88 protein-coding genes (1 of these 88 running past the window's edge) are annotated in these 100,262 nt (G+C 70.6%); 33 read left to right on the forward strand and 55 right to left on the reverse strand.

Annotation, left to right across the window (positions count from 1 at the left end):
• On the forward strand, positions 1-526 hold the 3' portion of the coding sequence (locus OWR29_RS41360; RefSeq protein ID WP_267569068.1) for a class I SAM-dependent methyltransferase. It extends 77 nt beyond the left edge of the window; the window shows 526 of its 603 coding nt (coding positions 78-603); the start codon falls outside the window, past its left edge; it ends in the stop codon at positions 524-526.
• A 38-nt stretch (positions 527-564) separates the two neighbouring features.
• Here OWR29_RS41360 and paaE read toward each other — a convergent pair whose 3' ends face one another.
• The 9 genes from paaE to paaN form a co-directional block, all read right to left on the reverse strand.
• Positions 565-1,614, reverse strand: a complete 1,050-nt coding sequence (paaE, locus tag OWR29_RS41365) for a 1,2-phenylacetyl-CoA epoxidase subunit PaaE (RefSeq protein ID WP_267569069.1) — start codon at positions 1,612-1,614, stop codon at positions 565-567.
• 1 nt (position 1,615) lies between these two features.
• Positions 1,616-2,131, reverse strand: a complete 516-nt coding sequence (paaD, locus tag OWR29_RS41370; protein ID WP_438872720.1) for a 1,2-phenylacetyl-CoA epoxidase subunit PaaD — start codon at positions 2,129-2,131, stop codon at positions 1,616-1,618.
• 125 nt (positions 2,132-2,256) lie between these two features.
• Positions 2,257-3,111 (reverse strand): 1,2-phenylacetyl-CoA epoxidase subunit PaaC, encoded by an 855-nt coding sequence (paaC, locus tag OWR29_RS41375; RefSeq protein WP_267569070.1) that lies wholly within the window; start codon positions 3,109-3,111, stop codon positions 2,257-2,259.
• Positions 3,112-3,118: 7 nt separating this feature from the next.
• Entirely contained in the window at positions 3,119-3,412 is a 294-nt protein-coding gene (paaB, locus tag OWR29_RS41380) for a 1,2-phenylacetyl-CoA epoxidase subunit PaaB (protein ID WP_267569071.1), read from the reverse strand.
• A gap of 64 nt (positions 3,413-3,476) precedes the next feature.
• Positions 3,477-4,400 carry a 1,2-phenylacetyl-CoA epoxidase subunit PaaA gene (gene paaA / locus OWR29_RS41385; protein ID WP_267569072.1) on the reverse strand — a complete coding sequence of 308 codons (924 nt, stop codon included), beginning with the start codon at positions 4,398-4,400 and terminating at the stop codon, positions 3,477-3,479.
• Between the two features lie 144 nt (positions 4,401-4,544).
• A complete protein-coding gene (locus OWR29_RS41390; RefSeq protein ID WP_267569073.1) occupies positions 4,545-5,417 on the reverse strand; it encodes a 3-hydroxyacyl-CoA dehydrogenase family protein in 873 nt (290 codons plus the stop codon).
• A gap of 67 nt (positions 5,418-5,484) precedes the next feature.
• The gene (locus OWR29_RS41395; protein WP_267569074.1) at positions 5,485-6,213 is read right to left on the reverse strand and encodes an enoyl-CoA hydratase/isomerase family protein; all 729 of its coding nucleotides are present in this window, start codon (positions 6,211-6,213) and stop codon (positions 5,485-5,487) included.
• A complete protein-coding gene (locus tag OWR29_RS41400) occupies positions 6,210-7,412 on the reverse strand; it encodes a thiolase family protein (protein WP_267569075.1) in 1,203 nt (400 codons plus the stop codon). Before OWR29_RS41400 ends, OWR29_RS41395 begins: the two co-directional genes overlap by 4 nt.
• Before the next feature lie 16 nt (positions 7,413-7,428).
• Entirely contained in the window at positions 7,429-9,099 is a 1,671-nt protein-coding gene (gene paaN / locus OWR29_RS41405) for a phenylacetic acid degradation protein PaaN (RefSeq protein ID WP_267569076.1), read from the reverse strand.
• A gap of 74 nt (positions 9,100-9,173) precedes the next feature.
• On the opposite strand from paaN, the gene OWR29_RS41410 reads away from it, so the two are divergent.
• Positions 9,174-9,809, forward strand: a complete 636-nt coding sequence (locus OWR29_RS41410; protein ID WP_267569077.1) for a TetR/AcrR family transcriptional regulator — start codon at positions 9,174-9,176, stop codon at positions 9,807-9,809.
• 193 nt (positions 9,810-10,002) lie between these two features.
• Positions 10,003-11,025 carry a glycoside hydrolase family 3 N-terminal domain-containing protein gene (locus OWR29_RS41415; protein WP_267569078.1) on the forward strand — a complete coding sequence of 341 codons (1,023 nt, stop codon included), beginning with the start codon at positions 10,003-10,005 and terminating at the stop codon, positions 11,023-11,025.
• A 2-nt stretch (positions 11,026-11,027) separates the two neighbouring features.
• Here the strand turns inward: OWR29_RS41415 and ileS are convergent, their stop codons facing one another.
• Both ileS and OWR29_RS41425 read right to left on the reverse strand, forming a co-directional pair.
• Positions 11,028-14,141: an isoleucine--tRNA ligase gene (ileS, locus tag OWR29_RS41420; protein ID WP_267569079.1), complete on the reverse strand. Its 3,114-nt coding sequence runs from the start codon at positions 14,139-14,141 to the stop codon at positions 11,028-11,030.
• 299 nt (positions 14,142-14,440) lie between these two features.
• Positions 14,441-15,433 carry a LacI family DNA-binding transcriptional regulator gene (locus OWR29_RS41425; protein WP_267569080.1) on the reverse strand — a complete coding sequence of 331 codons (993 nt, stop codon included), beginning with the start codon at positions 15,431-15,433 and terminating at the stop codon, positions 14,441-14,443.
• An 86-nt stretch (positions 15,434-15,519) separates the two neighbouring features.
• On the opposite strand from OWR29_RS41425, the gene OWR29_RS41430 reads away from it, so the two are divergent.
• Together OWR29_RS41430 and OWR29_RS41435 are read left to right on the forward strand one after the other, a co-directional pair.
• Positions 15,520-16,677, forward strand: a complete 1,158-nt coding sequence (locus tag OWR29_RS41430; RefSeq protein ID WP_267569081.1) for a Gfo/Idh/MocA family protein — start codon at positions 15,520-15,522, stop codon at positions 16,675-16,677.
• A 14-nt stretch (positions 16,678-16,691) separates the two neighbouring features.
• A complete protein-coding gene (locus OWR29_RS41435; RefSeq protein WP_267569082.1) occupies positions 16,692-17,693 on the forward strand; it encodes a sugar phosphate isomerase/epimerase family protein in 1,002 nt (333 codons plus the stop codon).
• Between the two features lie 22 nt (positions 17,694-17,715).
• On the opposite strand, the gene OWR29_RS41440 is transcribed toward OWR29_RS41435, so the two are convergent.
• On the reverse strand, positions 17,716-18,351 hold the full coding sequence (locus tag OWR29_RS41440) for a hypothetical protein (protein ID WP_267569083.1): 636 nt from the start codon (positions 18,349-18,351) through the stop codon (positions 17,716-17,718).
• Positions 18,352-18,598: 247 nt separating this feature from the next.
• Positions 18,599-19,066, reverse strand: coding sequence for a hypothetical protein (locus tag OWR29_RS41445; protein WP_267569084.1), 468 nt, complete (start codon positions 19,064-19,066; stop codon positions 18,599-18,601).
• A 319-nt stretch (positions 19,067-19,385) separates the two neighbouring features.
• Here OWR29_RS41445 and OWR29_RS41450 point away from each other — a divergent pair, with 319 nt between their 5' ends.
• From OWR29_RS41450 to OWR29_RS41460, 3 genes are read left to right on the forward strand one after another with little or no spacing between them, the layout of a single operon-like run.
• Positions 19,386-19,739, forward strand: coding sequence for an ArsR/SmtB family transcription factor (locus tag OWR29_RS41450; protein WP_267569085.1), 354 nt, complete (start codon positions 19,386-19,388; stop codon positions 19,737-19,739).
• Positions 19,736-20,215, forward strand: coding sequence for an SRPBCC family protein (locus OWR29_RS41455; RefSeq protein WP_267569086.1), 480 nt, complete (start codon positions 19,736-19,738; stop codon positions 20,213-20,215). The genes OWR29_RS41450 and OWR29_RS41455 overlap by 4 nt, the downstream gene beginning before the upstream one ends.
• Positions 20,216-20,217: 2 nt before the next feature.
• Positions 20,218-20,769 carry a P-loop nucleotide/nucleoside kinase family protein gene (locus OWR29_RS41460; RefSeq protein WP_267569087.1) on the forward strand — a complete coding sequence of 184 codons (552 nt, stop codon included), beginning with the start codon at positions 20,218-20,220 and terminating at the stop codon, positions 20,767-20,769.
• Positions 20,770-20,789: 20 nt separating this feature from the next.
• On the opposite strand, the gene OWR29_RS41465 is transcribed toward OWR29_RS41460, so the two are convergent.
• Genes OWR29_RS41465 through iolC form a run of 11 tightly spaced genes read right to left on the reverse strand, consistent with a single transcriptional unit; the run spans position 20,790 to position 32,528 of the window.
• Complete coding sequence (locus OWR29_RS41465; RefSeq protein ID WP_267569088.1) at positions 20,790-21,641, reverse strand: sugar phosphate isomerase/epimerase family protein; 852 nt, start codon at positions 21,639-21,641, stop codon at positions 20,790-20,792.
• Complete coding sequence (locus OWR29_RS41470; protein ID WP_267569089.1) at positions 21,638-22,660, reverse strand: Gfo/Idh/MocA family protein; 1,023 nt, start codon at positions 22,658-22,660, stop codon at positions 21,638-21,640. The genes OWR29_RS41465 and OWR29_RS41470 overlap by 4 nt, the downstream gene beginning before the upstream one ends.
• 5 nt (positions 22,661-22,665) lie before the next feature.
• On the reverse strand, positions 22,666-23,481 hold the full coding sequence (locus OWR29_RS41475) for an ATP-binding cassette domain-containing protein (protein WP_267569090.1): 816 nt from the start codon (positions 23,479-23,481) through the stop codon (positions 22,666-22,668).
• Between the two features lie 2 nt (positions 23,482-23,483).
• On the reverse strand, positions 23,484-24,545 hold the full coding sequence (locus tag OWR29_RS41480; RefSeq protein WP_267569091.1) for an ABC transporter permease: 1,062 nt from the start codon (positions 24,543-24,545) through the stop codon (positions 23,484-23,486).
• 12 nt (positions 24,546-24,557) lie between these two features.
• Positions 24,558-25,550 carry a sugar ABC transporter substrate-binding protein gene (locus tag OWR29_RS41485; RefSeq protein WP_267569092.1) on the reverse strand — a complete coding sequence of 331 codons (993 nt, stop codon included), beginning with the start codon at positions 25,548-25,550 and terminating at the stop codon, positions 24,558-24,560.
• Entirely contained in the window at positions 25,547-26,494 is a 948-nt protein-coding gene (locus tag OWR29_RS41490) for a TIM barrel protein (RefSeq protein WP_267569093.1), read from the reverse strand. The genes OWR29_RS41485 and OWR29_RS41490 overlap by 4 nt, the downstream gene beginning before the upstream one ends.
• A gap of 9 nt (positions 26,495-26,503) precedes the next feature.
• The gene (locus tag OWR29_RS41495; RefSeq protein ID WP_267569094.1) at positions 26,504-28,000 is read right to left on the reverse strand and encodes a CoA-acylating methylmalonate-semialdehyde dehydrogenase; all 1,497 of its coding nucleotides are present in this window, start codon (positions 27,998-28,000) and stop codon (positions 26,504-26,506) included.
• Between the two features lie 8 nt (positions 28,001-28,008).
• Positions 28,009-29,862, reverse strand: coding sequence for a 3D-(3,5/4)-trihydroxycyclohexane-1,2-dione acylhydrolase (decyclizing) (gene iolD, locus OWR29_RS41500; protein ID WP_267569095.1), 1,854 nt, complete (start codon positions 29,860-29,862; stop codon positions 28,009-28,011).
• Positions 29,859-30,755: a 5-deoxy-glucuronate isomerase gene (gene iolB / locus OWR29_RS41505; protein ID WP_267569096.1), complete on the reverse strand. Its 897-nt coding sequence runs from the start codon at positions 30,753-30,755 to the stop codon at positions 29,859-29,861. Before iolB ends, iolD begins: the two co-directional genes overlap by 4 nt.
• Positions 30,752-31,609 carry a Cgl0159 family (beta/alpha)8-fold protein gene (locus OWR29_RS41510; protein ID WP_267569097.1) on the reverse strand — a complete coding sequence of 286 codons (858 nt, stop codon included), beginning with the start codon at positions 31,607-31,609 and terminating at the stop codon, positions 30,752-30,754. Before OWR29_RS41510 ends, iolB begins: the two co-directional genes overlap by 4 nt.
• Positions 31,602-32,528, reverse strand: a complete 927-nt coding sequence (iolC, locus tag OWR29_RS41515; protein ID WP_267569098.1) for a 5-dehydro-2-deoxygluconokinase — start codon at positions 32,526-32,528, stop codon at positions 31,602-31,604. Before iolC ends, OWR29_RS41510 begins: the two co-directional genes overlap by 8 nt.
• Before the next feature lie 218 nt (positions 32,529-32,746).
• On the opposite strand from iolC, the gene OWR29_RS41520 reads away from it, so the two are divergent.
• The 5 genes from OWR29_RS41520 to OWR29_RS41540 all read left to right on the forward strand — a co-directional run bounded on the left by OWR29_RS41520 (position 32,747) and on the right by OWR29_RS41540 (position 38,831).
• Entirely contained in the window at positions 32,747-33,502 is a 756-nt protein-coding gene (locus OWR29_RS41520; RefSeq protein ID WP_267569099.1) for a GntR family transcriptional regulator, read from the forward strand.
• 92 nt (positions 33,503-33,594) lie between these two features.
• Entirely contained in the window at positions 33,595-34,308 is a 714-nt protein-coding gene (locus OWR29_RS41525) for a hypothetical protein (RefSeq protein ID WP_267569100.1), read from the forward strand.
• Between the two features lie 66 nt (positions 34,309-34,374).
• A complete protein-coding gene (locus OWR29_RS41530) occupies positions 34,375-34,998 on the forward strand; it encodes a TetR/AcrR family transcriptional regulator (protein ID WP_267569101.1) in 624 nt (207 codons plus the stop codon).
• Positions 34,999-35,118: 120 nt separating this feature from the next.
• Positions 35,119-36,900 (forward strand): CocE/NonD family hydrolase, encoded by a 1,782-nt coding sequence (locus tag OWR29_RS41535; RefSeq protein WP_267569102.1) that lies wholly within the window; start codon positions 35,119-35,121, stop codon positions 36,898-36,900.
• Between the two features lie 161 nt (positions 36,901-37,061).
• Positions 37,062-38,831 carry a serine/threonine-protein kinase gene (locus OWR29_RS41540; RefSeq protein ID WP_267569103.1) on the forward strand — a complete coding sequence of 590 codons (1,770 nt, stop codon included), beginning with the start codon at positions 37,062-37,064 and terminating at the stop codon, positions 38,829-38,831.
• Positions 38,832-38,888: 57 nt separating this feature from the next.
• On the opposite strand, the gene OWR29_RS41545 is transcribed toward OWR29_RS41540, so the two are convergent.
• The 3 genes from OWR29_RS41545 to OWR29_RS41555 are packed head-to-tail and all read right to left on the reverse strand — an operon-like array spanning position 38,889 to position 41,708.
• Positions 38,889-39,491, reverse strand: a complete 603-nt coding sequence (locus OWR29_RS41545; RefSeq protein ID WP_267569104.1) for a GNAT family N-acetyltransferase — start codon at positions 39,489-39,491, stop codon at positions 38,889-38,891.
• Positions 39,488-41,023 carry an APC family permease gene (locus tag OWR29_RS41550; RefSeq protein ID WP_267569105.1) on the reverse strand — a complete coding sequence of 512 codons (1,536 nt, stop codon included), beginning with the start codon at positions 41,021-41,023 and terminating at the stop codon, positions 39,488-39,490. Before OWR29_RS41550 ends, OWR29_RS41545 begins: the two co-directional genes overlap by 4 nt.
• A 34-nt stretch (positions 41,024-41,057) precedes the next feature.
• The gene (locus tag OWR29_RS41555) at positions 41,058-41,708 is read right to left on the reverse strand and encodes a GOLPH3/VPS74 family protein (protein WP_267569106.1); all 651 of its coding nucleotides are present in this window, start codon (positions 41,706-41,708) and stop codon (positions 41,058-41,060) included.
• Positions 41,709-42,255: 547 nt separating this feature from the next.
• Between OWR29_RS41555 and OWR29_RS41560 the strand changes: the two genes are divergently transcribed.
• The gene (locus OWR29_RS41560) at positions 42,256-43,257 is read left to right on the forward strand and encodes a TerC family protein (RefSeq protein ID WP_267569107.1); all 1,002 of its coding nucleotides are present in this window, start codon (positions 42,256-42,258) and stop codon (positions 43,255-43,257) included.
• 59 nt (positions 43,258-43,316) lie between these two features.
• Here OWR29_RS41560 and OWR29_RS41565 read toward each other — a convergent pair whose 3' ends face one another.
• From OWR29_RS41565 to OWR29_RS41575, 3 genes are all read right to left on the reverse strand, one after another.
• Positions 43,317-43,574: a hypothetical protein gene (locus OWR29_RS41565; RefSeq protein ID WP_267569108.1), complete on the reverse strand. Its 258-nt coding sequence runs from the start codon at positions 43,572-43,574 to the stop codon at positions 43,317-43,319.
• A gap of 170 nt (positions 43,575-43,744) precedes the next feature.
• A complete protein-coding gene (locus OWR29_RS41570; RefSeq protein WP_267569109.1) occupies positions 43,745-46,417 on the reverse strand; it encodes a helix-turn-helix transcriptional regulator in 2,673 nt (890 codons plus the stop codon).
• Between the two features lie 110 nt (positions 46,418-46,527).
• Positions 46,528-46,686: a hypothetical protein gene (locus OWR29_RS41575; protein WP_267569110.1), complete on the reverse strand. Its 159-nt coding sequence runs from the start codon at positions 46,684-46,686 to the stop codon at positions 46,528-46,530.
• 91 nt (positions 46,687-46,777) lie between these two features.
• On the opposite strand from OWR29_RS41575, the gene OWR29_RS41580 reads away from it, so the two are divergent.
• The gene (locus OWR29_RS41580; protein ID WP_267569111.1) at positions 46,778-47,476 is read left to right on the forward strand and encodes a hypothetical protein; all 699 of its coding nucleotides are present in this window, start codon (positions 46,778-46,780) and stop codon (positions 47,474-47,476) included.
• Positions 47,477-47,519: 43 nt separating this feature from the next.
• On the opposite strand, the gene OWR29_RS41585 is transcribed toward OWR29_RS41580, so the two are convergent.
• Positions 47,520-48,731, reverse strand: coding sequence for an acetylxylan esterase family protein (locus OWR29_RS41585; protein WP_267569112.1), 1,212 nt, complete (start codon positions 48,729-48,731; stop codon positions 47,520-47,522).
• A 283-nt stretch (positions 48,732-49,014) separates the two neighbouring features.
• Here OWR29_RS41585 and OWR29_RS41590 point away from each other — a divergent pair, with 283 nt between their 5' ends.
• A complete protein-coding gene (locus OWR29_RS41590; RefSeq protein ID WP_267569113.1) occupies positions 49,015-49,860 on the forward strand; it encodes a hypothetical protein in 846 nt (281 codons plus the stop codon).
• A gap of 6 nt (positions 49,861-49,866) precedes the next feature.
• Here OWR29_RS41590 and OWR29_RS41595 read toward each other — a convergent pair whose 3' ends face one another.
• From OWR29_RS41595 to OWR29_RS41625, 7 genes are all read right to left on the reverse strand, one after another.
• The gene (locus OWR29_RS41595) at positions 49,867-50,337 is read right to left on the reverse strand and encodes a hypothetical protein (RefSeq protein WP_267569114.1); all 471 of its coding nucleotides are present in this window, start codon (positions 50,335-50,337) and stop codon (positions 49,867-49,869) included.
• 8 nt (positions 50,338-50,345) lie between these two features.
• The gene (locus OWR29_RS41600) at positions 50,346-51,521 is read right to left on the reverse strand and encodes an ABC transporter permease (protein WP_267569115.1); all 1,176 of its coding nucleotides are present in this window, start codon (positions 51,519-51,521) and stop codon (positions 50,346-50,348) included.
• The gene (locus OWR29_RS41605) at positions 51,518-52,216 is read right to left on the reverse strand and encodes an ABC transporter ATP-binding protein (RefSeq protein ID WP_267569116.1); all 699 of its coding nucleotides are present in this window, start codon (positions 52,214-52,216) and stop codon (positions 51,518-51,520) included. The genes OWR29_RS41600 and OWR29_RS41605 overlap by 4 nt, the downstream gene beginning before the upstream one ends.
• Positions 52,213-53,364, reverse strand: coding sequence for an efflux RND transporter periplasmic adaptor subunit (locus OWR29_RS41610; RefSeq protein WP_267569117.1), 1,152 nt, complete (start codon positions 53,362-53,364; stop codon positions 52,213-52,215). Before OWR29_RS41610 ends, OWR29_RS41605 begins: the two co-directional genes overlap by 4 nt.
• A 57-nt stretch (positions 53,365-53,421) precedes the next feature.
• Complete coding sequence (locus tag OWR29_RS41615) at positions 53,422-54,927, reverse strand: sensor histidine kinase (protein ID WP_267569118.1); 1,506 nt, start codon at positions 54,925-54,927, stop codon at positions 53,422-53,424.
• A gap of 1 nt (position 54,928) precedes the next feature.
• On the reverse strand, positions 54,929-55,645 hold the full coding sequence (locus OWR29_RS41620) for a response regulator transcription factor (protein ID WP_438872717.1): 717 nt from the start codon (positions 55,643-55,645) through the stop codon (positions 54,929-54,931).
• A gap of 70 nt (positions 55,646-55,715) precedes the next feature.
• Positions 55,716-57,074: an HlyD family efflux transporter periplasmic adaptor subunit gene (locus OWR29_RS41625; protein ID WP_267569119.1), complete on the reverse strand. Its 1,359-nt coding sequence runs from the start codon at positions 57,072-57,074 to the stop codon at positions 55,716-55,718.
• Positions 57,075-58,288: 1,214 nt separating this feature from the next.
• Between OWR29_RS41625 and OWR29_RS41630 the strand changes: the two genes are divergently transcribed.
• Positions 58,289-58,600 (forward strand): hypothetical protein, encoded by a 312-nt coding sequence (locus OWR29_RS41630; protein ID WP_267569120.1) that lies wholly within the window; start codon positions 58,289-58,291, stop codon positions 58,598-58,600.
• Between the two features lie 163 nt (positions 58,601-58,763).
• Here the strand turns inward: OWR29_RS41630 and OWR29_RS41635 are convergent, their stop codons facing one another.
• Together OWR29_RS41635 and OWR29_RS41640 are read right to left on the reverse strand one after the other, a co-directional pair.
• Positions 58,764-59,240 (reverse strand): hypothetical protein, encoded by a 477-nt coding sequence (locus OWR29_RS41635; RefSeq protein WP_267569121.1) that lies wholly within the window; start codon positions 59,238-59,240, stop codon positions 58,764-58,766.
• A 99-nt stretch (positions 59,241-59,339) separates the two neighbouring features.
• Positions 59,340-60,335 (reverse strand): LacI family DNA-binding transcriptional regulator, encoded by a 996-nt coding sequence (locus OWR29_RS41640; RefSeq protein WP_267569122.1) that lies wholly within the window; start codon positions 60,333-60,335, stop codon positions 59,340-59,342.
• Between the two features lie 33 nt (positions 60,336-60,368).
• Here OWR29_RS41640 and OWR29_RS41645 point away from each other — a divergent pair, with 33 nt between their 5' ends.
• Both OWR29_RS41645 and OWR29_RS41650 read left to right on the forward strand, forming a co-directional pair.
• Positions 60,369-62,744 (forward strand): beta-glucosidase, encoded by a 2,376-nt coding sequence (locus tag OWR29_RS41645; RefSeq protein WP_267569123.1) that lies wholly within the window; start codon positions 60,369-60,371, stop codon positions 62,742-62,744.
• 34 nt (positions 62,745-62,778) lie between these two features.
• Positions 62,779-63,441, forward strand: coding sequence for an FHA domain-containing protein (locus OWR29_RS41650; RefSeq protein ID WP_267569124.1), 663 nt, complete (start codon positions 62,779-62,781; stop codon positions 63,439-63,441).
• Positions 63,442-63,445: 4 nt separating this feature from the next.
• Here the strand turns inward: OWR29_RS41650 and OWR29_RS41655 are convergent, their stop codons facing one another.
• From OWR29_RS41655 to OWR29_RS41685, 7 genes are all read right to left on the reverse strand, one after another.
• A complete protein-coding gene (locus OWR29_RS41655) occupies positions 63,446-64,534 on the reverse strand; it encodes a hypothetical protein (RefSeq protein WP_267569125.1) in 1,089 nt (362 codons plus the stop codon).
• Positions 64,531-65,061: an RNA polymerase sigma factor gene (locus tag OWR29_RS41660; protein ID WP_267569126.1), complete on the reverse strand. Its 531-nt coding sequence runs from the start codon at positions 65,059-65,061 to the stop codon at positions 64,531-64,533. Before OWR29_RS41660 ends, OWR29_RS41655 begins: the two co-directional genes overlap by 4 nt.
• Before the next feature lie 25 nt (positions 65,062-65,086).
• Positions 65,087-66,499, reverse strand: a complete 1,413-nt coding sequence (locus OWR29_RS41665) for an MFS transporter (protein WP_267569127.1) — start codon at positions 66,497-66,499, stop codon at positions 65,087-65,089.
• A 27-nt stretch (positions 66,500-66,526) separates the two neighbouring features.
• Positions 66,527-68,335 (reverse strand): LamG-like jellyroll fold domain-containing protein, encoded by a 1,809-nt coding sequence (locus OWR29_RS41670; protein WP_267569128.1) that lies wholly within the window; start codon positions 68,333-68,335, stop codon positions 66,527-66,529.
• Positions 68,336-68,410: 75 nt separating this feature from the next.
• Positions 68,411-68,983, reverse strand: coding sequence for a histidine phosphatase family protein (locus OWR29_RS41675; protein WP_267569129.1), 573 nt, complete (start codon positions 68,981-68,983; stop codon positions 68,411-68,413).
• Between the two features lie 94 nt (positions 68,984-69,077).
• Complete coding sequence (locus OWR29_RS41680) at positions 69,078-69,686, reverse strand: FMN reductase (RefSeq protein ID WP_267569130.1); 609 nt, start codon at positions 69,684-69,686, stop codon at positions 69,078-69,080.
• Positions 69,683-70,780: an LLM class flavin-dependent oxidoreductase gene (locus OWR29_RS41685; RefSeq protein ID WP_267569131.1), complete on the reverse strand. Its 1,098-nt coding sequence runs from the start codon at positions 70,778-70,780 to the stop codon at positions 69,683-69,685. Before OWR29_RS41685 ends, OWR29_RS41680 begins: the two co-directional genes overlap by 4 nt.
• Here OWR29_RS41685 and OWR29_RS41690 point away from each other — a divergent pair.
• The 3 genes from OWR29_RS41690 (at position 70,743) to OWR29_RS41700 (ending at position 73,845) form a co-directional block, all read left to right on the forward strand.
• A complete protein-coding gene (locus OWR29_RS41690; protein WP_267569132.1) occupies positions 70,743-71,939 on the forward strand; it encodes a phospholipase D-like domain-containing protein in 1,197 nt (398 codons plus the stop codon). The genes OWR29_RS41685 and OWR29_RS41690 overlap by 38 nt on opposite strands.
• 33 nt (positions 71,940-71,972) lie before the next feature.
• Positions 71,973-72,743, forward strand: coding sequence for an SCO2525 family SAM-dependent methyltransferase (locus tag OWR29_RS41695; protein ID WP_267569133.1), 771 nt, complete (start codon positions 71,973-71,975; stop codon positions 72,741-72,743).
• Positions 72,744-72,804: 61 nt separating this feature from the next.
• The gene (locus OWR29_RS41700) at positions 72,805-73,845 is read left to right on the forward strand and encodes an FAD-dependent oxidoreductase (RefSeq protein WP_267569134.1); all 1,041 of its coding nucleotides are present in this window, start codon (positions 72,805-72,807) and stop codon (positions 73,843-73,845) included.
• Here the strand turns inward: OWR29_RS41700 and OWR29_RS41705 are convergent, their stop codons facing one another.
• The 4 genes from OWR29_RS41705 to OWR29_RS41720 all read right to left on the reverse strand — a co-directional run bounded on the left by OWR29_RS41705 (position 73,846) and on the right by OWR29_RS41720 (position 78,630).
• The gene (locus OWR29_RS41705) at positions 73,846-75,177 is read right to left on the reverse strand and encodes a carbohydrate-binding protein (RefSeq protein WP_267569135.1); all 1,332 of its coding nucleotides are present in this window, start codon (positions 75,175-75,177) and stop codon (positions 73,846-73,848) included.
• A 64-nt stretch (positions 75,178-75,241) separates the two neighbouring features.
• Positions 75,242-76,327, reverse strand: a complete 1,086-nt coding sequence (locus OWR29_RS41710; protein WP_267569136.1) for a winged helix DNA-binding domain-containing protein — start codon at positions 76,325-76,327, stop codon at positions 75,242-75,244.
• Positions 76,328-76,360: 33 nt separating this feature from the next.
• Positions 76,361-77,992: a glucose-6-phosphate isomerase gene (gene pgi, locus OWR29_RS41715; protein ID WP_267569137.1), complete on the reverse strand. Its 1,632-nt coding sequence runs from the start codon at positions 77,990-77,992 to the stop codon at positions 76,361-76,363.
• A gap of 56 nt (positions 77,993-78,048) precedes the next feature.
• Positions 78,049-78,630 (reverse strand): TetR/AcrR family transcriptional regulator, encoded by a 582-nt coding sequence (locus tag OWR29_RS41720; RefSeq protein ID WP_267569138.1) that lies wholly within the window; start codon positions 78,628-78,630, stop codon positions 78,049-78,051.
• 87 nt (positions 78,631-78,717) lie between these two features.
• Between OWR29_RS41720 and OWR29_RS41725 the strand changes: the two genes are divergently transcribed.
• Both OWR29_RS41725 and OWR29_RS41730 read left to right on the forward strand, forming a co-directional pair.
• Positions 78,718-79,530, forward strand: a complete 813-nt coding sequence (locus OWR29_RS41725; RefSeq protein ID WP_267569139.1) for an SDR family NAD(P)-dependent oxidoreductase — start codon at positions 78,718-78,720, stop codon at positions 79,528-79,530.
• A 667-nt stretch (positions 79,531-80,197) separates the two neighbouring features.
• Complete coding sequence (locus OWR29_RS41730; protein ID WP_267569140.1) at positions 80,198-82,414, forward strand: ArnT family glycosyltransferase; 2,217 nt, start codon at positions 80,198-80,200, stop codon at positions 82,412-82,414.
• A gap of 281 nt (positions 82,415-82,695) precedes the next feature.
• Here OWR29_RS41730 and OWR29_RS41735 read toward each other — a convergent pair whose 3' ends face one another.
• Together OWR29_RS41735 and OWR29_RS41740 are read right to left on the reverse strand one after the other, a co-directional pair.
• Positions 82,696-85,281 (reverse strand): putative bifunctional diguanylate cyclase/phosphodiesterase, encoded by a 2,586-nt coding sequence (locus OWR29_RS41735; protein ID WP_267569141.1) that lies wholly within the window; start codon positions 85,279-85,281, stop codon positions 82,696-82,698.
• Between the two features lie 325 nt (positions 85,282-85,606).
• On the reverse strand, positions 85,607-87,142 hold the full coding sequence (locus OWR29_RS41740) for a CBM96 family carbohydrate-binding protein (RefSeq protein ID WP_267569142.1): 1,536 nt from the start codon (positions 87,140-87,142) through the stop codon (positions 85,607-85,609).
• A 160-nt stretch (positions 87,143-87,302) separates the two neighbouring features.
• Between OWR29_RS41740 and OWR29_RS41745 the strand changes: the two genes are divergently transcribed.
• Positions 87,303-88,481 carry a dipeptidase gene (locus tag OWR29_RS41745; RefSeq protein WP_267569143.1) on the forward strand — a complete coding sequence of 393 codons (1,179 nt, stop codon included), beginning with the start codon at positions 87,303-87,305 and terminating at the stop codon, positions 88,479-88,481.
• Positions 88,482-88,590: 109 nt separating this feature from the next.
• Here the strand turns inward: OWR29_RS41745 and OWR29_RS41750 are convergent, their stop codons facing one another.
• The gene (locus OWR29_RS41750; RefSeq protein WP_438872719.1) at positions 88,591-89,247 is read right to left on the reverse strand and encodes a response regulator; all 657 of its coding nucleotides are present in this window, start codon (positions 89,245-89,247) and stop codon (positions 88,591-88,593) included.
• A 64-nt stretch (positions 89,248-89,311) separates the two neighbouring features.
• A complete protein-coding gene (locus tag OWR29_RS41755; RefSeq protein ID WP_267569145.1) occupies positions 89,312-90,580 on the reverse strand; it encodes a sensor histidine kinase in 1,269 nt (422 codons plus the stop codon).
• Between the two features lie 130 nt (positions 90,581-90,710).
• Between OWR29_RS41755 and OWR29_RS41760 the strand changes: the two genes are divergently transcribed.
• The 8 genes from OWR29_RS41760 (at position 90,711) to OWR29_RS41795 (ending at position 100,039) form a co-directional block, all read left to right on the forward strand.
• Positions 90,711-91,610: an ABC transporter ATP-binding protein gene (locus OWR29_RS41760; protein ID WP_267569146.1), complete on the forward strand. Its 900-nt coding sequence runs from the start codon at positions 90,711-90,713 to the stop codon at positions 91,608-91,610.
• Positions 91,607-92,395 (forward strand): ABC transporter permease, encoded by a 789-nt coding sequence (locus OWR29_RS41765; protein WP_267569147.1) that lies wholly within the window; start codon positions 91,607-91,609, stop codon positions 92,393-92,395. Before OWR29_RS41760 ends, OWR29_RS41765 begins: the two co-directional genes overlap by 4 nt.
• Before the next feature lie 22 nt (positions 92,396-92,417).
• Complete coding sequence (locus OWR29_RS41770; RefSeq protein WP_267569148.1) at positions 92,418-92,684, forward strand: hypothetical protein; 267 nt, start codon at positions 92,418-92,420, stop codon at positions 92,682-92,684.
• A 39-nt stretch (positions 92,685-92,723) separates the two neighbouring features.
• On the forward strand, positions 92,724-94,733 hold the full coding sequence (locus OWR29_RS41775; RefSeq protein ID WP_267569149.1) for a M6 family metallopeptidase: 2,010 nt from the start codon (positions 92,724-92,726) through the stop codon (positions 94,731-94,733).
• 55 nt (positions 94,734-94,788) lie between these two features.
• On the forward strand, positions 94,789-95,382 hold the full coding sequence (locus OWR29_RS41780; RefSeq protein WP_267569150.1) for a MerR family transcriptional regulator: 594 nt from the start codon (positions 94,789-94,791) through the stop codon (positions 95,380-95,382).
• Positions 95,379-97,805, forward strand: a complete 2,427-nt coding sequence (locus OWR29_RS41785) for a VIT domain-containing protein (protein WP_267569151.1) — start codon at positions 95,379-95,381, stop codon at positions 97,803-97,805. Before OWR29_RS41780 ends, OWR29_RS41785 begins: the two co-directional genes overlap by 4 nt.
• A 94-nt stretch (positions 97,806-97,899) precedes the next feature.
• Positions 97,900-98,742, forward strand: coding sequence for an alpha/beta fold hydrolase (locus OWR29_RS41790; RefSeq protein ID WP_267569152.1), 843 nt, complete (start codon positions 97,900-97,902; stop codon positions 98,740-98,742).
• 271 nt (positions 98,743-99,013) lie between these two features.
• Positions 99,014-100,039, forward strand: a complete 1,026-nt coding sequence (locus tag OWR29_RS41795; RefSeq protein ID WP_267569153.1) for a ricin-type beta-trefoil lectin domain protein — start codon at positions 99,014-99,016, stop codon at positions 100,037-100,039.
• Positions 100,040-100,262 lie beyond the last annotated feature (223 nt).

A 100,262-nucleotide genomic window follows, 5' to 3' on the forward strand; every position in this document is an offset into this window, starting at 1 on the left:
ACGGATCGCCGCCCTGCTCCCGGCCGGCGCCTCGGTGCTCGACCTCGGCTGCGGGACGGGGGTGCCGACCGCCAAGATCTTGACCGATTCGGATCACCGGGTCGTAGGCGTCGACATCTCCGAGGGGATGCTGCGGCTGGCCCGCGAGCAGGTGCCGGCGGCCGAGTTCGTGCACGCCGACTTCAAGGACCTGGCCGGCGATTTCGGGCAGTTCGAGGCGGTGACCGCGTTCTTCTCGCTGCTGATGCTGAGCAAGGCCGACATCGAGAGCACGCTGGACAAGGTGGCGGGCTGGCTCAAGCCGGGCGGCTACTTCGGCGTCGGCATGGTCAACTTCGACGGCGACAGCCTGCCGTTCGACTTCATGGGCGTGCCGGTGACCGTTTCCGGCTATCTGGAACCCGATCTGGCGGCCGTCCTCGAGGCGCACGGCCTCGCCGTGGAGAGCATCGAGACGGTCACCTTCACGCCGGCCGACGGCCCCGAGGAGAGCCAGATCTTCGCCCTGGCCCGCAAGCCGCTCTGAATCCGGCGTTCTGACCCCGGCGCCGCGTCGCGCCGGGGTCAGTCGTCGAACGTCACCGTCACCCGGGGGGACGCCGGGATCGTCTGGCAGGTCAGGACGAATCCGGCGGCCACCTCGGCCGGTTCCAGGGCGAAGTTGCGCCGCATGGTCACCTCGCCCTCGACCACCCGGGCCCGGCACGTGCCGCAGACGCCACCCTTGCAGGCGAACGGCAGGTCGGGCCGGGACCGCTGGGCGCCGTCGAGCACGGTGTCGCCCGCGCCGACGGTGACGGTGGTCGACCGCCCGTCGAGCAGCACCGTCACTTCGCTGCCTTCGGTCAAGATCTCGTTTTCCCGTACGGGTTCGGGCGGCGCCTCGTCGACCCAGAAGAGCTCGCGGTGGATGCGCTCGGGCGCCACGCCGGCCTCCGCCAGCACCTCGGTGGCGTCCATGACCATGCCGTACGGCCCGCACAGCCACCAGTGCTCGACGGCGGCCACATCCAGCAGCATCGGCAACAGGGTGCGCAGCTTCTCGCCGTCGAGCCGGCCGCTGAGCAGGTCGACCTCGCGCGCCTCCCGCGACAGCAGGTGCACCAGTTCGAGGCGGGACGGGTGCTGGTCTTTCAGGTCGGCCAGCTCCTCGGCGAACATCACGGTGTCGGCCCGCCGGTTGCCGTACAGGACGGCGACCTGAGCCTTCGGGTTGCGCAGCAGCGACGACGCGATCGACAGCACGGGCGTGATGCCCGACCCGGCCGCGATCATGACGTGCCGGCCGCCCGCCTCGAGGTCGGGCGTGAACGTGCCGGACGGCGGCGCGACCTCGACCGCGTCGCCCACCCGCAGCTCGTGCACCAGCCAGCTCGAGACCAGGCCGCCGGGCACCTCGCGCACCCCGATCCGAGGCCGGTCGCCGGCCGGGGCGCAGATCGAGTACGACCGGCGCTCGTCCCGCTCGTCGCCGGGCCGCCGCACGGTCAGCGACTGCCCCGGCCGGAACGCGTACGACTCGGCCAGATCAGCCGGCACCTCGAAGGTCACCGCGACCGCGTCGGAGCACAGCCGCTCCACCTCGGCCACGCGCAGCGCGTTGAAGTCCCGCACGTCAGATCTCCTTCACGTGCTCGAAGGGCTCCCGGCAGGCCGGGCACCGCCGCAGCTCACGGCACGCGGTGGCGCCGAACGCGGCCAGCCGCTCCGTCTGCGGCTCGCCGCAGCGCGGGCAGGCGATCGGCTCGTCACGCAGGCCGAGCCGGAGCGGCACCGGGCCGGCCGCGCGCCGGGGCGCCGGACCGGGCGGCGAGATGCCGGCCGCGGCCAGCTTGGCCCGGCCCGCGGCCGAGATCCAGTCGGTGGTCCAGGCCGGGGCGAGCTGGGTGCGCACGCTCGCCTTTTCAAAGCCGCCCCGGCGCAGCGCCCGCAGCAGATCGGCGCGAATCGCCTCCATGGCCGGACATCCGGAGTAGGTCGGCGTGATCGTCACCTCGACGCCGTCCTCGGTCTCGCGCACGTCGCGCAGGATGCCCAGCTCGGCCAGCGTCACCATGGGCAGCTCCGGATCGGTGACGGCCGCCGCCACCTCGGCCGCGCTCGCCGACGCCCGGGCCGCGCTCGCCGCCACCCCGGCCGCGCCCGGCGTCACCTCGGCCGCGCTCGCCGTCACCTGGCCGTCGGCCGGCGCCATCTCGGCCGCCCTCGCCGTCGCCTGGTTGTCGGTCGGCGCCACTCGCTCGCTCTCGGCCGTCCTCACCAGACACCACCCGGCGTGGCGCGGGCCAGGCCCTGCATCTCGGCCAGAATCTCGGCCAGTTCGGGACCGTGCCCCCGTTCGGACGAGGGCGCAGACGTCGGCCGGTCAAGTGTTGCCGCCTCGAGCACCTGGGCGATGACCGCATCGAACTCGGACCGCAGCGAGGCCCGGTCGATTGCCACACCCGGCAGGCGCTGCTCGACCTCGTGCGGCTCGAACAGCTCGCCGATCAGCGGCCACACCGCGTCGAGGCCGGCCTGCATCCGCTCGTGCGAGAGCGGGGTGCCGTCGCCGAGGCGGACCGCCCAGCCGGCCGCGTACTCACGGTGGTAGGCGACCTCTTTGACGCCCTTGGCCCCGATCGCCGCCAGCACCGGGTCGCGGCTGGCCGAAAGCCGGTCGAGCAGCGCGAGCCGCCACACCGAGAAGACGAGCAGCCGCGCGATCAGGTGCCCGAAGTGCTCGTCCTGGCGCTCGACCAGCCGCACGTGCCGGAACTCCGCCGCCTCGCGCAGGTAGGCCAGGTCGTCCTCGCCGCGGCCGGCGCCCTCGGCCTCGCCCGCGCGGGTCAGCAGCAGCCGGGCCTGGCCGAGCAGGTCGAGGGCGATGTTGGCGATCGCCATCTCGTCCTCGAGTTCGGGCGCGCGGGTCACCCACTGCTGCAGGCGGTGCGACAGGATCAGCGCGTCGTCGCCGAGCATCAGGCAGTAGGCCGCCAGGTCGGCGGCGTCGACGCCCTCGGGCAGCTCGGTCGGCACCCCGGCCAGCGGGTCGGCGAAGCCGGTGCCGTACGCCCAGCGGGCATCGTCGTCGTGGTCGGTGAGGGCCTGGTAGGCGTCGTCGAAGCTCATCGCGGCCTCAGATGTGCGGGACCGAGTCGGGAATGGCGTAGTACGTCGGGTGCCGGTAGGCCTTGTCGCCGCTGGGCCCGAAGAACGCGTCCTTGTCGTCGGGGCCCGAGGCCACGATGTCGTCGGACTGCACCACCCAGATGCTCACGCCCTCGTTGCGGCGCGTGTACAGGTCACGCGCGTGGTGGAGCGCCATCTCGGGGTCGGCGGCGCGCAGCGATCCGACGTGGACGTGGTTGAGGCCGCGCTTGGCCCGCACGAACACCTCGTACAGCGGCCACTCGTGCTTGATCTCGCTCATGCTGAGCCCCCTGTGGCATGCCCTCCTGGCCCTACGACCACTTCGCTTACTCCGGTGCAGTCGCTCATGCCGGCACCTCCTGCTTCTTGGCCGCGTGGGCGGCCGCGGCCTCGCGAACCCAGGCGCCTTCCTCATCGGCGCGGCGCCGGTTGGCGATCCGTTCCGCGTTCATCGGCCCGTCGCCGGAGATCACGCGTTTGAGCTCGGACCAGTCGATCTCGCCGAAGTCGTAGTGCTCGCGCTCGGCGTTCCAGCGCAGGTCGGCGTCGGGCAGGGTGACGCCCAGCGCCTCGGCCTGGGGCACGCTCATGTCGACGAACCGCTGCCGCAGCTCGTCGTTCGTGTGCCGCTTGATCTTCCAGGCCATCGACTGGGCCGTGTTGGGCGATTCCCCGTCGGGCGGGCCGAACATCATCAGCGACGGCCACCACCAGCGGTTCACCGCGTCCTGCACCATCTCGCGCTGGGCCGGGGTGCCGCGCATCATCGTCATCAGCAGCTCGTAGCCCTGCCGCTGGTGGAACGATTCCTCTTTGCAGATGCGGATCATCGCCCGCGCGTACGGCCCGAACGAGCTGCGGCACAGCGGCACCTGGTTGCAGATCGCGGCCCCGTCGACCAGCCAGCCGATCACCCCGACGTCGGCGAACGTCAGCGTCGGGTAGTTGAAGATCGAGGAGTACTTCTGGCGGCCCTCGATGAGCCGGCGGGTCAGGTCGCCCCGGTCGGCGCCGAGCGTCTCGGCCGCGGAGTAGAGGTAGAGCCCGTGGCCCGCCTCGTCCTGCACCTTGGCCAGCAGGATCGCCTTGCGCCGCAGCGACGGCGCCCGGGTGATCCAGGCGCCCTCGGGCTGCATCCCGATGATCTCGGAGTGCGCGTGCTGGGCGATCTGGCGGATCATGGTCTTGCGGTAGCCGTCGGGCATCCAGTCGCGCGGCTCGATCCGCTGATCCTTGGCGATCGTCGCCTCGAAGACCTGCTCACTCATGACGCCTCCCTGCCCGTTCGTCCCACGCCGACCCCAGTTCGCGCGCTCACGACGCGTCCCGGCCTGCTCATCCCACGCCGGTCCCAGCTCGAGCGCTCACGACGCGTCCCAGCCCGTTCGCCCGACGCTGGCCCCGGCTCGCGCTCATGACGCGTCCCAGGTGAAGAAGCCCTGACCGGTCTTGCGGCCAAGTTCGCCGCGGGCCACCTTGTCGCGCAGCAGGGCGGGCGGGGCGAACCGCTCCCCCAGCTCACGGTGCAGGTGTTCGGCGATGGCCAGCCGCACGTCCAGCCCCACCAGGTCGGTCGAGCGCAGCGGGCCCATCGGGTGCCGGTAGCCCAGTTCCATGGCCCGGTCGATCGCCTCGGCCTCGGCCACGCCCTCTTCGAGCATGCGAATCGCCTCCAGCCCGAGCAGCACGCCGAGCCGGCTGGTGGCGAAGCCGGGCGAATCCCGGACGACGATCTCGCTCTTGCCCAGCCCGGCCACCCACCCGCGGGTGGCCTCGAGAGCCGCTTCACCGGTCTGCGGGCCGGTCACGATCTCGACCAGTTTGCTGGCCGGCACGGGGTTGAAGAAGTGCATGCCGAGGAACCGCTCCGGCCGCCGCAGCCCCTCGGCCAGCCCGGTGATCGACAGCGAGCTGGTGTTGCTGGCCAGCACGGTGGACTCGCCGACCGCCTGCTCGGCCGCGGCCAGCACCCGGATCTTGAGTTCCGCCTCTTCCGGTACGGCCTCGACCACCAGGTCGGTGCCGGGGTTCAGCCCGGCCAGGTCGTCCAGCAGCACCAGCCGCTCGAGCACCGAGTCGGCGGATTCGCTCAGCGCGCCCTTCTCGGAGGCGCGGAGCAGGCCCATCGCCACCCGGTCACGGGCGGCCGCCGCGGCGGCGGGATCACGCTCGACGAGGCAGACGACCGAGCCGGCCACCGCGAAGACCTGCGCGACGCCGGCCCCCATCCGGCCGCCGCCGACGACGGCGACAACCTTGGGCACCACGGCCTCGGGCGCGGTCATGAGCAACCACCGGCCGCGATCGCTGCCGGCCGGACGACCACGAACGCGCTCGTGGCGGCCCGCGCGGTCACGAGCGGCCCCCGGCCAGGAAGGCGTCCATGCGTACGCGCTTGTCGTCCGACTCGAAGAGAATGGCCTGGGCCAGGTCGTCGGTGAGCGGGTGGCCGCCGCCGTCGGCGACCAGCTTGGTGAGGCGCAGGGCGAGCGGCCCGGAGCGAGCCATCCGGTCGAGCAGCGCGTGGGCCCGCTTCAGCAGCTCGCCGGCCGGCACCACCTCGGCCACCAGCCCGAAGCGCAGCGCGTCGTCGGCGTCGAGCCGCCGGCCGGCCAGCAGCACCTGCTTGGCCACCGAGGCGCCGGCCAGCTCGCGCAGCCGCCAGCAGGCGCCGGCCGCGGCGAGGATGCCCAGGCCCGGCTCGGGATTGCCGAACACGGCGGCCGGTGAGGCCAGCCGGACGTCGCACGCGTAGGCCAGCTCGGCGCCGCCGCCCAGCGCGTAGCCGTCGACGGCGGCCACCGTGGGCAGCGGCAGCCGCGCGATGCGGTCGAACAGGCGGCTGTTGATGCCCTGCAGTGCCTGCTCGCGCCCGCGTTCGCGCAGTTCGCCGATGTCGGCCCCGGCGGCGAAGGTGCCGCCGTCGCCGGTGATCAGCAGCAACCGGGGCCGCTGTTCCAGCGAGGCGCAGACGTCGTGCAGCTCGCCGACCATCGCCGCGTTGATCGCGTTGCGGGCCTCGGGGCGCCGCAACGTCACCACCACGCGGTCGTCGAGCTCCTCGACGTGCAGGGTGCTCACGGCCGCTCCACCAGCATGGCCACGCCCTGACCGACGCCGACGCAGAGGGTGGCCAGCGCGCGGCGGGCGTTCTCGCGTTCCATGCGGCCCAGCAGGGTGACCGTCAGGCGAGCGCCCGAGCAGCCCAGCGGGTGCCCGAGGGCGATCGCGCCGCCATCAGCGTTGACCTTTTCCTCGTCCAGCTTCAGCCGTCGGATGACGGCCAGCGACTGCACGGCGAAGGCCTCGTTCAGCTCGACCGCGTCGAGGTCGCCGGCCGACCAGCCGGCCCGGGCCAGCGCCTTCTCGGTGGCGGGCACCGGGCCCAGGCCCATGATCTGGGGCGGCACGCCGGCGCTGGCCGCCGTCACGATGCGGGCGCGCGGGGTCAGCCCGTACCGCTCGACCGCCTCTTTGCTGGCCACGACCAGCGCGGCGGCGCCATCGCTGAGCGGGGACGACGAAGCGGCAGTGACCACGCCACCGCTGCGGAAGACCGGCTTGAGCGAACCCAGCTTCTCGAGAGTGGAGCCGCGGCGCGGAATCTCGTCGGTGTTCACCTCGCCCACCGGCACGATCTCGCCCTGGAAGCGGCCGGCGTCGATGGCGGCGATCGCCCGCTCGTGGCTGCGCAGCGCGAACGCGTCGCTCTCGGCCCGGGTGATGCCGTCGAGCGCGGCCACCTCTTCGGCCGTCTCGCCCATGCTGAGCGTGATGCGCCGGTCGTCCGGGGTGGTGCCGGCCTCTTTGTCGTGCGCCTTGAACAGCGGGTTGGTGAAGCGCCAGCCGAGCGACGTGTCGACGACCTCGCCCGGCCGCGCCCACGGGGTGCCCGGCTTCTGCATCACCCACGGTGCCCGGGTCATCGACTCGACGCCGCCGGCCACGATCAGATCGGCCTCGCCGGCCCGGATCTGGTTGGCGGCCGACACGATCGCGGTGAGGCCGCTGGCGCACAGCCGGTTGACCGTGTAGCCCGGAACCGTGTCGGGCAGGCCCGAGAGCAGCACGGACATGCGGGCGACGTTGCGATTGTCCTCACCGGACTGGTTGGCCGCGCCGAGGATCACCTCGTCGATCGCCTCGGCGGGCACGCCGGCCCGGCCGACCGCCTCGCGGACGACCAGCCCGGCGAGGTCGTCGGGACGGATGCCGGCGAGCGCTCCGCCGTACTTGCCCTGGGGGGTGCGGACGCCGCCGACGAGGTAGGCCTCAGGCATGAAGATCCTCCGGTGCTCAGACGTGGTGGCGGGACTGGAGGGTGAAGAACCGGCCGGTGACGAAGTAGTCGTCGGTCAGCGAGGCGGTGGCGGCCGGGTTGGCCCCGGAGCCGTGCAGGTCGCTGAACGCGGCGGTCTGGTTCACGAACACCCCACCGGTCAGATTCTCGGCGAGGTGCACCCCGGCGTCGAGTGCAGCCTCGCGAGCGGCCGCCAGAACTTCGGGGCTGGTCGAGTGGACCAGGGCGGTGAGCGCGCCGTGGGCCCGGACCGTCTCGGTCAGGACGCGCAGACTGTGCTCGGTCGACTCGGTGGCGATGACGAACGAGACCGGGCCGAACCATTCCCGGGTGTACGCCTTCTCGTCGGCCGCGTCGAGCCGGACCACCACCGGGGTGCGGATGGTCGCACCGGGGTTCTGCTCGTCGGCCACCTCGGCCGTGGGGTGGATGACGCTGGCCGCGCTGTCGGCCTCGGTCAGCCGGGCCAGCACGCCGTCGTTGACGATGGCGCCGAGCGTGCCCGCGGCCCGGGCCGGGTCGCCGAGCAGCTTGTCGAGCGCGGCCGACAGGTCGGCGCCGAACTCGTCGACGCTGCGGTGGCCGGCGTCGGTCTCGATGCCCGTCTGCGGGACCAGGATGTTCTGCGGGGTCGTGCACATCTGGCCGCTGTAGAGCGAGAGCGAGAAGGACAGGTTGCGCAGCAGGCCCTTGTAGTCGTCGGTGGAGTCGACCACGACGGTGTTGAGGCCGGCCTTCTCGGTGTAGACGACGGCCTGGCGGGCGTTGGCCTCGAGCCAGTTGCCGAACTCGCTGGACCCGGTGAAGTCGACGATGCGGACGTCGGGGTGGGTGGCCAGGGTGGCGGCGATGCCGTCGCCGTGCTCCTCGACGGCCAGGGTGACCAGGTCGGGGTTCTGGCCCGCCTCGGCCAGCACCTCGCGGCAGATCTGCACGGTGATGGCGAGCGGCAGCACGGCCCCGGGGTGCGGCTTGACGATCACCGGGTTGCCCGTGACCAGGCTGGCGAACAGGCCGGGATAGCTGTTCCAGGTGGGGAACGTGTTGCACCCGATGACCAGGCCGACCCCGCGGCCGACGACCGTGCTGGTCTTGCTCAGGCGCAGCGGGTCGCCGCCGCGCTGGGGCTTGGCCCAGTCGGTGGTGGCGGGGATGCGGGTGGAGGCGGCCAGCGCGTAGGCCACGGCCTCGAGCGCCCGGTCCTGCGCGTGCGGGCCGCCGGCCTGGAACGCCATGACGAAGGCCTGGCCGGTGGTGTGCTGCACGGCGTGGGCCAGCTCGAACGAGCGGGCGTTGATGCGCTTGATGATCTCGGCGGCAACGCCGGCGCGGCCCTGCGGACCGACGGCGCGCCAGGCCGGGGTGGCGGCACGGGCGGCGGCGACCAGGGCCAGCGGGTCGGCCTTCGGGTAGCTGATGCCCAGCTCGAGGCCCCACGGCGAGCGCTCGGTGGAGACAGTGCCGGTGGCGCCGGGCACCTCGACGGGGAACTGGGCGCCGAGCAGGGCCCGGAACGCGCGCTCGCCCTCGGGGGCGGCCTGCTCACCGTAGACCGACTTGCTCGGCGACTCGGGAAAGGCCGACCAGTAGTCGCGGACGGTCGTCGCCCGGACAGCCTGGTCGAGCAGCTCGGCATGCGTCTCGTAGAACCCGGCGGGGGTCGTCATCCTGCGCTCCCTTGCGCTCGCGTGCCATCATTATCTACCGTCCGGTCGGTCGGTAATCAAGCCCGGGAGAGAGAATGGCACCGACACCCGCGAATCAACCCCGGCGGCGCGGTCGTCCCGGCTATGACCAGGATGCCGTGCTGGCCGCCGCCGTGCGGCTGTTCAACGAGCGCGGCTACGACTACACGAGCATGTTCGACATCGCCGTCTCCCTGGGCATCACGAAATCCAGCGTCTACCACCACATCAGCGGCAAGGAACAGCTGCTGCAGATGGCGATGGACCGGGCGCTCGACGGTCTGTTCGAGGCGGCCGACGAGGTTCGTGCTCTCGACGTGTCGGCCCTGGAAAGGCTCGAGCAACTGATCCGGCGCAGCGTGCTCGTGTTGTCGGAGCGGTTCGAGTACGTGACGGTGCTGCTGCGGGTGCGCGGCAACACCGAGGTCGAGCAGCACGCGCTGGCCCGGCGGCGGCAGTTCGACCTGGTGGTCACCGAGCTGGTCAAGCAGGCTCAGGCCGAGGGCGGCGTCCGGCCCGACATCGACCCGGCCACGGCGGCCCGCCTGTTGCTCGGCATGGTCAACTCGCTCACCGAGTGGTACCGCCCGCGCCCCGGCGGCGCCGACGCCATCGCGGACGCGCTGACCGCCCTCGCCTTCGAGGGCCTTCACACGATCTCCCCCGGCCGCACACCACCCCCGCCGCAGTGATTGGCTAGCGTGGCGGTCGATGAAGCGAAGCCTGGCCGCCGTCGCGGTCGCCGTGGTTCTGACCGTCAGCGGGTGCACTGCTAAAGACGAGCCCCCGGTCGCGGCGCCGCCGTCCCCCTCGGCCTCCCCGTCGCCCTCGGCTTCGCCGTCGCCCTCACCTTCCCCTTCGTCCGCAGCACCGCAGCCCGACTGCGTGACCGCGACCCTCGACGGCCTCGACCTGCCCGAGCGCGTCGGCCAGCTGCTCATGATCGGCGCCGCGGTGAACGCGCCCAGCGGCCTCGGTGACACCGTCCGCCGCTACCACCTGGGCGGCGTCTTCCTGCGCGGCCGCAGCACCCACCCGGCCGCCGAGCTGAAGTCGGACATCGCCGCGTTGCAGAAGCGGGCCCCCCTGCCGATGCTGTTGGCCGTCGACCAGGAGGGCGGCAGCGTCCAGACCCTGAAGGGGCCGGACTTCCCCCGGCTGCCTTCGGCCTACCGGCTCGGCGGCGGCCCGGCTACGACGCTGCGCGACACCACCCGTACCAGCGCCCGCCGTCTCGAAGCGGTCGGCGTGAACCTCAACCTGGCCCCGGTCGCCGACACCGTGCCGACCAGCATCGGCACCGGCAACCCGCCGATCGGCGCCTTCCGCCGGGAGTTCGGCTCCGACCCCGCGAAGGTCGCGGCGGCCATTCGTACGGTCGTCCCGGCCTCGCAGGATGCCGGCGTGCTGACCACGTTGAAGCACTTCCCCGGCCTGGGCCGGGTCCGCGTCAACACCGATGTGTCCACCGGTGCGACCGACACGGTGGCCACGGTGAACGACCCGTACCTGGCGCCGTTCAAGGCCGGCATCGAGTCGGGCACGGCGGCCGTGATGATCTCGTCCGCCCGCTATCCCAGGATCGACCCGGACGCCGTCGCCGCCTTCTCGCGCCCGGTCATCACCGGCCTGCTGCGCGAGAAGATCGGCTTCGACGGCCTCGTGATCTCGGACGACCTGGGCGCGGCCCGTGCGGTCACCGCCGTCCCACCCGCCCAGCGAGCCGTACGCTTCGTCGGCGCGGGCGGCGACATGGTGCTCACCATCGTGGCCTCGGACGCCGCCCCCATGGCCGGCGCCCTCATCGCCAAGGCCGAAAGCGATCAGTCCTTCCGCGCCCGCGTCGACGAGGCGGCCCGCCACGTCTTGGAGACCAAGAAACGGGCGGGCCTGCTCACCTGCGGCTGACCTCAGGCCTTGCGCAGCCAGAACGTGAGCCCGATCGACTCGTCGGTGAACTCGCGGGCCTCGGGCCAGGTGGCGGCGCCGGGCTCGTAGCTCGTGGCCAGCACCTCGTCGGCGACCAGGGCCGCGTGTTCGCCGAGGGCCTGCGCCGTCTCACCCTCGGCCGACCAGCGCAGCTCGATCCGGTCGGACACCTCGAGACCGCTGGCCTTGCGGGCCTCCTGGATCTGACGGACGGCGTCGCGGGCCACGCCGGCCCGGCGCAGTTCCGGCGTGAGTGTGAGGTCGAGCGCCACCGTGCCGCCGGAGTCGGAGGACACGGCCCAGCCCGCGCGCGGGGTCTCGGTGATGACGACCTCGTCGGGGGTGAGCGTGATCGGCTCGCCGTCGACCTCCAGCTGCGCCGTTCCCGTCGTACGCAATGAGTCCTTGAGCTCGGCGGCGTCGGCCGCGGCGATCGACTTCGCCACCGCCTGCACCTGTTTTCCGAAGCGCTTGCCGAGCGTACGGAAATTGGCCTTGGCCGTCGTGTCGACGAAGGAGCCGGCCACCGGGCCGACCTCGCCCACGTTCAACTCGGCCGCGATCTCGGCCAGCAGGGCGGGCGGCAGGTCGCTGAAGCCGGACGCCGAGGCCAGGGCGCGCGACAGCGGCTGGCGCACCTTCATGCCCGACTCGGCCCGGGCGGCCCGGCCGAGCTCGACCAGCCGCCGCACCAGCGCCATCTGCGCCGACAGGGCGGGGTCGATCAGCGCCTCGTCGGCCTCGGGGAAGGCCGCCAGGTGCACCGACTCGGCCGCCGACGGGTCGACCGGCGAGACCAGGTCGCCCCACACGCGCTCGGTGACGAACGGCGTGAGCGGGGCCATCAGCAACGTGACGGTGCGCAGGGCCTCGTGCAGCGTGGCCAGCGCGGCCGGCTCGCCCCGCCAGAAGCGACGGCGGGACCGGCGTACGTACCAATTGGAGAGATCATCGACGAAAGCCGCCAGCAACCGGCCCGCCTCTTGCGTGTCGAAAGCGGCGTAGGCCGCGTCGACCTTGCGGATCAGCTCGTTCAGCTCGGACAGCACCCAGCGGTCGAGCAGCGGGCGGTCGGCCGGGGCGGGATCGCCGGCCGAAGGCTGCCAGCCCGAGGAGCGGCCGTAGAGGGCCTGGAAGGCGACCGTGTTCCAGTAGGTCAGCAGGGTCTTGCGCACCACCTCTTGCAGGGTGGTGTGCCCGACCCTGCGCGCCGACCAGGGCGAACCCACGCAGGCCATGAACCAGCGGACCGCGTCGGCGCCGTGCGTGTCCATCAGCGGGATCGGCTCAAGGATGTTGCCGAGGTGCTTGGACATCTTGCGGCCGTCCTCGGCCAGGATGTGGCCGAGGCAGACCACGGCCTCGTACGACGACCGGTCGAAGACCAGCGTGCTGACCGCCATGAGCGTGTAGAACCAGCCGCGGGTCTGGTCGATCGCCTCGCTGATGAACTGGGCGGGGAAGCGCTGCTCGAACAGCTCTTTGTTCTTGTACGGGTAGCCGAACTGGGCGAACGGCATGGAACCCGAGTCGTACCAGGCGTCGATGACCTCGGGTACCCGGGTGGCCGTCGCCGCGCACTGCGGGCAGGCGAAGGTGACGTCATCGATGTAGGGGCGGTGCGGGTCGAGCGCGGACAGGTCGCGGCCGGCCAGCGAGCCCAGCTCGGCCAGGGAGCCGATGCAGGTCAGGTGGCCCTCGGCGCAGCGCCAGATGGGCAGCGGCGTGCCCCAGTAGCGGTTGCGGGACAGCGCCCAGTCGACGTTGTTGGTCAGCCAGTCGCCGTACCGGCCGTGCTTGACCGTCTCGGGCTGCCAGGTGGTGCGCTCGTTCTCCTCCAACATCTTTTCGCGTACGGCGGTGGTGCGCACGTACCAGGAGGGCTGCGCGTAATAGATCAACGCGGTGTGGCAGCGCCAGCAGTGCGGGTACTGATGCTCGTACGGGTCCAGGCGGAACAACAGGCCGGAGCTCCGCAGCGCCTCGACCAGCGGCTCGTTCGCCGTACGGAAGAACAGCCCGCCCACCAGCGGCACCTCGGGGTCGAAGGTGCCGTCGCGCCGGACCGGGTTGACCATGGGCAACCCGTACGCGCGGCAGCTGGCCAGGTCGTCCGCGCCGAACGCCGGCGACTGGTGGACCAGCCCGGTGCCGCTGTCGGTGGTGACGTAGCCGGCCAGGATCACGATGTGCGCGTCGGGCACCTCGACCAGCTCGAACGGCGGCCGGTAGGTCCAGCGTTCCATCTGCTGGCCGGTGAACGACTCGCCGGTCGCGCGCCATTCGTCGCCCAGCACCTGGGCCATCAGCGGCTCGGCCAGCACCAGCCGCTCGGTGCCGTCGGTGGCCACCACGTACGTCACGTCGGGGTTGACGGCGACTGCGGTGTTGGAGACCAGCGTCCACGGCGTGGTCGTCCAGACCAGCAGCGACGCCTGGCCCTCGAGCGGGCCCGAGGTGAGCGGGAAGCGGACGTAGACCGCCGGGTCGACGTCGGTCTCGTAGCCCTGTGCCAGCTCGTGGTCGGAGAGGGTGGTCTGGTCGCGCGGGCACCAGGGAGCGACGCGGAAATCCTCGACCAGCAGGCCCTTGTCGAAGATCTGCTTGAGCGACCACCACACCGACTCGATGTAGTCCGGGTCCATGGTGCGGTAGGCGTCGGCCATGTCGACCCAGTAGCCCATGCGCTCGGTGAGCTCGGCGAACGCGTCGGTGTGGCGGGTGACCGAGGCCCGGCAGCGGTCGTTGAAGGCGGCGATGCCGTACGCCTCGATGTCCTGCTTGCCGCTGAAACCGAGCTCTTTCTCGACGGCCAGCTCGACCGGCAGGCCGTGGCAGTCCCAGCCGGCCTTGCGGGCGACGTGGAAGCCCTTCATGGTGCGGTAGCGCGGGAAGACGTCCTTGAAGACGCGGGCCTCGATGTGGTGGGCGCCGGGCATGCCGTTGGCCGTGGGCGGACCCTCGTAGAAGACCCACTCGGGGCGGCCGGCCGACTGCTCGAGGCTGCGCGCGAAGATCTTGTTGTCCTGCCAGAACCGCAGGACGTCGTGGTCGAGCGCGGGCAGGTCGACCTGCGCGGGCACCGGGCGATACACCGTTGTTCCTCCGTCGGACGTCGTTCCGTCATCAACAGAGGGACGAGACCCGATCAGCCCCGCGGTACCACCCTCTTTGGCCGTGCGATCACGACCCACTCGAAGTGGTTGCAGTCGGTTCTAGTCGGCCGGGTGGCCTTTCTTCCGACGGCTCCGGGGTGATCTTCGGGCCGCGCACACCCCCGGGCTTCCACCGTCCCCGGGTCTCTCGTGGCTGCGTGCGGTCTTACTCGTCCCCATCAGTGCCCTGCGCCGACGATGCTACCCACTGGGCGGAAGGGCCCGCCATGTGGTTTCCCTCAATTCGGTGGTGCGGCCGTGCTGCCCCGCACGACCAGGTGCGGCACCAGCACGATCTCGCTCGACACCGTGCGGCCCTCGTCGAGCCGGGACACGGCGGCCGACACCGCCGCCCGGGCCTGGGCCGGCGCGTCCTGGTTGACCGAGGTCAGGTCGATGTGGGCCAGGTGGGCCAGCGTGCTGTCGTCGTAGCCGACCACGGAGACCCGGCCGGGAACGTCGACGCCGGCCCGGACGAACGCGTCCATCAGGCCCACGGCGAGGCGGTCGTTCGAGGCGACGATCGCGGTGGGCAGGTCGCGCTCGGCGACGAGCCTGCGTCCCACGCGTACGCCGCCCTCCTCCGTGTGGTCGCCGGGCAGCACCTCGGCCGGCAGCCCGGCCCGCCGCATCGCGCGCCGGTAACCCCGACGGCGAGCCGCCGCGACCGCGCCCCGGCCGCCGTCCACGAACGCGATGCGCCGATGACCGAGACCGATCAGATGGTCGAGGGCGGCGTCCACCCCCACGTCGTCGGCCGGGCGCACGATGTCGACGTCCACGCCGCGGGCCATGCGGCCGACCACGACGCACGGCACCTGGGCGGCCAGCTTGCCCAGCTCGTCCTCGGGCGCGTCAGGGCCGAGCAGGATCAGCGCCTCGCAGCGGAAGTCGAGCAGGGTCTCGATCGCCCGGGGTTCGTCACGGTCGCGCGTGAGGGTCGACAGCACTACCTCGTAGCCGGCCTCGTCGGCCTGGACGTGGATCTCTTCGGCCAGCTCGGCGTGGAAGGGGTTGCGCACGTCGAGCAGGACACCGAGCAGGTGCCGCCGGCGGCGGGCGAGCAGGCTGGCCGTGCGGTCGGCCCGATAGCCCAGCTCAGCCGCCGCGGCCAGCACCCGCTCGCGCGTCTCGGCGCTGGGGCCGGGTGCGCCGCGCAGCACGAGCGAGACCGAGGCGGGCGAGACGCCGACGCGAGCGGCCACGTCGGACAGTCGCGGTCGCTGATCCACTATTTCACTCCTCGTGCACGCCTTGACACTCAGCGAGATCAACGTCGATAGTACAGGAGTTCTTAAAGCGCTTTAAGGGAGTCCTCATGACCTTCGGAGTTGCGGTGATCGGCGCCGGCATGGTCGGCCGCGCGCACGCCAACGCGTACCGTCAAGCCGCCACCGTCTTCGACCTCGCGACTCCGCCCCGGCTGGTCGCGATCGCCGACCTGCACGAGCCGTTCGCCGCCGATGCCGCCGCGCGCTACGGCTACGCCCGCGCCGAGACGGATTGGCGGGCCGTCGTCGAGGCGCCCGACGTCGACGCGGTCAGCGTCGCCGTGGCCAACAGCCTGCACCGCGAGGTCGTCGAGGCCGCGCTGGCGGCCGGCAAGCACGTGCTCTGCGAGAAGCCGCTGGCCCCGAGCGTCGCCGACGGCGAGGCCATGGTGGCCGCGGCCGCCGCCGCACCCGGCCAGGTCAATGCCGTCGGCTTCACTTTCCGCCGCTCCCCCGCCCTCAACGCCCTCAAGCAACAGGTCGAGGGCGCGCTCGGCCCGGTCCGCCACTTCGTCGGCAACTACTGGTGCGACTACGGTTTCGACCCCCAGCGCCCGATGAGCTGGCGCTACCAGGGCGGCCCCGGGTCGGGCGTGCTGGCCGACATCGGCAGCCACCTGACCGACCTGGCCGAGTTCTTCTGCGGCCCCACCAGCGGCGTCCAGGGCACGACGATGGCCACGTTGGTCACGGAAAGGCCCAAGCCGCTGGGCGTCGCGGTCGGCCACGCCGGCGGCGTGCAGGTGAGCGACGAACTCGTCCCGGTCGAAAATGAGGACGTCTGCACCTTCACCACCAGCTACGCGAGCGGCGCGGTCGGCACGTTCTCGCTGTCCCGGGTGGCCTTCGGGCACGCCAACACGCTGCGGGTCGACCTGTTCTGCGAGCGCGGCACCGCCTCGTTCGACATGACCCGGCCGGCCGAGTTCAGCGTCATCGACGGCGGGCCCGACGCGGCCGTCAACGGCGCGCGCACTGTCTTCATCGGACCATGGCATCCGTACGTCGCCCGCGGCCTGCCGATGGATTTCCCCACGGTCGGCCACGGCCAGAACGACTTCTTCGTCTATCAGGCCCGCGCCTTCCTCGACCAGATCGCCGGCGTCAAGAGCCTGCCGCCCTGCCCCGACCTGGCTCACGGCCTGCACAACCTGCGCGTCCTCGAGGCGGTCGTCTCCGCCACCGGCAAGCCCGTCACCCTCTAGAGAGAGACCCCGCCATGCGCCTCGGTGCCTACACCGCCTGCCTGCACGACCGTTCCCTCGACGAGACCCTGAAGATCCTCGGCGAGCTGGGCCTGACCAGTGCCGAGATCAACACCGGCGGCTTCATCGCCGCGCCGCACATCCCCATCGACGACCTGCTGGCCAGCGCGGGCGCCCGCGAGGAATACCTGGGCCGCTACGCCCAGGCCGGCATCACGCTGACCGGCTTCAACTGCAACGGCAACCCGCTCAACCCCGACCCGCTGGTCGGCCCGAAGCACGCGGCCGACCTGCGCCGCAGCATCGAACTGGCCGCCCTGCTCGGGGTCAAACGCGTTGTGACGATGTCCGGCCTGCCGGGGGCTCACGCCGGCGCCACGGCGGCCAACTGGGTGGTCAACCCGTGGGACAGCCAATGGCTGGACGCGCTCGACTACCAGTGGGACGAGGTGGCCGTCCCGTTCTGGCGCGACATCCAGGCCCGCGCGGCCGACGCCGACGTCAAGGTGTGCATCGAGATGCACCCGCACAACATCGTGTTCAACCCGCCCACGCTGCTGCGCCTGATCGAGCAGACCGGCGCCACCCACGTCGGCGCCGAAATGGACCCCAGCCACCTGTTCTGGCAGGGCATCGACCCGGTCGCCGCCATCAGGTATCTGGGCGACCGCGTCTTCCACGCCGCCGCCAAGGACACCCGCATCAACGACGAGAACGTCCGCCTCTTCGGCGTGCTCGACGACCGGTTCACCCGCACCCCGGCCGACCAGAATCCGCTGAACCTGGGCGGTCACAACACGTTGAACCAGTGGCCGGCCCAGCCGTCCTGGCAGTTCGTGGCCGTCGGCCGCGGCCACGGCGACGACTTCTGGGTGCCCTTCCTGCAGGCCCTGCACGAGGTCGACCCCGACATGGCCGTCAACATCGAGCACGAGGACACGGAACTCGACCAGATCGAGGGCCTGCGCCTGGCCGCCGAGAACCTCATCGCCGCCGGCCGCAAGGCCGGCATCTGACCGGCGCGGATCAGCTCCGGCGCTACCGTTCCGCCTCGGCTTCGTCCCGCTCCCGGAACGCCGGCGGCGCCGCCAGCCCGCGCGCCCACCCGTGCCGGTAGGCGGCCGACCGGCTGGTCTGTCGCGCGATCACGTCGGCGGGCGGCGCGCCTGCGGCTGATCGGCCGCCGCCGCCCTGGGGCCAGAAGCTCAGCAGGTAGCGGTCCGGGCGCTGGTCCATGTAGGTGTAGTCGTCCTCGGCGATCTCGTCCGGGTCGAAGAGGCCGAACGGGTTGCGGCCCTCGTCCATGCCGAGGGCGCAGTACCGCACGCGGAAGGCCGGAAGCGGGCCACCGTCGGGCGCCAGCGGCAGGCGGGCGAGCGAGCCCTGACCCCACGGCACGAGATCCACCGTTGCCGTGGTCGGGTGGAAGGCCACCTCGACCACCTCCTGCCATTCGTCAGCGGCGGCCGGTGGCTCGGCGTCGTGCAGCTCGATCGTGAAGCGGACCCGCCCGGAATGCGTGCCGGTCATCAGGAGCAGCGCGCCCGGCTCGCCGACACCGCAGAGCCCGTTCGCCTGACCGGCGAACGCGCGGCCCATGTCCGGCAGGTCGCGACTGATCACATAGGCCTGCCCGTAGGCGACCGGAACGAGCCCGTCGAAGACGATCCGCATCGGCCGATCGTGCCACCGATCGCCTGCCCGCGGTGGCCGCCGTGGGCGCGGTGGTCGTCGTGGGCGCGCTGGCCGCGGTGGCCGCCGTGGGCGCGCTGGCCGCCGTGGCCGCCGTGGGCGCGCTGCCCACGGTGCCCGCCGTGGCCGCGCTGGCCGCGGTGGCAGCGGTGGCCGCGGTGGCAGGCGGGGCCGCGGTGGCCGCGCCAAGCCCAGGGAAAACGCCGACGCAGCCGGGTGGCCGCCGCTTTCAGTCGAGTTTGGCTCGTGCCGCGTCGAGGAACGCCAGGCGGGGGTTCTCCAAGGCGTCCCTCAGCTCGTCGCGCCCGGGGGTTCCCTCCCAGACCGCGCCGTTGAGCATCAAGAAGTAGGCGCGCGCGGCGTCGTGGACCGGGGGCGGGAACAGCAGGCGGATCATGCGTTCGGCCACCCAGAAACGGTTCATCGTCTCCTGCGCCCGGGCGTGCCACTCGTCGCCCTCTTGCCAGGTGGGCGGGCGGTCGAACGCGCAGCGCTCGGCCTCGGCCGCCACGCCGACGAAACGCTCGAGCAGGGCCAGCCGCTCGGCCCGGCGCGCCTCCGTCCGGGCCGCCGCCTGTTTGCCCTCTTCGAGGCGTGCCGTCATGCGCTGCGTTGTCCTCTGCACCAGGTACGACAGTCCGCCGCCGAGCGCGACTCCGCCCAGTGATGTCAGAGCCGTCCATGTCTCCGCCGCCATGCGGGCATGATCCCCGAGCCGGCCGCCGATCGTCGATCCCGTTCCGGTCGCACCGCCGCGCGGATGGACGATCCCGCCGCCGCGCGGAGCTGACGATCGCGCCGCCGCACGGGTTGACGATCGCACCGCCGCACGGGTTGACGATCGCACCGCCGCGCGGAGTTGACGATCGCGCCGCCACGCGGGTTGACGATCGCGCCGCCGCGCGGAGTTGACGATCGCGCCGCCACGCGGGTTGACAATCGCGCCGCCGCGCGGGTTGACGATTGCGCCGCTGTGAGGGTTGACGAGGCGGTTGGTAAGTCGTAACTTACCGTTCGTGGCCACTAACCAAGGGCCCGGCGAACCAGGGCCTGACGGGCCAGGGCCCGACGGGTGGGAAATTCTCGGGGATCCGAGCCGTCGCGCGATCGTGGAGAGCCTGGCGGTGCGGCCACATGCCGTCGGTGAGCTGGCCGCGCAACTGCCGATCAGCCGGCCGGCGGTGTCGCAGCATCTGCGCGTGCTCAAGGATGCGGGGCTCGTCGACGACGAGGCCGCGGGCACGCGCCGGGTCTATCGGCTCAACCCCGCCGGCGTCTCCGCGCTCCGCGACCAGCTCGACGTGTTCTGGCGGCGGACCCTGGAGGGTTTGCAAGAGATCGTCGAGGAAGCAGACGAGGAGAAGTCATGACCGAGGCAGCAACCGAGGTGGTTCTGCGGCAGGTGGTCGTCCGGGCGCCGCAGCAGAAGGCGTTCGAGGTGTTCACCGGGCGCTTCAACGACATCAAGCCGCGCGACCACACCCTGCTCAGCTCACCGATCGCCGAGACGGTGCTCGAGCCTCGGGTGGGCGGGCGCATCTACGACCGGGCGGAGGACGGCACCGAGTTCGCCTGGGCCCGCGTCCTGGCCTTCGAGCCGCCCGACCGGCTGGTCTTCAGCTGGGACATCGGCGTGCAGTGGGAGCTCGAGACGGATCCGGCCAACGCCAGCGAGGTCGAGGTCCGCTTCATCGCCGAGGCCCCCGACCGTACGCGGGTGGAATTGGAACACCGCCACCTCGACCGGCACGGCCCGGGCTGGCGCGCCCTGATCGACCAGCTCGGCAACGACCAGGGCTGGCCGCTGTACCTGAGCCGCTTCGCCGCCCTCTTCGGGGAAGGGTAGGAGTGGCTGAGCGCGTCATCCTGGTCAACGGGCTGCCGGGCTCGGGCAAGACGACCCTCGCGACGGCGCTGGCGGCCGAGCTCGACGTCCCGCTGATCTCGAAGGACGCGCTCAAGGAGGCGTTGGCGGCGGCCGTGCCGCAGGTTCCGGCCGCCGCCCTCGGGCGTACGGCGTCGGAGCTCTTGTGGACGCTGGCCGCCGCCGTCCCGGGCGAGGTTGTCCTGGAGTCCTGGTGGTTCCGGCCCCGCGACCGGGACTTCGTGTGGCAGGGCCTGGGCCGGACGGGCACCCGTCAGGTCGTCGAGGTCTGGTGCGACGTCCCGGGTGAGGTGGCGCGCGAGCGGTACGCCCGGCGCACGCGGCCGGCTTTCTACGGGGACGACCGGCACCTGGCCGAGTCGTGGCCGCGCTGGCTGGCCGAGGCCGCGCCGCTCGGGGCCAGCCTGGAAGTGCGGGTGCGCACCGACGCCGAGGTCGACGTTCCCGCCTTGGCCCAGAACCTGATCAAGCTGCGGGAGCTGGTTCGTGCGGCAGCCGAGGCCCCGGACCGCTGAGGCAGCCCGGGGCGGCGACGTCAGGACGCCAGATACTTGTTGATGCGGTCGAGGTTGTAGCGGGCACTGTCCTCGGCCCGCTCCTCCCAGGCGAAGACACACACCGTGGCGATGCCGTCGAAGCCGACCTCGCCCAGCGTCTGGAAGAACAGGTCCCAGTCCACTTCGCCCTGGCCGATGTCCAGGTGCTGGTGGATGCGGGCCGTGCTGCCGGGCGGGTTGACGATGTAGCGCAGCCCCGACGACGCGCGGAAGTCGAACGAGTCGGCGATGTGCAGCTGAGTCAGCAGCGGGCCGGCGTTGCGGATGATCTCGGCCAGGTTGCCGCCCTGGTGGAACGTGTGCGGGCAGCAGTAGAGGAACGACACCAGCTCGCTGTTGATACCGCGGATCAGGTTGACCGCCTCGATGCCGTCCTCGATGAAGTCGTCCGGGTGCGGCTCGAGCACCAGCCGTACGCCCTCGCGTTCGAAGATCGGCAGCAGCTCCTCCATCGAGCGCCAGAACTGGGCCTCGCTCTCGGCGGCGCGATCCGGCCGTCCGTTGAACTCGGAGTTCATGACGTTCACCCCGAGGTCGACGGTGATCTCGATGGCCCGCTTCCAATACCGTACGGCGGCCTGGCGCTCGTCCTCGTCGGGGCCCGACCACCGGTAGAGCGGCAGCACCGACGCGACCGACACCTCGGCCGCGGCCAGCTCTTTGCGGAACGCCGCCACCCCGGCCTTGTCCACCCGCGGGTGCAGGAAGAACGGCAGGAAGTCGTCCCGCGGCGACAGCTCGATGTGCTGATAGCCCAGGCCGGCCACCACGCGCGGAAGCTCGAGCAGCGGCGTCCGCCGCAGCATGTAGGGATCCAGTGCGATCTTCATGCCACGACGCCCCCGGTTACGCCGTACAACTTGGGCTTCTCGACCAGGGCGACCGGCGCCCGTTCGCCGGTGCGCAGCGCGTGCACGCCGGCGTCGGAGACCACGGCGGCGGCGTATCCGTCCCACGCCGAGGGCCCCACCGGCTGGCCGCCGGAGCGCAACGCATCGATCCACTCCTGGAACTCCACGTCGTACGCGCGCAGGAACCTCTCGCGCCAGTCGGCCGGCACCTGGTCGGCCGACAGACCCGACCGCCGTACGTGCACCGGGCTCAGCGATCCCAGGGACGCCGTCCCCTCCTCGCCCACGATCTCGCCGCGGATGTCGTAGCCGTACCGGATGTTGACCGACGTCTCCACGTCGACCAGCACCCCCGACGCCAGCTCGAACAACAGCATCAGCGGGTCTTGCAGCTCGCCGCCGAGGCTGCTGCGCCGGGGCGTCAGCACGCGCACCGCCGTGATCTCGTCGTCGAACATCCACCGCACCATGTCGATCTCGTGGACGGCGGTGTCGGTGATCGCCATTTCCTTCTCGTAGAAGCCGGGCACGCTGGCGTTGCGGTGGGCGCAGTGCATCATGAGCGGCGCGCCGATCTGACCCGTGCCGAGCACCTTCTTCAGCGCCCGGTACGAGTCGTCGTACCGCCGCATGTAGCCGACCTGCACGAGCCGGCTGCCGTACGCGACCTCGGCCTCGAGGATGCGCAGGCAGGCCTCCTGCGTGGTGGCCAGCGGCTTCTCGCAGAACACCGGCTTGCCCGCGGCGATCGCGGCCAGCACGTACTGCTCGTGGGTCGGCCCCCAGGAGCAGACGACGACCGCGTCCACGGACGGATCGGCGATCAGCGCCTCGCCCGATTCGAAGGCGGGCGCGCCGACCCGGGCCCCGACCGACGCCGCCACCGTGGTGTCGACGTCGGCCACCGCGGTCACCCGCACCCCGGCCAGCACCGAGGACATGCGCCGGATGTGGTCCTGACCGATCATGCCGGTGCCGATGACTCCGACCTGCAGCATGCGCATCACCGCTTCAGTTCGTGGGACAGTTCGGCCAGCTCGTCGCCGCCGGCCATCTGCTGGGTCAGCTCGTCGAGCCCGACCTCTTTGCGGGTCTTGTCGAGCGCCATCCGCCCCAGCTTCAGGATGACGAAGTGGTCGCCGACCATGTAGGCGTGGTGCGGGTTGTGCGTGATGAAGACGACGCCCAGCCCGGCGTCGCGGGCCGCCGCCACGTACTTGAGCACCACGCCGGACTGCTTGACGCCCAGCGCGGCGGTGGGCTCGTCGAGGATGAGCACGCGGGCCCCGAAGTACACGGCCCGGGCGATCGCCACGCACTGCCGCTGGCCGCCGGACAGCGTGCCGATGGGCTGGTTGATGTCTTTGACGACGATGCCCATCTTCCGCAGCTCGGCGTCGGCGATCTCTTTCATCTGCTTGATCTTGAGTCCGGCCAGCGGGTACTTGCCGGCGGTCATCTCGGAGCCGAGGAAGAAGTTGCGCCACACCTCCATCAGCGACACCACCGCGAGGTCTTGATAGACCGTGGCGATGCCGTGGGCGAGCGCCTCGCGCGGCGACGAGAAGGAGACCTCTTTGCCGTCGACGCGCAGGTTGCCCTCGTTGTGCGGGTGCAGCCCCGACATGATCTTGATCAGGGTGGACTTGCCGGCGCCGTTGTCGCCGAGCACGCAGGTCACCTCGCCCGCGCCGACGCGCAGGTTGATGCCGCGCAGGGCCCGGATGGCGCCGTACGACTTGCCGACCTCTTCCATCTCGATGAGCGGCTCACCCTTGTTCAGGGTCTGGTCGGCGTGCGAGGCCAGGGTGTCGGTCATCGCTATCCCACCTTCCGGGCGGTGGACATCCGCTTCACGTAGAGGTTGACCAGCACGGCCAGCAGCAGCATGACGCCGAGGAAGGCCTTGAACCAGTTCGGGTCCCACCCGGCGTAGATGATGCCGAGGCTGGTCATGCCGAAGATGAAGGCGCCGATGGCGACGCCCACCATGTTGCCGAATCCGCCGGTGAGCAGCGTGCCGCCGACGACCGCGGCGATGATGTAGAGGAACTCGTTGCCGACGCCGCTGCCGGACTGCAGCGTGTTGAAGCGGAACAACTGGTGCATGCCGACGAACCAGGCCAGGAACGAGACCGTCATGAATAGCCCGATTTTCGTACGGATGACAGGCACGCCGACGGCCCGGGCGCTGTCCAGGTTGCCCCCGACGGCGTAGATCCAGTTGCCGGTCCGGGTGCGGTGCAGCGTCCACGCGGCCAGGGCGACGAAGAAGATCCACCAGATGACCGAGCCCCAGACCGTCACCGACCCGATCTTGAAGCTCGACGAGAACACCGACTGCAACGAGTTGAAGCCGTCGATCCCGCTGATGTCCGGCGTCGACACGGTGCCGGTGACCAGCTTGGTGACGCCGAGGTTGGCCCCCTGCAGCACGAAGAACGTGCCCAGCGTGATCAGGAAGCTCGGGATGCCGGTCTTCATCACCAGGTAGCCGTTCAGGAAGCCCAGCGCCAGGCAGAAGACCAGCGACAGGGCGGCCCCGATCCACAGGTTGACCCCGTAGTACCAGCAGAACATCGAGGTGACCAGCCCGGCCGTGTAGACCATGACGCCGGCCGACAGGTCGAACTCGCCGCCGATCATCAGCAGGCCGACCCCGACGGCGACGATGCCGATGATCGACGACTGGTAGAGGACGGTGAAGAACGATTCCGCCGAGCGGAACGACGGGGCCGCCACCAGGAAGAAGATGAAGATGATGACGGCGGCCACGAGCGCGCCGATCTCGGGCCGGCCGAGCAGGCGCTGGGCCAGGCCGAGACGTACGCGGTTGGTCGGTTCGGAGGGCGCCGGCGCGGGCGCCTCGAGTGTCTGGCTCATGTCGCCACCCGCCTACCGAGTGTTGTTCTTGGTGAAGGGGATGATCTTGTCGATGTTCGTGCTGTCCACGAAGGAGGGACCGGTCAGCACGGCCTGGCCGCCGCCGATGTCGTTGCCGTTCTTCAGGTTCAGGTAGAGCGAGGTGACGGCCATGTAGCCCTGGACGTACGGCTGCTGGTCGATCGAGAACTCGATCTTCTTGTCCTTGATGTCCTGGGCGGCTTCCTCGTTGAGGTCGAACGTGATCAGCTTGGCGTTGCTGCTGGCCTGCTCGATCGCCTTGAGCGCGTCGACGGCGATTGGGGCGCCCAGGGTGACGATGTAGTCGATCGACTTGTCCTGCGCCAGCTTGGCCTGCAGGGTCGAGACCACGGCGGCGTCGTCCGCGCCGTTGACCTGGATGTTCTCGGTGCCCGGAGCCGACTTCTTCACGCCCGCGCAGCGCGCCTCGAGCGCCACCGAGCCGGTGGCCTGGATGACGCACAGCGGCTTCTTGGCGCCCGCGTCGGCGATCCGCTTGCCCGCGGTGGTGCCGGCCAGGGTCTCGTCCGAGCCGAAGTACATCAGCGCGCCGAGCCGCTTGTAGTCGTCGATGCCGGAGTTGAAGCCGACGACCGGGATGCCGGCCGCACTCGCCGCCTTCACCGAGCCGGCCAGGGCGTCCGGGGTGACCAGCGTGGTCGCGATGCCGTTGACCTTCGAGTCGACCGCGTTCTGGATGAGCACGGCCTGCTTGGTCGCCTCGGGGTCGTTGGAGTACTTCAGGGTGACGCCGGTGTCCTTGGCCGCCTGCTGAGCGCCGTTCTTGACCTTGTCCCAGAACGTGTCGCCGGGGGTCTCGTGCGTGATGAAGGCGATCGTGTAACCCGAGCTTCCGGCCGCGTTGCCGCCGGACGTCTCGGTATCGTCCTCTTTCTCGCGACCACCACCGCTGCAGGCCGCGGCGGCCACCAGCACAGCCGCCGACGCGGCGAGCAACCGGAAGGTGCGTGTCCGAACGGTCATATCTTCTCTCCTGTGGCTGGACGGGGATTCTCGGCGGCGGCCCGGGAGTGGAGGCCGACGGAGTTCAGGTAGGTCCGCGTGCGCTCCGCGATGGGCAGCGGCACGTCGAACTCGACCGGGTACATGTCCTGCTCGACGACGACGAACAGCTCCGCGTCGAGTTCGCTCAGCGCGGCCAGCACGTCGGGGATGTCGGGCTCGCCGGCCGGCGGCTCGACGCTGGCGCCCTGGGCCACCGCCTTGCCGAAGGCCAGGTCCTCCTTCACCGCGCGCTCGGCGATGACCGGGTCCATCTGCTTGATGTGCACGTAGCCGATGCGGTCGGGATAGGTGCGGATGATCGCGGGGACGTCGGCCTTGCGGTACGCCAGGTGGCCGGTGTCGAGGCACAGCGAGACGTACCTGGGGTCGGTGTCGGCGAGGAAGCGCTCGGTCTGGGCCTGCGTCTCGACCTGGTAGTCGGCGTGCGGGTGGAACCGCATGTGAACGCCGTACTCCTCGAGCAGCACCTTGCCGAGCGTGTTCGAGTTCTTCACCAGCGCCTGCCAGCCGTCGGCGTCGAGCTCGCCCGGCTCCAGGTAGGCGTTGGTGTTGTCGTCGCGATAGCCGGGCACCGGCACGAAGACGACGTTCTTCCCGCCCACCGCGGCCGTCAGCTCGGCCACCTTGCGGGTCTCGGCGAGCACGTTCTCGAAGTCCTTGTGCGGGCCGCCGGCGCCGGCGACCGTTCCGCCGGCCACGGTGAGCCCGCGGGCCGCGAGCTCGTCGCTGAGCCGCGACGGATCCGTGGGCAGGTATCCGTACGGGCCAAGCTCGAGCCAGGAATAGCCGGCCGCCACCATCTCGTCGAGAAAGCGGTTCCAGGGCGTCTGGCGGGGGTCGTCGGCGAACCACACACCCCACGAGTCGGGGCAGCTACCGAGTTGCAGGTGACGAATTTCCATGAAGAGGCCCTAACTCGCAGTGGGGAAATGCAGGGAGGCGTCGTACGCGTGGGAGACGTGCGGCCATCGGGAGGTGACGACCTTGGCGCGGGTGTAGAACGAGACGCCCTCGGGCCCGTGCACGTGCTTGTCGCCGAACAGCGAGTCCTTCCAGCCGCCGAAGGAGTAGTAGGCCATCGGCACCGGGATGGGCACGTTGATGCCGATCATCCCGACCTTGACCCCCCGCTGGAACCGCCGCGCCGCCTCGCCGCTGCTCGTGAAAATCGCGGTTCCGTTCCCGTACGGGTTGCTGTTGATCAGTTCGATGGCGGCGTCCACAGTGTCGGCGCGCACGACCGAGAGCACCGGCCCGAAGATCTCCTCGCGATACACGTCCATCGACGGCTCCACCTGGTCGAGCACTGTCGGCCCGACGAAGAAGCCCTCCTCGAAACCGGGTACCGACAACCCGCGCCCGTCCACCGTGACCTTGGCGCCCTGCCGCTCGCCGCTGTCGATCAGCCCCTCGATGCGCTGCTTGGCCGCCGCCGTCACGACCGGGCCCATCTCGCTCGCCGCGTCCCGGCCGCTGCCCACCTTGACCTCGCCCGCCTTGCGGTTGACCAGGTCGACCAGCGCGTCGCCGGCGCCCCCGACGGCCACCGCGGCCGAGATCGCCATGCACCGCTCCCCCGCCGAGCCGAAGGCAGCCGCGGTCAGGTGACCGGCCGCGAACTCGAGGTCGGCGTCGGGCAGGATGATCGCGTGGTTCTTGGCGCCGCCCAGCGCCTGCACCCGCTTGCCGTGCGCGTTGCCCTGCTCGTAGATGTAGCGGGCGATCGGCGTCGAGCCGACGAAGGACACGGCCGCCACGTCCGGGTGCTGCAGCAGCGCGTCGACCGCAGTCTTGTCGCCGTGCACGACGTTGAACACGCCGTCCGGCAGCCCGGCCTCCTTCAACAGCTCGGCCACATAGTTGGAGGCCGACGGGTCGCGCTCGCTCGGCTTGAGCACGAAGGTGTTGCCGCAGGCGATCGCCACCGGGTACATCCACATCGGCACCATGGCCGGGAAGTTGAACGGCGTGATGCCTGCGCACACGCCCAGCGGCTCGCGGAAGCTGAACACGTCCACGCCGGTCGACGCCTGGTCGCTGTACTCGCCCTTGAGCAGCTGCGGGATGCCGCAGGCGAACTCGATGACCTCGAGGCCCCGCTGCACCTCGCCGGCCGCGTCCGAGAGCACCTTGCCGTGCTCGTCCGACACCAGCTCGGCGATCTCTTTGACCCGCGCGTTGACCAGCTCGCGGAAGTTGAACATGACCTTGGTGCGCTTGCTGAGCGAGGCCTGGCTCCAGCTCTCGAACGCCGTCCGCGCCGCGGCGACGGCAGCGTCCACATCGGCCGGGGTGGCGAGCACGACATCGTGTTGCTGCTGTCCGGTGGCCGGGTTGAAGACCGGTCCGGTCCGGTCGCCGGAGCCGGCGGTGAACTCGCCGCCGATCCAGTGCTCGATGGTTGCCATGACAGTCCTTACAGATAGGGGCGTTGGAGACGCTTGGCGTCGTCGTAGGCCGCTCGGGCCTCGTTCGTGCTTTCCAGTTCGCTGACGGCGGGGACGGGCACGTCCCACCACGAGTCGGAAGAGGGCACGGGGGCGAGCGGGTCGGTCTCGATGTGCACGACGGTGAGGCGGTCGGCCTCCCGGGCGCGCTTCAGGCCGTCGGCCAGGTCGGCGATGGTGCGGCAACGGATGACGTTGGCGCCCAGGCTCTCGGCGTTGGCGGCCAGGTCGACCGGCAGGTAGCCGCCCTGGTAGTCGCCGTCGGCGCTGCGGTAGCGGTAGCTGGTGCCGAAGCGCTGCGAGCCGAGCGACTCCGACAGCGCGCCGATCGAGGCGAAGCCGTGGTTCTGCACCAGGACGATGACCAGCTTGATGCCCTCGGCCACCGCGGTGACGATCTCCTGAGCCATCATGAGGTAGCTGCCGTCGCCGACCATCGCGAAGACCTCGCGGGTGGGGTCGGCCAGCTTGATGCCGAGCGCGCCGGCGATCTCGAAGCCCATGCACGAGTAGCCGTACTCGACGTGGTACTGCTTCGGGTCCCGGGCGCGCCACAGCATCTGCAGGTCGCCCGGCAGGCTTCCGGCCGCCTGCACCACGACGTCGCGTGCTCCGCACGCTTCGTTGACCACCCCGATGACCTCGGTCTGGGCGGGCAGGGGTCCGTGTCCCAGGTGGTACGCGTGGTCGACCCTGGCCTGCCAGGCCTGGACCTCAGCGGCGACGTCGCTCGCGAAGCGCCGTCCGTCCAACGCCGTGAGCAGCGCCGACAGGCCGGAGCGGGCGTCGGCGACGATCGGGTGGGCCGACTCCTTGGCGGCGTCGAACGCGGCCACGTTGATGTTGACGAACCGCACGTCCGCGTTCTGGAACGCCGTACGCGAAGCGGTGGTGAAGTCGCTGTAACGCGTGCCGACCCCGATGATCACGTCGGCCTCGCGGGCCAGGCGGTTGGCCACCGGCGTGCCGGTCGAGCCGACGCCGCCCACCGAGTTCGGGTGGTCCCAGCTCAGCGCGCCCTTGCCGGCCTGGGTGTCGGCCACCGGGATGCCGGTCGCGCGGGCGAACCGGTCGAGCTCGGCCGACGCCTCCGAGTAGATGACGCCGCCGCCGGCGATGATCAGCGGCTTGGTCGCGCCGTTCAGGACGGCCGCCGCCCGCTCGACGAAGGCCGGCTCGGCGACGGGACGGGCGACGTGCCAGACCCGCTTCGCGAACAGCTCCTCCGGGAAGTCGTACGCCTCGGCCTGCAGGTCTTGGGGCAGGCAGATGGTCACCGCGCCCGTCTCGGCCGGGTCGGTCAGCACCCGCATCGCGCCGAGCAGGGCCGACGGCAGCTGCTCGGGCCGCCACACCCGGTCGAAGAAGCGCGACAGCGGCCGGAAGGCGTCGTTGACCGACACGTCGTAGCCGCCCGGATCCTCCAGCTCTTGCAGCACGGGCGACGCGGCGCGGGTGGCGAAGACGTCGGACGGCAGCAGCAGGACGGGCAGGCGGTTCACGGTGGCCAGTGCGGCGCCGGTCAGCATGTTGGTCGATCCCGGCCCGATCGAGGCCGTGCACGCGTACGTGGAAAGCCGGTTGCTCATCCGCGCGAAACCGGCCGCGGTGTGCACCATCGCCTGCTCGTTGCGGGCCAGCCGGTACGGCAGATCGGCCTCGCCGGTGCGCTGGGCCTGCAGCAGGGCCTGGCCCAGACCGGCCACGTTGCCGTGCCCGAAGATGCCCAGGCAGCCCGCGATCGCCCGGCGCTCGACGCCGTCCCGCTCGGTCCACTGGCTGGCCAGGAACCGCACCACGGCCTGGCCGACGGTGAGTCTCACGAACGCGTCCTCTCGTTGCGGGTGGTCAGCGGCAGGCGGGGGTCGACGGGCACGCCGTTCCACGAGGCCCGCACCCAGCCGTGCGCCGGGTCGTCGCGGACCTGCCACTCGCGCTCGCCCGGGCCGGCCATCACGTTGAGGTAGTAGAGGTCGTAGCCGGGCGCGGCCATCGACGGGCCGTGCCAGCCGTACGGGATGAGCACGACGTCGCCGCTGCGCACCTCGGAGCACACCTCGATCGGCCGGTCGGGGTGCCCGTACACCCGTTGGTAGGCGCTGCCCGCGGTGCCGGCCGGCGACTGCGCGACCTCGTAGTAATAGATCTCCTCGAGGCAGGACTCGCCCTCGCCCGGCTCGTCGTGCTTGTGCGGCGGGTACGACGACCAGTTGCCGCCCGGGGTCAGCACCTCGCAGGCGATCAGCCGGTCGGCCTCGAACCTTTCCGGCGTACAGAAATTGTTGACCTGCCGGCTGGCCTGCCCGGCCCCCCGCAGCTCGACTGCGACGTCTTCGGCCGCGCCGTAGCGGAACGGCAACCGCCTCGTCGCGCGGGCCGAGGGCAGCGCGAACCGCCCGCCGTTGGGCGCCCGCACGGTCACCGTGGACTCGCGCGGCACATAGGCGAAGTCGGTCACCCGGGTGAAGACCGAACGCCGCCCGGTCAGCGTGATGCGCTCGTCGTCGCAGGTCACGTCGCAGCCGCCGGAGAGCGGCAGCACCAGCATCTCGTCGTCGCCGGTCAGGAACTTCGCGCGGGCGCCCACCGCCAGGTCGAGGATGCGCAGCCCGCTGTAGTCCCAGCCGGCGTTCTCGGGCGTCACCACCACGTCGAACGGCTTATCGGCGGTGCTGCCCGCGGGCATGACCGGGTTGACTCGGGCATTCGGGTTCACAGCAGGCTCACCGCCCGGTCCACCGCGTCGGTCACCGAGCCACTGGCCGGGTAGAGCAGCGACCGCCCGATCACCAGCCCCTGCACGGTCGGCAGGTCAAGGGCCTTGCGCCATTCCCCGTACGCCGCCTCGCCCTCGCCGCCGAGAATGAGCGCGGGAAGAGTGGTCGACGCCATGACCCTTTCCATGTCCCGGACGACCGGCACCTTCAGCCACGTGTAGGCCGAGGTGGTGCCCAGCCCGGCCGCCACCGACATCGCACGGATCATCGCCTCGGCCGTCAGCTCGTTGCGCACCCGGCCGTCGACCCGGTGCGAGATGAACGGCTCGACCATCGCCATGCGCCGCCGGGCGGCCAGCGCGCTGACCGCCGAGCCGCACGCCTCGAGCGTCGACACCGTGCCCGCGTCGGCCGGGTCGATGCGCAGCAGCATCTTGCCGCCCTCGAAGCCGGCCGTGGTGATGCTCTCGGCGTCGTACGCGGTGAAACGGTCGTCGATCTCGAACGACGTGCCGGCCAGGCCGCCGCGGTTCATCGAGCCGATCACGACCTTGTCGTCGAGGGCGCCCAGCAGCAGCAGGTCTTCCAGGATGTCGGGGGTGCCGAGCACGCCGTTCACGCCCGGGCGGGCCAAAGCCGTACGGATGCGGTCGAGCAGATCCACCCGGTTGGCCATGGCGAGGGGGTCGTCGCCGGCCCGCAGCGCGCCGCGGGCCGGATGGTCGGCGGCGATGATCATCAGCTTGCCGTGCGGTCCGAACAGGCCGGTCGGGCGGCGCCGGGCCGACGCGGCGGCGGCGATGGCGGCCGGGCGCCGGGTGCGGATGTCGAGGAGGTCGTCGAGGTCAGGCATGCTTGGCCTCCCCTAGCAGGTCGCGGACTTCGGTCTCGGTCGGCATGGCGTCGGCGCAGGACAGCCGCGAGGCGACGATGGCGCCGGCGGCGTTGGCGAAGCGCATGGTCGTCTCCAGGTCCCAGCCGGCGAGCAGGCCGTGGCAGAGGGCGCCGCCGAACGCGTCCCCCGCTCCCAGGCCGTTGACCACCTCAACCGGGACCGGGGGGACCTCCGTGTTCTCGGTTCTTGACGAGGCCAGCACGCCCGCGGGGCCCTGCTTGACGACGGCCAGATCGACGCCGGCATCGTGCAGCGCTTGCGCCGCCTCTTCCGGCTTCCGTTTGTTGACTGCGGTGTCGGCTTCGTCGAGATTGCCGACGGCCACCGTCGCGTAGGGCAGGGCGTGGGCGTACCAGTGACGGGCCTCTTCGCGGGACTGCCAGAACATGGGCCGGTAGTCGAGGTCGAAGACGGTGATGCCGGATTTATTGCGATGTTTGAGGGCGTTGAGCGTGGCGGTGCGCGACGGCTCCTGCGACAGCCCGGTGCCGGTGATCCAGAAGATGTCGGCCGCGCGGATCGCGTCGTAGTCCAGTTCGGACGGATGGATCTCGAGGTCGGGCGCCTTCGGGAACCGGTAGAAGTACAGCGGGAAGTCGTCCGGCGGGAAGATCTCGCAGAACGTCACCGGCGTCGGCAGGGTCGACACGGGCGTGACGTAGCGGTCGTCCACCCCGAACCCGCGCAGCGCGTCGTGCAGGAACTCGCCGAACGGGTCGTCACCGGTCCGCGTGATCACCGCCGACCGCCGGCCGTACCGCGCCGCGGCCACGGCCACATTGGTGGCGCTGCCCCCGAGGAACTTGGCAAAGGTGCGCACTTCGCGCAGCGAGGCGCCGATCTGTTGCGGGTACAGGTCGACGCCTATGCGTCCCATTGTCAGTACCTCATCGGCGGGCATGCGTCAGCCTCCGGCCTTCGGTGTCGGGCGGTGTTCCGCGAGAGGGATGCCGTGCTCGTTACGGCGCGGTGAAAATCAGGCGATCGCCGTCGGTAGCGTCCCGGCGACTCTAGGTTTGCTGCCTTCGATGTAATAACTTGGAGCCGCGTACGTCAATACTTTGTCATGACAAACTCCAGGAGCGAGGGTTCGCGGTGACGTCCGAACTGCAGGGTCGCGTCCGTCCGGTCGAGGTGGACAGGACCAGTCCCGTACCTCTGTACTTCCAGGTCGCGACGCGTTTGCAAGAGCTGATCGAGAAGGGCGAGATCGGCGTCGGGGCCAGGATCGAGAACGAGGTCGACCTGGCCGAACGCCTGGGCGTCTCCCGCCCCACGACCCGCCGCGCCATTCAATACCTGGTCGAACGGGGAATGCTGGTCCGCAAGCGAGGCGTCGGCACGCAGGTGGTGCACCCCAAGGTCCGCCGCCCGGTGGAACTGAGCAGCCTCTACGACGACCTGGTCGCAGGCGACCGAGCCCCCAGGACAGAGGTGCTGCGCCTCGAGGTGATGCCCGCCCCCGACCTGATCGCCAACGGCCTCGAGGTGGCCCCCGGCACCCCCGTAACCTGGATCGAACGCCTGCGCTACGCCGCCGGCGAACCCTTGGCCCTGATGCACAACGCCATCCCGATCGACGTCCTGCCGCTCACCCGCGAAGACCTGGCCGCCCACGGCCTCTACGAACTGCTACGCCGAAACGGCCTGACCCCCCGCATAGCCACCCAGGTGATCGGGGCCAGATCAGCCACCTCAGCCGAAGCCAAGATCCTCGACGAGAAGCGCAACGCCTCCCTGCTGACCATGACCAGAACGGCCTGGGACGCGGGCGGCCGAGCCCTCGAATACGGCAGCCACGTCTACCGAGCCAGCAGATACAGCTTCGAACTGAACCTCAGCGCCGGCTGAGCCCTCGCCCCGCGCCCCAACGCTTCGCGCCTGGCCGCGCTCCTGCGCAAATCACGTGCAACGGAGCTTCGTGGGCGGTCAGAAAATCGAGAATGAGCGAGTACGTGACAGATGTTGAGGATCACACCTTCGGGCTTTTGCTGAGGTCCATCGCGCCGATGGTGATGTCGGGCGCGGCCTCGCATGGAGGTGAATGCCCTCGGCTGCGGGGCGTCGTGCGCGCGAGCGAGTCGCACGCGCGGATTGTCGTCAGTTCCGATCTCTCCATGTCTACGGGCGTAGCGTTCCAATTCCCCTTGAGGTTGGAATCCGGAGACCCGCTTCCTGCCGGTGCAGCCATCGACTGGGTCAGAGAAAGTGATTCCGCCGGCATTCGCGGCTCGGCCGAAAAGCCTGATCGTGGCCTGGACAGTCATGGCAACGCGATTGTCGACGCCATCGACGCCGGCTTTGATCCGCACCGTGAAACAGCGCTCGATCACGGCCTGTTCGGGCTGCTCAGCATGCTGATCCACGGAGGCGGCTACCCGTGGTTCGAGGACACTTACACGAGCATGGGTTTCATGCTTCGCCCGAGCGAGCAGGCGCGACTCTATGTGAGCCTCACCGGCCGTCGAACCGTATGGGAAGCTGACATTCCACTTCGGCACCCGCGAACTCATCGACCGGTCGACTACGGAAGTCTTCCGCAAGAGCTTGCCTCGCTCCTTCGGGACGGGGAACGCTTGCCGGGCAAAACTGTTACCGGCCGGGACGACTACTGTTCCGAGGTTTTCGACATGTCCGAATGGTTCGGGGCGGCCTGAGACGTCCTGACTCGTGGTGCGCCCGGACGGTCGGAATGAAGCCGGCTTGATCGGTAGGATCGCGGCATGTCCACGGAGGCTGGTGGGGCCGCGGCGCGGCCTCGGCGGGGGCGAAGGCCCAGCGGTAGCGACAGCCGGCAGCAGATTCTCGGCGCGGCGCGGGCCCGGTTTGCCGCGGACGGGTACGCGGCGGCCACCATTCGGAAGATCGCGGCCGACGCCGGGGTCGACGCTGCCCTGGTCATGCAGTTCTTCCGGTCCAAGGAAGAGTTGTTCGCGGCCGTCATGTCGGTCTCGCCGGCCGTCCTTGAACGCTTCCAGCAGGTCTTCGAAGGGCCCGATGAGGGTCTCGGCGAGCGGGTGACCCGCGCCTACCTGGAGTTGTGGGAGGGCGACCCGGACGACTCCGAGCCGCTGCTGGCGATGCTGCGCTCGGCCATCGCGAACGAGCAGGCGGCCGAGCATCTGCGCCAGTTCGTGCAGGCCCGGTTGCTCGAGGGCATCAGCGCCCGGCTGCCCGGCGACCCGACCGCGGCGGTCCGGGCGGGGCTGGCCTCGACGATGCTCATCGGGGTCGTCGTGGGCCGCCGCATCGTGCGCGTCCCGGTCCTCGTCGAGCAGGAGCGCGAGGCTCTGGTCGGGTTCCTGGCTCCCGGAATCCAGGCCGTTCTGGTCTCCCCCGTCGCTTGATCTTGCGGCCCTGAGAGCTGTCTTCGACAGCCCCGAGAGCTGTCCGCGATTTTCTCAACAGCCGTTGATAAAACGGCCGGGCGGTCGTATGGTCGGTCCGTCGACACGGCCGTGGCCTGCATGGACAAGACCAAGCGAATCACCGAGGAGATCGCCATGAGCGACGACCTGAAGATCTACATGCCGTCCCACCCGCTCGAGCCGGGCGACCGGTACGGCATCCTGAGCGCTTTCGAACCGGGCGCCCGCACCCTGCCCGCCGGGTTCCGGATCGCCCCGCAGTTCCGGCCCGTCGAGACCGACATCGTCCTGGAGAAGGACGTGCCGGTCGTCCTGCGCGACGGCGTGACGATCTACGTCGACGTGCTGCGCCCGGCCGGCTCGGAGAAGGTGCCGGTCCTCGTGGCGTGGAGCCCGTACGGCAAGGGCCAGGGCACCTCGACCAGCGTGATGGGCGTGTTCGCCCTCGTCGGCCTGGACAACCAGGTCGTCTCCGGACTGGAGAAGTTCGAGGGCCCGGACCCCGCCTACTGGTGCGCGCGGGGCTACGCCGTCTGCCACCCCGATCCCCGAGGCGTCATCAATTCGGAGGGCGACAGTGTTTTCTGGGACCGCCAGGAGGGCCGCGACTGCCACGACCTGATCGAGTGGCTGGCCGTCCAGGAGTGGTGCACCGGCAAAGTAGGCATGAGCGGCACCTCGTACCTCGCCGTCTCGCAGTGGTTCACCGCCGCCGAACAGCCCCCGCACCTGGCCGCGATCAACCCGTGGGAGGGGGTCAGCGACGTCTACCGCGACCTGGTCATGCGGGGCGGCATGCCCGACACCGGCTTCGCCCGCCAGCTGCGCGACTACAGCTTCTGGGGCAAGAGCCGGAAGGAGGACATCCTGGCCGAGGCCGACCGGGACCCGCTGATGAGCGAGCTGTGGGCGGACAAGATCCCGGCCTTCGACCGGATCACCGTTCCCGCGTACGTCGTGGCCAGCTACTCCAACACGCTGCACACCGCCGGGACGTTTCGCGCCTGGCGGCAGATCGCTTCCGGGGACAAGTGGCTGCGCATCCACAACAGCCAGGAGTGGCCCGACTACTACGACCAGGACAACGTCGAGGATCTGCGCCGGTTCTTCGACCACTACCTCAAGGGCGTCGACAACGGCTGGGAGCAGACCGCCCGGGTCCGCTACAGCCTGCACGACTTCCACGGCGGCGACCGGGTCGGCCTGATGGCCGGCGAGTTCCCGCCGGCCGATGTCACCGCGACGAAGTTCTACCTCGACGGGCTGACCCGGACCCTGACCACCACCGCCCCCGCCGTCCCGGCCACGGCCGGCTACGACGTCGCCGCCACCACCGACCTGGTGTCCTTCGTGACCCGCTTCGACGCCGAGACCGTGCTCGTCGGCTATCCCAAGGCCCGCCTGTTCGTGGAGGCCAAGGGTTCCGACGACATGGACCTGTTCGTGCTCGTGCAGAAGCTCGACCGGCACGGCACGCCGCTGCAGCAGTTCACGACGCCCAACCACGGCGCACGCCTGCACGATGTCACCGAACGCGGCGCGACGATCCTGCGGTACAAGGGCTCCGACGGACGGCTGCGGGTCTCTCTGCGCCACCTCGACGACGCCCTCTCCACCGACGACGTCCCGGCGCACACCTTCGACCGCGTCGAGAAACTGACTCCCGACCAGATCGTCGAGGTCGAGATCGACCTGTTGCCGATCGGCCTGATCTTCCACCCCGGCGAACAACTGCGGTTCGTCGTCAGCAGCCGCAACCTGCTCGGCCCGATGATGCCCAACCTGGTCGAGTACGCCCCGGACAACGCCGGGCAGCACGTGATCCACACCGGCGGCGACCACGCCTCGTATTTGCAGCTGCCGGCGCAAAGGCGGCATTGAGGGACGAACGACAGACGCCGGGCCCGGGTGACGGGCCCGGGCACGGTGTCGCCGTCCGTGACAAAACGGGCGGCGCACGGTTGCCGGGCCGCGGATCGATCGGGACCATCATCGTCGCGATCCGGGTCGAACCGTCTGCGATAGGAAGGTTTCTACTTCACGTGCAGTCCATCCCCTCCCTGACCGGCGGCCTCAGCGGCGAGGCGGCCACCGCCGACCTCAGTGGGCGCCTGGTCGGCAACTCGTACGTTCTCGTCTGCCCCGTCGGGCACGGCGCCACCGGGACAGTGTGGCGCGGCATCGACCGCAGCACGGGAGCCGACGTCGCCGTCAAGCTGTTGCACGAAGGGTTGCTGCGGCAGCCGAAACTGGTCATCCGGTTCGTGCAGGAGCGCACGATCCTGATGATGATGCGGCACGAGAACATCGTCGGCGTGCGTGACCTGTTCAGCGCGGGCGGCTCTCTCGCGCTGGTCATGGACTATGTGGCCGGTGGCAGCCTGCGCAATCACCTGCGCGCCGAGGGCACGCTCGCGCCGGCCGACGCGGCCGATCTGCTGGCTCAGGTGGCCGCCGCGCTGGCTCAGGCGCATGAGCTGGGTGTCGTGCATCGCGACGTCAAGCCCGACAACATCCTGCTGCAGGAGAACGACGGCCGTCTCGAGGTGCGTCTCACCGATTTCGGCATCGCGCGCGTCCTCGACACGGCCGGCCTGACCACGCCGCAGGCCATCGTCGGCACGCCGCACTACATGGCCCCGGAGGCGATTCAGGGCGAGGCCGTCCCCGCGTCCGATGTGTACTCCGCGGGCATCGTGCTCTACGAGCTTTTGACGGGCCTTCCCCCGTACGCCGGGGAGCCTCTGGCCGTTCTGCGGGGTCACCTGGACGAGACTCCTCAGCGACCCGCCGGCATGCCGCACGCCGCATGGGAGCTGATCGCGTGGTGTCTCGCCAAAGACCCGGATCAGCGCCCCAGCACCGCCGAACTGGGCGCCGCGCTGCGCGAGCTGTCGCGCGAGACCGCCGGGGTGGCCGCGCTGCCGGCGTGCGGCGAGGCCACGGTCGTCACCGGCGGCACCGCGCAGATCGGCCTGCGTGGGGTCTCCCACCCGTCCGTACGCCGGGAACCGTCACGCAAACGCCCGCGCAACGGTCCGCGGTCGTGGATGTGGCGGCGGCCGTGGGCGATGGTGGCGCTGCTGGCCGGGACGGTGGCGCTGTCCGGCTTCGGCGGCTTCAACGCGTGGCAGCTGCTCGACTCGGGCGACACCCCGGCCGCGGCGGCCCCGCAGGTATCGGCTCCGGTCACGGCGTACGGCGCCATCGGCCCGACCGCAAGCAAAGCCGCGACGAGCAAGCCGGTGGCGCCGCTTCCGCCGCCGGTGAGCGGCAACGCCGGCGGCGCACCGGCCGAAATGCCACCCGGACTTCCCGCCGGATTGCCGGCCGGAAAGAACGGGGCGAGCGCCGCTCCGCAGCCGACCCGGCCCCCGGAACAGAAGGCCCCGGCCGGCGTCGGCGTCGGCGTGGGGGCGACGGCCGGCCCGGGTCAGGCTCAGGTAGAGGCCACGTTCGGCCCGTGGCGGTGCGGCGACCAGTACGACTGGGATCTCGGGCATCCGGTGCTGGCCCGGCCGTGCCACTCCCTGGGCGGCGATGTAAAGGTGATCGGCCAGATCGAGGCCATGCCCGGCGTCCAGGCCGACGTGGCGCTGACCCTGCGCGACGCCGACAGCGACGATGTGCTGGCCGGCCCGTACACCTGCAAGGGTTTGATGTTCACGGACTTCGCGCTCAAGCACAGTTGCGGCCCGGTCGACCTGCAGCCGCCGCGCGGCCGCAAGCTGGTGCTGGTGCAGACGTGGGAGTACACCCAGCGCCCGCTGCTACCGGGAGGCAAGGCCCGCGGCCCGGTGTTCAGCTGGTGAGGGTGGTGAGGGGCGCGGCCGGACGGTAGCCGCGCCCCTCGTCGACCCGTCAGGAGATCAGACGGCCCGCCACATCCGGAAGAACGGCGTGCCGTCGGGGAGCAGCATCTCGAACGGGTCCATGTCGGCGTAGCCGGTACGCCGGTAGAGGCGCACGTTGTTCTCGTTGGTCGCCTCGAGGTAGGCCGGCACCCCGGCCGCCTCGAGCTCGTCGTGCGTGCGCTTCATCAGCTCACCGCCCAGACCGTGGTGCTGGTGGTCCGGGTGCACGGCCAGGAAGGCCAGGTGCCAGTGCGCCTCGTGCGGGTGGTGCTTCTCGAACAGCAGATCGAGGGCGACGAACCGCTCGATGTAGTCACCGGCCAGCTCCCGCAGCCGCTCGTCGTACGCCTCGGGGTCGGGCGAGTCCTTGGTGTAGTCGAACCACACGGCGGTGGCGGCCAGGCCGCTGCCGTCGGGCAGGTCGATGACGTCGACCCGGCCGTACTTCTGGGCGTGCTCGGTCAGCAGCGTGAAGAAGTCGGCCATCACCTTGAGGCGGTCCTCGAGCGGCGGCACCAGGTAGGCGTTCGCGTCGAGGTGGAAGAACGAGTGGCTGATCAGGTGCCCGACGGCAGGGATCTCCTCGTCACGGGCGGGGCGGATCGGGGGGAACGTCACAGGTGGTCCTTCGGGTTGTCGGTGCTGGAGAGGGCGGCGGTGAACCCACCGGTGCCGGCGGCGGTCGAGCTGCGGGCGCCGAGGCCGATGCCCGCGTACACCTGGGGACGGCTGCCGCGCAGGATCAGGGCCCAGGCGATGCCGGCCACCAGCAGCAGGGCGAAGGCCAGCGGCACGACCCAGGTCGGCTTGCTGCCCTCCTCGACGCCGAACAGCGTCGCGATGTTGCTCAGGGCCAGGTACGACATCACGATGAGCAGGAGCGAGCCGAGCACCGGCGCGCCGAGCCGGTGCCACCAGTCCTCGCCCTCGGGGTGCTTGAGGAAGTAGCCGATGACCGCGAACGAGGTCAGCGTGATCAGCAGCAGAACCCCGATGCCGCCGCCGCTGCCGCCCCAGAAGAACAGGTTGACCAGCGGGTCCCAGCCGGCGACGGCGTAGACGACGATGACCAGCAGGCCGAGGGCGCTCTGCACGAGCGAGCCGTTCTTGGGCGCGCCGGTGCCGGGCACGGTGCGGCCGAACGCGCGGGGCAGCACGCCCTCGCGGCCGAGCGAGAACATGTACCGGGCGATGATGTTGTGGAACGAGATCATCGCGGCGATCAGCGAGGTCAGGAACAGCGCGTAGCCGAGGTCGACGGCCCGGCCGCCGAGCTGGTCGGAGGCGACGTTGAAGAACAGGTCGGGGCCCTCGTTGCCGGCCCGGCCGACGACGTCGTCACCGGCGGCCGAGATCATCGCCCACGCCGCGAAGCCGTACAGCACGGCGATGAGGGCGATCGCGATGTACGTGGCCCGGGGCACCGTACGCCGCGGGTCGCGCGACTCCTCGCTGAACACCACCGACTGCTCGAACCCGACGAAGCCGGTGATGGCCATGGCCAGAAGCGCGCCCGAGCCCGAACCGACCAGGCTGCTCACGTCGACCGGGGCCGACGACGCGGTGAAGTTGGGCGAGAACAGGTCGGCCACGCTGAACGCGAAGACGACGACGATCTCGGCGACCAGCAGGGTGGCCAGCACCTTGCCGTTGACGGCCACGTCGCGCACGCCGAGCACCGCGGTCAGCGCCCAGACGATCAAGGCCAGCACCCACCACTGGATGTCGAGCCCGAACCACTTGTCGAACAGCGGCGAGGCGATGGCCCCGAATCCGCCGTACGCCGCGATCTGGAACATGTTGTAGGCCAGCAGCGCCACCCAGGACGCGCCGACACCCAGCGGGCGGCCGATGCCCTGCGAGATGTACGCGTAGAAGGCGCCCGCGTTGGCGATGTGCCGGGCCATCGCGACGTAGCCCACGGCGAAGATCGCGAGGACCACGGCGACCGCCACGAACGCGATCGAGATGCTGGTCAGGCCCGTGACGGCGATGCCGGTGGGCACGACGCCGGCCACGACGGTGAGCGGCGCGGCGGCGGACATGACGAAGAAGACCACCGCGGCGACGCCGAGCCGGTCCTTGGCCAGCGCTGTGGACAGCTGGCTCTGCGGGGGTTTTGTTGCGGTCGAGGACACGCGTCTCTCCATGAGGGGGTTGTGAAAGGGGGTTGTGGAGCGAGGCTCAGGCGCGACGGGCCATCACGGCGTCGCCCACCGCGGCCTCGGACTGGCTGATCAGCTCGAGCAGCATGGCCGGGAGACGGCGCTTGAGCTGGTCGAAGAGCTGTCCTCGGCCGCGCGCGTCGAGGGTGAGGAAGACATGCTGGTCGAGGCCGGTGGCCAGGATCAGGCCGGCCAGGACCAGGTCGGGGATGTCGAGCAGCTCGCCGCGGCCGATGAACGTGCGGATCCGGGTGGCGGGCCACCCGGCGATCATCGTGTCGGACGGGACGAACGAGACCTTGGAGCCGAACAGGCCGCGCTTCTCCTGCCGCTGCACGAGAGCGGAGCGGGCGAGGCGGCGTTCGACCAGGTCGGTGGCGACGCCGGTGGCCAGGAACGAGATCCAGTCGCGGACGGCGCGATGATGTCCCTCGCGCAGCAGCTGGTCGAGCACGGCGGTGGCGGCGGGGTCGCCGGTCGGGCGGTCGTCGATGATCTGGATCTTGCCGTCCACGACGTCGACCCGGCGCCAGAGCACCAGTTCGCCGATGAGGGCGGACGCCATGCCCAGCCCCAGCGTCGCCGGGGAGAGCAGGCACTTGCCCTTGACCGAGTCATGGGCGGTGAGGAACAGATCATCGGCGAGGGGTAGCTGTGCCGAAGCGGTCACGGCACGTCTCCTCTCGGTTCGGTGTCACAAGGGGTTACTTCGGCCTTCCCCGCCAGGTGATTACCGAAAGTGATGCTCGCGGCTTATAGCGAACGTTACGGTGTGCGCCCCCCAGAACGACATCGCGTAGCATGCCAGCGTGGTCAACTGAGCGCAATGTCCTCATCAGACAAAGTTTTAGTCCGATGTGGCACGAGCTTCGATGCATCGTGCATCAACTCTCTGACCTGCATCTTTGCCGAGCCATCAAAAGGCGCGTAAAGGACTGTTAACGTTTTAATAGACGCCTGTCCATGCATTTGGCGTACCCCGGTCGAGGAACGTCGATGACCCTGAGCGTCAATGACGCAGAGTGCCTTCCCGATCGCTCTTGCACTCTGCGTAGTCACCGCCGGGAGCAATCGGGGCGAGCGCCGCGAAAGGGCCGCAGCCGCGTCAGCGGCCGGTAAAGTCGCAGGTGGGCGGCGGATTGCTCAGCAATCTCCCAGGGTAAGCGGGGACGATTGATCGGTTGCCGCCCCGCTTATCGCCCGGAGGTTCCCCACCCATGCTTGAGGTCACCGCGCTCGGCTGGACGCTGACCATCGGAGTCATCGTCGCCCTGCTCGCCCTCGATCTCGCCGTCGGCGTGTTCCGGCCGCACGCCGTCGGCTTCCGCGAAGCGGCTGTCTGGTCGGTCTTCTACATCGCGGTCGCCGTCGCGTTCGGTGTCGTGTTCGGCCAGGTCGCCGGATGGGACTTCGGCGCCGAGTACTTCGCCGGCTACATCGTCGAGAAGAGCCTGTCCGTCGACAACCTGTTCGTGTTCGTGATCATCATGGCCACGTTCGCCGTGCCCGAGAAGTATCAGCAGGAGGTGCTGACCTTCGGCATCATCATCGCGCTGGTGCTGCGGGTCATCTTCATCGCGCTCGGCGCGACGCTGCTCAACCTGTTCTCGTTCATGTTCCTGATCTTCGGCCTGGTCCTGATCTTCACGGCCGTCCAGCTGTTCCGGCATCGCGATGTGGATCCCGACGTCGAGGACAACGCCCTGGTGAAGTTCAGCCGCCGGGTCCTGCCGGTCACCGACGACTACATCGGCGGCAAGATGATCACGAAGGTGGACGGCCGCCGGGTCGTCACGCCGATGCTCATCGTGCTGATCGCGATCGGCAGCTCCGACCTGCTGTTCGCGCTCGACTCGATCCCGGCCGTCTTCGGCGTCACCAACGAGGCGTACATCGTCTTCGTGGCCAACGCGTTCGCGCTGCTCGGCCTGCGTGCCCTCTTCTTCCTGGTCAAGGGCCTGCTCGACCGTCTGGTGTACCTGTCCGCCGGGCTGTCGGTCATCCTGGCCTTCATCGGCGTCAAGCTGGTGCTGCACTGGCTGCACGTCGACATCAACACCTCGGTGCCCGAGATCCCGACGCCGCTGTCGCTGGGTGTCATCATCGGCGTCCTGGCCGTCACCACGGTCGCCAGCCTGATGAAGTCCAAGCGGGACCCGGACACCAAGGCGCACGCCGGCAGCCTGCGAGGGCGGTCGGAGGAGCGGCAGAGACGCTGATCCGCAGACGAAGAAGTCGGCCGGGTCTGCCCCGGCCGGCTTTTTTGGTGGTGCGGGCGTCAGCCCAGGTAGCCGCCCATTCCGGCGGTCTGGCGGTTGGCGCTCTGCAGGCGAGCGGCGTCCTGCCGGTAGAGGATCTCCCGGATGACCTCGGTCTCCTCGTTGCTGTGGCGGGAGAGGAGCTGGTCGAGCTCGGCGCGCTCGGAGGTGGTGCGGAACGACGCGAGCTCGTCGGCGAGCCGGCGGTTGGCGACGCGCATGGTGCGGCGGTTCGCCAGCGCCGTGCGGGCGTCGCGAAGCTTGGTCGTGAACTGCATGGCCGTCTCCTTAACGGATAGTGATGGCGATAGGCCTCGTCGCCTTCTTCTACAACGTTCCAGGAGCGACGCTTCATCCCCAAATCGCGCAGGTAAACAGTGGGATACGGGCGTGACGGGGGCCACCGGATTCCTGTAGCCGGGATCACTGTCCGTGGCGTCGTGGCTGGTCAGGCACTCTTAGTGACTTCGGACACCACTGTCGTCAGGCGAGAAGACAGTTGCGTCCGCGAGCGCACCCCGAGCTTGCGGTAGATCCGGGTCAGCGTGGCCTCGACCGTCTTCACGCTCAAGTAGAGCCGGACGGCGATCTCCCGGTTGCTGGCGCCGTCACGCACCAGCGCCGCGATGCGCAGCTCGGTCGAGGTCAGCCCCAGATCGACCGGGGTGGTGCCGGCCGCCGAGGCGCCGGCCAGGGCCCGCTCGGTCTGCTCGGCCCACGGCTTGGCGTCGGCCGCCAGGAAGATGGCCAGCGCGGCGCCGATGGCCAGCCGGGCCGCCGCGTACCGGCGCCGTCGCCGCTCGGCGCTGCCCTGCACCAGCAGCGCGTGGGCCTGCTCGATGGGCTGGTGCAGTTGCTCGAAGTGCTGAGCCGCGGACGCCGAGAGCTGCACGGCCGAATCGGCGTGCCCGCTCTCGGAGAGCACGACCGCGGCGGCCCGGTCCAGATAGCCGATCAGCCCCGGGTTGTCGCCCAGCCGCTCGGCCGCGGCCCGCGCGGCGGCCAGGGTGACGGCCGCCTCGGCGTGCTCGCCCAGCGCGGCCAGCCCGCCCGCCAGGTCGCCGTGCCAGCGCACGATCATCGGGTCGCCGCCGCCCGAGCCGGACTCCAGGTCGCGCAGCCGGCGCAGCGCCGCCACCCCGTCCCGGGCCCGGCCCGCCCGCAGCTCGGCCTGGCCCAGCGCGTGCAGGTTGCGCCGCAGATAGAGGGTGTCGCCCTCCTGCTCGGAGGCCCGCACACCCCGGCGGGCGAACCCGGCCGCGGCGGCCAGGCTGCCCCCGGCCAGCTCGGCGATGGCGGCCGTGTAGCAGGTGGGGCCGGGGCTGAGCCCCGCCCGCTGCGCGGCCCGCACGGCCTGGTGGGCGTAGTTGAGCGCTTCCCGGCAGCGCCCGGCCCGGGTGGCCACCTCGGACAGGCTGCGCAGCACGCACACCCGGGCCTCGCCGACCCGGTCGCGGCCGGCCACGGCGAGCAGGCTGAGCAGGGTGGCCCGGGCCTCGTCGAGCCTATCGTCCATCATGGCGAAGCGGGCCGCGACGTACAGCGGGCCGTAGTGCAGCCAGTCGGGCGCGGGCGTGGCCGGCAGCACCAGCGCCTCGGTCAACGTGTCGGACCAGCCGGGGTCGCCGCACAGCCGCTCGATCTGGGCCAGCACGCTCAGCGCCATCGCCTCGGTGGTCGGGTCGCCGGCCCGGCGGGCGGCCAGCGCCGTCCGAGCCGCCTCGTCCGCGGCCCGGTCCGGGTCGCCGGCGAGCAGAGACGCCCAGGTGACCCGCAACCGCACCGGGGCCGACAGGGCCGGGTCGTCGCCGGCCTCCTCGAGCGCGGCCGCGACCATCTCCCCCATCTCGGCCAGGCCCTGCCCGGCCAGGTCGATCAGCACCAGCCGGGCCCGCACCCGGTGCCCGGCCGGGGCGTCCGACGCCAGCACCGCCTCGGCCGCGCGTCCGGCCAGGGCGGCCGAGCCCGCGCTGAGACCGCTGCGGGCCGCGGCGACCAGCCAGTCGAGGCGGTGGGCGGTGCACGTGTGCGGGCAGCGGTCGGCGGCCAGCAGGAACAGCTCGGCGGCGGTGCGGCTCGCGCCCCGCGCGGCACAGCGCTGGGCGGCGGCGGCCAGCGAACGGGCGACCGCCGCGTCCGGCACCGAGCTGCACAGGGCCCGGTGCCGCAGCGCCTCGATCTCGTCGACGGCGCCGGCGGCGAGCGCGGTGTGGGCCTCGGTGCGGTCGGCGGCCGGCGCGTCCTCGGCGATCACGGTGGCCAGCAGGGGCGGCGTGAAACGGATCTGCTCGCCGTCGACCACTACCGCGCCGGCCGCGGCGGCAAGGCGCAGATCGCGTACGGCGTCCTCGCGGCCCGCCCGCAGCAGCAGGGACACGGTGGGCTCGGCGGCCAGCGCGGCCACGAGCAAGGTGCCCCGGGTCTCGGCGGGCAGGGCGGTGAGCCGGTCACGCAGCAGCTCACGGGCCGGCTCGGGCAGCGGCGACGGACGCCAGGCCGGGCCGGGCGGCAGCGCCTCGCCCAGGGCGATGGCCAGGAACGGGTTGCCCGCGCTGACCTCGTGCATCCGGCTGGCCACCCGGCACGGCAGGCCGCGCGCCTCGAGCAGTTCCGTGAGGTCGTCGGCGGCCAGCGGCGGGACCTCGAGCTCGAGGGCGGGCGCCGGGCAGAGGCGGGTGGCGCGCCGGCGAGCCGCGGGGCCCGGATGCCGCTGCGCGGCTATCACGCGTACGCGGGAACCCGGACGACGCCGCATGGCGAACGCGATCAGCTCGGCCGACTCGGCGTCCAGCCACTGGCAGTCGTCCAGCACGAGCAGGACAGGCCGCGCCTGCGCGAGGTGTTCGAGCAGCGCCGGCAGCACCAGACGGCCCGGACGCCGCACGCGGCGCGACGACGGTTGCAGCTGGGTGAGAAGGTCGCTGATTCCCGCGTACGCGATAAGCCTCTCGCTACGCACCGGGCGCAACCAGACGACGAACTCGCCGCGCGCCGCCGCGGCCGAAGCGGCCGCCTCGAGCAGCACCGTCTTGCCGATGCCGGCCGGCCCGTGCAGGGCCACGCCGCCCCCGGTGACCAGGCGGCCCTCGATAGTCGCCAGCAGATCGTCGCGACCGTGCATGCTGCCACTCCTAGGTCTGAATCGGCCTCAGCCTAGGAAGTGACAGACACACCTATCAATAGATTCACATATGCCAACAGTTACCTATCACCGCGGGGATGGTCCCGGCCCTAGTCGTCGTCCCCGCCGTCATCGTCGTCGTCATCGCCGTCGCCGCCCGGGCAGCCGGACAGGGTGAGCACGGTGGCCGCGCCGCCCGCCAGCAGCAGAGCCCGGCCGAAGAACGCGCGCCGGTTCAAGCCCTGCTCTTCGCTCTTCACTTCATCCATGCCCGCATTGTGTCAGCGAGGCGACGTATCCGGGAGGTCCGCGCGGGCCCTTCAGCACTGACCCGACGAGAAACCACACGCGAGGTGACCCATGGCGGACTGGATTGTGGTGCCCTGCCTGCTGCGGTTGCGGACGGAGTTCGACGAGCTCGCCCCGCACCGCGAGAAAAGCGAGGAAGGCACGATCGGCGACGAGAACCACGACTCGACGTCCGACCACACCCCCGACGAGCAGTCGAAGCATCTGCGGCACAAGGACGCCGACGACCGCAACGAGGTGCACGCCCTCGACATCGACGCCGGCCTGCGCCTGCCCGGCGCGAGCATGGAGACGGTCGTGCAGCTGCTGCTGGGCCGCTGCCGCTCGGGCGCCGAGGCCCGGCTGCGCTACATCATCTTCAACCGCCGCATCTGGTCGGCCTCGGACGGCTGGAGGCAGAACCCGTACGACGGAAAAGACCCGCACACCGGGCACGCGCACTTCTCCGCCGACTACGACCCGCAACGAGAGGCCTCGACGGCCTCCTGGCATCTGGAGGACATCGAAGTGGCACTGACCAACGACGACAAGAAGTGGCTGTCGGCCGAGATCGCCAAGCAGGTGCGAGGCTGCGTCGACGACATCTGGAACCACGACATCGGCAAGGCCACCGGCACCCCGGCCCTGACCGCGCAGAGCGCCCTGATCACAGCCAACGTCCGGGCCGGCTCGGTGGCCAACCGCCAGCTCCCCGACCTGGCCGACGCCGTCAAACGCGTGGCCGCCCAGCTCAAAGCCCCGGTGCACTGACTTTTGTTGCCCCGGCCGCCGGGTTCAGCGGCCGGGGCATCTTCTATTTGCTCAGCTCGGCGAACCACCGGGTCGCGGCGGGGACGCCCAGCACCTCGGAGCCCTCGTGGACGAAGCCGTTGTAGGCGGTGTTCACCCCGAGATCGACCGTCGGGGCCCGGACGCCGCGGGCGGCCAGCGCCGTGTGGCAGTGGTCGGTGTTGGCGTTCACCGCCTGCTCGTCGCCGGGGCTGTAGTAGAGCCGCACCGGCATCCGCGGCGTCCAATTGGTGCAGACGCTGTCCGCCTCGGCCAGCGCCTCGGCGAAACGGCCGGTCGGGTGCAGCAGCAGCGCCTTGCCTTGCGGCGTGAGCAGGTCGTCGATCGTGGCCGGCAGCGCGCCGAGCACTTCCTCGCCGGTGTGGTTGCCGTCGAAAAGCCCGGCCAGACCAACGTACGGCTTACGGAATACGTAGCCGGGCGTGGGATAGATGTCGTGCAGGCGGTCGAAGGCGACCAGCAGGTACGAGGTGTACGCGCTAGCCAGAACCGGGTGCACCTCCGAGGTGAACAACGCCGGGATCTCCGCGCGCCGGAAGTCGTACGCGCCGCTGATCGGGGCGACCGCGGCCGCCCGGAACCACGGGTCGGCTCCCGACTGCAACGCCCGGGCCAGTCCGAGAGCGGTCGAGGCGCCCTGCGAGAAGCCCGACGCGTAGACGTCGCGGGTCAACTGCTTTCCCTGCGTACGAGTGAAGTCACGAGCCGCCCGAAGCAGATCGAGCGATGCCGTGGTCTCGGACGGCACGTCCATCCACGGGTGCGGTCCGGGCCCCACCCCGAGACCCACGTAGTCGGGCGCCACCGCCGCGAAGCCGGCCGACGCGAACGTGAGAGCCGGCCCGATCACGAAGATGTCGTCCGAAGTGGAAGGAGCGTCACCCTTGAAGATCTCGGTGCCGTGCCCGAACGACACCGTACGAAGCCATCGCCAGCCGTTGATCGGAAGCGCGACCAGCCCGCTGGCCGTCGTCGGCTTCCCGGTGGCGTCGGTAGTCCGATAGACGAGCCGGTACGTCCGTACGCCGAAGCGGTCGGTTCCCGGATCGAACTTGTCGGCGGCCAGAGCGGCGTCGACGTCACCCCAGGTCGGATAGGTGCGCAGAGCGGTCACCGAGACCAACCGTCCCGATGCCGCCGTGGCCGGTGTTACGGCCACCACGAGCGAGGATGCGATGAGCGCCCCCGCGATGCCCAAACTCAGCAGTTTCCTCATGCGCTCGACGCTAGGCATCCCCCACCGCCGAATCAGCCCGGCCTGCCCCCGAATCCGCAGTGGTGCTGCCCCCACCCGCCGATCAACTCAGGTGACCGGCGCGACGACCGATAGTCGGTGCACTTGCGCTGCCGAGGCTTGGAAGGTTGCCGGACTGATGAGTGGGATCTGCTGCGGGAACTGCCTTCGACCGTTGCCCCGCGGCCGGGCCGGCGGTCTGCGCGGACCGGACATCGCCTGGCACTTCAGCTGCCGGGCCTGCGCCGATCTCGTCGACGAGAGCATGGAGATCGTCGACCTGCCCGGCGACACCGACGTGGCGATCGAGTTCCACCGCTGCCGGCGCTGCGCTCGGGTGCGGGCTTGCGCGCGCGGCTGGCGCACCCGCTGCCACGTCTGCCCGGACGAACGTACCGACATGCTCCACCTGGGTCGTGGGGCGTCTCTGCTTGTCGACGGATTCGCCCCGGCGGCCGATCGCCGCGCGTTCGCCGAGTTTCGCGCTGGTCTGGCCCGCCCATCGAATCTGTTCGGCGATGCGGCGGCGTTCCTGAACAGCCGCGCGGTGGAGGACGAGGCGCGGTTGTACCGGCGGGATGGATGGACGCTGCACGCGATGGACCTCTACGGGATGCCGTGGGGTTCCGGGCGGCAGGAGTCGCGGTCGCACGGCACGTGGGGCACTCATGATGAGTGCGGCACACTGCAGAAGCTCAGGCCGCGGGAGCGCCGGCTCGAATGTGTCACCTGCCCGCCGCCGCCGGGGTCGCGTAGCGCGCGGGCCCGTCGTGACGACCCCTATCTGCTCTATCTTGTGGAGCACGGCCGGCTTCTCAAGTTCGGCGTCGGTGACGACCGGCGGGTTCGGGCGCACCTGCGCGGCGGGGCCAGTGTCGTGAAGGTCTTGCGGGCTCGGTTCTTCGACGTGTGCCAGGCCGAGCTCGACCTCAAGCGTTTCCACCGGGATGCCGGGCACCTCGTCAGTCCCTTGTCGGGCGCGCCGGTCACCTTTGGCACGGGGACGGAAGTCGTCTCGAAGGACGTACGGGTGGACCTGGAGGCGGCTCTGCGCGTGCGGAGCGAGGATGTCACCGAGCGGTTCCGGGAACGGTCGTTGCTCGGGGTTTGACGGGTGCTATTTCGTTGCGGTCACTGTGGTTGCGGTGACTGTGCCGTCGGCGGCTGTGGTGCCCTGGATCGTGACTGATTGGCCGGCTTTGACGTCGGTGAGCTTGCTCTTCGACGCGGTGGAGACGGTTGTCTTTCCGTCGGTCTTGACCGTTACCACTGAGCCGTCGGAAGTCTCGATGTAAATCGTGGTGCCGTTGACCAGCTTGACCTTTCCGGTCGTGGCGGCTGCGGGTTGACTGCTGGCGGGGAGGCCGTAGCCGGCCCTGTTCTGGCCGCCGAAGTTGGCCCCCGGGCGGGCTGTGGACGTGTCCGGCGTACCCCAATTCTCTTGGGCTTGGAGGCCGCCCACGAAACCGCCGACCAGCAGGGTGATCGCGGCCAGGACCACAGTCCCCCGGTTCCACCAGCGGCGGGGAGCAGCCTTCGCCAGTTCGGCGGCCAGGCTGGTGTCGAGCACGGCGGTGTCGTCAGTCACGGGGGTCCTCACTCGTAGCGGAGGGCGTCGATGGGGCGTAGGCGAGCGGCCCGGGCGGCGGGGAGGCCGCCGAAGAACAGGCCGATCGCGACGGAGACGCCGAGGGCCAGGCCGACCGAGCTGGGCACGATCACCGGGTGGACGCCGGCGATCTCGAAGCGGCTGCCGATCAGGGCGGCCGCGACGCCGAGCAGGCCGCCGATGACGCTGAGCAGGGTGGCCTCGATCAGGAACTGGGTCAGGACCGTGCGGCGGGGTGCGCCGAGCGCCTTGCGGATGCCGATCTCGCGGGTTCGTTCGGTCACCGTGACCAGCATGATGTTGGTGATGCCGATGCCGCCGACGAGCAGGCTGATCGCGGCCACCGCGCCGAGCAGGGTGGTGAACGTGTCGGCGGTCTCGGTCTGCGTCTCCAGCAGCTGGGAGGCGTTCTGGATCCGGTAGTCGGATTCGGTGGCCCCATGCGAGGTGAGCACCGTCGACACCTGCGACTCCACGGCGTCGACGAGCGAAGGCGATGACGCCTCGACGAGGATCGAGGTGAGCGGACCGTATCCGGTGAGCACCTGCCGCACGGCGGTCAGCGGGGCCACGGCGGTGTCGTTGGCGTCCTGGAAACCGGTCGAGCTCTTCGCGTCGAGCACGCCGACCACGGTGAACAGCGCTCCCCCGACGGTGACCTGCCGGTCGATCGGGTCGGCGCCGGGGAACAGCTCCTCGGCCACAGTCGAGCCGATCACCACGACGCGCCGGCCCTGCGCCTCGTCGTCGGCGGTGAACGCGGCGCCCCGGCCGACCGGGGTGTTCGACGCGGTGAACCACCCGGGAGTCGTACCCACGAAGCTGTTGACCTCGTGGTCGGAGCCCTCGTAGGTGACCGTGGCCGACGCGCTGACCACCGGCGACACCGACTTCACGTCGGGCGCGAGCACCGGGTCGACCAGGGCGTCGGCCATCGGCTTGGTCAGTGTGGAACTGTTCCGGCTGGTGCTCATGACGGTGATCGTGTTAGTGCCCAGCGCCTCGATCCGGTCGCTGATCGCCTGGGCCGAGCCGTTGCCCACCGCGACCAGCAGGATCACCGCGGCCACGCCGATCAGGATGCCGAGCATGGTCAGCGACGAGCGCAGCTTGTTGGCCGACAGCCCGCGCAGCGCGAACCGGACGACCTCGCCGAAGCTCATGCGAACACCGGGGCCTGGCGGACGTCGTGCACGATCTGCCCGTCGACCAGCCGGATCAGCCGCTTGGCGCGGGCGCCGACCTCCGGTTCGTGGGTGATGATCACGATGGTGCGGCCGGCCGCGTTGAGCTGGTCGAAGACGGTCAGCACGTCCTCGGTGGAGCGGGTGTCCAGGTTGCCGGTGGGCTCGTCGGCCAGCAGCAGCGCCGGCTCGGTGACCAGCGCGCGGGCCACGGCCACGCGTTGCTGCTGGCCGCCGGAGAGCTGGTTCGGCTCGTGCCGGGCCCGCTCCGCGAGCCCGACGACGTCGAGAGCGGCGAGGGCTCGGCGCCGACGTTGCCTGGGCTTGATTCCCGCGTACGCGAGAGGAAGCTCCACATTGGCCAGTGCACTGGTCCGCGGGATGAGATTGAACGCCTGGAAGATGAAGCCGATCAGCCGGTTCCGGGCCAGGGCGAGCTGCCGGTCGGCGAGGCGGCTGACGTCCACCCCGTCGAGCCGGTACGTGCCCGAGGTCGGCACGTCGAGCGCCCCGAGGATGTTCATCAGCGTCGACTTGCCGGAGCCGGACGAGCCCATGATCGCCACGTAGTCGCCCCGCTCCACGGTCAGCGACACGCCCCGCAACGCGTGCACGGTTGCTTCGCCTTCGCCGTACGTCTTGGTCAGATCACGCACGTCCAGGACCGGGCTCATCGCGGACCACCGCCGCCGCCCGGGAAGCCGCCGCCCTGGAAGCCGCCTCCTCCGGGGAAGCCGCCTCGGTTGTTGGTCTGCCCGGTGTTCGTCGCGGTCGCTCGCAGCACGACCCGGTCGCCCGCCTGCAGGCCCGAGGTGATCTGGGTGGCGCTGTCGCCCTCGAGCCCGATCTCGACCGGCCGCACCTCTTCGGCCGCGCCGTTCAGCACCGTCACCGAGTGCCGGTCGCCGACCGTGGTGATCGCGGCCGAGCTGACCATCAAGGTGTCGGCGACGCTGCCGGTGGTGACGGCGACGCTCACCGTCTGGCCGGCCTTGGCGCCGGTCGGCAGCTTGTCGAGGGAGAGCGCTACGCCGTACGTGACTACGTCGTTGGCCGTCGTCGCGGAGGGGTCGATGGCGGTGACTTTGCCCGTGGCCGAGGTGCCGTTGAGCGCGTTCCAGGTGATGGTGGCCGCCTGCTTCTCTTTGAGCTTGGTCGCGTCGGCCTCGGCGAAGTCGGCGGTGACCTGCATCTTGGTCAGGTCTTGGATCTCCACAAAGCCCTCTTCGGAGGAGGCGGTGCTGCTGCTGCCGCTCTGACTGGCCTGACTGCCGCCGCCGGATTCCGAGGAACTGCCGAGCGTGCCGTTGACGGCGGTGACCGTGCCGGCCATCGGCGCCTTGAGGACGGTGCCGGCGACGGCCGCCTCAGCCTCGTCGACGGCCAGCTGGGCCTTCTCGACCTCGTTCTCGGCTGTCGACGTGTCGGCATCGGCGTCCTCGGCCCGGTCGACGGCGTCGCGAGCCGCGTCCAGGTTGGCGCCGGCCGCGTCGAGGGAGCGCTGCGCCTCGGCCGGATCGACCTTGGCGAGCACCTGCCCCTTCACCACCTTCTGACCGACCCGTACGGAAATCGAAGTGACCGTCCCGCCCGTCACGAAGCTGGCCGTGGCCGTGCTCGAGCTCTCGACCGTCCCGTCCGCGGTCACGGTCTTGGTGACGGTGCCCTGCTGGACGGCGACCGTACGGGTGGAGGCGGCCGCGGCCGGGGTGTCGTCGCCGGTCAGGGTCCGGTAGGCCCAGAAACCTCCGGCCAGCAGGACGACGCCGAGGGCGGTGTTGACCGCCACCGCGGGACGTCGCAGGGTGAGGCGCGCAGGCATGCCGGACACTGTGGCGGCCGGGGCTCGGAGGAGCTTCGGGGCAACCTCGGAACCAGCTCAGAGCGCGACCGGCAGCACCACCCGGAAAGTCGCTCCGCTGCCCGTGGCCGGGTCGAGCTCGATCCACCCGCCGTGGCCCTGCACGAGCGCGGCGGCGATGGACAGCCCCAGCCCGGAACCGCCGCCCTTGCCGCGGAACCGGCTGGAATCGGCGCGGTAGAGCCGTTCGAAGACCCGCGGGGCGTGCTCGGCGGCGATCCCGGGACCGTCGTCGCTCACCTCGAGCACGGCCACCTCGCCCCCGGCGGCGACGGACACCGGCCCCGAGACGACACTGCCCGGGTTCGGCGACCGGGCGGGCAGCACTCCCACGCGTACGGTGACCCGGGCGTTCTTCGGCGTGTGCTGGAGCGCGTTCGCCACCAGGTTCGTCGCGACCTGCCGCAACGCGTGCGCGTCGCCCAGCACGGTGGCCGGTTCGAACGTCTCCTCGTCGTCGCGCAGACCGGCCAACCGCACGATGCGCTCGGGGGCGCGGGCGTGCGCGTCGCTGATGGTGTCGGCCGCGATCTCGAGCAGGTCGACCGGGCCGCGGGCCAGCGGGCGCTGCTGGTCGAGCCGGGCCAGCATCAGCATGTCCTCGACCAGCACGCTCATCCGGCCCGCCTCCGACTCGATGCGGTCGAGCGCCGGGCCGGGCGTGACCCCACCCCGCCGGTACAGCTCGGCGAAGCCGCGGATGGAGGTCAGCGGCGTACGCAGCTCGTGCGAGGCATCGGCCAGGAACTGACGCATCCTGCGCTCGGACGCCGTACGGGCCCCGACCTCGGCCTCGATGCGCCCGAGCATCGAGTTGAGCGCCAGCCCCAGCCGGCCCGGCTCCGTGTGCGGGTCGGTGTCGGCCACCCGGCCGCTCAGGTTGCCCGCTGAGATGTCCGTGGCCAGGCGTTCCATCGCGTTCAACGGGCGCAGACCGAGCCGTACGACCGAAGCCGCGCCCAGACCGAGCAGGCCCAGCACCAGCACGCTCACGCCCAGGTCGATCAGCAGCAGCTGGTCGGTCGTCTGGTCCACCTCGGCCAGCGACACCCCGGCCACCGTGAAACCGTCGTCGGCCGTGTTGGCGACCGCGATCATGCGCCACTGCGCGCTGCCGTCACTCGCCTCGACCGTGTACGGCTCACCGGTCACCACGTCGTCCGACACCGGGATCGGCGGGCGCCCGAGATCGGCCGACGAGCTCAGCCCCGGAATCAGCGTCCCGTCCCTCTCGCACCGGTAGATGACCTGGTCCGGGCCGACCTTCTTCAACGGGTTGGAGTCGTCGGGATGGGCGTAGTGGGAGTAGCGGAGGCCATTGGCCTCCCGCGAGACCGTGTATTCCGGCGGCGGCTTGGACAGCATCCGGGACATGCCGCGCAGCTGGTCGTCGATGCGGTCGCCCAGGTAGGAGCGGATCAGCAGCAGCCCGGCGACGTTGGCCGAGATCAGCGCGACCGCGGCGAGCACGCCCACCACGAGCACGAGGCGGGCGCGCAGGGTCCAGTGGTTCCAGCGGCGCATCTCAGTCCTCGCCGCGGGGCAGCCGCAGCGAGTACCCGACGCCGCGGACGGTGTGGATCAGCGGCGGGTCCAGCTTGTCGATCTTGCGGCGCAGGTAGTAGACGTACGACTCGACGATCCGCCCGTCGCCGCCGAAGTCGTACTTCCACACCCGGTCCAGAATCTGCGCCTTGCTGACCACCCGGCCGGCGTTGGTGAGCAGGTATTTGAGCAGGTTGAACTCGGTCGGCGAGAGGTCGATGACGCGGCCCGAGCGGCGCACCTCGTGCGCGTCCTCGTCCATCTCGAGGTCGGCGTAGCGCAGCACCCCGGCCGCCTCCGGCGCGTCCAGGCCGGGCTGGGTGCGGCGCAGGATCGCCCGGATCCGCAGCACCACCTCTTCCAGGCTGAACGGCTTGGTGACGTAGTCGTCGGCGCCCGCGGACAGGCCGGAGAGCCGGTCTTCCAGGGCGTCGCGCGCGGACAGGAACAGCACGGGCACGCGGGAGCCGGAGGCCCGCAGCCGCTTGGCCACGTCGAAGCCGTCCAGGTCGGGCAGCATGACGTCGAGCACGATCAGGTCGGGCTCGAACTCGGCCGCAGCGAGCAGGGCGCGATGGCCGGAATCGGCCACGCGAACGTCGAACTCGACGAGACGCAGGGTGGCGCTGAGCAGCGCGCAGATATTCGGCTCGTCGTCGACGACCAGCACCTTGGCGGTACGAGTTTCGGTCAGCACGCCGAAGAACTATCAACGCCGCCTAGGAATTGCCTATGAAGTTGCGAGGAGTCAGCTGTATCACTGCCCCTCACCAGGATCGGACGACCTCGTCACCCTCCCGCAGACCGCCGGTGATCTCGGTGTACTGGTCCCCGCGCAGGCCGATCTTCACTTTCACCTGTACGTCGTTCCGGCGCACGACCCCGTCGGCGCCGGCCACGTCATGGACGGCCGAACTGGGCACGCGCAGCACCTCATCCTTAGCGCCGGTGGTGACCCGGACCGAGGCGCTCTGGCCGACCAGCAGCTCCTCGGGCTTCCTGTCGAACGCGAGCAGAACGCCGTACCGGACCATTGTGCCGTCGCTGGTGCCGACAGGATCGACCTGAACGACGGTGGCCGCCAGTTGCCGATCGCCCAGGGTGGCCACGGCCTTCTGCCGTACGGCGAGCCGGTCCGCATCGGCCTCGGGGAACTGGGCGCTGACCTGCATGTCGTAGATGTCGGCCAGCGTTATGAAGCTGTTACCAACGCCGACCTGGCTGCCGACCTTGCCGCCGACGGTGAGGACGCGACCCGCGATCGGCGCCTTGATGGTCGCCCCGGCCAGGGCGTCCTCAGCGTTCTCAAGCGTGGTGCGAGCCTGGGTGACCCGCTGCTCAGCACTGAGAATCGCGTCGCCGCCGCTACCACCCCGCTCACCCTGCTGCCCGCCGTTAGCGGTGCAGCTCGGGTTGTTGTCGTCGGCGCCGGTCCGCCCGCTTTCTCCGCCCGGCGCGGCCGTCTTTGTCGGGACCGCATGGTTCGTCGGGGCGGCCGTCCTTGTCGGCGCCGCTGTCTTCGTGGGCGTAGCTGTTCTGGTGGGCGCTGCCGTCTTGGTTGGCGCGGCTGTCTTGGTAGGCGCGGCTGTCTTGGTAGGCGCGGCTGTCTTGGTAGGCGCGGCTGTCTCGGTGGGCGCGGCCGTCTTCGTCAGAGCTGCGATGGGCGAGGCCGTCGTTGCAGCCGCCGCGAGCACATCCGAGCCGCAACTCGTGCCGGCTCCGGCCGACGGGCTCGCGGCCGCAGCGTCCTGAGCCTCGTCCAGAGCGTCTTCCGCATCGTCCAAGGCATCCTGGGCGTCATCCACAGCCTTGGCCGCATCAGTGTCGTCAACCGCCGCCAGCACCTGCCCGGCCGTAACCACGCTGCCAGCCCGCACGGCGACGCTCTCCACGGTCCCCGCCACCGAGAACCCGAGGCTGCGAGTCTGCGCCGGCTGCACAGTGCCCGTGGTGGCCACCTCAGTAGTCACCGCACCCTTGTCCACAGCCACCGTCTCCACGGCATCCGGTTTCTCCCCGGCGTCCGCAGTCAACGCCCGCACCACCCCGAACACCACCAGCGCGAGCACGACCACCACCGCCGCACCCCAGATCCAGCGCCGCCGCCCGGCCAGTGCTTCACCCATGGCGCGAAAGCATCCCGCCCGAGCCTCCCCACCGCCTCCATCCCACCTCGAAGTTCCCTAGGAGCCCACCCCACCGACGGTGACTGCGCGCCCACCTCTGTGCCGCCGCCAACAGACCGGCCGGATCGCCACTGGAGTGAGCCGATCGCCCAGCTCGCCGGCAGACGGTCGGGCTCACATCGGCAATCCCCCCAGCCGGCAGCACATGAGGTCGACTTAGGCCCGCACCGGCGACTCCGCAGGATAGAAGCAGGCCACGCCAACAACACCGTTCACGCTAGCAACCACCACTCGGCCAGGCTCGCGCCGGCGATCCCGCAGCCACCCAGCACAGGCGATGCCAACAACACCGTTCAGGCCAGCCACCAGCAATCGGACCAAGCCCGCGCCGACGACCACGCACACCGGCAGCAAAGGCCGCGCGAGGAATCGTTCCCGCCGGACGACAGCACGAGCCGCGCCGCAGCGAGCGAGTAGTGCTGTTCAGGCCGACCACCAGCAGGTGGCCCCCAAACGACCCGAGTTCGTGCTGGCGATCCCGCAGACCCGCAGCATGCGCGGCGCCGCAGTGAGTGCCAACGAGGCGCGGTCGTCAACGGGCAAGCCGGTTCTGTGGCAACCGGACGCTGCGGTACGCGGAGTGCAGGCCCTGTGGACAACTCAGCGCACTGAGCTTGACAGCCGCGTAACTTCAACGCCCATCGCCCCGAGGAGGGAGGGGGTTAGGGATGGGTCGGCCTGTTGTTCAAGATCGAAACAGCCGAGTGAGAAGCGGATTTGTTGCGCGCGGGACCCGGTTCCGGAAGACGTAGCCCGGGTGGACGTCATAGCTCGGGACGGCTTGATCTGGGCGGCACAGGCTGGGCACAGGTGCTCCGAGCTGATTCCGAGGCTGCGTCGATGTGGCGGCGAGGTGCGACGGCTTGGGTGTGGGGCGTCATCCGCAGCCGAGGGAAGAGGGCACCGTGAGCAGAGCCGGTTCGAAGGCGTATCGCCGGGCGGCGGGGCTGATCGTGGCTTCGGCGGTCGTTGTGTTGAGCGCGGCCTGCGGCGGGAGCTCCGACGCGTCTGAGAGCGGGGACGGCGGTAGGAACAACGCGTTCGCTGCGTACACCGACTGTCTCAAGCAGAACGGCGTCACGATCACGATGCCGTCGGGTGGGCCTCGGACGCGGCCGTCAGGTGGTCCTGACGGGGAGGGGTTCCCGTCCGGCATGCCGCGGCCGTCGGGTAGTGCGGGATTCCGGAACGGGGGCGGCTTTCCCGGCGGTGGCAAGCCCGAAGGGGTCGACGACGCTACCTGGCAGAAGGCGCAGGCGGCGTGCTCGTCGTTGCGGCCGTCCGGGCGGCCGGGTGGCGGCAACGGCAATCGGGGTGACGGGCGGAACGCCGCCTACGAGAACTGCCTCAAGGAGAACGGCGTCACCGATCTGTCCAAGGTGAACAGCGACGATGCCGCGGTCAAGAAGGCCGTCGAGACGTGCAAGGTGCTGCGGCCGTCGGCGAGCGCCACGCCGACCGCGTAGATAGAGCTCCGCGTCGGCGTTGCCGCGACCCCCGTGGTGGCAACGCCGGCGCGGCCCGGATTCCGTGCCGCCCGTGGGATCGGGCCCCCACGCCTCACGGGCGGCACGGGTCAGCACCCGGAAAGCGGGCCAGCACCCAAGAAATGGGCGCGAGGAAGACAGCTCAGTAGCGACGAGCCTGTTCGTTCAGCTTGGCCCAGCGCCCGGCCCGGTCGCGGCGGCGGCAGGCGACCAGGTGGCCGGCCAGGATGGCGGGCTGGCCGCCCCGCACGCAGGCGTCGGCGCCGGCCGTCAGCACGCCGGCGACGATTTCGGCCGGGGCCTCCTCGTCGACCAGGGCCACCACCATCGTCCGGGTCGGCAGGGCGTCTCGGGCCGCTTCGACGTCGCGAACGGTTGCGGCGGCCACCAGGACGATCTCGTCGGGGTTCAGGTCGTCCAGGCTTGCCGCCCGGCGCACTGTCCAGCCGGGTGGCAGGTGCTGCGGCAGGCCGGCCACCCGGCCCGGGTGGCCCAGGTAGGCCACGACCGGCAGCGGGCCGGCGGCGACGGCGGGCAGGCTCGCCGGGTTGATCGGGAGGTCGGTCGCGGTGGCGGTGAAGTCGCGGTGACCGGTGTTGCTGTTCAGCGATACGAGCATGCCGCTCATCCCCCTTTTCGGCGGGCTTTCGGTACCCCTTCACCTTTCGCCGACCGCCTGAGCCGCCCATGTGCTCTCGCTGTGGGTTTGTTGTCAGCCTTACGCCGACTCCCTGGGAACGACGCGCACGATGTCGGCCGCGGGCAGCGTCGGCGCGGCCCGGCCCTGCATCGCGGCCACCACCGTGGCCGCCAGGTGGGCGCCGACGACCGCCTGGTCGGTGGTCACCGTGGTCAGCGGCGGGTCGGCCAGCCGGGCCGGCACGATGTCGTCGACGCCGATCACCGCCAGGTCGCTGGGCACCACCACGCCGGCCTTGCGGGCGCCCGCGAGCACGGCCAGTGCCACCTCGTCGTTGTAGGCGCAGATCCCGGTCACCCCGGTCGCCTGCCACCGCCGTACGGCGTCGGAAGCGGCCGACGGATCGAGCGGGACCGTCAGCCCGACCGGTGTGGGCAGGCGCCGGGCCGCGCACGCGGCACGGACGCCGGCCAGCCGCGGCTCGGCGAAGAACCGCACACGTGGGTCGTCCGGATACGCGTACCCCAAAGTGGTGTGACCGGCCTGGGCGAGGTGCTCGGCCTGGCGGCGCCCGACCAGCTCTTGCGGAACGGCCAGTTCACGCCCCCGGTCGCGGCGGGGCAGGGCCAGCACCAGCGTCACCCCGGCCGAGCGCATGGCGGCCGTCTCGGCGTCGGAGAACCCGGTGTACGCGATGACCGCGGCCGGTGTGATCGCCTTCCACAGTTCGGCCATCGGGCGGTCCTCCCGGTTGCCCGGGTGCACGACCAGCGTGAGCCCGTGCCGGGCCAGCGCGGCCGACAGGTGGCCCAGGTTGGAGCCGACCTCGGGGCCGATCGGCCAGTCGGGCAGCAGGCACAGCACCACGTCGGAGCGGCCGGTGCGCAGGGTGCGGGCGGCCGCCGACGGCGAGTAGCCGAGCCGGGCGGCGGCTTCGCGGACCCGGTCGCGGGTGCCGGCCGAGATGGTCTGCCGCGGCGTGTCGTTGAGGACGTAGCTGACCGTGGCGCGGGAGACTCCGGCCAGGCGGGCGACGTCCGCGCTGGTGACTCGCTTGGTGGTTGAGTCGGCCATGACATACGAACTTACACGTGTAACCATGGGGTCATGACGTCCGACCTCGCCGCCCTCGTCAAATCGCTCGACCTTCCGGCCAAGGTGCGCCTGCTGACCGGGGCCTCGACGTTCACGCTGGCCGATGAGCCCAGTATCGGCCTGCACGCGATGAACTTCTCCGACGGCCCGACCGGCGTACGCGGTCTCAAGTTCACCGGCGGCCGGGTGGTCACCCTGTTCCCCAACGCGACGCTGCTCGCCTCGACGTGGGATGAGCAGACCGCGTACGAGGTGGGAAAGCTCCTGGCCGAGGAGGCGATGGCCCAGCAGGTGCACGTCGTGCTCGGCCCGACGATCAACCTGCACCGCACCGCGCTCGGCGGCCGGCTCTTCGAGGCGTACTCGGAAGATCCGCTGCTCACCGGCAAGCTCGCCGCCGCCTATGTGCGCGGCCTGCAGGAGAGCGGCGTCGGCGCCTGCCTCAAGCACCTGGTGGCCAACGAGAGCGAGACCGAGCGCAACACGGTGAACTCGGTCGTCGACCCGAAGACGCTGCACGAGCTGTACCTGCTGCCGTTCGAGATCGCCGTCGAGGACGCCGACGCGTGGTCGATCATGGGCGCCTACAACGACGTCAACGGCGTGGCGGCGACCGAGAACGACTACGTGAACAACCAGGTCGTCAAGGGTTCGTGGGGCTACCAGGGGCTGATCATGTCCGACTGGTTCGCCACCAAGACGGCGGCGCCGGCCGCGAACGGCGGGCTCGACCTGGTCATGCCCGGTCCGGGTGGGCCGTGGGGTGATGCGCTGATCGCGGCGGTCAAGGCGGGCGAGGTCGACGAGGCGACCATCGACGACCACGTCACGCGGTTGCTGCGCCTGGCCGAGCGGGTGGGTGCGCTGGGCACGCCGCGCGAATACCCCGAAGACCTTCCAGACCCCAGTTCCCCCGTACGGCGTGAGCAGCTGACCAGGTTGGCGGCGCGCGGTATCACCGTGCTCAAGAACGACCACGACCTGCTGCCCCTCGACCGGTCGGCATCGGTGGCGTTGATCGGGCGGCACGCCGTCGAGACGATCACCATGGGCGGCGGCTCGGCCGGGGTGAACCCGCCGTACCAGGTCAGCGTGGCCGAGGGGCTGAGCGAACGGCTCGGCGACCAGGTCACGGTGATCGACGGCGTGGACGTGCGCACCCAGCCCGTACCGGCTCGCGGGGGTTTCCTGACCGCACCCTCCAACGGCAAGCCCGGCATCGACGTGATCCTCTACGACGCCGCCGGCGATGAGCTCGAACGACGCTTCTGCGCCCAGGCCAAGACCATGATCGGGATGGACGACGACTTCCCCGGTACGGTCGTCTCGGCCCGCCTGGTGGCCGACGTGCACAGCGACGGGCCGGCCGAGCTGGGTGTCATCGGCGTCGGCGACTGGAAGGTGTCCGACGGCACGGCGTTCAGCCTGCGCACCTCGGGCACCGGCATCGGCGAGGACGTCCTCACCCCGCCCAGCCGCACATTCGTCCCGTCCGCGGCTCCGGGCCGGCTCGAGGCCGAGGTGGCGATCGACGGCATGGGCTTGTACGGGCTGATCGGCAAGGCCGCGTCGCGGGAGACGGTCGACGTGATCGACGACGCGGTCCGGGCCGCCGCCGGCGCCGACGTGGCGGTGGTCGTGGTCGGCCTGACCGAGGAGCAGGAGACCGAATCGGTCGACAAGACCACGCTGCGCCTGCCCGGCGCCCAGGACGCGCTGGTCGAGGCCGTGGCCGGGGCCGCCCGCCGTACGGTCGTGGTGGTCAACGCGGCCACCCCGGTGCTCATGCCGTGGCTGTCCCGGGTCGACGCCGTGCTGTGGGCCGGCCTGCCCGGGCAGGAAGGCGGGCACGCCGTGGCGGCCGCCCTGCTGGGCGACATCGAACCGGCCGGGCGCCTGGTCACCACGTTCCCGGCCGCCGACGAGGCCGCCCCGGCGTGGTCGGTGACGCCGGTCGACGGCCGGCTCGAGTACACCGAGGGCACGTTCATCGGTTACCGCGGGCACTTCGCCGCGAAGGCTGCGGAGCCGGCGTTCTGGCTGGGCCACGGGCTCGGGTACGGCGAGTGGGAGTACACCGACGTGCGGCTGGTCACCGGCGATGCGCCCGCGATTACGGTGACCGTGCGCAACATCGGGCGGCACGAGAGCCGTGAGGTCGTGCAGGTCTACCTGCGGCCGGTGGAGCCCGACGAGCCCGTACGCCTGGTCGGGTGGACCTCCGTGACGGTCGAGCCGGGCAAGTCGGCGCGGGTGACCGTCCGCACCGACCGCCGGCTGTGGCGCCGGTGGGACGCCGAGGCACAAACCTGGTCGGACCGGCTCGCCGACGGCGGCGAGTTCCTGGTCGCCCGGGGTCTGGGCGACATCCGGGCGGCGGTCTCCTGATCGAGGCTGACTTCGCCTGGCATACTCGGCACCCGTGACCGCAGCGCCCGAACGTGTGGGGCTCGAGAGGCTCGAGCCCTCCGGTGCGGTGCGCCCGGCGGACATTCTGGACGCCATGCGCCGCGAGGCCGAACGGCACAAGGCGCTGCTGGCGGGCGGCCGCGCCATGGTGCCCAACCACTACACGGTCGGGCTGTCGGCGTACGACCACCGCCGCTGGGCCCCGCACGCCGCCCAGCTGGCGCAAGAGCTGGCCACCCACCAGGCGGCGCTGATCGCCGAGCAGGCCTGGATCGTCTACGGCGACGTCTCGGTCGAGGTCTTCCAGGGCGACGACCTCGACACGGGCACGTTCCGGGTGGCCGCCCTGCTCGAACCCGACCCGCCCTCGCCCCGCCGGGCCCCTCCCCCGGACGACGCCGTGGCCACGCTGGTCAGCGCCGAGGGTCAGGCCTGGGGTCTGCCGTCCGGCCTGACCGTGCTGGGCCGCGACCGTGAGGCCGGCGTGCGCCTGCGCGACCCCGGCGTCTCCCGCCGGCACCTGATCATCGAGGTCCACGACGACCGGATCACCCTGACCGACCTCGGATCGCACAACGGCACCCGGGTCAACGGCCACCCGATCGCCACCGTCGACCTGCGCCCCGGCGACACCATCGAGGTCGGCGGCACGGTGCTCACGCTCCGCCTGCGCTGAGCCGTCAGGGGCGCTGGCCGATGTCCTCGACCAGGCCGAAACTGTAGAGGTCGCGCCGGACGAGCGCCGGGTCGACGGCGCCGGGCGCAAGCGGGACCAGCGCCGGCGTCGAGCCCGAGACGGACGGGCCAGTGAGCTCGACGGCGACCCGGGCCGGCGTTTCCGCCGCGGCCGGATCGGCCAGCAGCACCTGGGTGCCGGCGATGGTCCCGGTGACCGGGTCGATCAGCAGGTCGTACACCTTGTCCTCGCCGAGGGAGCCGACGAAGCCTCCGGCCGGCGTGGCGAAGCGAACGATCACCAGGCGGCGGCCGTCCACCCCCGTTTCGCCGACGCCGACCGGAAGCCCCGCCAGCACCTGGTAGAGGGCTTTGCGCCGCTCCACCGGAATGAGCGCGTCGAGAACCGCCATCTCGTAGATTGCGCCCCAGACCTGGTCGTCCTCGGGTACGGCGGTATCGGTCCGGATCAGGTCGATGAGCTCGCGCCGGGCCGCCACCGGGTCGGCCGGGCCGTCGAGGAAGTCGGTCAGCTCGAGGAGCGGCCGCTCGCTGAGCGGCGTGGACCGGAAGCGGTCCTTCGCGTTCTCCGACGCCCAGACCCCGGGTGGCGTGCTCGCCGGCGCACCCGGCCCGAGCCGGGTCGACCCGACGTAGGTCGTGCTGGCCGGCTCGATCCAGTTCACGATGTGATACTCGAACGGCCGCCCGTCCAGGGCATCGAGCTCCACCAACCGGTCGTCCTGATAGACGAGCTGCCCGGCTCGGGGGCGGTAGGGCGTGGCGTTCCCGGCCGCCGCGATCAGCTTGTCGAACACGCGCCGCACCGTCGCCGGGTCGGACGACACCGGATGCGGCTGCCCGATCGCCCGCGGCCGCAGATAGGCCAGCCCCACGCCGACGACCAGCAGCACTGCCGCCGCGGCGGCGATCGGCACCCAGAACCGCCGCACGGTCAGCGGCCAGGCGAGCCGTCGCGGCGCCGGCTGGGCGAAGACCCGCTGCCGGACCCGGGCCAGCGCCTCGTCCGACGGCTCGGTCACCCCCGGCGGCAGGTCGCGGACGGCGACCAGGTCCTCGTCGCTGTGCTTCATCGCGCACCGTCCTTGTCCAGAGCCGCCCGCACCTTGGTCCGCGCCCGGTGCAGCGCCGACTGCACCGATCCGAGCGGAATCCCCAGCGCCTCGGCGATCTCCGCGTACTCGAGCTCGGCCACGGCGAACAGCATCAGCACGTCCCGCTGACGGGCCGGCAACTTCGCCAGTACGGCGGACAGGCGCGCCACCGACCGCTCGGCGTCCACCCGCTGCGCCGCGGCCTCGTCGTGCCCCGCCTCGTCGCCCGCCACCGCCCGCATGTTGTCGCGCAGCGCCTGCATCTCGGCCCGCCGATGCCGCCGCAACAGGTTCGTCGCGATCCCGTACAGCCAGGGCAGCCACTCGCCCCGCTCGGGATCGAACCTGTCCCGCCGCTCGTGGGCCACCAGGAACGTCTCGGCCACCACGTCCTCGGCCAGCTGCGCCCCCACCCGGCGCGTGCAGTACCGCAGCAACTCGCGCGCATGCCGGTCGAACAGCTCAGCGAGTTCCTCCCGCTGCGCGGCGGCCCGTATCGGCGTCATACCCGTACTTGTCGATTCACGACAGTCATGTTCCCGTACGGCCGCCCCGATTTCCGGCCGGCTTCGAGCGGCCCGCGACGACGTTGCCAGCCGCAGCGGGAAGACGGAAAGCCTCCACGGCGGGGACGATCAGCAGGGCGGCGAGGGCGAGGAAGGCAAAGCGGAAGCGGGGCTCCGTGTCCTCGGTGAAGGTGGCGCCCAGGCGTACGAGAAGGGCGCCCAGCGCGACGCCCAGGCCGGCGCCCAGTTCCTGGATCGTCGACATCAGCGTGTTGGCGCTGGTCATACGCTCGGGTGGGACGTCGGCGAAGGCGACCGTGTTGTAGGTGGTGAAGCCGATCGAGCGGAACGTGCCGCTCAGCGCCAGCACCACGATGATCAGCAGCAGCGGGGTCGACTCGGTGAGCGAGGCCAGGGCGAGCAGACCGGCGGCCGAGGCCAGGACGGCGCCGAGCATGACCGGGCGCATGCCGAAGCGGCGCATCAGCGGGGTGGTCACGGGCTTGATGCCGACATTGCCGGCGAAGAGCGCGATCACCACCAGCCCGGCCTGGGCCGCCGTCCAGCCGAAGGCGAGCTGGAACAGCAGCGGGAGCAGGAACGGGATCGCGTTCATGACGGCCCGGAAGACGGAACCGCCGAGGGCTGTGACGCGATAGGTGCGAACGCGCAGGATGCGTAGGTCGACCAGCGGGTTCGCGGTACGACGCAGGTAGCGCACGGTGAAGGCCAGCGTGGCCGCGGCGGCCACCAGCAGGGCGGCGGCCAGCGGCCAGCGCGGGTGCTGCTCGGCCACGCCTTCCAGGCCGGCCACCAGGGCGGCCGTGCCCGCGGCGACGAGCAGGAAGCCGCGGCGGTCGAGGCGGACCGGAGCGTCCGAGCGGACGTCGGGGATCAGGCGGCGGGCCAGCGGCAGCGCGATCAGGCCGAGCGGGACGTTGACCAGGAAGATCAGGCGCCAGCTGGCGTACGTGCTGAGCACGCCGCCGAGCGCGGGCGCGATCAAGGGAGCGGTGAGCGCCGGCCAGGTCAGGTACGCGATGGCCCGTACGAGATCGGTTTTTGCCGTCGTCCGGATGACCACCAGGCGGCCGACCGGCACCATGAGGGCGCCGCCGACGCCCTGCAGCACCCGGGTGCCGACCAGCATCGGCAGGTTGACCGCGAGGGCACAACCGGCCGAGGCCAGCGTGAACACGACGATCGCGACGGTGAAGACCCGGCGGGCCCCGAACCGCTCGGTCAGCCAGCCGCTGATCGGGATGAAGACGGCCAGCGTGAGCAGGTAGGCGGTGATCGCCACGTTGACCGTGACCGGCGGCACCCCGAGGTCCTCGGCGATGTGGGGCGCCGCCGGGGCCATCACCGTCGCGTCGAGGATCTCCATGAAGAAGGCCCCGGCGACCAGCAGTGCGAGACTCCGGGCCTTCCTGTCCATCCCCCGATCATCGGCGGTGCCGCGAGGTCAGCGGTAGTGACCCCCGGGCAGGAACTGGGCCGGGCGCAGGGCGCGGCTCGTGATCCGCACGTCGCCGATCCAGCCGTAGAAGCCCTGCCCGTACTTCAGGTCGAACGACGTGGCGCCGATCGTGAAGGGCAGGCCGAGCGTGGCGATGCCCTGCGCGGGCTGGGTGGGGTTACGCGCGATCTTGGAGCCGTTGATGTAGACGATCGAGCGCTTGCCGTCGTTGACGACCGCTAGGTGCTGCCAGACGCCGGTCGGCATGGCGTGGCTCCACGAGGTCGGGTTGTGGTCGCCGACCTCGGAGTAGAGCACGTACTGCAGGAACCGCTCACCCGAGACGTTGAGGCTGCAGGTGGGCTCGAGGTCCGACCAGCCGCTGTGCTTGCCCGCGTCGCCGGCCCGGCCCTCCCAGCTCAGAATGCCCATCCAGGCGTGGTCGCCCTCGAACGGCTCGGGCAGCTTGATGAACGCCTCGATGGTGTAGCCGCCGAGGAACTTGGCCGTCGTGATCGGGGCGCCGGCCGCGGTCTGCAGAATCGCGCCGCGGTCGGGGCCCTTGCCGCCGTCGAACTTCAGGCTGGCGTGGGCGGGCGCGCCGACGTGGTGCTCCTGGCTGAGGGTGAGCGTCTGGTCGGTGCTGTTCGCGAGACGCCGTACGGTCAAGTGGTTGCCCTTACCGCTCAGGTCCTTGACCGTGGCGCCGTCGGCCACCGACTGGCCCGCCGCGTCGAACCGCCAGTAGGCGGCGGTGTGCCGGTCGACCACCTGGGCGGCCGGACGCGGACCGGGCTTGGCCGGCGGGAAGCGCGCGTCGAAGTCGAACTCCAGGCTGAACCGGTCGACGTCGCTGGTCAGCTCGATCGTCTCGGCCTCGAGCGGAGTGCGCTTGGAGGGGTCGCGGGCCAGGAACCAGGGCGCGAAGGTCTCGACGTCGATGCGGTTGCGCACCAGGTCGAAGCGGTAGAGCCGGATCATGCCGGCGCCGCCGTAGTACCTGTCCTGGTAGTTGGTGATGTGCACGTGGACGTCGTGGCCGGCGTCGTTCTTCAGCACGGTGCGGCCGGGCGGCCAGTAGTGCCCGTTCAGCGTCAGGAAGATCTGGTCGTTGCCCTTGACGAGCTTGTCCCACATCCGCTGACCGTTGCCCGAGAGGTACGCCTGACCGGCGTCGTCCGCGTACGCGAGGTCGTGCGTCGTGACGATCGTCGGCGTCTTGGCGTGCTGGTTGATCAGGCCCTGCGCCCACTCGATGCCGCTGTCCGAGATGCGCCAGTCGAGGGCCAGAATCAGCCACTTCCGGCCGGCCGCCTCGATCAGGTGGGCGCTGTTGTAGCCGTCCTTCGAGGCGCCCAGGAAGGTCTTGGACTTGCTCTGCCGCTGAGGACCGAATTGCGACAGGTACGCGCTGGGGCCGCGCTGGTCGTCCTTCGAACCGTCGATGTCGTGGTTGCCGGCCAGCACGCTGTACGGCAGCTTGCCGTCGATCTTCGTGAAGGTCTGGCCGGCCAGCACGATCTCTGGCTCGGTGCCGTGCTCGGTGACGTCGCCCAGGTGGGTCAGGAAGGCGATGTTGTCCTCGGCGCGCTGCTCCAGCAGGTAGCCGAAGGTCTCACGCAGGGGCGCCGGGTCGGCGCTGTCGGCGTCGAACAGGTACTGGGTGTCGGGCAGGACAGCGATCGCGAAGCGCGGGCTGTCGTCGTCGAACCGGCCGCCCGAGGCCTGAGCGGGCGCCACACCGGCGGCGGCGGTCGTGACGAGTGTTGCGGCGGGCGCGGCGACGGCGGCCCTCAGAAGATTCCTTCGTTCCACGCAGCTCAATATCTCGGCCGCAGCGCAACATCAGGCGGCGTCGATGCAAAGCTTGCGTGATCTTCCGGGGCTCGCTTAGCCGCAGGGGGAATTCCAGACGTCGATGGCGGTGCGGCCGTGGTCGAAGCCGAGGATCGACAGCGTAGCGGTGCCCAGCTTGAGCCGCCCGCCGCCTTCGGCCGGCATCCCGACCCAGCGCGCCCCGACCACCCGCAGCGCGTGCCCGTGCCCGATCAGCGCCACGTCACCCTGCTCGAGCAGGGGCCGGACCTTTGCCAGTACGCGGTCGATGCGCTCGGAGATCTGGGCCGGGGTCTCGCCGCCGGGCGCCCCGTCGCGGAACAGCCACCAGTCCGGGTCGGTCTTGTGGATCTCGGCCGAGGTGATGCCCTCGTACTCGCCGTAGTTCCACTCCACCAGGTCGTCGGTCGTCTCGGTGACCTTGAGGCCGGCCAGCTCGGCGGTGCGCAGGGCGCGGTGGCGCGGGCTGGAGATGACGGCCACGAACTTGCGGTCCTTGACCCGGTCGGCGACGGCTCGCGCCTGGCGCTCGCCCTCCTCGGTCAGGTCGAGATCGGTGTACGAGGTGTGGCGGCCGTTGGCGCTCCACTCGGTCTGCCCGTGCCGGATCAGCACGATCTCGCCCATGGTGACTCCTTCGTCGCTTCGGTTCTTTGTACCCCGGCGCCCGCCGCGGGACACGAAAATGGCGGCCCCGCGTGTGCGGAGCCGCCATTTCCTTTTACTTGAGCAGATCTTCGAAATCGACTGTCAGAGCGAACGGGTCGGTCACCGTGGCGGCCTCGCGGCGGCCGACCTCGGTGGCGAGCTCGGCCGCGGCGCGGGTGATGCGCGACTGCAGGAAGCCCTCGGCCGAGTCGGCGCCCCAGTCGTCGCTGGCGGCGAAGACCGAGGTGGGAACGACAACGGCCCGCAGGTACGCGAACATCGGGCGCAGGGCGTGCTCGAGCGCCAGCGAGTGGCGGGCCGTCCCGGCCGTCGCGGCGATCAGCACCGGCTTGTCGACCAGCGCGTCCTTGTCGACGACGTCGAAGAACGACTTGAACAGACCGCTGTAGCTCGCCGTGAAGATCGGCGACACGGCGATGACGGCATCGGCGCCGGCCACCGCGTCCAGGGCTTCCTTGAGGGCGCCGGGCGGGAAGCCGGTGAGCATGTGGTTCATGATGTCGTGGGCCAGGTCCCGCAGCTCGATCGTCGTGACGACGAACTCGATCTCGCGGGCCTCGCCCGCCGCCGCGGTGGCGGCAGCGAGCTGGTCGGCGAGCAGGCGGGTCGACGACGGCTGGCTCAGGCCGGCCGAGACGACGACCAGGGTGCGCTGCTTCATGCGGCTACTTCTTCCTTGGCGGCCAGCTTCTTCGCGAGGAGCGAGGCGTGGGTGGGCGCGTCCGGCACGTGGGCCGGCTTGAGGGCGGCGAACTCCTTGCGGAGCACGGGCACGACCTCTTCGCCGAGCAGGTCGAGCTGCTCGAGGACCGTCTTGAGCGGCAGGCCGGCGTGGTCCATCAGGAACAGCTGGCGCTGGTAGTCGCCCACGTAGTCGCGGAAGCCGAGCGTGCGGTCGATGACCTGCTGCGGGCTGCCGACGGTGAGCGGCGTCTCGCGGGTGAAGTCCTCGAGCGACGGGCCGTGGCCGTAGACGGGCGCGTTGTCGAAGTACGGGCGGAACTGCTTGACCGCGTCCTGGCTGTTCTTGTTGATGAACACCTGGCCGCCGAGGCCGACGATGGCCTGGTCGGGGTCGCCGTGGCCGTAGTGGGCGAAGCGCTGCCGGTAGAGCTCGACCATCCGCTGGGTGTGCGAGGCCGGCCAGAAGATGTGGTTGGCGAAGAAGCCGTCGCCGTAGAACGCGGCCTGCTCGGCGATCTCGGGGCTGCGGATCGAGCCGTGCCACACGAATGGCGGCACCTCGTCGAGCGGGCGCGGCGTCGAGGTGAAGGACTGCAGCGGCGTACGGAACTTGCCCTGCCAGTCGACGACGTGCTCACGCCACAGCTTGTGCAGCAGCGCGTAGTTCTCGATCGCGAGCGGGATGCCGGCCCGGATGTCTTTGCCGAACCAGGGGTAGACCGGCCCGGTGTTGCCGCGGCCCATGGTCAGGTCGACGCGGCCGCCGGACAGGTGCTGCAGCATCGCGTAGTCCTCGGCGATCTTCACCGGGTCGTTGGTGGTGATCAGCGTGGTGGCCGTGCTGAGCAGCAGCTTGTCGGTCTGCGCGGCGATGTAGGCAAGCGTAGTGGTCGGCGAGGACGAGAAGAACGGCTCGTTGTGGTGCTCGCCGAGCGCGAAGACGTCGAGGCCGACCTCTTCCGCGTGCTTGGCGATGGTCACGATGTTCTTGATGCGCTCGGCCTCGGACGGCGTGTGCCCGGTGGTCGGGTCGGTGGTGATGTCGCTGACGCTGAAGATTCCGAACTGCATGACCGCTCCCTCTCCGCCGGGACTCGATGCATCCCGTTTACTGACCCGCACAACCACCCTGACGGCCGAACTATTTCAAAACTTAAGGAAGTGCGCTGCGGCGCGGGTCACATCTCCACCCACATGTGCGTTGCGTGAGGTTCTGGTCATCGGCTGTGATTGCTGCAACGGACTCTGGGGAGTACACGTGCAGATCCTGATCAAAATCATGGTCACGAGCATCGCGGGTGGCCTGACCTACTTCCTCACCAACGCGACCGACCAGCCGGAAATCTGGCAGCTGACGATATCGATCTTCGTGGCCGGGGTCGTGGTGATCGTCCAGTTCCTCATCGAGTCGTCCGAGCAGTCACGAAAACTGGTGCGAGCCATCGGCGACGACGGCTCGAGGGACGCCCAGAGCCTGGCCGAGAAGATCCAGGGCATCAGCGAGGCAGCCACGCACCTGGCTCGGGTCGAGCGCCTCCTCGGCCGCGACAGCGTCGTCCGCCTGGTCGAGTCGGTCGGGCGGATGGATCCCAAGGAGGAGTTCCTGCTGCGGTTCGCGCACCGTCAGCTGGACGGGCTCACGACACTGGTCGAGGGCCTGCGCTCCGGACGGGCCGACCACGAGGGCGAGAACCCCGATTGGCTGCTCGACCTCACCGACGCCGCGACGATCAGCATCGACGCGACGAGCATGACCTCGTTCGATACCACGCACAATTTCGTGGATGAGGGCGACTTCTGGTCGAGCGAACTGGGACTGCGGTATCTCGACCGGCAGCGGCAGGCGATCGAGCGCAACGTGCGTATTCGCCGACTCTTTCTGCTCACCGACGACGCCACCGATGCCGTACGGCTGAAGCGCCTGCTGGAACCGCACCGGAAGATCGATGTGGAGATCAAGGTGCTGCGGCACGACGACGTGCCCTTCCTCTATCGGAAGGATCTTGAGGACTTCATCCTCTTCGATCAGAAGGTAAGCTACGAACTTCAGACAGCAAGGGTGCTGCGGAGCGACGTGACCCCCTCGATCAACAATGTCGCTCTGGTGTCCAATCCCATCCTTACGGAAAAGCGTAAGAAGCGATTCGAGGATCTGTGGGCCGCCGCCCACGATCCCGAGGTCGTGGCTTCGGATGCTGATCACGTTGACTCGCCCCCGGTGGCGCGCTAGCGATCCGAAGGGCGATTCGACGGAGGAGGCCCCGTGAGCTATCCGCGTTCCATGATGTCACCGGTCAATGTGGCCGAACGCTCAGGGAACGGCGAGGTCGACTGGGACGCCTTCAATTCGGCTGCCTACTTCAGTCACAACTACGGCGAGCTGCGGGCGGACGACACCGCCATCATCGAGATCGTCGCCGACTTCTTCGACGGCAATCCACCCCCGTCGGACATGGGCCGGGCCATCGATGTCGGTTCGGGCGCGAATCTCTATCCGGCGATGGTCATGCTGCCGTACGCCTCCCAGGTCACCCTGGTCGAGCGGTCGTTCACCAACCGTGAGTGGCTGGCGGCCGAACTGGGTCTGCCACACCGGTCCTGGCAGCTGTTCTGGAAGGTCATCTCGGCCGGCCGGTCGGCCTACGCCCCGATCAAGGAGCCGATGGAGACCCTGCACGGGCGGGTCCGGGTCGAACGCGGCAACGTCTTCAGTCTGGCGCCGGAGAGGTACGACGTCGGCACCATGTTCTTCGTGGCGGAATCGATCACCACCCGGACCGACGAGTTCGAGCGGGCCACCCGGCTGTTCGTCAACGCGCTCCGGCGCAACGCGCCCTTCGCAGCCGCTTTCATGCGCCACTCGTTCGGTTACGACGTGGCCGGAAAGCACTTTCCCGCCTGCTCGATCAATGAGGACGACGTCAGCCGCGCCCTCGCACCGGTGGCGCGCAACGTGATGATCGAACGCGTGACGAGCGAGGGTCTGCGCCCGGGTTACGACGGCATGATCGTGGCCACGGGCCGCCGGAAATGACACGCGCGGCCGGAGGGAAAGCGTCCGAGGCGCGGGTGCGCACGACGGCTACGCTCAGAAAATGGTCTCCACGCGAGCGGATGTACTGGTCGTCGGCGCCGGCGTCATCGGCCTGACCACGGCCCTCCGGCTGGCCCGGCGCGGCCTCGACGTGATGATCTGGACTTCCCGCGAGACGACGGAGACCTGCTCGTTCGCGGCGGGGGCCATCTTCGATCCGTACATGGCCGAGCACAGGCAGCGCGACGAGTGGGCCGCGGCCACCCGGCGCGAATTCGAACGGTTGCACGACGAGGGTCACGCCTGGGCTCGACAACTCCACGGCGTCGAAGCGTCGCGTGTCCCGGCGTCGGCGCCGGCCTGGGCGCTCGACCTTCCTGACTATCGCGAATGCGGCCTCGGTGAACTGCCGCCCGGGTTCGTCTCCGGGTGGCGATACCGGTCGCTGCTCATCGAGATGCCGCCGTACCTCGCGTGGCTCGGTCACCAGCTCCGCGACCACGGCGTCGACACGAGGATACGGACGGTGGAATCGCTGAGGGCCGGATTCGCCGAGGCGGACATCGTGGTGAACTGCACCGGCATCGGCGCGCACCGCCTGGACCCGGGCGAGACGCAGATGCAGCCGATCCGAGGGCAGCTCGTCGTGCTGCCCAACCCGGGGATCGGCGAATTCTTCGTCGAGCATGTGCCCGACCCGTACCTCGGCGAGACCACCTATGTGCTCCCTCAGGGTGATCGCCTGCTGCTCGGCGGCAGCGCCGAGAAGGGGGTCTCGGCCGGGCAGCCGGATCCCGAAGTCAGCCGCCGGATCCTCGAACGCTGCCGCGCGGTGCTGCCGCAGCTCGCCGGCATCAGGCCGATCGGCGAACGGGTCGGCATCCGGCCGCACCGCGCGACGGTCCGGCTGGAGCACGAGGACTTCGGCGATCACCACGTCGTGCACAACTACGGGCATGGCGGCTCGGGCGTCAGCCTCTCGTGGGGCTGCGCCGACGCGGTGGCCGAGATCGTGGCCGACATCATCGAGAAGTCGCGGCCGGCCGCACTAGGTGACGACGTCCGGGCCGATGCGACGGCACCGGCCCGGACGCTCATGTGATCAGCGGCCCTGCAGGCGCTTCACGTTGTCGCCGAAGGTCCAGGCCTTCGAGCCGTCCCAGTTGATCGACCAGGTCATCAGGCCCTTGATGCCGGGGACGCTGTTGTAGGCCTGGGTGACCAGCGCGGGCGTCATGTAGCCGCCGCCGGCGCCCGGCTGCGCCGGGAGGCCCGGCACCTGCTTGTCGTACGGGATGCGGATCGTGGTGCCCTGGATCGTCAGGCCGTTGTTCAGGCACTGGGTCTGGACGGTGAAGCCCTGGACCGTGCCGGCGCCGTACGAGTCACCGCTGCAGCCGTACATCGAGCCGTTGTAGTACTGCATGTTGAGCCACCACAGGCGGCCGTTGTCCAGGTACTTCTTGATGATCGGCAGGTACGAGCCCCAGATCGAGCCGTACGTGACGCTGCCGCCGGTGACGTACGCCGTCTCGGGCGCCATGGTCAGGCCGAAGTTGGACGGCATGGCGGCCAGCACGCCGTCGATGATCCGGATCAGGTTGGCCTGCGAGGTCGACAGCTGGTTGATGTTACCGCTGCCGGTCAGGCCGGTCTCGATGTCGATGTCGATGCCGTCGAAGTTGTACTGGCGCAGGATCGGCACGATCGTCGACACGAACCGGTCGGCCACAGCGGCCGAGCTGAGGTCGACGCCGGCCGTGGCGCCGCCGATCGACATCAGAATGGTCGCGCCCTGGGCCTTGGCCGCGCAGATCTCGGCCGCGGTGGGCACCTTGACGCCCGCGTCCATGCCGTTCTCCCACAGCACCGTGCCGTCGGAGCGGATCACCGGGAAGGCCGCCATCAGCACGTTGTACCCGTGCTGGGTGATCCGGCTGTCGTTGATCGGGATCCAGCCCATTCCGGGGTGGACGCCGTTGGACGCGCCGTCCCAGTTCTCCCAGTAGCCCTGCAGCACCTTGCCGGCCGGCTTGCCGCGGGTCGCGCAGCCGACGGGCGGCGGGGTCGTGGTGGGCGGCGGAGTCGTCGGAGGCCGGGTGGTGGGCGGAGGAGTGCTCGGCGGCGGAGTCGTGGTGGGCGGCGGGGTGGTCGGGCCGCCGGTGCACGCGCCGAGGTCGCGCCACAGGGTCGGGGTGGCGGCCGGGTTCCAGCCCGTGCCCGCGTACGCGGTGTGGGTGACCAGCGCCTGGTAGAGGTGGGCGTTGTACGTGACCTGCTGGCCCGCGGTGTAGGTCGGGCCCTCGCGCCAGACCGTGCCCGAGCAGGCCACCGCGGCGGACGCGACACCCCCGCCCGTCACCGCGACGGCGAACCCGCCGGCGGCCACTCCCAGCGCTGCGGCCAGCGCCAACAATCGATGACGGACACCCATGGCGACTCCCTAGATGCGTACGGGATCTGCGTTACGCACATCATGGAGTTCACATGTGTGAATATCAAGGGTTCTTAACAGTCAGGGCCAGATCGAGGTAGGCGGCGTACGGTTCCAGGGCTTTCGCGGCGGCGTCGCGATCACGCTGGCTGAAGCTGGTCAATGGCTCGACGGTCACGGTGACGCCCTTGCGAGTGAGCGTGCGGGTCCACGTCGCGCGCACGCGGCCGGCCTCGACCAGCGTGGAGCGGAAGACGCCGTTGCCGCCGGGGACGACCGCCTCGAAGTCGTCGGTCATGAGCGAGCGGTCTTTGTAGCCCAGCATGTACTCGTCGAAGCCGGGCAGGGCCAGCCACTCCCCCGGGCCCAGGTCTGGCGCGTCGGCCGCCATGATCATTTCCGCGCCGTCGACCTCCACCGTGGTCAGCGCGTCGCCGGCCCCGGCGATGCCGGCCCGGCAGTCGGTCATGGTCAGGCCCGTCCAGCCGGCGAAGTCCTTGCGGGTCGCCGGGCCGTGGCTGCGGAAATAGCGCAGCGCGATGAGGGCCAGCGCCTCTTCGCGCGACGGGCGGCGGGGCGCCGGAACCCACTCGTCGAGCAGCACGAACGTCTGCTCCTTGCCGACATGGGGAGCTATGGCCGTGACGCCGCGCTGTGACGCGTACCAGAGAAGGTGATAACCCCGCTGGCCGGCGACCTCGACACCGCCGTCGACCATCGCGGTCATGCACTCGGCCCGGGTGAACCGCTTGCCGCCGGCGAGCGCTTCACCCAGCACGTCGACCGCCCGGTCGACCGTCGCTTCGTCGAGCCCGAGCGTCTCGCGGCGCTTGGCGGCCCCGCTCAGGGCGCGCACGCCCATGAGCTCGAGCATCCAATGCGCGTCGACCGCGGGGACGAAGTGGACGGTGCCGCGCATCGGCCACGTGCGCAGCACAGACCGGTCTTCGATGGCCTCGTTGATTTTGGCCAGCGTGACGCCGGGCAGGCGGCAGCCGAACGACCAAAGGGCGCTGTTCACATCCTGCGCCTGCATGGCACCGAACCACTCGACGATGCCGGCGACATCGCCGGGAGCGTTGCCGCGCAGCAACAGGCTGGTCATCCGGAGCCCGAGGGCCGTCGTCACCGATTTTTGGAGCAGAGCCATGACGACGACCCTAGAGCCCGGGTCCGACAAAAATCAGCGGCCGCGCTGCGACCGGTACAGCTTGATCAGCGCGTTGGTCGACGAGTCGTCGTCCGCCTCGGGCGCCGACGAGTCGGTCAGCTTGGGCGCGAGCTGGTTGGCCATGACCTTGCCCAGCTCTACACCCCACTGGTCGAACGAGTTGATCTGCCAGATCGTGCCCTGGGTGAACGTGATGTGCTCGTACAAAGCGATCAGCTGGCCCAGCACGGCCGGGGTCAGCGACTCGGCGATGATCGTGGTCGTCGGGTGGTTGCCCTGCATGACCCGGTGCGGAGCAATCTCGGGCGCCGTGCCCTCGGCGAGCACCTGGTCGAGCGTACGGCCGAAAGCAAGCGCACCCGTCTGCGCGAAGAAGTTCGACATGAACAGGTCGTGCATCTCGCCGATGTCGTGGTTGGGCTTGCTGAACCCGATGAAGTCGGCCGGGATCATCTTGGTGCCCTGGTGGATCAGCTGGTAGAACGCGTGCTGGCCGTTGGTGCCGGGCTCGCCCCAGAAGACCTCGCCGGTCTGGAACGTGGCCGGGGAGCCGTCGAGGCGTACGGACTTGCCGTTGCTCTCCATCGTCAGCTGCTGCAGGTACGCGGCGAAGCGGTGCAGGTATTGCGAGTACGGCAGGATCGCGTGCGACTGGGCGCCGAGGAACGTGTCGTACCAGACGTTGAGCAGGCCGAGCAGGGCCGGCACGTTCGACTCGAGCGGCTGGGTGCGGAAGTGCTCGTCGACGGCGTGGTAGCCGGCGAGCATGTCGGCGAACTGCTCCTTGCCGATCGCGATCATGACGGACAGGCCGACCGCGCTGGGCAGCGAGTAACGGCCGCCCACCCAGTCCCAGAAGCCGAACATGTTGGCGGTGTCGATGCCGAAGTCGGACACCCGCTGGGCGTTGGTGCTGACCGCCACGAAGTGCTTGGCCACCGCCGCCTGGTCGCCGCCGAGGCCCTTGAGCAGCCAGTTGCGCGCCTCGGTGGCGTTGGTGAGCGTCTCCTGCGTACCGAAGGTCTTGGAGACGACGACGAACAGCGTGGACGCCGGGTCGAGGTCGTGCGTCTTCTCGTACAGGTCGGTCGGGTCGATGTTCGAGATGAAGCGGCACTCGATCTCGGGCGTCTTGAAGGCCTTCAGAGCCTCGTACGCCATTACGGGGCCCAGGTCGGAGCCGCCGATCCCGATGTTGACCACGGTCTTGATCCGCGAACCGGTGTGGCCGACCCACTCGCCCGAGCGCACCTTGTCGCTGAAGGCGCCCATGCGGTCGAGCACCTCGTGCACCTCGGCCACCACGTCCTGCCCGTCGACCACCAGCTGGGCGTCGCGGGGCAGGCGCAGGGCGGTGTGCAGAACCGCGCGGTCCTCGGTGACGTTGATTCGCTCGCCGGCGAACATCGCGGCCGTCCGCTCGCGCAGCTTGGCCTTCTCGGCCAGCGCCAGCAGAGCGCTCAGCACTTCGTCGGTGACCAGATTCTTGCTGTAGTCGACGGTGAGATCGGCGACCCGCGCGGTCAGGCGCTCGCCGCGGCTCGGGTCGCTGCCGAACAGGTCGCGCAGGTGCACGGCCGCGAACTTCTCGGCCTGGCTCTGCAGCGTCTGCCACTCGGTGCTGTCGGAAACGTGATCGCTCATTTTTCCAGTCTCTTCCTCGAACCCGGACTCTCGGCCTAATCCTGGCACGAATCGTGTCAGGTCACCGGCGACGCCGTGGAGATCACTAGGCGAACGACGCGTTCCATTGCGGGCATCACCTTCTCGGGATCCTCCCCCGCCGTCTGCAGCGCCACACGGAAACACGCGATCCCGACCTGACTCGCCAGCAGAGCCAGCTCGGGGTCGGCGCCGCGAGCCAGCAGAACCCGCTCGAGCGCCTCGGCGATGCGCTGCATCTTGCGGGCGGCCCGATCTTGCAGCTCCGGCACGGCGGCGATCAATTGCTGGCGTACGGGAAACAAGGCCTTGTCGCCGATAACGACGTCACGCATTCCATGCGTCAAGCCCCACAGCTGCAGCAGCGCACCGGCCAGGTCGCGCGGGGCCGGCCCCGTTATGTCAGCTGCGGAGAACTCGTCGACCAGGCGCTGCTCGTCGGCGAACAGCACCTCTTGCTTGTCGCCGAAGTAGCGGAAGAACGTCGTACGGCCGACCTGCGCGCGGGCGGCGATGTCGGTCACGGACACCTGGGCGAAGCCGCGCTCGGCGAACAGCGCGAACGCCGCCTCGACGATCTGCTCGCGGGCTTGCTGTTGCTTCAGTTCGCGCAGGGTCACGCTTCTCACCCTATCGGAGTGGTACTGAGTACGTTACGGTACTGAGTACCAGTTAGTACTCAGTACCGTCACTTCGAAGGAGAAGCCATGCCGACGATCCTCATGAACGGCGCCAGCCGCGGCATCGGGCTGCACGCTGCTGAACGCATGCTCGACAGCGATCCCACGCTGCGGCTGATCGTGATGGCCCGCGGCGAGCAACCGCCCCTGCCGCGCACGAGCATGCTGCGGGCCGATCTGACCTCGCTCGACAGCTTGCGCAAGGCGGCGGCGCAGATAAGTGAGCCGGTCGACGGGTACGTGGGCAACGCCGGCATCCAGATGACCAACGCGACGACACCGACGGCGGACGGCTTCGAGACGACGTTCGCGGTCAACGTGCTCGCCCACTTCCTGCTGCTGCGGCTCGTGCCGTTGGCCGAAGGTGCACGCGTGGTGGTGACGGGAAGCGACGCTCACTTCGGCGACTTCCGGCACAACCTCGGGCTGGTTCCGGCGCCCCGGTGGACCGACCCGGACAGGCTGGCCCGGCCCAACCCGGCGCGCAGCGGGCGGGGTGCGTACGCGGACAGCAAGCTGGGTGTGCTTTACCTGGTGCACGCGCTCGCCCGGCGCGGGGTCAACGCGTACACGTGGAACCCGTCTTTCACCCCGGGCACGGGCCTGGTGCGGGCCGACCGGATCGGCAACGTGCTCTTCCGACGGGTGTTCCCGCTCATCCCCGGCGTCAACACCGCCCAACGAGCCGGCGCCCAGCTGGCCGCCGCCGCTGTGGGGCCGCTGGCGGCGCCTTCGGGCAGCTACATCGACCGTTCCAGCGTCGTCCCGTCGTCGCCCGAGTCGTACGACGAGGCGCGCGAGGAGGAGTTGTGGGCCGCAGCCGAGCGATTGACCGCGTGAGAGTGGCTGTTTGTGTTCGTTCGCTGAGCGTTCGCTCATCCGTCGGGCGTTCGCTCATCGGCTGAGCGCTTGTTGGTCACTTTGCACGCTCGCTCATGGTTGGACGCCGTTCTGCCCGTCCACTGAGCGATTGGCGCCGACGAGGTGGCGCGAATCTGTTCGTAGGTGCGCGTTCGCTCAACCCCGCGCAGGGGTTCGCTCACTTTCGTGCTCGCTCAACCGCTGCGCGACCGCTCAGCTGCTGACGGTTCGCTCGATCACTGCACGTTGGGCCGGCCACCCCGCGATCGCTCAGTCGCTGCACGTTCGGCCATCGACTGCGCGTTCGGCCATGTGCTGAGCGTTAGCAACCACCGTGCGTTCGCTCAACTGCTGGGATAGTCGCCCGCCTACCGCGCGGTCCGCTCAATCACTGCGCGTCGGCCGGCTCCCCCGTGATCGTTCAGCAGCTGCGCGCTTGGCCATCGGCTGCGCGTTTGGCTGTTGGCTGTGCATTCGCGCGGACGTTAGGTGTTGGGCTCATAGAGGGTGCACAGGGTTGGCACAGAGGGGGCGTAGGGGCGGGGCCGAACGTTGCGGCATGACGACGTTGATGGAACGGCCTGCGGCTGGGGCCCGGGCACGGCATGAGGCGCCGCGCGTACGTAGGGAACCTAAGTGGCCGATTGTGGCGCTCTTGGTTGGGGCGGCGGTTCTTTATCTGTGGGACCTGAGCGCGTCGGGCTGGGGGAACAACTTTTATGCGGCGGCGGCCCAGGCGGGGGCGCAGAGCTGGAAGGCCTGGCTGTTCGGGTCGCTCGATGCGGGTAACGCCATCACCGTCGACAAACCGCCGGCTGCGTTGTGGGTGATGGGGCTGTCGGCGCGCATTTTCGGCGTCAACAGTTGGGCGATCCTGGCTCCGCAGGCGCTCATGGGGGTGGCGAGTGTCTGGTTCCTGTACGCGGCGGTCAAGCGCTGGTTCGGTACGACGGCGGGGCTGGTTGCGGGGGCGGCGCTCGCGCTGACACCCGTGGCGGTGCTGATGTTCCGCTACGACAACCCGGACGCGCTGCTCGTGCTGCTTATGACGGCGGGCGCGTACACGACCGTACGAGCGGTCGAGAAGGCTTCTTGGAAGTGGCTCGCGCTGACCGGGGTGCTGCTCGGCTTCGGGTTCCTGGCGAAGATGATGCAGGCATTCCTGGTGCTGCCCGGGTTCGCGCTTGTCTATCTGGTCGCGGCGCCGACCGGACTGGGCAAGCGGATCCGGGACCTGCTGGTGGCCGGGCTCGCGCTGGTCGTGTCGGCCGGGTGGTACGTGGCGCTGGTGTCGCTGTGGCCGGCGTCGTCACGGCCGTACATCGCTGGATCGACCAACAACACACTGTGGGAGCTGGCGCTCGGGTACAACGGGCTGGGGCGGATCCTGGGCGGCTCCGGCAACGGAGGCGGGGGCGGTGGCGGTGGGGGCGGTGGGAACACCGGGTTCGGCGGGGCGACCGGCATCGGGCGGCTGTTCGGATCGTCCATGGGCCTGGAGATCTCGTGGCTGCTGCCCGCGGCGCTGATCGCGCTGGTCGCGGTGCTGGCCGCTACTTGGAGGACTCCGCGTACCGACCGCACCCGGGCCGCGATGGTGATGTGGGGCGGCTGGGTGCTGGTCACCGGGCTCACGTTCTCGTTCATGAGCGGCACGATCCACCCGTACTACACGGTGGCCCTCGCCCCGGGCATCGCCGCGCTGGTAGGCATCTGCGGCCGGGTGCTGTGGCAGCGCCGCGACCAGTTCTGGGGTCGCGCGCTGCTGGCGGCGATGATCGCGGCGACCGCGGTGTGGGGCTGGGTGCTGCTCGGCCGCACCGACTGGCTGCCGGCCCTGCGGTGGGTCTCGCTCGCCCTCGGCGTGACGCTGGCGCTGTTCCTGCTGGTGCTCGCCCTCCGGTGGCGGCGGCTCGCGGTGGTGGCACTGGCCGCAGCCATCCTCTCGGCCGGCGCCGGCAGCGCCGCCTACGCCGCGGCAACAGTGACGGTCCCGCACACCGGCTCGATCCCCTCTTCCGGCCCGTCCGGCGTCTCCACCGGCGGAATGGGCGGCGGTATGGGCGGCCGAGGCTTCAACCGCGACGGCGGGCAGGGCGGACCGCCCTCGCTCGACAACGAAAACCAGGCCGCCTCCGGAACAGGTTCGTCCTCATCAACCGGCTCCGGTACGGGGGCTACCGGCTCCGACTCGGTTACTTCCGACTCTGACTCGACGGATAGCACCTCGGGCGCGGCCGGCGCGGGCTCGGGCGCGGCCGGCTCGGGGTCGGTCGGCTCGGGGTCGGTCGGCTCGGGGTCGGCCGCCTCCGATTCCGGCTCGGGCGGCGCGACCAATATCGGCTCGGGCGGCACGGCCGGCGCGGCGGACACAGGTTCGGGATCGGCTGGCTCGGGTTCGAGCGCCGGCACTGACGCTACGACCGGCAGCGGCGAGGCGGGATCGCCGGCCGGCGACGGGGCGTCGGCGGGCGAACCGCCGAGCGGAGGCGGCGGCATGGGTGGTGGCACGAGCGCCAACAGCGAGCTGACCGCGCTGCTCAAGGCCAGCACGACGAAGTGGTCCGCGGCCATCAGCGGTGCGACTTCAGCGGCCGACCTCGAGCTGGCCAGTGGAACTTCGGTGATCGCTCTGGGCGGCTGGAACGGCAGCGACCCCTCCCCCACCCTCGCGCAGTTCCAGGCCTACGTGGCCGCCGGCCAGGTCCACTACTACATCTCGGGCGGCGGCATGGGCGGCGGTGGCGGAGCGGGCGGTGAGTCCACTCAGGCCAGTCAGATCGCCAGCTGGGTAGCCGACCACTACACAGCCACGACAGTAGGCAGCACCACCGTCTACGACCTGACCCAAACAGCCGGCTGACACAACGAATACGGAGCCCCGCGTCCCGCCAGACGCGGGGCTCCGCCGGGCATCCCCTCTTTGCGATCGCTCAAACCCTCAACCACCGCTACCACCCAACCGAGCGACCCAAGCGCCAACGAACGCCTTGGCCGCTCGATGAGCTAGCCGCGGCCATTGTTGAGTGGTGCCGACGGCAGAGCAGACGGTTCTTGTGCGGTGTGGTCACTGGCCACGGTTTGCGCAAGTGACCTCGTACGCAGTAATTAGGGCTTCCTAGGAGGCTAGCTAGCAGGTCGGCATTAGCTCGCGGCGGTGAGGCTGGGGAGGCCTGTTTCGAGAAGGCGGGTGGCTTCGGCGGATGGCAGCGGGCGGGACAGGAAATAGCCCTGGCCGTAGTCGCAGGTCATCTCGCGCAGGACGGCGACCTGTGCCGCATTCTCGACGCCTTCGGCCACCGTTTTCATGCCGAAACGCTGGCCGAGGCGGACGATTGTGCGGACCAGCGTCTCGTCCTCGGCGTCGCCGCTGCCGAGGCGGTCGACGAAGGAGCGGTCGATCTTCAGGACGTCCATGGGGAAGCGGCGCAGGTAGGCCAACGACGAATACCCCGTACCGAAATCGTCCATGGCCAGCATGACGCCGAGCGCCTTCAGGCTGACGATTCGGGCTAGGTTCTCGTCGGTGTCGGTGAGCAGCACGCTCTCGGTCATCTCGAGGCACAGCTGGTCGGCCGGCATGCCCGTCTCGGCGAGCACCTCCGCCACCGTCAGAGCCAGGTCGCCGGCCTCGAACTGGCGCACCGAGACGTTGACCGCCATCTTGAGCGGGCGGCCCCAGGCCACCGCCTGGCGGCACGCCTCGGCCAGCACCCAGCGGCCCAGCGGCACGATCAGGCCGGTCGACTCGGCCACGCCGATGAAGTCGAGCGGGGGCACCATGCCGCGGGTCGGGTGGTTCCAGCGCACCAGGGCCTCGAAGCCGACGATCTCGCCCGAGGTCAGGTCGACCGTCGGCTGGTAGTGCAGCACCAGCTCGTCACGTTCGAGCGCCAAGCGCAAATCGTCGGCCAGCGACAGCCGTTGCATGAGCGCGTCGTGCATCTTCGGGTGGTAGGCCGCGTACACGCCGCCGCCCGCCTCCTTCGCGCGGTACATGGCCAGGTCGGCGTTGCGCTGGAGTTGTTCGATGTCGCTCGCGTCGGCGGCCGAGGCCATGCCGATGCCGGCGCCCACGTGCAACACCCGGCCGTCGACGTCGAACGGCTCGTCCAGGTGCTCGAGGATGCGGGCGGCCAGCGCCTCCGCGTCCGTGCGGGCGTCGGGCGAGGCCACGATCACGGCGAACTCGTCGCCGCCGAGGCGGGCCACGGTGTGCGGCGGCGGCACCGCGTGCAGCAGCCGGGCCGCGACCTGCACCAGCAGCTGGTCGCCGGCCGCGTGCCCGAGGCTGTCGTTGACCTCTTTGAAGCCGTCCAGGTCGAGGAACAGCACCGCCACGTGCTCGCGGCACTCCTGCTCGGCGACCGCGGTGGCCAGCCGCTCGCGGAACAGCGCGCGGTTCTCCAGCCCGGTCAGCGCGTCGTGGTACGCGTCGTGGCGCAGCTGGTCCTGCAGCTCGCGGGCCTCGCTCACGTCCTTGGTGTTGAAGACCAGGCCGTGGATGTACGGGTCCTCGAGCTTGTTGGTGATGATCATCTCGGACAGGCGGCGGCTGCCGTCCTGGTGCGGCAGCCGCACCTCGATGGTGACCGTGCCGCCGGGCCGGCCGACGACGTCGTCGATCGCCGCCTGAATGCTCGCGGCGGCCTTACTTCCGACCACGTCGACGAGGCGCTTGCCGACGAGCGTCGTCAGCGGGAAGCCGAAGATGCGCTCGACCGACGAGCTCTGGTAGCGGACGGTCGAGTCGGCTTCGAGGATGGCCAGCGACTCGGAGCTCTGCTCGACGAGCGCGCGGAAGTGCTGCTCGCGGTTGGCCAGTTCGGCCGTGCGGCCGGTGACCCTGTCCTCGAGCTTGCGCGCCAGCTGGTGGTTGTCGCGCGCCAGCAGCACACCGCGCAACACGATGAGCAGGATGCACAGGAACCGGCACCAGGTGCCGACGCGGGTCGGGTGACCGCCCTGAGCCATCCACAGCCCGCCGACGACAAGAGTCAGGACCACTACGGCGTACGGAAGAACGACGCCCACCGACCAGCGGCCCGCACCGGCCTGGGTATCCGGCGTGTAGGTGGCGAGAGAACTGCGCACGGCCCGTACGGTGGCCAGCAGGATCAGCCCGAGGCCGGCGCACCACCCGGCGCCGGCCAGCGAGAGCCCCGTGCCGCCGCCGGCCGCGAACCGGAGTGCGGCGCTGTCGGCAACCGCCATCGTGAACAGCCCGGCGCAGACGGGGGTGAGCGCTCGCGAACCCGGATAGTGCGCGCTCCACCGCGACAGGGCGGAAAGCGCGACCGTGGCCAGCAGGACGTCGGCCACCGGGCGCACGATGGCGTCGGCCACCCCGGCGGCCAGGGCCGGCAAAATCACCACGTTGTACGAGACCACGAACAGCGAGAAGCCGACGAGCAGCGCGTCGATGGCGGTGCGGACCCGGGTCAGGCGGCTGCTGCCCTTGGGCGACGGGATGGCGAACAGGCAGAGCGTCGCCAGGCCGACCAGCGCGAGACGACCGGGGCTGGACAGGCTGGCCATGATGCCCACGCCGAGAGCGATCCACGCCAGCCGTACGGCGCCCGAACGCCTTCGCGAGACGACGACGCAAGCCGTCGCGAGCGCGGTGGTGACCAGGACGATCAGCACCGCGATGACCGCCGGCGGCGCCGTGAGGCCCAGCACGACGGCCGAGAACAGAATGAGCACGGGAAGCGTGGCGCCGGACGTCATCAAGTCCCCTCCCCCTCGCCCATGCCTTCAGGATCGGAACCGGCCGGCATTAGTTGAGAAAATGACTGCGGCGGCCCTCCCGAGGGGAAGGCCGCCGCAGCGGAAGAAGTCAGTTCACTTCTTCTTCTTGTTCTTCTTGTCCTTTTTCTTGTCCTTCTTGGACTTCTTCGCCATGGTGGACCTCCCATCAACGTCGTCGTCGGCGCCGCCATCGGCGCCTCGCGTTAACGATAGGGAAATTCAATCCGTCGGGAAGCCCAACGCAGATGAACAAGATGTGTCACAAGCCACGAACATGATCGTGGGAAACTCTTGAAACTCCCGTTCAGCCCAGCTTGACCTTGAAGATCGGGTCGGCCGCCAGCTTCTTGAACGCGGCCAGCGCCGTGGCGGTGCTGTCGATGCTGATGTCGCGGTCGCCCTCGTCGTCCTTCTTGGTGTCGAAGTAAACGATCGCCTTGATGGCGGAACGCTTGGCCAGCTCGGGCAGGACGCTGTTGTAGACCGGGGCCTTGTCGGCGATCTTGCCGACGCGGTGGTAGGCGCCCCACTCGGCGACCATGATCGGCTTGGCGGCGTGCTTGGTGACGGCCCAGTCGTACCAGTTGGTGCCGCCGCCGGTCGGCGCGCGGTCGAGCAGGTCGTTGAACTTGCCGTAGTGGTAGTAGCCGGCCTCGGCGCTCACGTACGAGTCCAGACCCATCCAGTCGACGACGTCGTCACCGGGGTACAGGTCCTTCCACCAGCTCTGCGCCATCCACTTCTCGTTGCCCATGTAGGCCATGACGTTGACGACGTTGGTGACGCCCTGGGCCTTCAGGCGCAGGATCGTGTGGCGGTACATCGCGGCGAAGTCCTTGGCCTCCATGCCGGAGCCGGCCTTGGCCACCACGTCGTTCTCGGGCTCGTGGTTGAGGACGAGGAAGAACTTCTTGCCGTACGCCTTGGCCCGCGCGGCGAACGCGTCGATGCGCTTGTCCTGCTGGCCCTGGGCGACCTTGGCCCACGTCGAGCCGTACGCGATCTTCCAGTTCGTCAGCAGCACGCGGGGGCTGGCGGTCTCGGAGGTCATCGCGATCTCGGACTTGGTCGGGAAGATTTCGTCGCCCTTGTGGTACGTGTGGAAGATGGTCGAGGTGCGGCCGCTGAGCTTCTCCCAGTCGCGCAGAGCCTGGTCACGCGGGGCGTCGGTGAAACCGCCGGCCGCCGCGCCCCACAGGACGCCGCAGCTCGGCACAAGCTTCGCGTCGGTGACGCAGTTGCCGTTGTTCACGGGCTTCGCGGGCGCCGAGGGCACGGGCGGCGACACGTCGCCCTGCGTGGTGACCTCGAGGACCGGGGCGCCGCTGGTGGCCTCGGCCGAGTTGAAGCGGACGGCCGCGCCGGTCGAGGACAGGGCGAACGCGTACGTGCCGGGGCCCTTGACGACCTTGCCGAGGTCCACGCTGAGGGTCGCGCCGGGGACGGCCGACATCAGCACGGAGCCGAGGGCCGGGGCGTTGGCGGCGGTCAGCTTGCCCTCGGTCCAGGTGGTGTTGGCGACCTGGCGGACGGCGACCGTGCTGGGCGTCGAGGCCTGGGTGGTGAGCGTGAGGCGGGCGCCGGCGACCTTGGTGCCGGCCGGGACGGCGAACTTGAGGAACGAGGTCTTGGTCTCCTTGCCGGAGACGCCGGCGACCAGCTTGTTCTCGGCGCCGAAGACCACGCCGGTGCGGGCGCTCGAGACGTACGCGTCGTCGCCGGCCGTGATCTTCAGGGTCGTCGCGGCGGCGGCGTCCGCCGGGCTCGCGGCGGTGACGCCGGCGGCACCGGCGAGAACCGCGGTCAGGACCGAGTACTTCTTCAGCTTCGAACGACGCACTTTGCACTCCCCCGCTCTGTCCGGCCGTTGTCGGCCGGGCATGAGAAGAGATTGCGGGTGGTTCGGTGCGCGTCCAGTGCCCGTGCTGGTGCGGTCAGGTTGCGGCCGTACTTTTCCTCAAGTCTTGCTTTTCGGTGCTTGCGGCAGGTAGCCAGGGACCATGGAACTGATCATCGACGGGCACAACGACCTGCCCATGCAGCTGCGTGGGCGCTTCGGCTATCGCGTGGACGGGCTCGACGAGCCGCGCCCCGAGCTGCAGACGGACATTCCGCGGCTGCGGGCGGGCCGGGTCGGCGGGCAGTTCTGGTCGGTGTACGTGCCGGGTGACCTGGGCGAGCCCGAGGCCGTCGTGGCGACCATGGAGCAGATCGACGCCGTCTACCGGATGGCCGCCGCCTACCCGGACGACTTCGCCATCGCGTACAGCGCCGACCACGTCGAGCAGGCGATGGCGGCCGGCCAGATCGCCTCCCTGATCGGGATCGAGGGCGGGCACAGCCTGGCCACCTCGCTCGGCGTGCTGCGGTCGTTCGCCCGGCTGGGCGTCCGCTACGTGACTTTGACCCACAACGAGAACCTGTCGTGGGCCGATTCCGCCGCGCGCGAGCCGCAGGTGGGGGGTCTCAACGACGAAGGGCGTGCGGTCGTACGCGAGATGCAGCGCATAGGCGTGCTGGTCGACCTGTCCCACGTGGCTCCGGTGACGATGCACGCCGCGCTCGACACAGCGTTCGCTCCGGTGATCTTCAGCCATTCCGGCGTACGGGCGTTGCACGATCACCCTCGCAACGTGCCCGACGACGTGCTGACCCGGCTGCGCGACAACGGCGGGGTGATCCAGCTGACGTTTGTCGCGCCGTTCCTGTCGGCCGAGTACCGGGCCTGGTGGGCCGCCGCCGACGCGGAATGGCAGCGCCTCGGACCGGCCCCGCGCCCCGCCGACTGGCCGCGGGCGCCCCGCCCCGGCGAAGACCCGGCGGCAATGCCGGAGTGGCCCGGACCGGACCGCCTGGTCGAGCCGGAGTTCGCGTCGTGGCTGGCCGCCAACCCCCGCCCGCCGGTGACGGTGGCCCAGGTGGCCGATCACGTGGAGCACGCCCGCGACGTGGCCGGCCTCGATCACGTCGGTCTGGGCGGCGACTACGACGGCACGGTCGACCTGCCCGACGGGATGGGTGACGTGTCGAGCTATCCGCTGCTGCTGACCGAGCTTTCCGGCCGCGGCTGGTCGGAGCAGGAGCTGGGCAAGCTGGCCGGCGGGAACATTTTGCGGGTGCTGCGCGAGTCGGAACGCCTGGCCGAGGAGCCGCTCTGGCCCCTCACTCCCGCCCGCTAGGTTTTCACCGCCCGCTGGGATTTCGCCCGCCCGCTGGGGTTTCGCCCGCCCGCTGGGGTTTCGCCCGCCCGCTGGGGTTTCGCCCGCCCGCTGGGGTTTCGCCCGCCCGTCAGGCGAGACCGGCGTCGTGGACGAGGATCGCCACCTGGACGCGGTTGTTGAGCTCGAGCTTGATCAGCAGGCGCGAGACGTGCGCCTTCACGGTGGCGATGGACATGTGCAGCTCGGCCGCGATCTCGGCGTTCGAGCTGCCCCGGGCCAGGCCGAAAGCCACGTCGCGTTCGCGCTCGCTGAGCTGGTCGAGCCGCTGGGCGGCCCGGCTGCGCGAGGGCGGGGCCGGGGCGGCCACGTGCGCGATCAACTGACGGGTGACGGTGGGCGAGAGCATGGCCTCGCCCGCCGCGACCCGGCGCACGGCCCGCAGGATCTCGGCCGGGGGCGTGTCTTTGAGCAGGAAGCCGCTGGCCCCGGCCCGCAGCGCGCGCAGCACGTACTCGTCGGCGTCGAACGTCGTCAGCACGATGACCTCGGGCGCGCCGGGCCGGCTGCGCAGGGTCTCGGTGGCGGCCAGCCCGTCGACGCGGGGCATGCGGATGTCCATGAGCACGACATCGGGCTGGTGCTGGGACACCGCGCCCGGCACCTCAGCCCCGTCGGTCGCCTCGCCGACGACGGCCACATCGGGCGCGGCCGACAGGATCATGCCGAGGCCGGCCCGCACCAGGGCGTCGTCGTCGACCAGCAACACCCGCACGGGCTCGCTCACGCCGCCTCCCGCCCGCTCACGCCGCTGCCCCCACACGCCCGCTCACGCCGCTGCGCCCACCCGCTCACGCCGCCGCCTCCACCCGTTCGGATGCCGGCTCGGCCTCGCGCGGCCACGGCAGCCAGGCGGTCAGCGCGAACTCGTTCTGCGGGGTGCGGCCGTGGCTGAGGCGGCCGCCGGCCAGCGTCGCCCGCTCGGTCAGGCCGACCAGACCGGTGCCGGTGCCCGGGATCGCGGCGGACGGGCCACCGATCGGCCACGGGTTACTCACCTGGATCACCAGGCCGTCACCGGCCGAGCCGGCCACGTCGACCCGGACCACCGTGCCGGGGGCGTGCTTGCGGGCGTTGGTCAGGCCCTCTTGCACGATGCGGTAGGCCGTGCGGCCGGTGCCGGCGGGAACGGCGGCCGGCTCGATGCGGACGTCGAGGCTGACCTTCACCCCGGCCGAGCGCGATTCCTCGGCCAGCGCGGGCAGCGCACCCAGCGTGGGCTGCGGCGGCTCGGGTTCGCCGTCCGGCCGGTCGGCGCGCAGCACGCCGATCACCTCGCGCAGGTCTTGCAGGGCCTGGTGGGCGCTGGCCCGGATGACCCCGGCCGCCTTGCTGACCTCATCGGGTGTGGCGTCCGGTTTGATCTCGAGCGCGCCCGCGTGCAGGCTCAGCAGCGAGATGCGGTGGGCCAGCACGTCGTGCATCTCGCGGGCGATGCGGGTGCGCTCGACCGAACGGGCCTGCGCCACGCGCAGCTGCTGCTCGGACTCGGCCCGCTCGGCCCGGTCGCGCAGCGAGAGCACGAGCTGCCGCCGCGAGCGGATCACCATGCCCCACAGGCTGACGATGATGACGAAGGCGGCCCCCCAGCCCACCGTCTGGCCGTAGGGCCGCCCGTCCTCGGGGCGCAACAGCGGGAAGATCGCATTGGTCACGAGCCCGGCCGCCGCGAATACCGCCAGCACCCCGAACCGGCGGTGCACGGCCACGGTGAACAGCACGATCAGACACAGCGGGCCGGCCGACACGGCGAAGACCGAGACGACGGCGGCGAAGACGGCGAGCGGGATCAGCAGCCGGCCCCGGCGCCACCACAGCCCGGCGCCCAGCACGGTGCCGACCGCGAAGTCGAGCCAGACCAGCCACAGAGCCGAGCCCTCCCACTCGGGCACGACGCTGACGTTGGCACTGTTGAGATCCCAGGTGGCGAGCACGCAGAAGCCGTAGCCGATGACGAAGCACAGCGCATCGATGATCCAGTCGCGCGTGCTGCGCCGGGTGGCCTGCGTTTCGAACGCCGCCGGGAGCAACCAGCGGTATTCGGGCTTCACCTTTCTCACGCCGCCGACTCTACGGCCGGTCGGCGAGGCCGGATACCTACCAAAGTCGGTGGTCGGGCCCGACCAAGGTTCTGGCCGGCCGACCTCCGGCCGACGCGCCCCACCGGTCGCTCCCGGCACGCTGAGAAGCATGATCACGGTCGAACGACTCACGAAAAGGTACGGCGGCCACCCCGCGGTCGACGACGTGTCCTTCACCTGCGAGCCCGGCACGGTGACCGGATTCCTCGGGCCCAACGGCGCCGGCAAGTCCACCACCATGCGGATGATCTGCGGGCTCACCCCGCCCACGTCCGGCTCGGCGACCGTCGGAAGCACCCCCTACCGCCGGCTGGGCAACCCCGGGCGCCACGTCGGTGTGCTGCTCGACGCGTCGGCCCAGCACTCCGGCCGTACGGGACGGGAAGTTCTGTCCCTGGCCGCCATCACCATGGGCATCGACAAGCGCGAGGTGCCCAAGGCCCTCGACCGGGTGGGGCTCAACGCGACAGCGGGCAAGCGCCGCGTCCGCGCCTACTCCCTGGGCATGCGGCAGCGGCTCGGCCTGGCCCTGGCCCTGCTGGGCGACCCGGCCGTGCTGATCCTGGACGAGCCGGCCAACGGGCTCGACCCCGAGGGCATCTACTGGATGCGCGGCCTGCTGCGCGACTTCGCCGACCGCGGCGGCACGGTGCTGCTCTCGTCCCACCTGCTGCGCGAGGTCGAGGCGGTGGCCGACCGGCTGGTCGTGATCGGCGCCGGGAAGATCGTCGCGCAGGGTGACAAGGCGGAGCTGCTGGCTCAGAGCGGAACGCTGGTGCGCGCGGCCGATCCCGCCGCGCTCGCGATGGTGCTCGAACGCGCGGGCCTGACCGGCACCAGGACGACCGACGGGGGCGTCGTGGTGCCGACCGGTTCCGAGGTGATCGGCCGGGCCGCCGCCGACGCCGGGCTCGTCCTGCTCGAACTGCGCCCGGCCGGGTCCGGCGGCCTCGAGCAGATGTTCCTCACCCTGACCGCCGGCGATTCCGTCAAGGAGGCCGTCCGATGACCGCCGTTCTCACCGAGACCCAAGTTCCTTCCGTACGCTCGGAGAGCAGCCGCCCCGTGCCGCTGACCCGGCTGACCCTGGTCGAATTGCGGAAGCTGGCCGACACCCGGGCCGGGCTCTGGCTGCTGATCGTCATCGGCCTGGCCACCGTCGGCACCTCGGCGATCATGCTGGGCTGGGCGCCCGACGCCGAGCAGACCTTCGAGGGCTTCTTCGGCTTCGGCCTGCTCCCCTCGGCCGTGCTGCTGCCTGTGCTCGGCATCCTCTCGATGACCGCCGAGTGGTCGCAGCGGACCGCGCTCACCACCTTCACCCTGGTGCCGGCCCGGGAAAGGGTGATCGCGGCCAAGCTGGCGGCCGGCGTCATCATCGCGATCGCCTCGACGGTTGCGACGCTGGCTCTCGCCGCGGCGGCCAACCTGCTGGGCGGGGCGCTCGGCGCCGACGCCGGCTGGGACATCGCGGGCTCGCTGATCTGGCAGGGGCTGGCCATGCAGGTCTTGTACGTGCTGATGGGGCTGGGCTTCGGCGCGCTGCTGCTGAACTCGCCGCTGGCCATCGTGGGGTTCTTCGCGCTGCCGATGGTGTGGACCATCCTCGGCTCGACGATCAAGGCGCTGGCCACGGCCTCGGAGTGGATCGACATCAACACCACGACCACCGCCATGGGCGAGGCGAACATGACGGGCGGCGAGTGGGCGCGGGTCGGCGTCTCGGCCGCCATCTGGGTGCTGGTGCCGCTGGTGCTGGGCATCTGGCGGGTGCTGCGGCGCGAGGTCTCGTAGGCACGGGGGTACCGTCGGGGGCATGCCCATCGGTGCCCAACCCCCCGGGCGGCGCGGCACGGTCGAAGAGCCGTACAGCCCGCTCAACCTGCGGCTCATCCTGGCCGCCTTCGGGTTCGTGGTCTGCACCGTCCTGGCCGTCCTGCTGTTCCGGGCCGGCTGGACGGTGCCGGGCTGGCTGCTGCTGGCCTGGGCCGCGGTGGCCCTGGTCGACATCGTGGTGGTGCAGTTCCGCCGCCGGGCCCGCCGCCGGGCCGAGGGCGGTCGCGACCACTCGCTCTTCGAATAGGCGCTCACCTGCCACTTCTGGTGGGTAGCGTCCGTTTGCATGAGGATCGCAGCTCTTCTGGTGGTCGTGCTGGTGGCCGGCGCTCCGGTGCCGGCGCAGGCGCAGGCGCAGGCGAACGAGGTTGCGGCTTCCTCCGACGTACGGGAAATGACCCGCACCGATCTCACCCTGGCCGACCCACCGCGACCGCGGCCGCAAGGCCGTGCGACGGCGCAACCGACACCGCCGGTCGGGACGGTGCGCGAGTGGCTCGGACTCGACGACACGACAGGCAAGCTTTATCCCAAGAAGTACACGCTGAAGGCGGTCGGCGAACACGTCGAGGTGTGGGTGGCGCAGGACCTCGCCTTCCCGGCCGCCGACTGCCGCAAGAACGCGATCGAAGTCACCGAGGCCAACATCGCGGCGCTGGTCGACGAGTTCGACCACACCATCTATCCGAAGGAGACGGCGGTCTTCAGCACGCCGCCCGACCGGGACGGCACGCGCGCGACGACCGAGGGCGACTTCACGGGCGACGGCGACAAGACGGTGACGCTGGTCGACAACGTCCGCGACGCGAACTACTTCACCTTCCCGAAGGCCGTCACCTACATCGCCGGCTTCTTCTCGCAGCAGCTCACCGAACTCGTCGACCGCAACGTGCTCACGATCGACGCCTACGACTGGAAGCACCGGCTCGGCGCGCGGCCGGGGGACGACCCCACCGACGACCTGTGCACCAGCCGGCCCGCGCGGCCCCGCATGTACGAGGCGACCTACGCCCACGAGTGGCAGCACCTGCTTTCGTACTATGCCGACCCCGACGAGACCACCTGGCTCGACGAAGGCCTCTCGGACTTCGCGGCGACGCTGACCGGCTACACCGACGCGCGGGCAGCCATCGATCAGCCGGGCAACGACACCCACCTGATGTGCTTCCAGGGCTACGGACCGGTGAAGACGAGGTACAACGCCAACCCGCGCGACTGCGGCGGGCCGCAGAACTCGCTGAACCTGTGGGACGAGGGCACGCCCAGCGAGGTGCTGGCCGACTACGGCAACGCCTTCCAGTTCGTGCTTTACCTGCGCGATCGCTTCGGCACGGAGGTGGTGTCGGCGCTGCACCGCGACCGGCAGCAGCAAGGGCTGGCGGCGGTGCAGGCGGCGCTGCCGGCCGGGGTGGCGCTCGCTGACGTGCTGCACGACTACCAACTGATGACGCTGCTCGACGGGACAGTGCGAAGCGTCGCGGGGGTGCCGCTCGCCTCCGTGACGGCGGCGAGCCTGCGATCGTCGGTCAACCTGAAAAACAAGACGGCCTTCGGCGCGCCGGGGGTGGCCCCGAACGGCGCGGACTACGTGCCGCTGCCGACGCCGCTGACCTCGGTGTCGTTCGACGGCGCGAAGCAGCTGGACCCTCTGCCGCTGGGGTGGACGGTCGCCGACAAGACCCTCTTCTCGGGGAATCGGAACAACCTCGACTCGTACGCCGTCCGGCGCGTCAGGATTCCGGCCGGCCGGCCCGAGCTCGCGCTGGAGACGGCGTACGCGGCCGAGGAACGCCACGACTTCGGCTACGTCACCATCTCGATCAACGGGGGGCGGACCTTCCACTCGGTGACCGGGGACAAGACGGTGCCGGGGCCGCTCGGGCCCGGGCTGACCGGCGCCAGCGGCGGTGTCGTCACCGTCAGATACAACCTTTCCCCGTACGCCGGCAAGGACGTACTGCTCGGGCTGCGCTACGTGACGGACGGCGCCGTGGCCAAGGGCGGCTGGCGCATCGGCACCATGACCCTGGCCGGGCGCACCCTGAGCACCGGCGGCACCCTGACCGGCTGGAAGGCGCCCACCGAGATCGTGCCGACGCCGGTGCACAACTGGAACGTGCGCCTGGTCGGCCTGCGTGGGCGTCACGCCGAAGTGGTGGCCCTGACCGACTTCACCCGGCTCACCTCCTATCCCAAGGTCGTGGCCGTCGTCTCGCATGACGCACCGTCCGAGACGGAGACGCGCTCCGCCCGCTACCGCCTGGTCGCCAACGGCGTCCTGCAGTCGGGCGGCTAGGACGGCCATGCTAGCTCATTGACAGTGTCACCGTGACAGTGTCAGAGTGGTCGGCATGTGGACGCTCGACGAGTTGGTGGAACGGGTGCGCGAGGCCCTCGAGGCCGAATACCCCGGCGCACCGAACGGCCGCGTCCGCGACCTGCCCGATCGCCGCGCCATCCGGTGGTATTCGTCGATCGGCCTGGTCGACCGGCCGCTCGGCATGCGCGGCCGCTCCGCGCTCTACGGCCCCCGCCACCTCGAGCAACTGGTGGCCATCAAGCGCCGCCAGGCCGAGGGGCTGACCCTGGCTCAGATCCAGGCCGAGCTCACCGGCCTGTCCCCGTCCGCGCTCACCGACATCGCGCACGTGCCGCCCGGCCTGCTGGTCATGGTCGACGACGAGGCGCTTGACCAGCACGCTCCCCGCCCCCGCTTCTGGGCCTCGCCGCCGGCCCCTTCCGCTCCTGCGGCAACCCCGCCGCCCGCCTCGGCGCAACCGTTCACCGGGCTTGCGCTCGGCGGCGGCGTCCTGCTGCTCGTTCCGCACGCCCTCTCCGAAAGCGACCTCGACGCCGTCGCCGAGGCCGCCGCACCCTTGCTCGCCCTGCTCACTGCCCGAGGCTTGACCGTCGCCGAAGGCTCGATCGATGGGAGTCCGTCATGACCCTCTCCGTCACCTCGATGGATCCCGGGGAGATCAGCCGCATCAAGGTCCTGCCCGACTCGGGCTTCGGCATGCTGCGCACCGACCGCGGCGCGCTGCCGCTCGACCGGTTGGACGTGCAGGCCCGCATCAGCGGCCTGGTCGCGCGCACGGTGGTCCGCACCGAGTTCGTCAACGTGCACGACGTGGCTCTCGAGGCCACGTACGTCTTCCCGCTGCCCGACCGGGCCGCCGTCACCGGCATGACGATGACGGCCGACGAGCGCACGATCACAGCCGAGCTGCAAGAGCGCGGCCAGGCCCGCGAGGCCTACGACCAGGCCATCCGGGCCGGTCAGCGGGCCTCCATCGCCGAGGAGGAAAGGCCCGACGTCTTCACCATGCGGGTCGGCAACATCCTGCCCGGCGAGCGGGTGGCGGTCGAGCTGAGCCTGGTCGGCCCGCTGCCCTTCGAGGACGGCGAGGCCACCTTCCGGTTCCCGCTGGTCGTGGCCCCCCGCTACATCCCCGGCACTCCCCTGCCCGGCACGGCGGTCGGCGACGGCTGGGCGCCTGACACCGACGCCGTGCCCGACGCCTCGCGCATCACCCCGCCGGTGCTGCTGCCCGGCTTCCCGAACCCGTTGCGGCTCGGCATCACCGTCGAGGTCGACCCGGCCGGCCTCGAGCTGGGCGAGGTGCGCAGCAGCCTGCACACGGTGTTCGACAAAGACGGCGTCCTGAGCATCGGCGCCGACGAGCGCGCCAACCGCGACTTCATCCTCCGCCTGCCCTATGCCGGCGGTGGCCAGACCGCGATCGCCGTGCCCGACGAGTCGGCCGAGCAGCCCGAGGGCGTCTACCAGCTGGTCGTCCTGCCGCCGGCCGAGGGCGCCGCGCCGCGCCCGAAAGACGTGGTGCTGTTGCTCGACCGCTCGGGCAGCATGGGCGGCTGGAAGATGGTGGCCGCCCGTCGCGCCGCCGCCCGCGTCGTCGACACGCTGACCGCGGCCGATCGGTTCGCCGTGCTCACCTTCGACCACCAGGTCGAGCACCCCGACGACCTGCCCGCCGGCCTGGCCGAGGCGACCGACCGCCACCGTTTCCGGGCCGTCGAACACCTGGCCAAGGCGACCGCCCGCGGCGGCACCGAACTGCTGAGCCCGCTCACCGAGGGGCTGGGCCTGCTGCAGGCGAGCGAGGGTCGTGACCGCGTGCTGGTGCTGGTCACCGACGGCCAGGTCGGCAACGAGGACCAGATTGTCCACGACGTCACGCCGCTGATCCGCAGCACCCGCATCCACACGATCGGCATCGACCGGGCGGTCAACGCCGGATTCCTGGGGCGGCTTGCCGCGCTGGGCGCCGGCCGAGCTGAGCTGGTCGAGAGCGAGGACAGGCTGGACGAGGCGATGGACCACATCCACCGCCGCATCGGGTCACCGGTCGTCACCGACCTGCGGATCGCCGCCACAGGTGTGCAGCTGGTCGACGACGACCGCGCGCCGGCCCGGCTGCCCGGTCTCTACCCGGGTGTTCCGCTGGTGGTGAGCGGGCGTTACACCGGCCGGCCGGCCGGCGAGCTGGTGGTCACCGGCCGCACCCGCGACGACCGTGAGTTCCGTACGACGGTGCCCGTGCAGCAGCGGGAAGAGTCCGCCGTCACCGCTCAGTGGGCGCGGGCCCGCGTTCGTGACCTGGAGGACGCGTACGCCGCCGGCGACCGCAGCCTCGAGGAGCGCATCGTGGCGACGTCGCTGCGCTACGGCGTGCTGTGCCGCTTCACCGCCTACGTCGCGGTCGACAGCCGTGTCGTCAACGAGGGTGGCGAGACTCGCCGCGTGACCCAGCCGGTCGAGCTGCCGGACGGCTGGGAGGCGCCCGGCTCCGTCGCCCCGGCCATGATGCGCCTGGCCGCGGCGGCTCCCGTCCCGCCGCCGATGCCCAGCGGCCCAGGGCGGTTCGCTCCCGCCTCGGCCGGTGACACCGCCTACACGGCCCAGGGCGCCAGCTTCACGGCCGAAGGCGGTGGCGGTGGGTTCGCGGGCGCGGCCCGGTCCCGCCGGGCGGGCATCGCCGGCGCCCCGGCTTCGCTGCGCGCAGGCAAGGCCCGGGCCGCTTCGAACGCGCTGGCCCTGGACGACGTCCGCGCCCTGGCCACCACTGAGGTTCAGCGCCTGCGTGACGCCTCCGACCGACCCGAGTGGGAGCGACGCGAACTGCTGGACGACCTGGCCAGCCGGTTGGACGTCCTGGTCGGCGGTCAGACCGCACCCGAGTTCGCCGCTTTGCAGAATCTCGTGGCGCAGCTCCGCTCCGACGCCCCCGTCGCCGAAAGGTGGACGGCGGCGCTGGAGGTGCTGTTGGCGTTCGCCGGCACGGCCGAACCATCCGCCGCGCCCGAGCCGTCGGCACCCGAGCGCAAGGCCTTCTGGAAACGCTGACCTGCCGAGCCGTGGCGTGCCCCCACGCCACGGCTCGCGGCAACAGGGGTTTTCCCGGGCAACGCAGATGACGAGCTCATGACAGGATCCCGCCGTGCCGACCTTCAGCTCGTATGACGGAACGACGCTCGCCTACCACGTCGAAGGCTCCGGGCCCGTGGTCGTCTGCCAGCCCGGTGGGCCCGGTCGCGCCGGCACCTACCTGGGCGACCTCGGCGGCCTGACTCGCACCCGCACGGTGATCAGGCTGGACAGTCGTGGCACCGGTGACTCCGAAGTGCCGTCGGATCCGGCCACCTACCGGATGGATGCGCTGGTGCGCGACCTGGAGGCGCTGCGCGCTCATCTCGGGCTGGAGACGATGACACTGCTCGGTCACTCGGCCGGCGCCAATGTGGTCACGCTCTATGCGGCCGGCTTCCCGGCCCGGGTCGAACGTCTCATTCTGCTCACCGGACTCGTCCGGGCCGCCGGCGTGCCGCCGATCGGGATGGAGGAGGCCTACGAAGCCCGTTCCGCCGAGCCCTGGTACCCCGCAGCCGTCGCGGCGTGGGCCGCGTGGGACGAGCTGCCCGAGGACGCGAGCGAGGAAGACATCCGGCCGCTCGAGATGGCCGCGGCGCCGTTCTCGTACGGGCGGTGGGACGCCGCGGCCGCCGCCCATGCCGCCGCCGGCCGGACCGAGTTCGCGCCCGCGGCGCGGGACGGATTCTTCGAGGGGTACGTGCCCGACCGGGACGCGATCACGGCGAAGCTGGCCGCCCTGACCGCGCCGGTCCTGGTCCTCGCGGGCGAGCTCGACGCGTCCCCGACCCCGGCCGCGGCCGCCGAAGTGGCGAAACTGTTCCCGTCGGCGACCGTGGTGACGCTCCCGGGCAGCGCTCACTTCCCGTGGCTCGACAACCCGGCCGACCTGGCCGCGGCGCTCGCGCTCTGACCCTGTTCACCGGCGGTGGAGCAGGCACGGACGCCGGCGGCTGGTCGCGCTTGGATGATCAAGAAGATAGGTTCGTGCGAGATCTGCTTGGTTCTCCGCTTTGGAGTTGAGGGGTTGCCGCACGGTGTCGCCAAGCCGACCGGGGCGGTCGTTCCCTGCCCTGATCGGCGGCAAGGGGCGGAAAGTCGGATGTTCAGGAAGCGGCACATCCCGATCTTCGGGGGTAGCTTGGACGATCGTGTCTTGTCAGCTCGATGGCGGCGGGTGAAGCATGACGAACGGTGATCAAGGCGACGAGCGGGATCCTCTGCTCGTGCGGCCGTTCGTGCTGCGTGATTCCGGGACGCTCGACGACGACGAGTCGCATCAGACGTGGCCGGCGGCCAATACCTCCGAGGCACGGGCCGAGCAGGGGCCGAACAACGCCGACGCGCCCACCGCGATCCTGCACCTGCCGTTCCGCCGCAAGCACGCCGCTCCCGGCCGGGCCGGCAACGGCCACCGCCGGCGAGTGTTCGTGCTCGCCGCCACGGCCGCCGCGGTCGTGCTCGGGGCCACGGCCGCCGGTTATGCGGCGTTCCGCGACGACGTCCGTCCGGCGGTCACGACCGGTCTGCCCGGCGGCCCGCTGCCCGCGGCCACCGCCCCGCTGCCGACCAGCGCGGCCGGCTCCCCCGCGCCCGGCACGTCGGCCGTCACCGACCCCGGCACCGGCCGCCCCGCCGCTCCCGGCACCGGAACGAAAGCCACGACCGCGCCGACCGGCACGGCATCGTCGTCAGCGACCACCACCGCCCCCGGCAGTGGCGCGACCACCAGCCCGTCGCCCGGCGAGCCGATCTCGCTCGTCCCCAGCCCGACCGGCGGTGGCGGCGCGACCACGGCTCCCACCAAAGCCCCGGCGGGCGTCGCACCCCAGCCCCCGGCGAGCGACCGGGTCGGCGTGATCCGCGGCCAGAACAACCTCTGCCTCGACCTCAACGGCGCCGTCGCCGTCGACGGGAACCACGTCCAGGTCTACGACTGCAACAACTCGATCGCCCAGAGCTGGACGCTGGCCACCGACGGCACGCTGCGCGTCCAGGGCAAGTGCGCCCTGGCCGTCGGCGACAACACGGTCGAAATCGTCGGCTGCGACGGCCGCACCCCGGCCCAGTGGCGCGTCTCGAACCAGCGCCTCATCAACGCCGCCACCGGCACGTGCCTGACCGACCCCTCCTCCGGCCGCAACTCCGGCACCGGCGTCACTGTCACCCCGTGCACCGGCTCCGCCAACCAGCGCTGGTCCCTCCCCTGATCCATCCCGCAACGGTCCGGTCCCGCTGCAGCTCCGATCCCGGAACGAGAGGACCGACCGCTCAGGGATGGCTGAGGAACAGTTCGACGGCCCGCCCACGACGGCCGAAGCAGCCGACCGGAAAAGGACGTACACGCACTCGACCTTCAAGGGGCGCAACGGCGGTGGGCGCGGGGTCAGACGGACTGGGCCAGGTGGCGGCGGCCGCGGGGGTCAGACGGAC

Origin of the sequence: Paractinoplanes pyxinae (genome assembly GCF_026626335.1) — a bacterium.
Classification (GTDB): domain Bacteria; phylum Actinomycetota; class Actinomycetes; order Mycobacteriales; family Micromonosporaceae; genus Actinoplanes; species Actinoplanes pyxinae.

Coding starts and splice junctions, on each gene's coding strand:
- paaC (WP_267569070.1), bottom strand. CDS start 3,111: ATGAGCTTCGACGACGCCTACCAGGCCCTCACCGACCACGACGACGAT.
- paaB (WP_267569071.1), bottom strand. CDS start 3,412: ATGAGCGAGATCAAGCACGAGTGGCCGCTGTACGAGGTGTTCGTGCGG.
- paaA (WP_267569072.1), bottom strand. CDS start 4,400: ATGAGTGAGCAGGTCTTCGAGGCGACGATCGCCAAGGATCAGCGGATC.
- OWR29_RS41390 (WP_267569073.1), bottom strand. CDS start 5,417: ATGACCGCGCCCGAGGCCGTGGTGCCCAAGGTTGTCGCCGTCGTCGGC.
- OWR29_RS41400 (WP_267569075.1), bottom strand. CDS start 7,412: ATGCCTGAGGCCTACCTCGTCGGCGGCGTCCGCACCCCCCAGGGCAAG.
- paaN (WP_267569076.1), bottom strand. CDS start 9,099: ATGACGACCCCCGCCGGGTTCTACGAGACGCATGCCGAGCTGCTCGAC.
- OWR29_RS41410 (WP_267569077.1), top strand. CDS start 9,174: ATGGCACCGACACCCGCGAATCAACCCCGGCGGCGCGGTCGTCCCGGC.
- OWR29_RS41430 (WP_267569081.1), top strand. CDS start 15,520: ATGACCTTCGGAGTTGCGGTGATCGGCGCCGGCATGGTCGGCCGCGCG.
- OWR29_RS41435 (WP_267569082.1), top strand. CDS start 16,692: ATGCGCCTCGGTGCCTACACCGCCTGCCTGCACGACCGTTCCCTCGAC.
- OWR29_RS41440 (WP_267569083.1), bottom strand. CDS start 18,351: ATGCGGATCGTCTTCGACGGGCTCGTTCCGGTCGCCTACGGGCAGGCC.
- OWR29_RS41445 (WP_267569084.1), bottom strand. CDS start 19,066: ATGGCGGCGGAGACATGGACGGCTCTGACATCACTGGGCGGAGTCGCG.
- OWR29_RS41455 (WP_267569086.1), top strand. CDS start 19,736: ATGACCGAGGCAGCAACCGAGGTGGTTCTGCGGCAGGTGGTCGTCCGG.
- OWR29_RS41465 (WP_267569088.1), bottom strand. CDS start 21,641: ATGAAGATCGCACTGGATCCCTACATGCTGCGGCGGACGCCGCTGCTC.
- OWR29_RS41470 (WP_267569089.1), bottom strand. CDS start 22,660: ATGCTGCAGGTCGGAGTCATCGGCACCGGCATGATCGGTCAGGACCAC.
- OWR29_RS41475 (WP_267569090.1), bottom strand. CDS start 23,481: ATGACCGACACCCTGGCCTCGCACGCCGACCAGACCCTGAACAAGGGT.
- OWR29_RS41480 (WP_267569091.1), bottom strand. CDS start 24,545: ATGAGCCAGACACTCGAGGCGCCCGCGCCGGCGCCCTCCGAACCGACC.
- OWR29_RS41485 (WP_267569092.1), bottom strand. CDS start 25,550: ATGACCGTTCGGACACGCACCTTCCGGTTGCTCGCCGCGTCGGCGGCT.
- OWR29_RS41490 (WP_267569093.1), bottom strand. CDS start 26,494: ATGGAAATTCGTCACCTGCAACTCGGTAGCTGCCCCGACTCGTGGGGT.
- OWR29_RS41495 (WP_267569094.1), bottom strand. CDS start 28,000: ATGGCAACCATCGAGCACTGGATCGGCGGCGAGTTCACCGCCGGCTCC.
- OWR29_RS41510 (WP_267569097.1), bottom strand. CDS start 31,609: ATGCCTGACCTCGACGACCTCCTCGACATCCGCACCCGGCGCCCGGCC.
- iolC (WP_267569098.1), bottom strand. CDS start 32,528: ATGGGACGCATAGGCGTCGACCTGTACCCGCAACAGATCGGCGCCTCG.
- OWR29_RS41525 (WP_267569100.1), top strand. CDS start 33,595: ATGAGCGAGTACGTGACAGATGTTGAGGATCACACCTTCGGGCTTTTG.
- OWR29_RS41530 (WP_267569101.1), top strand. CDS start 34,375: ATGTCCACGGAGGCTGGTGGGGCCGCGGCGCGGCCTCGGCGGGGGCGA.
- OWR29_RS41535 (WP_267569102.1), top strand. CDS start 35,119: ATGGACAAGACCAAGCGAATCACCGAGGAGATCGCCATGAGCGACGAC.
- OWR29_RS41550 (WP_267569105.1), bottom strand. CDS start 41,023: ATGGAGAGACGCGTGTCCTCGACCGCAACAAAACCCCCGCAGAGCCAG.
- OWR29_RS41560 (WP_267569107.1), top strand. CDS start 42,256: ATGCTTGAGGTCACCGCGCTCGGCTGGACGCTGACCATCGGAGTCATC.
- OWR29_RS41565 (WP_267569108.1), bottom strand. CDS start 43,574: ATGCAGTTCACGACCAAGCTTCGCGACGCCCGCACGGCGCTGGCGAAC.
- OWR29_RS41570 (WP_267569109.1), bottom strand. CDS start 46,417: ATGCACGGTCGCGACGATCTGCTGGCGACTATCGAGGGCCGCCTGGTC.
- OWR29_RS41575 (WP_267569110.1), bottom strand. CDS start 46,686: ATGGATGAAGTGAAGAGCGAAGAGCAGGGCTTGAACCGGCGCGCGTTC.
- OWR29_RS41580 (WP_267569111.1), top strand. CDS start 46,778: ATGGCGGACTGGATTGTGGTGCCCTGCCTGCTGCGGTTGCGGACGGAG.
- OWR29_RS41585 (WP_267569112.1), bottom strand. CDS start 48,731: ATGAGGAAACTGCTGAGTTTGGGCATCGCGGGGGCGCTCATCGCATCC.
- OWR29_RS41590 (WP_267569113.1), top strand. CDS start 49,015: ATGGAGATCGTCGACCTGCCCGGCGACACCGACGTGGCGATCGAGTTC.
- OWR29_RS41600 (WP_267569115.1), bottom strand. CDS start 51,521: ATGAGCTTCGGCGAGGTCGTCCGGTTCGCGCTGCGCGGGCTGTCGGCC.
- OWR29_RS41605 (WP_267569116.1), bottom strand. CDS start 52,216: ATGAGCCCGGTCCTGGACGTGCGTGATCTGACCAAGACGTACGGCGAA.
- OWR29_RS41610 (WP_267569117.1), bottom strand. CDS start 53,364: ATGCCTGCGCGCCTCACCCTGCGACGTCCCGCGGTGGCGGTCAACACC.
- OWR29_RS41615 (WP_267569118.1), bottom strand. CDS start 54,927: ATGCGCCGCTGGAACCACTGGACCCTGCGCGCCCGCCTCGTGCTCGTG.
- OWR29_RS41625 (WP_267569119.1), bottom strand. CDS start 57,074: ATGGGTGAAGCACTGGCCGGGCGGCGGCGCTGGATCTGGGGTGCGGCG.
- OWR29_RS41630 (WP_267569120.1), top strand. CDS start 58,289: ATGCCGCGGCCGTCGGGTAGTGCGGGATTCCGGAACGGGGGCGGCTTT.
- OWR29_RS41635 (WP_267569121.1), bottom strand. CDS start 59,240: ATGCTCGTATCGCTGAACAGCAACACCGGTCACCGCGACTTCACCGCC.
- OWR29_RS41640 (WP_267569122.1), bottom strand. CDS start 60,335: ATGGCCGACTCAACCACCAAGCGAGTCACCAGCGCGGACGTCGCCCGC.
- OWR29_RS41645 (WP_267569123.1), top strand. CDS start 60,369: ATGACGTCCGACCTCGCCGCCCTCGTCAAATCGCTCGACCTTCCGGCC.
- OWR29_RS41655 (WP_267569125.1), bottom strand. CDS start 64,534: ATGAAGCACAGCGACGAGGACCTGGTCGCCGTCCGCGACCTGCCGCCG.
- OWR29_RS41660 (WP_267569126.1), bottom strand. CDS start 65,061: ATGACGCCGATACGGGCCGCCGCGCAGCGGGAGGAACTCGCTGAGCTG.
- OWR29_RS41665 (WP_267569127.1), bottom strand. CDS start 66,499: ATGGACAGGAAGGCCCGGAGTCTCGCACTGCTGGTCGCCGGGGCCTTC.
- OWR29_RS41675 (WP_267569129.1), bottom strand. CDS start 68,983: ATGGGCGAGATCGTGCTGATCCGGCACGGGCAGACCGAGTGGAGCGCC.
- OWR29_RS41680 (WP_267569130.1), bottom strand. CDS start 69,686: ATGAAGCAGCGCACCCTGGTCGTCGTCTCGGCCGGCCTGAGCCAGCCG.
- OWR29_RS41685 (WP_267569131.1), bottom strand. CDS start 70,780: ATGCAGTTCGGAATCTTCAGCGTCAGCGACATCACCACCGACCCGACC.
- OWR29_RS41700 (WP_267569134.1), top strand. CDS start 72,805: ATGGTCTCCACGCGAGCGGATGTACTGGTCGTCGGCGCCGGCGTCATC.
- OWR29_RS41705 (WP_267569135.1), bottom strand. CDS start 75,177: ATGGGTGTCCGTCATCGATTGTTGGCGCTGGCCGCAGCGCTGGGAGTG.
- OWR29_RS41710 (WP_267569136.1), bottom strand. CDS start 76,327: ATGGCTCTGCTCCAAAAATCGGTGACGACGGCCCTCGGGCTCCGGATG.
- pgi (WP_267569137.1), bottom strand. CDS start 77,992: ATGAGCGATCACGTTTCCGACAGCACCGAGTGGCAGACGCTGCAGAGC.
- OWR29_RS41725 (WP_267569139.1), top strand. CDS start 78,718: ATGCCGACGATCCTCATGAACGGCGCCAGCCGCGGCATCGGGCTGCAC.
- OWR29_RS41735 (WP_267569141.1), bottom strand. CDS start 85,281: ATGACGTCCGGCGCCACGCTTCCCGTGCTCATTCTGTTCTCGGCCGTC.
- OWR29_RS41745 (WP_267569143.1), top strand. CDS start 87,303: ATGGAACTGATCATCGACGGGCACAACGACCTGCCCATGCAGCTGCGT.
- OWR29_RS41760 (WP_267569146.1), top strand. CDS start 90,711: ATGATCACGGTCGAACGACTCACGAAAAGGTACGGCGGCCACCCCGCG.
- OWR29_RS41765 (WP_267569147.1), top strand. CDS start 91,607: ATGACCGCCGTTCTCACCGAGACCCAAGTTCCTTCCGTACGCTCGGAG.
- OWR29_RS41770 (WP_267569148.1), top strand. CDS start 92,418: ATGCCCATCGGTGCCCAACCCCCCGGGCGGCGCGGCACGGTCGAAGAG.
- OWR29_RS41775 (WP_267569149.1), top strand. CDS start 92,724: ATGAGGATCGCAGCTCTTCTGGTGGTCGTGCTGGTGGCCGGCGCTCCG.
- OWR29_RS41780 (WP_267569150.1), top strand. CDS start 94,789: ATGTGGACGCTCGACGAGTTGGTGGAACGGGTGCGCGAGGCCCTCGAG.
- OWR29_RS41785 (WP_267569151.1), top strand. CDS start 95,379: ATGACCCTCTCCGTCACCTCGATGGATCCCGGGGAGATCAGCCGCATC.
- OWR29_RS41795 (WP_267569153.1), top strand. CDS start 99,014: ATGACGAACGGTGATCAAGGCGACGAGCGGGATCCTCTGCTCGTGCGG.